The sequence below is a fragment of the Paenibacillus sp. FSL R7-0128 genome, assembly GCF_038002245.1.
Lineage (GTDB): Bacteria > Bacillota > Bacilli > Paenibacillales > Paenibacillaceae > Paenibacillus_AQ > Paenibacillus_AQ silagei.
The window spans coordinates 4608904-4724246 of the sequence record NZ_JBBOCD010000001.1; the positions used below are offsets into that span (position 1 = coordinate 4608904).

Consider the following 115343-nt stretch of genomic DNA (forward strand, 5'->3'; position numbering starts at 1 on the left):
GGCGGGCACAGTGATTTTAGAGGCGGAAAAACAGGAGCATGCGCCGACCGAATCTTTTTATGTGAAAATTGAAGGAAAGAATAAAAAGGAATCGATCATTATAAATACGCATACCGATGGTGTGAATGTGGTAGAAGAAGACGGTGCGATTGGCATGTTCTCCATGATTCGTTACCTGCAGCAGCAGGAGCAGCCAGAACGGACGATGATCTTCACCTTCGTAACAGGACATTTCAGATTGCCTGAATTCAAAGGTACCTCGCAGGCAACCTCAACCTGGATGCAAGCTCATCCTGAGCTGTGGGATGGTAAAGATGGACATCTGAAAGCCGTGGCAGGACTCACTGTAGAGCATCTGGGCAGCTTAGAATGGAAGGACAATGCTTCCGGACAATATGGACCGACTGGCAAAATAAGCACAGAATTCACCTATACAGGGAATGAAATAATGGAAGCTATTTGGATGAAAGCTGTTGAAGATAGAAATAACACCCGGACCGTTATCCTGCGCGGACATAATAAGTTTCAATTCGGTGAGAGTCAGCCCCTGTTCAATGCCGGGATTCCAATGATTGGACTGATCCCCATGCCAGATTATCTCCTGGTAGATAGCACAAATAGAGAAATGGATAAATTCGATGTGAACCTGATGCACGAACAGGTCGGGTCTCTATTGAAAGCATTACAGCTTATGGATCGTACAGAGACTACAGAGCTGGGGACGGCAGATAAATATTCGTTTTTCATTGGGCGGACGAAGTAGTTGAATGGTAACAGCTAACACCGAAAGCAAATTACAATGAGCGTAGTTATGGTATTATTATATTCGAGTTTTTGAGTCTATCAATCTTCTTATACCGGAGGGAAACATGGATATCACTGAATTTCAACAATGGGTTAGGGAATATTACAAGAATCGTAACTGGTCGGACTTAGATATATTTGTTCGTATTGGATTTCTTGCTGAAGAAACTGGGGAAGTCGCCCGCGCAATTCGTGCATTAGAGATTGGCAGGGATCGTCCAGACGAGGTTGCAGGCACATTTCAAGAGAATAAAGCTGAATTAACAGAAGAACTTGGAGATGTTCTAGGAAATCTCATTGTCATCGCCAATAAATATGATATATCGCTTGAAGATATCTTGATATCGCATAAGCAAAAGCTTCAGGCACGCTATTCAGAAAATTAAAGTAAATGGGAGTAATACTTATACTAAGTGATGAATAACCGAAGCAGTTGATGCCTCGGTTATTCGCTGTGTAATTATGTCAATGGCAAGAGCAATACATGAATAACTTGTGATCCTAAACAAGATTTGGGATAATGAGCATAATCTAAGCCGCCTAAAAAAAGGAAAGAAGGTATACACATGAAGCTTTGTGGAGTCTGTATCCTCACTGACAATGCGCCGCGCCTGGCTGCTTTTTATGAAATCGTGCTCAAGGAGTCCTCCGGTTGTTGAAGGGCAGCATTATGGATTCGACAGCGCCCAGCTCGCGGTCTACAATCCAGGCCAAGTGAATGTGGTCAATGACAAGAATATGTCACTAATGTTCTATGCCCATGATGTCTTGGCTGAATATGACCGTCTAATGCAAGCCATCCCCGGCATCGGGATTACCTCTCCACCTGAGCGCAGACCGTGGGGCGCCTATTCCTTCTGGTTCCTTGACCCCGACGGCAATACGGTTAGCTTCATTGAGAAGAAGGATCTACCGTGATATTTCTCGTGGTAGCCCAGGGTAAGTCCAAAGGCCTCTGAATAAAATGATACAGCTTCAGTAGTATTTTTAATGTATAAGGTTGCTCCTAGTTTCATGGTGTGGACCTCCTTAGTTTATTTAACTTCTCTCCCCACCAAACACCTCAATCATCATTAATGCACCTACTTTGTAGCCTTGAATAAAAGATAATGCCGAATGCAGCGAGCAGGATTCACTATGTAGCTCCAGCAATTCCTCAACCTGATCAAAATCTTCTTCGGGTAGTCTCTCTTTAAGCATCTGTAATGAATCAATAATCCGCTGATTAATCCTTTTTAATTCCGGATCGTTTGGGTTCATCCGCTCATTGGGGCGCAAACTCCCATAATACAAATCCTCTAAAATAATGATTATCAGGCCTCCCTTTGAATGTGATCCGTATACTTGTGGACAATAGTGATCCCTACCAAATCAAGTTTAACTGATAAAGTGGGTATATATTGTTTTTTATGCAGTATTCGCATAGAATCACAACCTCAACAAAAACAAGACCATATGCCGATGTTTAAAGAAAATTAAATATATAGCTAGTGCGGCGCTTCATTAAGCTAACGGGCAGTTTAAGGCAAAAATAATCAACGAAAAACGCGGACATGATCTGCCCGCGTTTCTAGTAAGAATTAGATGCCTTCAACGATGCGCTTAGACCTCAGCGATACTTGCTCCAATAACTCGTCTTCATCAATCGTGAGCAGTTGACGGCCTTGCATTAACACTTTTCCGTTAACGATGGTGGTGTCCACGTCAGCACCGTTAGCGCAGTATGCGAGCAGTGAATGGAGGTTGTGTATCGGCTGCAAGTGAGGTTTTCTCATATCAATCAAGATGATATCTGCCTTCTTCCCGATTTCGAGTGTGCCTACCTCATGGGCGATGCGGAGCAATTCCGCACTTCCAGCCGTCGCCATGCGAAGAGCATCCAGAGCAGGAAGCTTCGTAGGGTCCCCGTAATCCAACTTTTGCAGCCATGTTGCAGCCCGTATCTCCTCGAACATATCTAATGTGGTGGCGCTGCCAGCCCCATCCGTGCCTAAACCAATGGTAATCCCTTGGTCAGCCATATCCTTGATCGGTGCTATGCCGCAGCCAAGTTTGAGATTGCTCACTGGATTATGGGACACGCCACCCCGCATACTCTTCAGATAACCGATATCACGGCGATTTAGATGCACGCTATGTGCGAGGAGCACATGCGCCTGTTCAAACAGACCGAGGTGATACAAATATTCGGTTGGGGTCTGATTATACTTTTCCCGAATCTGAATGACTTCCTCTTTCGTTTCGGCTAAATGAGTATGTAACGGTATGTCCTCCTGCTCCGCTAATTCGATAAGCTCTCTAAATGGCTGCGGAGGAACAGTGTAAGGGGAATGCGGACCTAGCATGGTCGTGATTCTGCCTCCCGCTGCACCGCTCCAGTGACGAACAAGATCAAGCGCCTCGGACATTCGCCGCCCTCCGTCATTTTCGAGGAAGGTGAGCCCCCGTGTTAAAGAAGCCCGCATACCAGCCTCTTCTACCGCTGCCGCGATTTCATTCATGTGAATGTACATGTCGGCGAAGGTTGTCGTACCCGATTTAATCATTTCCGCCATCGCGAGCTTTGCTCCCCAATAAATATCCTCTGGAGTCATGCGTGCTTCAGCAGGGAGCATTTTCTGGTTCAACCAATCCATAAGCTTCAAATCGTCGGAAAATCCCCGCAATAAGCTCATAGACGAGTGTTGGTGGGCGTTGATCAGCCCGGGCATTGCAGCCATCCCCCCGCCATGAATGATCACATCTGCCCCAGTAGATATAATGGACTGAATGTCCGCTATGCGGTCCCCATCGATGAGAATATCCCCGATATAGGGTTCCTCGTTTCCCATGGTTAAGATGGTCGCGCCTTTGATTAACGTCTTCATCGTGACAGCCTCCTTTTCTAGGGTTTATACTAAACCTTGACGTTAAGTGAGGGTCAAGAACATAAAGGGGTCTATCTCATGAAAATAAAAGAAGTCGCTGATATGCTGAAAATATCGCAGCGCGCGATTCGGTTTTACGAAGCCAAAGGTCTCATTGCTCCTTCCAAACAAGCTGACAATCAGTATCGGAGGTTTGACGAAGAAGATATTTGGCGCTTGCAGACAATCATTGCACTCAGGGAATCAGGAATGCCGGTTAGTGAGATTCGGACTGCACTATTGGATATTGAAGCCAAAGGAAACAGTCAATTACGGTATTTGTTGGAGCTCCAGCGGTCCGTCATGTTCACCAAGTGGGTCGAAATGCAGCAGATTATCGAGACAACAGACCAAATGATTGACACCCTCAAGAATGACCATACCCTTCCGCTTGACGACATTTACATTCTGGCGGAGGGTTCGAGAAGACTGAGAGAACAACGGACATGGAAGGATAAGTGGGGGTATGACCGCTTAGCCGGCGTTCACGATCAGTTGGTTCAAGAGGACACACGGAAATATGGGGACTATGATGAGGCGCTGCGGCTCGTAGTGAAATGGGTCTCAGCAATGCGTGGAGAACGTGGATTGGATATTGGAACGGGGACAGGGAATTTGGCTGGCCGACTGATCCATGAAGGCGCGGTGATGGCTGGGGTGGATCAGTCCAATGAAATGTTAAAGGAGTGTCAGCGCAAATTTCCCGAGATGGAGACCAAGCTTGGAAATTTCCTGGCACTTCCGTACCTTGACGGGAAATTTGATTTTATTGTTTCAAGCTTTGCCCTGCATCATCTGACGAGCGGCCAAATGCTATTGGCTATTCAGGAGATGCGCAGGGTATTAAAACCTCACGGACGGATCTGCATCGCCGATTTGATGATTGACGGGGAAGGCAGCACAGCGCATGAAGGTGATGAGGATTCTGTTCTGCTCCCCAAGCTCATTGATTTATTAGAGGATAGCGGATGCATCACGAAGCACGTTAAAGTAAATAAACTGTTGCATGTTGTTTTAGCAGTACCTATCCGGTAAGCCAAAAAGCTTACCCCTGCGTCAAGGTTCACCAAGCCACAACTCCCTGCTCATCAAAAAAGCCGCCAGTTGGACCATCACTAGCTATTGTGGCAAGCTCCACTACAACGGAAGCTGCTTGTTCGACTGAACGATAGCCAGTATTACCATTTAAATCGGTAGCTGTAAATCCAGGGCAAACGGAGTTGATTTTAATAGGAGAATCGCTTAATTCTTTGGCTAAGGAAACGGTTAAAGCATTTACAGCCGTTTTAGAACTATTGTAGGCGAGCGAATTCGCATTATAAAATTCCGACGTTGAGTCTGAATTCAAGGTTAAGGAGCCTAAGGCGCTGGAAAGATTAACGATTCTTCCGGCAGAAGAATTTCTGAGCTGTGGAAGCATTGCTTTAGTGACAGAAAATACACCGAAAACGTTTGTCTCATACGTACTCTTGAGAACAGACAATTCCAGTTCAATTGGAGTGGTATTTTCTTCGAAAAACACGCCTGCATTATTAATCAAGATATCAAGCAATCCATACTCTTGCTCAATCCATTCTGCTGCGGAGAGAACGGAGCTGGGGTCCGTGACATCAAGAACCACTGTTTTAGCTGTAATTTTCTCCTTTTCCAATAACGTTACGGCCTCATGTCCTTTATTTTCGCTTCTTGCTCCTATTAAAATCTCATACCCCATAGTTCCCAATTGCCTTGCTGTCTCAAAACCGATACCTTTGTTTCCACCTGTAATTAATACGATCTTAGATTTATTCATAAAATTGCCTCCCTATTCTTGTTTTAATACGGCTGCGTTTACCGCATGAGATAAGAATATCAAGGAGACGAATACATTTCTTTGCCTACAAGCTCATTCTATTTGTTTATTTAGCTCATTTCCAAGCCCCTTTAGGCATCCTTCTCCAACCTCAGCTGCCGTCTAAACTCTGACGGTGGAAGTCCGAATCTTTCTTTGAATACTTTGGAAAAGTGAGCGATATTTTCGAATCCGGTCGAAAAACAGATATCCGTAACAGATAACGCTGTTTTCGCTAACAGTGCCTTGGCTTTATCTAGCCTTCGATTGCGAACCCATTTGAGCGGGGAGGTGTTGTATATTGCTTGAAAATCCCTTTTGAACGCCGCCAGGCTTCTGCCAGACAAATAGGCCAAGTCGTTAAGGGAAACGGGATTCATGAAGTTCTCCTCCATGATCTTTGTGATGCTGCCTCTGTCCTTGCTTATGGGTTGCATCATTTGATGCAACAAACGATCATTCGAATCTGCTATATGAAACAGCAATTCCATCAGTTTCACACGAACCAGTCCTTCTTTGACGTCGTCAGGGTTCTCGAAATAGGGTTTTAACGACTCGATATAGCTTCCAATGCGGTCATTGATCGGAAAGACTGTTATCGGAACAACATCATTCACGGGATAAAGCGGGTTTAAACCGGCGAATTTGAGAAATTCATCTACGATCTTCTCGTTCAGGAAAAACATCATATAGTCGAGGATGTATTCGGAATCGGGTTCACCCGCTTTCTCGTACTCGACTCCCATTGATTTATGAATAAACATCATTTCGTTGCTCCGCATCGTATATTCTTGATCACCGAAGCGAACTGTATAGACACCCGACTTGACAATTAGCAGAAGATGATCCTGCAAAAAAAAGGTTCCTTTTATGCCTTGCGTGTAAAAGCAGATTTCGATAACGGACATCCCATCCAGCTTTAAGCTCCCTTTTTTATTCGGAAACTTTACCAGTTCATTAGGCACCTTGACCATTTTGCTTGATCTCATAGTCATGGACGTCCCGCCCTACTTGTACCTGCGATTGCTCTAGTTTCCATTTCTTAATCATCCTTTCGGTTATGCCAGTCTGCGCTTACGTTTCAACACTTATCCTTTTAGTATAACTGGAACCCGGCGAGAATACTTTGCTGAAAAGCTCAAACGACTTGTTCATTTAGCTCCAAACGAGCAAGTGCTATAATAGAATGAAAATAAAGGATTAGACTGTGCAAATGTGGGTATGTATTGTTATCACTAACCAGCACAAAAGGGGAGAATAAAACATGGGAGTTTCTGTCTATTACACTTGTACGAGAAATCATAACCTTACGGGCAGTGAGGAGCAGGAGATCAGGGCCATCATTGATAAATACAATGCGGGTTTTGAAATGAAGGATATTGGAGAAACATTTTATGTTTATGACTATGATCAGGATGAACCAACGGTGATCTTTGCAGGTTCGACAAAGCTACCCCTTTCAGACAATTTTGAAGATACATTGAATGCGCTGTATTATTGGTTGGCCTGTTTGACGGATATTAGAAGAAGTATTTCTAGTGGGGATTGGCATGTGCATCTAGATGATACGGATGCTGTTTGGGATGAGGAAACAGGTTGGAAAATGCCGGAAGGTTAGTATTCTAAGGTGGAATATGGTGTTATTCCATTTACATTGTTTTCCTTTGATGATATTAGAAGACACTAAGAAATTTTTCTCTGATTTTGTTTATTTTATAGCTCCAACCTTTTCAAATCTTTTACAGGATACTATTCAAAATCTTGAAGACCATTGGTATGAAGAATGCCGATGAAAAACAAAAAACGCAAGTTGAACGAAAACAGCAGCAGTCTAAGACTTATCCAGTCTTATTCTGCTGCTGTTCCTTTTGATGACTTGTTTTGGGTTAAACTACCGCCCCGCGTCTACACACATAGCACCTCATTCCCCAACCTTCTTCCTAAAACTAAACCGAGCCCCGCCCAGCTCCGAGCGGGAATAGGTCAGCTCTCCGTTCAATCGTGCCGCAATCTGGCGGCAGATAGCTAGCCCGAGACCTGTTACTCCGTTCGCTCCGGTATAGAAACGCTCGAAGACCGCTTCCCGCTCCTCCTCGGCCAGCCCCGGACCGTTATCTTCAATATGGATCGCCCACGCCGCTCCCGGAGCCTCCGGGTCCACCCGGATGACCACTTGATCCGTGGTATGTCTAACCGCATTCTGTAACAGATTGACCAGGATACGGAATAGCTGCTCGCCGGGAATCGTAGCTTGCAGGCTCTCGCCTTCCACGATGAGCTTCAGGCCCCGCCGGTTGGCCTCGGGCATGAGCAGCATGGCGGCTTCTTCGGCCATGGTCCGCAGGTCAACGGTGGCGGCGGGCCAATGCTCATCAACGGCTTCCAGCCGGGAGAGCTGGAGCAGCTTGTCTACCATATCGATTAAGCGCTTGACTGGATGGCTATCGCCTCAAGCCCCTCTTCGTGTCTGGATAGTGAACGTCCAGTAATTCCTGAATTTGAAGTGCCCCATCGACTTTTGTCCATCTTTCGCAAACCTGAAAATGACGTCATCCCGCTAACGGTTCCGTAAAACAAGCTTCCCTTTCGCACGTACTAAAGTCCAGACTGTCAAAGAAAAAATCCCGCGTTTCCTTGGTCAAGGTACTAGTATTCTTAATTGTTTTTTATTGACAATTTTTGTCGAAAATAACCTTTTATTTTTTTGGTGAGTTATGATTATTATGTAAAAACCAAAAAAAATATATCGAAAGAGGAGGTGGTCCTTCATTTAATATATTCACATTTACTAATTTGAGGAGGATAAAAATGAAAAGAAACTTTCTGGTTGGTATAATTACTTTGTTCATAAGTACTTCATTCTTAGTAAGTAATGTGAACGCAGTTCCGGGAACTAATGGGAAATGGCCCAGTAGATTTAACACATTATATATTAATAGTAATAGCATAAACTCTCCTTGGGCTACAGGTGCTGCAAAATGGTATAACAACACAAATTTTAAAGTATCAACTTCTGTAGGTGTCAGTTCAACTTATTATGCCGTCAACGTATTTAATTCTTCTGTAACTTGGGATGGGTTGACTTCTAAGGCTGTAAATAATGGTATACTTCAAAGCGCTATATTAAATTTAAATACCTACTATACATCAAGTAGCATGTTTACAAACAGTATATTAGCTGGAGTGACAGGCCATGAAGTGGGACATTCTCTGGGCTTAACACATACATCAGTTGTAGAAAGCAGTTCAATTATGCATCCATATACTTTTAATAGTGATGGTAGTTTAGCCAGAGCACTTTCACCTTCGTCATCGGATATAGATTTTGTGAATGGACTTTATCCTGCTCTTGCTATTTCTTCTGAAGAGGCTGAATCAGAACTTGAAGATACTAGATATGATTCTTTAGAGGATGGAGTTTATATCCATCCTTCGTGGGCAGTGTATTATGAAGATAAAGAAGCTTTAACAAAAGCTGCTGATCTAGTAGTTAAAGGAAAAGTGATTGGAGAAGCAAAAAGTGACTTTACTAAGGGTGATTACCTCAATTACTCTACCAAAGTCAATATAGAAATTATTGATACTCTAAAAGGAGATGATAGTCCTGGGCAAATCATCACAATCTCTCAGATGGGAGGCACAGATGGTCAAGTAACTGTTTTTTCTGAGTCTTCAACTCACTTAAAGGATAATCAGGAGGCCATTTTATTTTTACGTAAAATAAATGAAAATACATTCATACCGCTTAATGAAGATGATGGTATTTTTATTTATGAATTAGGACAATTTAGAAATATAAAATCTAATAAAGAGTTATAAAATAATCTTGTAAATAATACTTTCTGAGTGACTTCAGAAAGTATTTTTGATTAAGGAAACATTTTCCCCAGAAGTTACGTCATGAAAGAGAGGTGATGATCAATGAAGAAAGTAATAATCTTGTTTTTAATAATCCTTACGGCATGCTCCAATGCTAATAATGCTGGAGATTTAAAAAACAATCCTGCCAATGTAGATGTAAATGTTGAGTCTTCCTTCCCCTACCCTTTAGTAATATGGGACAATCAAAAGTATAAGGTTACAACTGATGAAAAAATCAATATCAACAAAGTTATTGGAGAAATTCTAAACTATTCTACAGATGAAGCCCAAATTAAAGAAGATACTGATAACTTTTCAAACTATTACCCGAAGGGTACTCAAATTTGGTCAATTCAAGGAGTCGATACCAAACAAGCTGTTGCGATTGAATATGAGAAAAACATGTATGTTAAAGCTGTAGTAGAATAGGCGAGAACAGTCTAATTCGGTATGAGGTCAGCTGAATGACAACAGCAGCAGTCTAAGACTTATTTAGTCTTGTTCTGCTGCTGTTACTTTTAATGCGTCTGTCTGTAACACCTCATTCCCCAACCTTCTTCCTAAAACTAAACCGAGCCCCGCCCAGCTCCGAGCGGGAATAGGTCAGCTCTCCGTTCAATCGTGCCGCAATCTGGCGGCAGATAGCTAGCCCGAGACCTGTTACTCCGTTCGCTCCGGTATAGAAACGCTCGAAGACCGCTTCCCGCTCCTCCTCGGCCAGCCCCGGACCGTTATCTTCAATATGGATCGCCCACGCCGCTCCCGGAGCCTCCGGGTCCACCCGGATGACCACTTGATCCGTGGTATGTCTAACCGCATTCTGTAACAGATTGACCAGGATACGGAATAGCTGCTCGCCGGGAATCGTAGCTTGCAGGCTCTCGCCTTCCACGATGAGCTTCAGGCCCCGCCGGTTGGCCTCGGGCATGAGCAGCATGGCGGCTTCTTCGGCCATGGTCCGCAGGTCAACGGTGGCGGCGGGCCAATGCTCATCAACGGCTTCCAGCCGGGAGAGCTGGAGCAGCTTGTCCACCATATCAATCAAACGCTGCGATTGGTTAGTAATGACCTCAAGCCCCTCCTCCTGCGTAACCACCTGATCCTGAATGGCGAACACGAAGCCGTGGATGGACATCAGGGGGGTTTTGAGCTCATGGGAGATATTCTGGAGGAATTCAATCTGGTTCCGCTGATGCTGCTGGATGCGCCCCGACATGGACTGGAAGGTGGTCATCAGCTCCCCGATCTCCGTCCGGTCCCCCTGCGGAAAAGGATTGCCCTGTGCATAGGAAGGCTCATATCGCCCAACGGCTTCCTTCAACCGGTTCAGCGGCCGCACCACCCGCGACACGGCGAACAGCCCGATCGCAAGAATCACCACAAAGCTGGCTCCTATGGACAGCAAAGTGGTCCGCATCAGTGAGCCGTATAAGGCTCGAAGCGAGGACAGCGGCGAATAGATGAAGATTTCATCGGACAGCCCCCTCAGCTTTTCTTGCGCATATAGGACCTTCCTGCCATGCAGGAGGGCAATGCCATTTTTCCCTGTAGGCGTGTAGTGCAGCTGCTTCCCTTCCTCCTTCTCATCGCTGGCATCAATAATCTTCTGATCCGCATCCAGAATCATATAGTCTGCGTTCATCATCAGTCCCTTGACGACATACTTGAACTGCGTGCTGCTCAGATTGTTGAGGTCACCATCGCTGAGCAGCTTCTGCGCCTTCCCCACCTGTCCGTGCAGCTCAGCCTTCACCTGATTCATCAGAATGTCGTCGATCAGACGCACGAATAGCATCACCGTGATCGCAACAGTGACCAGCATGGCAATGCAGAGCGAGAACAGCATTTTACCGCGAATGGTCCGCATGGCTACACCTTCCGCACGGATGCCCGGTATCCGAAGCCCCACACCGTATCAATCAGGAGCGTGGAGTGGTGCTCGGCGAGCTTTTTGCGGATTCTTTTGACCACATCATCTACCACCCGGACATCCCCGAAAAAATCATATTCCCACACCTGCTGGATCAGATGCTCACGCCCGAAGGGCCGTTCCAGGTGAGAGGCCAGGAAGAGCAGCAGATCGAATTCCCGTGAGGTCAAACTCACTTCCTCTGTATTCACCTTCACTGTCCGGTAATCCGCGTCAATCTCCACATTCCCGGACTTACAGACTTCCTTCGCCGTTACCACCTGGGAGGTCTCCTTCGCAGCGGCATTACCCGCTCTAGCAGACGCAGCATCGACTTCACCCGGCCCACCAGCTCACGCGGATTGAACGGCTTACTCAGAAAGTCACTGCAGCCCAGCTCCAGCCCCTGAATCCGGTCACTCTCCTCGCCCCGTGCAGAGATCATAATAATAGGAAGCTCGGTGAAGGTGCGCAGTTCGGTGAGCAGTGCCAGACCGTCAATGCCGGGCATCATAATGTCGAGAATCAGGCAATCCGGGTACTCTGTACGGACATGCTCAACCAGCGTGCGGCCATTCGAGAACGAAGTCACCTCGTACCCTTCCTTGCGCAAATATTCCGAGAGCAGCTGTAAAATGAACAGATCGTCGTCTACGACTACAATTTTCGCCATCACTTAATCCCCTCTACCGTCCTTAATCTAGCTCTATCATACAGGGTTATATAGGTAGATAAAAGACAGGACTCGTCATAAGCCCCGTCTTCCTCTTCTTCGAAAAAGATGTGGAGCTCTGTTCTTACATATCCGCAGACTGACCGTCACAACATGTCTCACTCTTCAATAGTATAAAACTAAAGGAGGAGTGATTATGACTCGATGGGTTAGCAGATTCCTCTCATGCTTACTGGCTGTTGCGGTTCTAACACTGGGCATCCATATCGCCGCAGCTTCTGCTGTCAGCAAAGTGTCCATTACATCCACGACGGTCACCAAATCCGGTATCAAGGTCCGGCCTTACACCAGTAACCCGGCATTATCCAAGGAGCAGCAAGAGAAAGAGTATCGTAATTACAAAAATCTGACACGTGTCGTGATGATAGAAAAGTATGTACTGTCCGGTCAAGGGACCAAGACAAAGATTGGCATTGGTGCAGGCTTCATGTTACCTGGCGGATACATTGTCACTAATAATCACGTGGCCCCCGCCAGCTATAATGGGAAGAAATTACGCTTCCAAATTACTTTTTATGCGCAAAAATCGGACGGGTATCTGCTTGGCTCACTAGTAGCTACAGATGTGAAGGAAGACCTCTCCCTGCTGAAGATTGACGCTAACAAAATCCCAAAAACCTATCAAGACAGCTATTTCAAGGAGTTCAATCTTGTGCCGGCGCCCAATGAGAAGGTGACGGTCATCGGACACCCTACTAAGCCAATAGGAAATTCAGACACTCGAAATACCAAGAGGTACACCTGGACACCGCTCTACGGAACATTCACCGCCGATGATGTGGCCGTTATCCGGAAGTCGAAAAATGCATCAACACCCGATGTACACACGCACTCCATGGAATTCAATGTGCAGACCTGGCCCGGAAATAGCGGCAGTGCTGTCATAGATTCGAGCGACAAAATAGTCGGCATAATCTCCTCCACGATCCTCGGTGAACCCCGGTCCTTTGCCACCAGTTCGAAGCTTATCTTGCAGTTCATAGAGAACAACCATTTGTCAGAAGCCATTTTTGGACACGCCGCTGACGGAGGTCAGAGTTAGTTAGATGTATAGATCAAAAGCGGGACTCTTCATGAGCCCCGCCTTCGTGGTTATACGTATGTGGCTGCGGAAGTTTGCAAAGGCGACCTGCGGGAATTCTGTGGAACAAGTATGAGTAAAGTATATGAAAATAGTGTTATAGAATGTGAACGGCGGCAACGTCCTTGCCTCCCACAGATTGAAGCTGTAGCCCGATGCCAGGTTATTAGAGCTTGTGCGTGTCTAATGTCGTTCATGGGTTTCCAGCCCCAAACCGTGCATTACATAGGGTCGAGCAACGTCTACGAGCACATCGGGCCGATTACTCTCCCCGGCATTTAACCAATAATGTGCAGCGCCATAGATGGCTGAACCTGTCATGGCCGCCATGATCTTTATATGATGAATGTCTGCCCCCTGGCAGGTATCCCCCTTCATAAAAATACTTTCTATGGTTTGCTGCAGCATTTTCTTGATTTTGTCATCGACCAGCTTAGCCATCGGATTGGAATCTATTCTGCAGATCCGGTAAAAATCTATGATGTATTGGTGCGTCATTATGATCAGCTGGTCACATATATCGTTCGTAAACTCCTGTGCATTCACCACTTGCTCTGGAATCCTCTCATGAAAAGCCTGTTCTGTGACTTCGTCCAGCAAAGCATATTTATCTTCAAAATGGGCATAAAAGGTGGCGCGGTTAATGGTTGCCTCCTGAGCGATGTCCTTGATGGTGATTGCATCAAATCCTTTTCTCTGCAACAAATCTCTGAACGCTGTTCGAATTAACTGTCGTGTGCGCAATACCCTCGGGTCTTCCTGATTTACCATTCCTATTCTCCTTGTTAAACATCAATGTTCGCAATGTGTTGCCTATGCAACGTTCCTCTAACTCTGGCGGTTGAACTCTCAAGCACGCAATATTATCATCTTATCAAACAGATGTTGCTTAAACAATCTGTGAATAATACTTATTGTTTAATTTATGAGGAGGATCATCATGAAAGCTATTGCTTTGACAAGCTTTGGAATTCCCGAAGCGCTAGAAGAACTGGAAGTACCCGTTCCAGTAATCACCGACACACAGGTTCTCGTCGAAATGCGCGCCTCATCCATCAATCCCGCCGATGTTCTGTTTCGCAGCGGTGCAATTCTTGAGAGTCCGGTGGCTGATAAATTTTCGGATCAATTTCAATTGCCGCTTGTTCTTGGTAATGAAGTAGCCGGCATTGTTAAAGAGGTTGGCGGGAAAGTCCGGCATTTCAAGCCGGGGGATCGTGTCATGGGCATGATTCCGCGAGGTTCCTACATGGACTATGTTGCGATGGAGGAGGATCTACTGGCCGTTATTCCTGAGAGTCTCTCCTTCGAAGAGGCTGGCGCCGCGCCTGCCGTTGCCCTGCCGGCCTGGCAAGCGTTGTTTGAACATGGCCGGCTTCAACCGGGGCAACGCATCCTTATTCAAGCTGGTGCCGGAGGAGTCGGACATGTAGCAGTCCAGTTGGCTAAGCAGCATGGAGCATATGTTATCGCAACTGCGAGGGACTATAATCATGATTTCGTCAAAGGACTCGGTGCTGACGAGGTGATCGATTATACGAAAACCGACTTCGCCACCCAAATTACAGAGCCTGTTGATTTCGTATTGGATGCCGCTATGGACCGCGCCACCTTCGGTACCGGGTTACCGGGAGACATCGGAAGGAAGAACTACTCGGTCATCAAGGATGGCGGGACCTATATTTCAGTGGTGGCATTCGCGCTCAATGAATACCCGAAGGTCCGCGGCATTAACGCCTATTTCTTCCAGGCAAGAGCTAACCGTACTGATTTTGAATCCATTGTCCGCCAGATGCAAGAGAATAAATTGAAAATCTATATCCATGAGGCCTATCCCTTCACTGCCCAAGGCCTTCTTCAGGCGTATCGCAAAAGTGAAGAGCCCACCAAACGGGGGAAAATCATCATATCGAAAAATCTTGGATAAATGCCATGACTGGTGGAATGGGAATGTGTAATCTGCATGAAGAAAAAAGCTGTCCCAGAAGCCATGAAACGGCTGCTTGGGATAGCTCTTTATGCTGGAGTAGATTCGGCGTGAGCACTTGGGGGAGGGGGACGCTCCGATTCGGGCCTCAGGCCTACGTGTGTGCAAATGTATGCTGTTTTCCACATACATTTGGCCCACGCGCCTTCAGCGAACCTATTGTATGCTGTTTTCCACATACATTTGGCCCACGCGCCTTCAGCGAACCTATTGTATGCTGTTTTCCACATACATTCCCCCCACACGCCTTCAGCGAACCTATTGTATGCTGTTTTCCACATACATTCGCCCCACGCGCCTTCAGCGAGTCCATTGTATGCTGTTTTCCACATACATTCGCCCCACGCGCCTTCAGCGAGCCCATTGTATGCTGTTTTCCACATACATTCAGGCCTCAGGCCTGCGCGTCAGCAAATGTATAAAAGGAGCTGTCACTTTTGGGACAGCTTCTTTCCTATCTCATCCATCGGTCAATGATCGGCTGGCCGCTCAGGTGCAGCATGTCATGGTGATCTTCGCAGAGGAGCCATTGAAACTTTTTGGAGATCAGGTAATATTCATTGAGGTGGCATAATTCAGGGATCACCTGGAGAACCGTCGCCCTCTTCCCCTCATACAGCCACAGCTTATCATAACAGTCCTCCGCAATGAACCAGATGTATTCATCTTGGATGATGTCTCTTAGTTTGCCATAGTCTTTGTCTGCGAAGCTGGCGCTATGCCGGGGTTCCTGCAGCCGGTTCCAGCCCCAGTGTAATCCCTGCGTATGATGGGTCTTCACCAGAAACCGTTCTTCAATCTCTCTCAAAATGCGTATCCACTTGTCTTTGCCGACTTCAAATAATCCGCACCGGTCCAGCTTCAGCGTCTTGATTAGTTCTTCGATCTCTGTTCGGACAGATAGGGGATTCACAGGTTCACCTCATTTTCCGTTACATAATGGAGTTCTCATCTGAATCACCTTATATTTGAACAACAGCGTAATCCCCAGATTCATCACAAAATGCACAAGCAGCGGGACCAGCAGATTATGCGTCTGCACATGCACCCACCCGAAGACCAGACTTGGGATGGTGATGTTCAGCAGCATCAGCGGCTTAGTATAGTACTGGACATGCATTCCCACAAACAGCACCGTGGTGATTGCGATAGCGATCCAGGGGTTGGGAAGGTAGAGAGTAAGTACATTTTGTATAATTCCCCGGAATAGCAGCTCCTCGAATAAGGCTCCAGCGAACGTGAAGGCCAAAATCGCTGGCAGCGAGTAGTTCTGATAGCTCTTATTGGTTTCGTCAATGTAGCTGGCGGGCGTAAGCAGGGTTAGGATAATTCCGAACAACAGCAGGCTGATTGTTGGAAGGACAACGTATATTGCCAATTGCAGCGGATTTTCAAAGGATAACAGGTCCTGAAGGGTCAGGACATCGTATACGACAAGGGCAGAGATAACGGCTGCGCTGATTAGCGCGAAGGCGAGGAAAACCAGTACAGCGTCTTTAGGTTAGAATTCTTTTTTGCCTGGTGGCGGGGTCATAGTAGCACGATTCATAGTATAGCTTCTCTCCTTATCTTCCAGTTTCTTATTTCTGCACGGACAACAGATGTATCTAAGTACTCAACAGCCTACTCATATTATCTATGTAAAAGACGGTCTTCCGCAAGTTGCTGGTCACGACAATCATAGGTCAGCATCTGCCGGGTAGCCGCTGAGGGTTCATCCAGACGCCTGGGCGCAATACCGCACAAAACTACAGTAATCCAACGCTTGCTTTTTTGCAGCCCATCCCTTATATTATTTGATGTATCAATGATTGATATGTCAATTAATAAGTTGAGGGGAGGGAATAGATGATCACGGGGACCGATGAGAAGAAGTGTATCCTACAAAAAATGCAATTATTGAATACCCGGATCAGCAGCGCTTTTTCCGGCTGTACCGGCCTTAGCGCCTCCCGCTTCCGACTGATGCAGGAGCTGCTTGTCCATGAAGAAGTAAGTCAGAGCGCCCTGCAGAAATCCCTTGGCATTGACGGCGCCGCTGTGACCCGTCATCTCAAGCAGCTTGAACTATTGGCATTTGTCAGCCGGCGCAACTGTCCGGACGATAACCGCATTACCCTCGTAAGTCTCAATGAGAATGGCCGGCAGCATGTTAATCATTTTTTGCAGGCTAATTCAGAAGTCGTGGAAGGACTGTTTGCCGGCTTCGCTACCGCAGAGCGCCAAGCGCTGGCAGATATGCTGGAGCGGATGTACCGTAATGCCCAGAATCTCTAATCTCTCAAAGGAGCTGTCTAATATGAGCAGTATACAAAAAGTACAAGATTTCATGGAAGTGGTTAAAAGCCGCCGGTCGGTCAAGCTTTATGATTCCTCCTTCAAAATTAGCCGTGAGGAAATGACGCAAATGCTGGAAGAAGCTTCACTGGCCCCCTCCTCTGTCAACTTACAGCCTTGGCGTTTTGCCGTGATTGAAAGTCCTGAAGCGAAAGCCAAATTGCTCCCGCTGGCCAGCTCCAACAGCAACCAGGTGGAGACTTCCTCCGCTGTAGTAGCCGTATTCGGTGACCTCAATTTCCCCGAGTTTATGGACGAAATCTTCAGCGACACGGTTGCCTCAGGCTATATGCCACAAGAGGTGAAAGAGCAGTTCATGTCTGCCTACTTGCCCCTCCTGCAAAACTTGTCCTTGGAACAAAAACGCGATACCGTCTTAATTGACGCCGGTCTGGTGTCCATGCAGTTCATGCTGGTTGCCCGTGCGCACGGCTACGACACCAATCCCATAGGCGGATACGATAAAAACCAAATTGCCGCTGCCTTCGGACTTGATGCACAGCGTTATGTGCCGGTCATGTTAATCTCCATTGGCAAAGCTGCGGCCGCCGGTCACCCTTCCACCCGTCTGGCGGTTGAGCGCACGACAGTATGGCACTAAGCCGTACACAGCAGCGGCACCAAAGCAAGAAGCGCTTGGGATGATCCCAAGCGCTTCTTGCTTGTATACCGGCGGAATCCTCTTTATTGCATCCCCTGCATAATGGCATTGATAATGCCTTGCTGGGTGACAGTATTGTTATAACGGTTGAACAGGGCGAAGCCGTGCTGGCCGTTATAGCCATTGTCCCAATAGACGGGCACAGCCTTGTACTTTTTGGCGGTTGCGGTTACGGCTTTGGCATAGGCGGCGCGGTAGATATTATTGCTTGAATCGTAGGATGATTTGTCAATGGAACCGAATTCTCCGATCACCACCGGGTAGCCTTGGGTCGTGAATTTGTTGTACATGGATTGGAGCTGCGAGTTCAGGTAATCCTCCTGTCCCCAGGTGGATTTCTTGGCAGGGTTCGTCGCTGACGCTCCCCACTGCGTGATATTCCCCGATTCTTCACCGGCAAAATCCCAAGGGGAATAGTAGTGGGCGGAAATCATGATTCTTCGCTCAGAAGCTGGGATGGTAGAGGATCTGTAGGTGTCGGTTGGGAGTGCGAAGCCGTAATTACCCGCCGTATAGTCGATGTTCGTATTCCAGCCCGGAATCAGCAGCCATCTGGCACTATTGTTGCCGCCTGTCTGTCTGACCGTATCCACAAAGATCTGATTGTAGGCGTTCAGGTTGGCGTAGTACGCCAGATTCGGATTGTTGTAGTTGCCGTCAAACACCTCGTTCATCGACTCCAAAATAAGCCGCTCCCCATAACCAGCGAACTTATTCGCGATCTGCTGCCAGACCTTCTGGTACTTCTGCTTAATGGCGGTCTGGTTGCCGCTGTTCACCAGGAGCCAGCTGCCCTGAACGGAATTGAAGCCGTCCCCGTGAATATTAATGACGACATACAAGCCTTCATTGTAGGCGTAATCCACGACTGCCTTAACGCGGTCCAGCCATGCCGAGTTGATCGTATAGCCGGGGGCGCTCCCGATATAATTCAGGTAGGAGACCGGGATACGGATCGTTTTGAACCCGGCTGCCTTGACCTTCTGGATCAACTGCGGCGTAATGGTCGGGTTATTCCAGGCGGTCTCACTGGGGATCCCGTTCACCGAAGCTTCAAGCGAGTTGCCCAGATTCCATCCGGCCCCCATCTCGCTGACGATCTGCGAAGCTTGCAATGATCTGAAGTCCGAGGTCAGCGCAGCTGACGCCTCTGCCGCAGATGCGCGGGAACCCGTGCTGCCGAGCAAGGTGGAAGCTAGTAATACTAATGCTAGGCTGTAGACTCCGCATTTTTTGATTTTGGTTAACATATTAGTACCTCCTCTTATAGTAATTGCGTCACACGAAAACGGTTACAAGTTTATTCATTGACGATGAAGTGGCTTGGATTGCATTCTAACGATCAGGCAAGACAGAAGCATCGCTATGGAAATCCCGAACATCAAAATGTATCCATTATAAAACAGAGTATTTGTATATTGATTAATCCAGCCGAAACGAAAAACTATGGAATCCTTATCATTTGTGAAACCGTTTAAGTTTTGTTTTAAGGCACTGATTTTGTTTAGTTCGCCAAAAATAGTAACCCCTAAAGTGACTATTGCAAGAGCTGGAATGACTATCCCCGTGATTGCCTGTGGCTGCTTTCTTAGAGATTCAACAGATTTCAAACCTAAGTTTACGAGGAAAATCGCAAGCAATATCAGGCTAAAAATCAAAACTACTATTCCGGGATTCCCGTTACCTGATGTCCCTTTCCCAAGTCTATACTTAATAGTCGAAATATCGACCGCAAAAATACAAAGTACATTTAACGCCAGCAGTATTATTGTTGACCTATACCTTCTTATCAAAAGAACACCTCCGGTATAATGAATTCCCCGCTAAATACATAATTTTATTACTTAGCGGAGAATGGGTCAACAACTACGGTTGAGGGCGTTTAAGGCTCCATCCCCCACACCAGCTGCCCGTTCACATATCCCGTAACCTGCTCATGATCGGTGAACTGGGTACCGGCGGCGCGGAAGGAATAGTCGTTGGCCTGATTGTAGTTGGACCAGTTTACCTTAGCGAAGCGGGTCTGGATCTCGGCACTCTGGCCGGGGTTCAGGGCTCCGGCGGCACTGGTGAAGCCAATCTCCAGAGCATAATCGGCACCCGCGGCCGGGGTATCCAGCTTCACGAAGGTCCCGGTGACGTTCGCATTTCCGATGCTGGCCCAGTCGGTCCAGAAGCTCTGCTGCTGCTCGCCGTCAATCGTGTAGTAATACCGGAGCTTCACATCGCTGAGCTGGACCGGTGCATTCCCGGTGTTGATTACTTTGAACTTGGGTGCGATTCCATTGGTCGAAGCACCGGTGCTGCCGTTGTAGGCCTGGATGGTCAAGTCGCCTGAAGGGAGCGGAACGCTGCTATCCTCTACGTTCACAGTAAGCACAACCTCTGCTCCGCCGCTAAAATGAAAAGTGATCGCATGCTGACCGAGCGGCAGCGTGGAGAGATAAGCTTTTTTCAGAACAACCGCAGTGTCAGTGGCCGTGTAATCCTGGCCGGAGACAAGGCTGTAACTGCCTCTCTTCAGGCTTGTCAGCTGATGCCCCTGTAAGGTAAGCGCTACAGAAATATCCTGTGCAAGATTCGCCGCCCGGTCAAACACCGCATGGTTTGGTGAGATGGAAGCACCTGGCGTTGTATCGATGACTTTTACTTTTAACACGGGATCTTGTCCCTGATTGAAATCCAGGACGATCGAATGCTCGCCAACCGGCAGCGTTGCCAGGAACGCCTTAGTGAGCAGCAATGTATTCCCGGTTATAGTATAGTCCTGGTTCTCGGTCAACACGGTGGTGCCGGATCGAAGAGCCGTTAACGTGTTGCCGTTCAGATTCATAGTGATGGTCTGGTTGGTCTGATGCGCCGGGGCTTTGTCAAATTCGATCATGGATGGTGTAATGGTGGCGCTCGGATGAGGGTTATTTCCCTTCAGATCCGGCAGCTCGTCGAGCGTAATGACATAATCACTCTGGTACAGAGTGGTCAGCGTAGCCGGATAATTGAACGCCGTACTCATCAGATGCTCTCCATACCATGGCAGGAAGTAGAGCCAGCCTGCTTTTTCATCGATAAGATTCTGCACGCTGGGAACAGTGTCGTTCTCGGTCATGGCTACCATCTTCTTGCCGCCAGTCAGATCCACCAGCTGATAAAAGGTCGAGCTAATCGCGTCCTCATTCGGCACGCCGGACAGTCCGTCATAGCGGTTGTAGATGGTGTTGTATTTATCGTAGCCGACAATATCCACCTGATCATCCCCTGGATACCAGGCCGGAGAAGTGCTGTACACATAACTGTTATAGGTCCAGATCAGATTGTGCAGGCCGTAGGTCTCCGTAAGCTCGGTATAGAGCTGATCCCAGAGCTGCTTGTACACCTCTGCACCTGCCGAAGCCCACCAGAACCACGCGCCTTCCCCGTTCAACCCGCCGTTGCCTTCTGCCTCATGGTAAGGACGGAAGATTACGGGAACATTGTTGTCCTGTAGAATCTGCAGTTGCTCTGCCAGATCCTGAATGGCCAGTTGCAAGTATTGGTACTCTTTGGTCCCTGGAATCACAGCATTAGCAGTATTGAAATTGGTCTCGGTCGGCTTGTAGGTGGCTTCCTTCCAATCGACAAACTCCCCAAGCTGATAGGCGGTGAAGTTACGGGGAACGGTAAGATGCCAGCTATTGGTCGCAATCCCGCCCTTGTTATTCACCCAGTCGATCATGCGGGCGGTAGTGCCGTCCTCCCAGCCATACAGCGGATTATAGTTCATGAGGTCGAACCCGCGGACTGCCGGATATTTGCCGGTCAGGTTGTGAATCCAGTCGAATTCCAGCTCGGAGTTGCCGTCATTCCCTCCGCCGTAGATCTCCTGCTGGCCCGAGAGCATGTGCTTCCCGTACACCTCCGTCAAATAATTCATCAGGAGCTGCGTTTCGGGCGTTGCCTGAGCGTCAGAGAGAACGGGCTGCACAATCAGGGGGTCCAGGTTCGCATGATCCACCGTTAAGGCGTCGAAATAAGCGAATCCCCAGCCTGCTTTGACCTGAATGGTATTGCTGCCTTGATTCAGCTTGTGATAGCCAAAGTTGAAATCCTTCCATGTAGTGGTGTAGGGCAGCATATACGAACCCTTCGCAGCACCGTTAACGATTAATGCCTGCTGTCTGCCATCCGGGCTCAGCTCCTGCATATACCGGGTCGAGATCGTATACATGCCGGTTGCCGGGACAGTTACGGTGTAGGTTAGCATACCGGAGTTCTGCATCCAGACAAAACCGCTTCCCGAATAGCCGGGCTTCGGCGTTCCGTAAATCTGGGTCGTCACTTGCAAATCCGGGGTGAGCTGGGCATTCTCGCTTTCGATGGTGATCAGTGCGGGGTCAGCGTGGGCGGTACGCGGCGGTGCCGTCAAGCCTCCAAGCAGCAGTGTACAAGCGAGCAGCATGGTTCCTGTTCTTTTGAGCCATTTCTTCATTTTCTTCCTTCCTCCCCATGAACAAAATGGTAAAACCTTGGTTAACCTATCAGATCATGGTTGCGCTTTCATAGCAAAGATAGCATGTATTCCATAATTTGTAAATACAAATTAGCAAGTATGCTCAACGGGATGAATTGCAGGAGGAATGGAAGGTTAAGTTCATCGTGCGGTGAGAGAATGGGGAGGGAATCTAGTGGAAAAAGTACAACTAATCGAGCGTCCATGGCGTACTTGGGGGTAGCAGTTGGATTAACAACACTTAATTTGTGCAAATCCAGCCGATTTCATAGAATACATGGAACTAGGTGCCTTTTTTCCAACTGCTTCTTGAAAAGGGAGCGGTTCGGCCGAAACAAGTGCTCTTTATCCAACTGCTATGTTCTCTAGTGTGTCGGTTGCAGGGAGGGCAGCTCTCCGGCAGCTCTCCGCGATTCTAACGAAAGCTTGTCCTACCAGAATCAGCCCTCCCCTGCTCATGGTGCAAAAACCTCCGGGTTATCGCTCCGCCAAGCGCCGATGCAGCCGATTAGGCAGGCGATATAGGTTCGTAGCACTCTACCTTCTCTGCTATACTCGTATTCTAATGCGATGTTTATTCCCTCGCCCCGCCAGGCGATAATGCGGCCGGAAAATCCGGGCCATTCACATTCTTCGTCCAGCTGCGCAGGACCATAGACGGCAATCGCTTCCTCAGGCGAAGAGTTCATCGTAATGCCTTCAGGTAAAATAACAGGATAAGGTAGTTCGACGCCCGAACCAGGGGGAAGGAAGTGGATGGCGCCGATGATCCATTCAGCGGGATTCGTATACTGCAGTCCGGTCAGCTCATTGATTTTGGGGATACGGTAGAGATCCATCCTCAGAGATGCTTTTGCGCACGGGATCATGGTGTCGTTGAAATAGCTCTTCGGCGCAGGCATTCGCTTAACGCCATAGGGCTTAAGCACGGCTTGGACCCTCTTGGGGTCATACGGCTGGCCCAGCATGCCGATAAGCTGAACGGCCGGCTCTTCCACCCTATCTACATCCACATCCACATTCATATTCATATTCATATTCATGTCCTCCTCTTCACCTGGCTTGTACTCTGGTCACCCGTACCCATTATAACAAATAACGCACTCCAGGGCATATCTCAAGGAGCGCGCTAACGTGTCATTATCTTCTCTTTAACGCCACAGCCATCCCTTCAAGGGTTACTTGGCATTCTGGAACTTCAGGCCGTCGGCATTCAGCTCGAAGCCGTACTCTTCCTTAGAGCGTTGCCCTCGCGGGAGCTTCTGCCTATCATCAGTTGTACCGCGATCATAAGTACAGTGATCACAGCCATGCCGATCAGCGCGGGCTGGAATGAACCCGAGGCATCGTAGATACGTCCAACCGCGAGCGGTCCCAAAGCTCCGAGAAAATACCCGCCCCCCTGATTAAGCGACGACCAGGAGCTGGCCTCTTCCGCCCGTTCCGTCATTAAGAGCGGCAGCATTAGAGCCAGCGGGAATAATCCGCCAGCGCCAATGCCGAGCAGCACTGCGCTCAGCAGCGGTGAGGCTGAGCCCAGAAGGAGCAGCAGTCCGCTTAGCTCGAACAGACTGCACAGCACTAGCCATAACGTGCGCCGCTGGAATCTGGCAACAAGGATCGGCACAAGGATGCTTACCGGAATCTGTATCAAGGTGAAAAGTGTGAGCAGATTGCCCGCTTCATGCTTGCTATACCCCATGGATGCTGCCACCGGCGCCAGCCAGGCCGTCAGCGAATAGAAGATGCTCGCCATAAGACCGAAGAATAGGGTCAGCAGCCAGGCTCTGCCGTTAGCCAAGGGCAGCCGGGCATGTACACTCTGCTCCTTCAGCGGCTTGGACCGCGCGGCAATCCTCCACCAGACAGGGAGAGCGGCGAGCGACAAGAATGCCCATAGTGCCAGGGACAGCTGCCAGGAATTGTCCAGCCAGGTATAGACCGGAACAGCCAGCCCGGCTGCGAGTGAAGCACCCATCACCATTGAGGCGGAATACACACTGACCATAGCCGAGCGGCCGGGAAAATAACGCTTAATGAAGCCGGACAGCAGCGGTCCGGCAATTCCGATCCCTACGCCTGCTGCCAGCGCCGTCAGAATGAGACCGGCGGATGAAGACAAGAACCCGCGTGCGGCTGTCGCCGCCCCGATCAGCACCATAGCTCCGAAGATCGTGCGCTCCAGACCGAAGCGCCGGCTGATGCTCACGGCAAGGGGTGCAAATATCCCCATACACAGGACAGGCAGTGTTGTCATCAGACTGGCCTGCAGGCTGTTCATCCCCAGATCACTCTGAATGTTACCCAGCAGCGGTGAGACCGAAGTGATTACCGGACGCATATTTAATGAGGCTGCCAGCAAGGCAACGAATAATAGTAAGAAAGGCATTTCCATCACTCCATATCAGTATTTTGTATTTAGCCTGAGTATACGGCGATGTCATATATTGATCAATACTATTGTTTATATTATTATAATAGTAATTTACTATGATCTTATGCTGAAAGAAGTGAATTTCATGGAAACCCGCCACCTGCACTATTTCATGGCCGTCTGCGAAGAACTGCATTTCACACGCGCCGCTGAGGGACTGGGTATCAGCCAACCGACACTAAGCCAACAGATTAAAGTACTGGAAGGTGAAATAGGCATGCCCCTGTTCGACCGGATCGGCAAAAAAATCGCTCTTACCGAAGCGGGGTCCCTCCTAAAGGACTACGCAGCCCGGATGATTCAGAATGAGCAGAATGCCAAGGCAGCGATTAATGAGCTGCGCTCCGACAACCGCGGCATGATCCGGCTTGGGGTGCTGCCCTCTGACCTGGACTACCGTCTAACCCCGATGCTGGTTAAATTCCATGCCGATTTTCCGAATATCCGGCTCCAGGTCTTCGCTTCAACGCTTATTCAACAGGAGGTGCTGGAGAACAAGCTGGACATCGGCATCTGCCTTCCGGGTCCGCGTGATTCCATGCTGACTCAAGTGGACCTGGGCTGGGAGCCTTATCATCTGATTGTCCGCGAAGATCATCCTTATGCCGCGATGAGCCACATTGAGCTGTCCTCGCTTCAGCACATCCAGCTTGTGATGTATCCGCGCACCTACATCGGCAGAGAGCTGGTGGAGAATACCTGCCGGGAAGCTGGCTTCGGACTGGAGCCGATAATGGAGACCGGATCAGCCACCTCGCTGCTTCAGCTGGTCAAGGCCGGGATTGGCGGCACCATACAACCGCGCGGACTGCTTGAGGGCATGGAGAACAGCGGACTTTGCTCCATTCCGATCCTGAATACTGCCCCCTGCCGCAACCTCAGACTGATCTACCGGGCCGACCGCTACATCAGCCATGCCACCCATACATTCATCAGCAGCCTGCGCCGGTTCCTGATCGACAATCTCCGGCTTGAGGAATGAGCAATATCATTTCCTGAAGGGTGCCGATACATCACACTGGGAGGTGCTGAAGATGAATGAGCCGGGACTGGAGAAGGCGATGGATACCTTGCAATATCTGGAGTCAGGATTCAGAGGCCAGACGATTGTATGAATTCTTTGAGAAAGTAAAGAATCTGGGAGCATCCTATGGGCGGGTGCCCCAAAATAAAAAGCTGTCCCAAGCAGCCATTGCATGGCTTTTAGGACAGCCCCTTTTTATGCAGAGGTTCAACATTAGTCATTCAAAACTTCAATCATCTGCCTTGTCTTCGCCAGCTGCGCCACAGTCAAATCATGCTGGGCAGAAGCATATACGCTAAAGACAATATCAAGCACAAATAATTGGGCGAATCTTGAGCTGGTTGCCGCACTGCGAAGTGTGGCTTCCGGGGCACGTGATGTAAATAAAGAAACATCCGCCAGCTGGGAAAGCTTGTTATTTCCAGGTCGGGTAAGGCTGATTGTTCTGATCCCATGCTCCTTGGCCCGTTTGGTTAATTGAATGACCTCGCCCGTTTCCCCGCTATACGAAATCCCCCAGAAGACAGCATTCTCTGATTTCGTAGCCATAGCTGCCGCCAATAAATGACGGTCAGAAATAGCATATACATTTTTGCCGAGCCGCAGCCATTTCTGTGCCGCATCCTCTGCAATAATGAAAGACGCCCCTATCCCATACACATAAATAACCTCTGCCTGCTGTAACAGGCTCACGGCCTGCTCAATCGAATGCGCGTCCAGTTGACTGGCCGTATTCTGAAAGGTCAATATGGTATTGGACAACATTTTATCAATGATAGAATGCACCGTCTCATTAGATTCAACATCAAAGTAGCCGACATAACTCGTGTTCTCTACTTCAGCGGATAAGCGGATTTTGAGCGCGGGGAAGCCCTCGATGCCCAGCGACCGGCAAAAACGGACAACCGCCGCACTGCTCGCCTCCGCTTTAGCCGCTAACTCATGTATGCTCATATGCATCACTTCTTTAGCATTGGCAAGAATGTACTCCGCTACTTTTTTTTCGGATTCCGGCAGTTCATTTAAGACCAGTTCAATTTGAGAAATCATGCTTCCTGCTGCCAAGTTCTAAACTCCTCTCCTCAGTCTATTCTCCTTATTGTAACAAAATAGAGGGGAGTAATCATTAAGTAGCAGCTGTGAAACTAAAGCGTCTTCCGCCTTGTCTGACGTAGTCTAATAGAGGAAGGTCCTCTTCTATCACATGACCAATCACATTAACCGCTTCATGTGCCGGCAGATCTCTTAGTGTGATCTGTAGCTCATGCTCATAACGGCCATACAAATAATTATCTACGGTAATCGTTCCTCTGGGCCGCTCGTTCGTATGCATAGGCGCAATACTTCGGGTCATTCCATAACGTTCCCGATCTGTCCGTGCACTCTCAGAGCGAATCACATCACGGGCAGCGTCCAAGCGGTTCCGGTGGACCTTATCCCATAAGGCATAAGGTAATTCTTGGGTTACCCGCAAAGGAATAACCCCTTCCTCATACCGCTGAAATTGAATCTGAGACCCTTCTGAGAGGGTTAAATCGCCAACGAAAATTTTGTCCACGGCACAATCTTGCTCTAATTCCAGGTATGCCAGAAAAGAAGAATGATTCCGGTGCTTCTCTAAGGTAGGCAGACTTTGAAATAACGGTTTTCTCTTCAGCCCGTCTCCCGGAATAAAGGCCATCGTCGTAATCCCTTCGGCTTGCAGCCACCTGTTCTTCGCTATGAACGATTCTTTATCCAGACCTGTCTCCGGGCGGGGATAATAATTATGCCAGGCTTCAATGTTCTCAAGACAAATATGATGCTCTTTTAAGTCAGCCAAGAACTCTGGGGTTAAGGTGCTGGCATTTAAGGCAATTTTCAGTTGTTGTGAGCAGGCTGCAATTTCATCGGCGCTAAATCCAAAATCCATCCGCAAACCTGTAACACCAGCATCCAACAGAAAGGGAAATGAAAATTTCTCCAATGCTTTTCCGGAAATATCCGCCATCAGGTCCATTCCTAACCGCCGGGCAGCCTTTGCGATCTCCAGCAGCTTCTCCTTCAATGCTCCGAACTCATCTTCCGGCATATGAAGAGAGGTGAATATTTCGGTACAGCCTGCAGCCTTCATGTGTTCCATATACTTCACGTTGTCTTCTAACGTGCGGTCCGCCGCAAAAATTGAAATTCCGAGCACTGGAATCACCTCAATATCTCAGGGTCGCTTAATCCTGTTCTGCCATAGCCTCTTTGGGTGTACCGAAGAGATAAGTCGCGATAAATCCGCCAGCGTAAGCTGCAATTAAGCCTATTACGTATTTCAGCCATAATCCACCCGCAATCAAGGGAATTAACGCAACTCCGGAAGGACCAATAGCAATGGCTCCTACGTTACCGAATAAACCGATGACTGCACCACCAATCCCGCCGCCAATACAAGCTGTAACAAACGGCCGGCCCAGCGGTAAAGTAACCCCGTAAATCAATGGCTCGCCGATTCCCAGAATACCGACCGGAAGAGCGCCTTTAATCATGTTCGTCAATGATTTATTCTTCTTGCAGCGAATCCATAAGGCGATGGAAGCTCCAACCTGACCTGCCCCAGCCATAGCCAGCATCGGAAGCAGTAGCGTCATCCCTGAATCATTGATCATCTCAATGTGAATCGGCGTCAATACCTGATGCAGCCCTAACATCACAAGCGGCAGGAACGCTGTTCCTAATACAAAGCCTGAGAATGCTCCTCCCACTTCTAACGTCCAGTTAATCGCTCCGATTAGATTACTGGAGATGAATCCGGCGAACGGCATGATGAAAAAGATTGTAATCAGTCCTACGGCCAGCAAGGCAATTGTAGGTGTAACGATAATATCAACCGCATCAGGAATCACTTTACGCAAATATCTCTCCACGATGGACAGAATCCATACAGCGATGAGAACGCCAATAACCCCGCCTTGACCCGGTGTCAGAGGTGTACCCGTAAATATATTAGTAATGGTCAGGTCCGCTGTAACCCCTGTTAACAGTGTTACCCCGCCGATTACTCCCCCGAGAGCAGGCGTAGCTCCGAATTCTTTGGCAGCGTTAATACCGACATAAATCACCAGGTAACTGAAAATCGCATTTTTGATGACATTTAAGATCGTCACATATTGCTGCCAGGTTGCTGTGTCTAAATTACCCGCTGTCATATTGTTCGTCAGAATGGAGCCAATACCGGCAATTAATCCGGCTCCCACGAATGCAGGGATAAGCGGGATGAATATATTTCCGATCTTCCGCAAAAAGTTTTTGAACGGCGTATCATTCTTCTTTTTTAGCTGCGCTTTCATTTGTGCGCCTTTGGCCTGTAATTGTTCAGCCGAAGTTGACGGATCGCCCTCAGGACTGCTTGCTTCCAACACTTTACCGAATTCTTCAGCGACTTTGGTAACAATTCCCGGTCCGAGAATGACTTGATAGGTTTCATCATCTACTACTCCCAGAACCCCGTCGATTTGCTTCAAGTCCGCTTCAGCGATCCGGCTGCGGTCCACAACGGTTACACGAAGACGAGTCATGCAATGGGTGTACTCGGATACATTTGCACGGCCGCCGATGGCCCCTAATATGTTGACCGCTAAATCATGATATTTACTCATGTTGTAGCCCCCTTCTTCTTATCGTATTATTGAATCGCCTGACGGACGAAGCCTTGTGATTCTTCCAGCCGCTGCACAGCTTCTTCCATAGTTAGCCCCGCAAGGATCATCACAATGGCAATCTTCGGCTTCTGATCTGCCTGCTTCAGAACACGCTCTGCCGTTTCAGCGTCACACTCAGTCGCATCCATCACAATCCGTTTGGCACGTTCTACAAGCTTTTCATTGGTCAGCTGTACATCCACCATTAAATTTCCATATACTTTGCCCGTACGAATCATCGAAGCGGTGGAAAGCATATTGCAGATTAATTTCTGCGAACTCCCCGCCTTCAAACGTGTTGACCCGGTTAACACTTCAGGTCCGTTTACGACTTCAATCGCAATCCCGGCAATTCTGCCAATCGCTGAATCTTTGTTGCAGCTCACAGCTACAGTGGGTGTTCCAATAGAATTCGCATATTCTAATCCGCCGATCACATAGGGTGTGCGTCCACTGGCGGCAATGCCGACGACAACATCTGAGGCTGTCAGCTTAATATCTTGTAGATCCTGCACCCCTAATTGTTCATTGTCCTCCGCACCTTCGACGGCTTTGATAAATGCTCTCTCTCCCCCGGCAATTAGCCCGATGACCTCCTCAGGTGCTGTTCCAAAGGTTGGCGGACATTCAACAGCATCCAGCAGGCCGATACGTCCGCTTGTTCCAGCCCCCATATAAATTAAGCGTCCACCTTGTCTGATCGCCATTGTAATCACTTCCACAGCTTCGGCAATCTGCGGAATGACTTGTTTCACAGCTTGTGCGACCTTGTGATCTTCTTCATTCATCACTTCCAGAAGCTCAAGCGGTGTTAACTCATCCAGGTTCATGGTCTTCTTATTGCGGGTCTCCGTTGTCAAATGCTCTAACATGATTTCCATCATCCTTTTCCGTTTATGAAATCGCTCTCTAAATGCAGAATACCATTACTGAAATATTATTTCAACATAATTATTATTTTATTAAAATTAAATATCAATAAGAGATTGAACACATACAAAAACAAACCCCTGCGATGCACACAGGAGCTTGTTCATGTATCCTTCTTCTATATTTTCCCCTTTACGCCTCCAGCAAACCCCGCCTAACCGATATCCAACGGATCAATTCCGAATTCCTTGTAGAGGATAGCTGATGAACGCTTCACGTTTATTGGCATTCCAGTCCATTGTGCCGCCAATGGCATCATTAACGAACCGCAAAGGTATGTATAGCTGCATATTCACTTGCTGGAAGGCAGCGGAATAAGTGATCTGCTTCCCGTTCACAGTGGCAATCCGGCTACCGATCTTCATGCTGCCTGTCGTGAACAGGTTGTTAATGGTGATCATCCTCGTATGTTCATCATAACTAATTGTAGCCCCGCTGACATATAGCTTGTCCAGTGAGAGCATCACGGTACCATTCATCAGTGTGGCTCCCCCTGCGGAGGTAGTGATCGGCGAGTTATTCAGATAGATATGAATCGCGGGTAATTGGGCGGATTGGGTGGAACCGGAAGCTGCGGCAGCCGGGGCCGGGGAATGAGCAACACCCGTGACCAGAACGCTAAGACCAATAATCTGCATGATTTTTTTAAAAGTGATCATAAAGTGCCCCCTCCTCTCTCAGAAAATACCATATTCCACATCATAGCATAAAGCGGATGGAACAGCAGAATATTACATGGTAGACTGAGAAAAAAATGCCCGCATTCATCAGTTGGATGAAAAGCGGACCTGGGAGAGAGCTTCAATTGGCAAAATGGGATAATATGCTGGCTATGCTATGGATGCTGCGGTCCGGCAAAAAACTCACTGCCGCACAGATTGCGGACAGTCTGGAAATCAGCGTCCGTACCGTGTACCGGTATATCGACGCGCTTGGCGCCAGCGGCGTCCCGGTGGTTGCCGAATCTGGACATGACGGCGGAGTCCATATTCTGGAGAGCTTCAGTGAGACGCCCCTGTTCTTCAACACGCTAGAGCTGAAGGCACTGGTAGATGCTTATAAATTCGCGGTAGGCGCAGGTTATCCTTATGCGAAGGAGCTGGAGAGCGCCCTCAAGAAGGTGGAGAATGGATTGCACGAAGAACAGCGCCATGACTTGTCGCTGCTAACCAGCGGCCTCGATGTCATTGCCCCGTCCCGTCCGCCGTCTGTCGTCCCTTTGCTGCGGGAGCTGGAGCTGGCTGTGAAGGCGGGACAGACCATTCACCTCACCTACCGGAAAGAGAATGCTGCACAGGATGAAGAGCGCGAAGTCGATCCGTATGGTCTGGCTTACGACCGTTCGGAATGGTATATGGTTGGATTCTGTCACCGGGCACAGGCCATACGGACCTATCGTGTGGACCGTATTGTCAATCTTGCATTAACGGAAGCCTGCTTCCCTAAGCCGGAGCCCTTCTCGGTATCTGCCTATTTCCGCAGCCAGCTGGAGCCGGAACATGAGGAAAACGCCCTTCTAGTCGTGATCCGTATCGAAGGGGAGCCGGATACGCTAAACAAGCTGTGCAGCAATTGGCATCTGCGTCACTACTTGACGGAACGGACCGACCGGGAGGCGCGGTTCCTGCTCGATGTTCCGTCCATGAACAAGTACCTGCCCAAGTATCTGTTAAGCTTCGGTACTTCCGTTCGTATTCTGGAGCCGGTGGAGCTGAAGGAGCAGATCCAGGAATTGGCCTGTGCGATTAGCAGACATTACATGAACGATGCGGATTGAACTTCACTGACAGCCCTAATCCAAGGTCCCCCTTAGAAGACCCTGCCAAATGAAGCAGCTCCTGCGGCATATTCGCTGCAGGAGCTGCTTTTTCACCTTGTACACTGAGGATTTATTGCAATTAAGCGCCTGCCAAGGCCGTGACCTGAACCTTAAGTTCATTGACCTGCTTGCGCATGTCTTGAGCTTCCTTCTGCTGCTTCTGGACTACCGTGGTCAGTACGCCGATGATGTCCATCAGCACTACAGACTTATGATCGGCAGTGGAGAAAATCTGCGGCACATCCTCGGCAATGAAGCCGATGTTCTGCTTCTTGCCGTTCTCTGTCTTGTAGTTGAAGGTCACCGGCTTCAGCTTGTTCAGCAGCTCCAGCGCCTTCTTCACCGGCAGGCTGGCGATGTTCTCCTTGTAGGTCCGGGAGGAGGTCTGCGCGAAGTTCGTTGCCCTCACATTGCCGTCCACATCCAGCTTGTAATCATCGGCCGGAGCTTTTCCAATTCCGATATTGCTGCTGGAATCTACCGTTAATGCACCTGCAACCTGGACCAGCTCATCATAGACGGAATCCTGGGTGACCAGATTCAGCATACTCCCCTCAATGCCCGCCTGCCATACATTAGCCGCAGTATCCCAGAGAATCCGTGCGTTCTTATCCTTGCCACGGGCAACCTCAATGCCTTGGGTGATTACCAGGCTGCCGCTGATCTTGGCATCCTTCACGGTCAGTGTATCGCTGAGGGTCAGGTCCTTCACTGACAGCGCGCCGCTGACTGTGACGTCCTTAGCAGTGAACGATCCAGTCACTTCGGCATCTGCAGCCGTTAATAAGGTGTTGATTACAGCTTTCTTTGCATTCAACGTTCCGCTAACCGTAGCCTCCTTCACCTCGGCTGTGCCACTCAGCATTGCGTCCTTAGCGGTTAACGAACCGTTCACAACGGCGTCAGTGACCGTTAACTTCCCGGATACTAGGGCATTGCCGTTCACATCCAGCTTGGCGGCTGGTGCGGCGGTGCCTATCCCGATATTACCGGAAGCCACCTTCACCACAGCGTTCAGATCCGTAAGCTCCTGATGCGTATGACCGCTGTAAGCGAGCTGCTTCAGGCTGCCCGCAAGTCCCAGCTGCCATTCAGCCAGTGCTTCGTTCCATACGATCTGCGCCTTGGCGCCTGTGCCCCTGCCCACATCGATCCCCTGGCTAAGAGTCAGGCTGCCCGTAACTGCAGCGTCCTTCGCGGAGAACGTTCCGCTTACCTCGGCATCCGTAGCCGTTAATACGCCGCTGACGTTGGCGCGCTTAGACGTTAACGTTCCGCTGACTGTCGCGTCAGCAACGGTTATGCGGCCGGACACAGCCGCATTGCCGTTCACCTCAAGCTTGGCCGTTGGCGCTGCGGTGCCGATTCCGACATTTCCGGAGGCGATCTTCAGCACTCCGGTCAGCTCCGACAGCTCCTCGTGTGTATGGCCGCTGTAAGAGAGCTGCTTCATGCTTCCTACAATACCCGCCGTCCAGACATCCTGGGCTTCATCCCAGAGCAGCTGTGCCTTCTGATCCGTCCCCCTGTCCACTGCAATCCCATGGCCTAGCGTAAGACTTCCGGTGACGGTGGCGTCCTGTGCAGTGAAGCCTCCGCTGACCGTGACATCCTTAAGTGCAGCCAGGCCGCTGATCTTTGCACTTGCTGCTGCCAAGCCGCCGCTTAGCGAAGCCTCTGTAACCGTCAATGATCCGCTGACAACGGCATTCCCTTTGACCTCCAGCTTAGCAGCCCGGGCATCCGTGCCAATCCCGACATTGCCTTCGTCAACAGTGATGGCCCCCGACAGTGAAGCATACTCGGGGTGGGTATGGCCCTTGAACTCAATAGCCTTCAGGGTATTCGAGACTCCGGCCAGCCACTCATCGGCGGTCTCATCCCATAGAAGCTGGGCTGGAAGAACGGTCCCGCCGCGGAATACCTCTAGACCGGCATTTTGGACAATCGGGGTGCTCTGAGGAGCATATTTGTTGACTCTTATGATGTTGTCTTCTACCTCAAGGGTAGCCGCATTGATCGTCACAATGTCGCCATTTACCGTCAGATTGCCGTTCACGGTCAGATCTTTGGATATGGCGGCGCTGACTGCGCTAAGCTCCCCGCGGATTACTGCATTCCCTTGAACATCGAGCTTGGACTTAGGGTCAGGGCTTAAGGTTCCGATGCCGACCTCTCCGTTTTTGGTAACACTGAACAAGCTGTCTCCGCCAGTTGCTCTAACATCCAGCAGCGCCAGCGGAACCGTGGTTCCGATGCCGACATACCCCTTCGCATCCGAGAACAGGGCGATCGTGTTACCGAGCGAATTGAACAGCTTGTTCTGGCCGCCCTTCCCTGTTCCGAATTCAGAGAAGGTGACCCCATCGCCATAGAACCAGGCATTCTGCTCATTATTCCAGTAGATCCGGGCATTCGGCTGAAGAATTCCGTCTTTGTTCAAACCGCGCGGAGCTTCAAACCCTCCGGCAGTAACATTCCCGGAGATAACTGCATCCTTACTAATCACAGCACCAGCTGCATCAATCCCTTTGTTAAAAGAAGCTGACCCTTCAAATACAGCATCACTATGAGCGGTCAGCTTACCTGAGAAGGAAGCCGCTCCAGAGACCTCTGTCTCTGTCCGGAAGACCGCCTTGCCTGCCACATCCAGCACCTCGGTAGGATTATCCGTACCCACTCCCATCTTGCCGCTGCGGGTCAGGCTGAGTACCGTTCTGCCGGCAGTACCCAGCTTCCAGCGGTCCTTGGCCCACTTGATCTGCGCGTTGGTCTCGGTTCCCTGCTGCACCTCGATGCCGTCTCCAACCGTCACTGTTCCGGCAATTGCCGCGCTGGCGGCAGTCACTGCTCCTGTAATCGCGGCACCCGCAGCCTTCACTGCGCCGGAGGCCTGGACATTGCCTGATGTATCCACTACCAATGCCGCACTGTCTGTAGGTGTTGCAAGCTGCCACTGGGACTTGACCTCATCCCAGGCAAGCTTAGCCGGATTCTCATCCGCGCCGCGATAGACCTCAAGTCCGCCACCTGCAAGCGACTTGACCGTACCGGCATCCTTGTTGACAGTAATCCAGGGACTGCCGATGTCCAGCTGATCTGAGGCGATTCTGGCGGAGGCTCCCCGGATTTCCAGATCTCCGGCTACCGTCAGATGACCGCCCACCGTCAGGTCATGGTGAACATTCACATCCCCTTCGGCGCTGGCACTGAGTGCCAGGATGTCGCTCTTCGGGTTGTACAGCTGACTATGGAGATGCAGAGCATCTGCACTCGCCATCTGTGTCAGCTTGTCCCAGGAGCTGCCGCTGGCGACATTCTCCAGAGAATTCCCGATACCCACCTTCCACTTCCGCTCGCTTTCGTTCCAGAACATTCTGGCAGGCGGCTGCGCTTCTCCCCGAAACACTTCAATGCCGCTCTCAGTGGCTGGCGGGGTATCTCCTGCGAATTTGTTGATCTCAATGACGTTATTAGTGACGACCAGATCTTCACGGTTAAGCGTTGTCGTGGTGCCTTTGACGATCAGGTTGCCATCTACCTTAACCAGGCCCTGAACCGCCAGACCTCCGCTGACCTCCGCCCCGTTATTGACGGTCAGGGAGCCCTGCACCTCAGCATCATTGATCATTTCAATATCACCATCTGCAGTAACCTGGACAGCTGTGTTGCCCGCGCTATCGCTCAGGGAATTGTGCCGGTGCAGGCCATCGGCATCCGAGCTGACCCCTCCGGTCAATGCGTCCCAATTGCTCCCGTAGGCAATATTGGACAGCTCGTCGCCCAGTCCCAGCTTCCATCTGCCATCCGTCTCGTCCCAGAGCAGCTTGGCGCTCGGGTTCAGCTTGCCCCGGTAGACCTCAATGCTGCTTTGCTTCAGGGAGGAGCTGTTCCCCTCGAATTTATTGAGCTCAATCCGGTTGCTGACTACCACCAGATCTTCCTTTTTGACGAAGGTAGTGGTGCCCTTGACCGTCAAATTGCCTTCAATCGTGGCCGAGCCTCCGACACTCAGATCGGACTTCAGCGTTGTACTGCCCTTGGCTAGCAAGGTACCGCCGAGCTCCAGATTCCCGGATGCCGACAGCTTTCCCTGCCCGTCAGCCGACAGAATCGTTCCGCCGGACGGTGTGCTCAGTGTGCTGTGCTTGTGGGAAGCATCCGCCACAGACCCGCTGATCAGCGAGTCCCATTTGTTCCCGTAGGGAATGTCGGACATACTGCCTTCAAGCCCGATTTTCCACTTGCGTTCTGCTTCGTTCCACTCCATGCGCGCTGCCGGAAGCTGGCTGCCCCGGTAGACATCAAGCCCTCCCTTGTTGCCAAGAGCTGTGTGATCTTCCGCCTTATTGACCGTCAGGAAGCTGTCCGCCACCTCCTGCTCGACCTTCCGGATCACCACCTCTTCTTCCCGGACGATCAGCTTGTTCACGGTCAGGGTCTCGCCGACCATCAGCTCATGGGGGATATTCACATTGCCGTCGGCACCAATCTCCAGCGCAAGCAGGCTCTTGTCTTCGTTATGGAACTGCCTGTGGGTATGCAGAGCATCTGCGTTCCGGTTGCCGCCGGTCAGCTCTTCCCACTGCTTCCCGTCAGGAATATTGGTCATATCCCCATTGGCAGTGCCGGTCTGCCAGGATTTCGCGGCTTCATTCCAGGCAATCTTGGCATTGGGCAGCGTGGCTCCCCGGAAGACCTCCAAGCCATCCTGCCGGGATACAAGTGTACCGGATACACTCATCCCCCGGTCAACCAGGACCGTACCTGAATCGTCCGTACGTAGTGCCGGCTTGCCGTCCGCAGCATTCAGCTGGCTGTGGCTATGCAAGCTGTCCGCATTCGCGCCGTGATGCAGCTGCTCCCAGTCTGCGCCGTAAGCAACCTTGAACATGCCGCTGGCCTTGTCACCCTCCAGCGCTTCGGTTCCGATCATCCAGCTCTCATTCTTCTCATCCCATTGCAGCTTGGCACTGGAATGATCCTTGCGCAGGATCTCAAGGCCCATCCGGTCTTCTTCAGCGGCATTCTGATTCAGGGTAACCTTGCTTCCGCCGATGATAACCTGCGGAACGTCCAGCACCGCCATTCCTCCGCTGACTTCAATCCCTTGCTTCGCGGAGAGGGGCCCCTCCATAGTGGACGCGCCGGAGACCTCCAGATCGCCGGACTCATTCACCTTGAACACCGCTGCGCTGCCCGAGGTTACTGATAGCGTGCCGTCTATATCCACCGCTCCATAAGTGCTGATGGCTCCCGCCTTGATATCGCCAGTGAACTCAGTCAGCACAGCGTGAACATTGAGCCGGCTCCCTGCCTCACCGTCCAGTTCCTCCGAATTGCTAAGGAAGGGCGTCTCAGGCTTCTTCTCTTTGCCGATGATGATCTGATCTGCCTTAAGCACCGTCCCGCCTGCCGCCCTGGTCACCAGCTGAGACCCGTCTACATCCGTCTCATAGATCCCGCCGATCGTTAAGGACCCGTCCTGGGAATGCTTCAGATTCACACGGGCTAGCAGGATATTCTGGTGTACATCTGCGGGCTTTCGGGAGCTTATATCAATGTTCGCCTGCTCCAGCACATGGATGGGGTTGCCTCCGCCCTTGAGCAGATCTGTATCCGTCAGCTTTTCCTTATAGCTGATAGAAATATAGATCTGATCCGAAGTGCTGTACCCGGAGAGATTAATCACCCGATCCGGGTGAGCGTCACTGACCATAATTTCCTGGCTGATCTCCTCATTGTGCTCCGGGTCGGTGACACGGTTGAGGGCAAAGCCCGGAGCGATCTCAACGGTTATCCCGTCCCGCATGGTGACCTTAAGACCATCCACGACTCCCCAATCATGAAAATGACGGTTGTGCAGCTGCCGCACACGCTTATGGTAATTCTGATCCAGCGTCAGATCCTCTTCCTTCAGCAGCAGCCCGTTGAAATAATTCATGCGTTTCATATCCTTTGGCACAATCCCACTCCTCCCGGCTCTTCATAGTTACAGCTTGCTTAGGCCTGAACGGACTCCTCTTCTGCGGCAGCCAGCTCCTCCAGCACCTGAATGGCCCCGCTGATGCGTGTTAAGGTATATCCCAGATTGGTACGCTTCTCGTCCAGCTCCTGGATCATCTGCCGCCCGGTTTCAAGCTCTGCCTTCAGTTCGTTCATGCGTGCTTCTAATTGTTCTTTCATGAGTTCATCCTCCTAAGGTTTAGGCACCCTGCAGGGTGTCGATTTGTTTTTGCATTCTTGTGATCGCTTTCTGCTGATCCTTCATCACGCTGGTCAGCACAGCAATGATATCCATCCCGCTGATCGCCCGCTGCTCCGGATCGGCCAGAACGGCCGGTACTTCCTCCGCAATGAAGCCGAGGGTCTTCGGCTTGGTGCCTCCTTTGTATTTAAAAGAGACCGGGTTCAGCCCGTCCAGCAGTTGCTTCGCTTCCTTGACCGGAATGTCGGCAATATTGTCCTTCAGCTCGCGCGAAGACCACCAGTACATGCTGCCGTTGGCATAGACCCCGCCGCTGGCATGAAGATAGATGCGGTCGCCGGCATCATTTGAAACTCCGATGTCCAGCACGCAGTTCTCCCCGCTGGTCGGATAGTACTTGATCCAGGCCGAGTCGCCGCTGCCGCCGCCGGGATCGGACGGGAAGATAATCCCGTTGTTGCCGCTGCCTGCGCTGGGGATCAGGGCATTTCTCACTTCCAGGCTGCTGTGGACAGAAGCATAGGACCAGTCGTTGCCGTAGTTGAGCACCAGATGGCTGCCATTGTCGACCAGCGCCCGGCCGGGAGCCCCACGGCGTCCGGGATAACCGATGTAGAAATCAGCGCAGCGTACAACGGCGGCGAATTCCTCAGCCACATCCAGCTTTTTGAATTTGCCGGCGAAGTTGAATACCTCTGTCTTGATACTGCCTTTGATCTCAAGGTCGCCGCCAATATAGGCGCCCCCCTTCACCTGCAAGGAGCCATTCACATCCAGGTTATCCCAGATAGAGACTCTGCGGACTCCTGATTTCCCGTTTCCCGCGATCATCAATGAATTGTAGTTCGTAGTATCGTTACTGATCTCGGCATGGTTGGGCGATTGACCTGTGAAGCCTGTCCAGCCAGAGGTGAAGCGGACCGGATTCTGGCCGCTCAGGATACGCAGCTCCCCGGCCACATCCAGCTTATCGGCTGGCTCCAGCGTTCCGATGCCCACATTGCCGGAGGCGATCAGGGAGATATGATCACTCCTGTCATTGGAGGTGCCGATCTCCAGCGTGCAATCCTCACCTGTACGGGGATAGTACTTAATCCACGCCTGATCCGACCCGCCTCCGCCCGGATTGGCCGGGAATATAATACCGCTGTGCGCCCCGTTCCCCGTGCTTGGAATAATCTCCTGGGAGGCCTGCATTGTCCCGTTCACATACAGAAATCCGTTCACATCCAGCCGGTCCCAGATGGCGACCTTTCGCTTCTGCCCGGCAGAGTTGTTGCCGACAATCATCAGCGCCTTGTAATCTGTAGTATCGTTACAGATCTCCGCACCGTTCATCTGCTTGTCGGGAAAGCCCGTCCAGGCGGAGGTGAAGCGGAGCGGGTTCCGGCCGCTGAGCAGGCGTACGCTGCCCTCGACATCCAGCGAATCCTCCAGTACCTTCTGCGGGCCGATGCCGACATAGCCGTTCTTATTCCAGGAGAGCGCCTGCTTGTCTGTGCGGGAGCCGTCGGCGTTAACCGTCCGGGTTCCGAGGGCCCCGCCGCTGCCGCCGAATACTACCGGACCATCCACCTCTGCCGCAGCGAAGGGTTTCCCGGCTCCGAACCAGCCCAGACCATGCGAATGGTCAACCGTGTCCGGGTTCGTTCCTTTCAGCAGCAGGATTCTGTCGTCCTGCAGGGCAAGATCAGCATCACTGTACAGCTTGCCCGCCCCGGTGAAGCCGAAGCTTTGGCCTGCTGATGAAGACAGCTTACTGTGCCGATGCAGCAGATCAGCGAATTCAGATTTGATCAGGCTGTCCCACTCATTGCCGTAGGCAATGGTCTTAAGATCGTTGCCGAGCCCGGCCTTGAAGCATTTATCCTCCTCCACCCAGACAATCCGTGCATCATGCTTGCCCCCGTCGCCCCGGTATACTTCCAGGCCGCCATCACGCGCACCGGGGAATACATAGTTCGGATCATCCGTGTTGGGGCTGTTCACCTCAACGAAGCTGTTCATAATCCGCATCTCGCTCTGGGCCTTGTCCTTGCTCTTCAGAATCAGCTCGCCCTCAATTGTCAGCGCTCCGGCCACACTCATAGCCCCGGTGAAGCGGGTCTCGGGAGCTCTGATCTCCAGCACTTTACCGGCCTGAAGTGTAGTCATAGACGGCATCGCTGCCAGAACGGCTTCACTCAGCCCCGCGCTGTCCATGCTGTCTTCACTCTGAACCGGGATCACCAGCTTCTCCGTGACCAGCTTCTTGCCAGCGGCACCGGCATAGGTTCTTAAGGGCGTCCGGGCCGCATCACTGTCGTAATCGTAAATACATGTACTGTCGATGGTAATGCCTGCCCCTTCTGTGCGGGGAACCACCCGGGCCAGAAGGATCGTATCGGTACCCTCAGGCTTAGTGGTTCCGTGACTGATTTTTCCCCGTTCCCAGATATGGATCTGTTCCCCTTGACCACGCTCAATGCTGCGTTCGGCCCCCACCTCTTCGTAGCTGACCCAGATGTAGATATTCTCATTGGCGTTATACTCGGAGAGGTTGACCGGATTATCCGGATGCCCTTCATAGATCAGGATTTCCTGGCTGATGCTCTCATACTTGTCACCGTTCTTGACCAGCACCAGATTCAGGGCAAGCCCCTCCGCAATACTCACTTTCATGGATTCCCCCGGCTTCGCCGAGGGCAGTACCTTGAGCCCGCAGACAATTCCCCAGGTATGCAGATAACGGTTATGCAGACGCTGCAGGCGCAGGTGAAACTCCTGATCGAGCTTATAATCCTCAGCGTTCAGGAAGAGCCCGTCAAAGTAGCTCATTCTTCTTAATTCTTTTCCCATGATTCGCTTGCCTCCCGGTCTATAATCTCTATTGCTCTGTCATACCCCCGACTAAGGTCTCCATCCCCACACGCCCATAGACCCCCAGACGCATAGACGGGACTTCAATATTCAAGCTGGAATTGGTGTAAAAGGGCCGCTCCTTCCGGATCACCTCCTGCAGATTCCGCACCTTCTGCTGCAGCAGGCTCCGGCTGTACGCCGGGAGGATGATATGGACGGAGAAGTAGCTCGGCTCGGCCGCCCCAACCATCGTATTGATGCCTATACGCCGGCCATTACCGAGACGGACAGGCTCCTCGTAGCTATAGATACGGATGGCCGCCTCTTCACCGGCGTGAACCTGCAAATATTCGGCCAGACCGCCGAGGGTTCCGCGTTTCTTGTAGAGCTGGACGATGCTGCTGATCAGCTTGCGGTTAACGGTGCTGCGTGTGTCCGCAAGCGGAAGAATTTGCGTAGGGGCAAGCGTGCGCTCCAGGTTATCCTCCTCACCGTCATACTCTACGCCTCCGGCCAACTGGAGGCCCACCCAGCCTGCAAGCCAGGGCAGAAACTGTGAGGGAGCCGTCTGCGGATCGAAGTATTGATGCAATCCATCCAGCAAGGCCTCCATTCCCACAGATTCCGCGCCTGCCGTCCCCGTATTGCCGGAGAGCATGGCTTCGAAGGCCTTCAGGAACCGTCCCAGAAAAAACTGTTCATCGGACTCCCCCGATTTCTGCTGGAACACCCGGGGGAGATACTCCACATAACTGTACCCGTCTGTCTTGCTCATGCTTCCACCTCAATCTTCAGGTCCTTCAGCTTAAATAACTGGAATGGCAGCAGGTCGGGCGAGTCCAGAGTCACGCTGGTGACATGATCAATGCCGGCGATTCCCTCTACCAGATGATACAGATCCGAGGCGTACAGCTTCCTCCCCGGAAGCCAGCCCTGTCCGTGCTCTCCCCCGTTAACCGGGTCCAGGAACTGTACAATACTATCGTTCACGATACTCCCGATGCTCTGATTCCCGGCGGCAACCGTCATTTCGATCACAACGTCCCGGTAATCAGGCTCAACGACATGGACACGGGTCGTCAGCAGCTTGCTCTTCTCCAGGAAGGCCTTAACCTGCTGCTTGATCTCCGTCATGTCCCTGCGCAGATCCTGCTGATTCGCAGTCTGGAGCACCAGAACCACCGACACATGCCCGAAGGCTTCTTTATTCCGCCCGGTGCCGTTCTCCATATCCGTATTAATCAGACAGAGCGTTCGGACCGCAAGGTCGGGATACGTGCTCCGAATCCCCGGGATATCCAGCAGGCTCTGCCTCGCCAGCAGCTGGTAATCTTCTGCCGTCACAGCCCTATAACATTCGGAGAACTGCTTCGCTCCGCGGGATATTCCGCTGGCCAATGCCTCTCCGTCCTCCAGGGTGATACCCAGCAGCTTGAGGAATTGCTGCTTGCTCTCATCGGTCACCTGGTCAAGCCTGTAGAGGACCATCTCTGTGAAATAGGCGAACAGCTCCACCAGCGTAATGCCGGGATCGGAGGGATTATAGTTCGTCCATTCCGGATCGTAGAGCGGAATCAGCGCAGTGGCGTCAGCCACAAGCTGGTCAAAGCCAAGATCATCCAGCTTCAATACTGGAAGCGGCATAGGTTCTTCCTCCTTTCTGTACTTACGGCTCCAAGGCATTACAATACGGACACCGCGCCACTGTGTCCGGTATACCGGACAGCCCCGTCAGATACCTCCGCTCTTCCATGCGGATATCCTCCAGCCCGCACGCTGCCGTAGTTGCGGTCAGATCATGCAGCAGGCCAGCACGCTTATCCACAAGATATGGAAAAAGATGCTCCTGAGGCTTGTTCACCAGATGCAGCCCGCCGCAGATCAGCTCGTCCTCTTCCAGATGAATATTGCCGCTGCCGATGGTGCGGATCTTGAGCGGCGTGGTATTGATGTATTCATCCGTCCGGCTCAGGAAGACAATATCCTTCTCCTCGAATACCGCGGTCTTCACCACAAAGGTTACCAATCCCGATTCCAGCCTATTGAGGATATACGTCCGGACCGTCAGATCATCCGTGAGTCCAAATTCCAGATCGCTGCCCTCGGGATAGCTCTCTGCAAGCGGTTCTTCATCAAGGGTCTGGCATTCGAGCATGTCACCGTCGATGGAGAGGACTATCAGCTCTACCGGCTTCCGGGATCTGTAGCGGAGCGTGATGATTCCGTTCTCCTTGAATCCTCTGATCACCAGCGATTTCACTTCATCCCCGGCCTCCACCGGCTCAGCAAGGGCAAATTGAAGCGCGTTGTCCTCAGAGCGCACCAGGCTGTATTTCGGATAGGCGGCCTGGGGCTTATACGGCCCGTTCTCAAGCGGCTCCAGCTTCAGCGTGAAGCATTGCACGGAAGCCTTGACGAGCACATCCGATACATAGTCAACACCCGGCGTCTGCTTAATCACGGCATAGACCTCGGAGACATACAGGTTCTGTCCCAGCTCCCAGCCCGTGTTCCCGTCTGCGCCTTTAAGCGGATGAAAGAACTGCTTCAGGTTATCGATGATCCGGCCCTCAGCTACCTTCCGCTGGTCCGGAGAGGTAAAGACTACGGTTGCCTCCACAGCAGTGCGGACATAGTCCGGGCCAATGACCTCTATCCCCGGCTCGGCGGTGTTCAGGGGGGCTGAGATCCGTTCACACAGATAGGCTTCAATCTCACTGCGCAATTCCTGGCTCGGGACCGGTCTCGGATCGTCTGTCTCCGGTACCACGATCAGGGTTGCCCTACCCGGGGTAAATTCCAGCTCCCGGTTCATAGCACTGAGACATTTCACCTTGGCAATCTGGGGCATCGCTTCACGCACCAGCCATTCCATGTCCTCAGCGGTTACGCCCCTGTTCCAGCTCTTCAGCGTATGCGGCCCGCGAAGCTCGGCCTTCTCCGCTTCCTCCTGATCGAAGCCACCGTCCGCCGCCACCGGATTCGTTACGGAATCCAGCCAGCTGTAGCTGTCCCATATGCGCGATACCGAGCCTGCAGCAACATTCCCGGAAGCCCCGCCGCCATGCTTGTAGTCACATAGGATGTTGTCAGTGCCCATAGGCGGAATCATGCCGCTCCGTCCATCCCCGAACATGATCATTCCGGTGCTTCTGTCCAGCATATAATGCCTTGAATCTGAAGAGGATACGGAGAATGTATCTACTTCCTCCCACGGTATCCATGCCCCCTGACCGGTGGCTTCCCGGACCTTAAGAAGCTGGCCGGGCAGCACGGGTATCTTGGACAACTGAACGATCTGATTCTCCTCACCATTGCTGGAGCCCAGAAGCTCTCCCGCAGCGGTATTGGAATTGCGGGCCCAGACCGCATTAGCGAGAATGGCATCCACCTGCGGGACAATCTCGAACCGGCCTTCATCCAGCCGGGCACGTATCCAGTACTGCTCCGTACCGAACAGCGGCCGCTTCGCAATATCTCCCGGCACGGCAAACTGCAGAATCTCCCTGCGGGTGAAGCCTCTGATCTCATCATTCACGCTGAGCGTCAGCCATCTTCTGCCGTCCCAATACTCCCACGCAACCACCGGACGGCCCAGCTGTTCACCGGTTAGCGGAAAGAAGAGCGACACGGGCAGATCGCTGATATCACGGTCAAAGCCCAGATAGAAGGTCGGCTCCGTCTCAGCGCACGGATAGAAGGGCTTGAAATACTCGCCTTCGTTCCGGCAGGCCGCCGACCTGTCGGCGAAGCTGAAGTTATTCTCTGTAAGCACGGTCTGCGGGTGCGCCTCCAGCGTGTAGCTGTAAGCAATGCTGAGCTTACGGATGGAAGGCGGCGCATAAGTCGCTTGGGTCACCTTGAGCTTGGCTACATTAATGCTTCCTTCGCCCAGCTTGACCTCTTCATCCTGATATTCGTATTTCGCATCCTCGCCGTAGTTCCCGCCGGTGATGCGGGCCCGGACCCAGTACTGCTCTTCACCGCCCAGCGTCAGCGGCCGGATACCCGGACAGACGAAGCTTAGCGTTCCACTGGCAGTAAGGCTGCTGACCGAATGGAGGGCAGCACCGCCATAAGCTGCACCGCCTTCGTCCGCTCTCTCTTCAAGACTGGTGATCGCAAGCCATTCCTGCCCGTTCCAGTATTCCCAGCCGAGTCTCACATACGGTGTGTCCGGCTGCTTGCTGATCTCCGGCTCCGACAGCTCCACCCTCAGCGTAATCCGGGCACCCGGCTTCGAGAAGGCCTCCCCGCAGGCGATATAGAACGTATCGTTGATTCTGGGCTTGTCCCCCAGCGGATAATAATCCTTGCCCATATCCAGCAGGTTTCCGTTATTCACCGTCACATCCGGCGGTAGCGGCTGCGGACTCACCACGTTAAGCTCCAGGCGGATATCTTCGATATCTGGCATTAGCACTCCGGTGGTTATAGGCTTCTTCAGCTCGGCGAAGATCCATTTGCCCGGCCATTCCCGTAGCGTCCCGGACGATCCGTACCCCGCCAGCGTCTTCGTATGCACGCCAGTCAGCCGGTCGAACCGGACCACTGCCCTCCACAGAGCATTCTCTTCCTCTTCCGCTTCGGCTATCGAGGAAGGATACAGCTGTACAGAATTCCCTTCTTCATCGAAACAAAACCAGTCCATATGGTTCAGTAGATTCCCGGTTCTGTCCTGCCCCGGCGCGGCCTTGCTCAGCGCAGCTGCATCAGGCTTGTTGAAATAGACCGATAAGCTGCTGCCCGCTTCCTGGAATCCTAACAGCTCTGTATGCCCCAGATACAATCTGTGGACTACTGTAGAATCGCCCCTGAACAGCCGGGCAGGTCTGCCGGCAGGTCCCCCGGCAAGCAGATCATCCTGATTGCTCCACTGGTCCTCCTCCGGATCGAGACTCACCGCCCGGACCGGCTGTGCCATAATGACGGTCAGATCCTTGTCTGTCTCAAAAACCACCTCCGCCCCCTGCTCCGGCTGGGCGGATACCCGGGTTCCGGCCGGAACCGTGTTATAGCTGCCCGAATCCGGCTTCAGCCGGAAGAGCAGCGGAACTTTGGCAGCACGGGGCGGAGTAGGATGAATGCCGATCAGATTCAGGAAGGAGGTGAAGTTCTTCGCAGGCGCCTGATTCAGCCGGCTGATCACTTTGCCCATCATCCCGGTGAAGATATGGACCAGCGCATCTGCCTTCTTGTCTGCCTCAAGCTCCGGCACATCCGTCCATTCCCGGCTGCAGTATTGGTAGATTAAACGTCGTAGCTCGGGAACCAGCTGTTCCTGATCCCGATTATCAATAATAGGTATTTGCTTTGGCATTATTTCCCCACGCTTTCAAGGAAGAATGGATAGACCAGATTATATTTGCTGTTGCTGGCTCTAATCGAATAGTCAATAGACACCTCAAGCTCGGAGCGGTCCGAGCGCGGGGTGACCGTAATGTCGTCCACTTCAATGCGCGGCTCCCAGTTCTGCAAGGCTTCTTCAATGAAGCTTCGCAGCAAGGTTGCGGTACTCATGGTATTGGGCGAGAACACCAGCTCATTCAGTCTGCAGCCGAAATCCGGCCGCATGACCCGCTCGCCGCGGGCCGTTGACAGAATCAGAATGATCGATTCCCGGATGGAGTCTTCTCCACCGGAGGATCGGAGACTGCCCCGCTGGACAGCGAGCGGATACGTCCAGCCCCGTCCCAAAAAATCTACAACTTCCATCTCTCAGCCTCCTATTAAGACCGTTCCCGTAGCAGACACTTTCCCTGCCGGAAGGTCGGCCGGATCATTGCAGGTCAGCGCCGGATCACCGTTTCTAGCAGCCTTTTTCCCGTTGATAAATACCGTTGTGCTTCCGGCGCTGATGGTCCCCTTATTGGTTGGAGGCTTCTGAAACGGGCCTCCCTGCGGAACATGGGCCGGCGTATTCGTGGCCGTAGAATCCATGGTGGCTGCCGGCTGCCCCATAATCTTGACATTCGTGCTCAGCGCACCGTCCAGGATTCCCGTGAAGGGATGGGGCAAGGGTGTCGGAACGAGAGCCGATCCGGCTGGAAGCATCACGATATGTGTATCCGTCGCCAGAATCCGGTCGCCTTTTTTCGCTGCAGGTTGACCCATGAATGAAGCCCCCTCTCTAATTAATGTTGACCGTAGCCCCTTTGATCGTCATACTGGCGGCGGCTTTGACCTCCATCCCGGCCGAGGCTTCGATGGCGGTGCCCGCCGATGATTTCATTTCAATGGATTTGGCGGACAGGGCCAGCTTGCCTCCCGCCGAGATTTCAATATCCGCACCGGCGGATACCGACACCTTATTCGCCTTGGTATCCAGGATGATCCGGTTCTTGCCTGATTTGTCGCTAATCCGGATCTGCTCCGCACCGCCCTTGTCATCCAGCTTGATTACGTGGCCCTTGGCGGAGGTAAGCGTGATGCTCTCTTCCCCCTTGGTGTCGGCGAACTGCAGAACATGCCCGCTGCGGGATTTGAACAGGCGGATATTATTCTTGCCGTCTTTGTTGGTCTCCGGCGGCAGGTCTTGTCCATTCCACAAGGAGCCAATGATATAAGGGCGGTTGACATCCCCGTTCTCAAAGGCTACCAGCACCTCATCCTCCACCTCCGGCAGGCAAAAGGCTCCCCGCTCCTTTCCGGCCATCCAGGACGCCATACGCGCCCAGTTGGATTCCGGCATCCCCATCAGCGGGATCTTCACCTTCACCCGTCCGGGCCCAGGCTTATCCGCATGGTTCGCCGAGTCATTATTGATGACAATCCCCACCATTACACCGAAAATCCGTCCCTCATTCATGATGCTGTCCATAAAATTGCTAATTCCGGGTCCTTCACTCATAGGCCAGTCCTCTTCACCTTGAACGTCGTGGTATAGCCCTTGCTGTCGATCTTGTGAACTGTAGCTACAATGTAATAAATGCCGCTGAAGCGCTCGCCCAGACCCATCAGCTTCACAGTCTGCCCCGCCCGGAGCTTCGGGTTCCCCCAGCACATGCCTTCCCCGGCAATGAATTCGCGCAGACGGCTGTTGTAAGCGGCGGCAGCCAGCACCTTGGCTTCGTTCATATCCAGCAGATTCTCGGCCATAATGACAATCGGTGATTCCCCGACCGCTGCGGTGCTGATCGAGAAGCCGCCTTCCTTCCCGCCCATTCTGGTCGTCTCTTCCCCGCTCTTAGCGATGGCCTCAAGCTCCTTCTTCTCCTTCACATCCCAGCCCTTAAGCGTCACTTTACTACCCCGGGTAAGAGCCCTAAGTTCCAGATTCAGCCGTTCAAAATCCTTCTTGAAGCTCATCTCCGGCAGCACCGGGGCCTTCACAGACCGCGACTTGACGAAATGCAGCTTCTTGTCTGCCGCGAACAGCTCATAATCGAGCAGGGCTGCCCGCTCCAGCAGAAATTCGTAGTTGCTCTGATTATTCTGGAAGAGGTAGGGATACACCGTTCCGGTATCCTCTACCACAGGGGTCAGTCCATGCTCCTTGGCGATTTCCGCAGCAATGTCACTATCCTTCTTCTTCAGAAAAGCTTTGCTCCTCGTCCCCATACGCAGCCTGTGCAGCAGATCATATCCGCGGATATCCAGCACCGAATGCTCCGCGAAGTTCAGATCCAGCGAGGTAATCTCCCCGCTGATCATTGGCTCCGGCTGGTCGAGTCCAAGGGAGAGCTTCAGCTGGTCGCCCGGCTTAAGGCTCGTCAGATCCGTTCCCCGCCACATGCCGCTTCCGGCATTCACCATATTCATCTGGATGGAAAATACCGCCGGCAGATTAAGCTCATCCTCCAGCGTGACGCCTTCCACCGCCGCTGTCAGTTCAGCGGACAGCTTGCTTCCGTTCAGCTCAATTTTGTAATTCGCTACACTGGTGCCCATGCAATCCCCGCCTTAATCCGGGATAACCAGAGTTCTCCCGATATCGTTTTTTCCAGGAAAGCCAACCGGATTGACGATCCTGTTCAGCTCGGCAATTCTGCGCCAGGCCAGCGGCTCCTTCAGCGCCTCATTCGCAATGAGGTCGAGCCGGTCCCCGCTTTTGACCACCCACAGCTTCCGGCAGGCATTCAGGCCCTGGCTGTCCTCCACCGACTTGTCCGGCTCATCTGTAATGAAGGTCACATCCAGCAGCGAGCGGACAGGTGTGCCGTTATCCATGAACATCGTGAACTTCTGCTCAATCTTGCTCAGCAGGCCGCGGTAGGTGAAGCCACCCCAGACGAACATGCAGACCGGCGGTTTTTTCGTGCTTTTGCCGCTGACCTTGGGATCAAGCAGCGAGGTCAGCTGCCGGGTCTTCTTGCGGACATCCTTGCGCTGCTCATAGGTATCGTAGAACAAGGAGACCTTGAACTCCGGTGTCTCTGTAATCTGGAACTGCTTATTGTTCTTCTCCCCGGTATATTTGCCTTCAAAAGAAACGGTGTACTCATTGGGGTTAAACATCACCTCAATGGCACCCACGGGCAAATCCAGAGGAATGATCTTCGCTTTCTCCGCCATTATCTTAGCCCCCTCCGATCCTTGCGTATGGCCATTCTCTTCTCCAGCACCTGATATACCCGCTCAGCCAGCTGATTCAGCTCTGCTGCATTCATGGCCGGCGGCGGAACGGCCTTGGTGAAGGTCTGCGCCGGAGCCTGGGCCGCCTGTTCCTGCAGCACACGCTCCAGCTGCTGCTGCATGGGCTCCGGCAGAGCCGCGCGGGGCGCTTCAGGCTTCCGCAGCACCAGGCGGCTATGGCTGGCGGCAGGCTGAAGGTCCGGTTCATAAGCATGGCCATCCCCCCTAAGCGGACTGCCCGGCCTTCTTCGCTGCGGGGCAGACGGAAGCTCCGTCCGGTCCGCAGCGTAGATCAGGCTGGCCTCCACCGGCGCCCCAGGCCCCGGCCCTCTTGGAGCTGTCCGGCCTCCGACTGCGGCCATTCGCGCGGAAGCCGTCCGCTTGGCCGCATCTGGTACACCTGACGTGTCCCCAAGCGGCAGTAAGATATGCGGCTGCGCCAGCTGCAATGACTTCATCGGCTGCCTCAGATGAACCGTACCAACGGCAGCGAGCAGCGGGCTCAGAAGCTCCTGCCTGCTCTCCAGCTGTTCAAGCGTTGCCGTCAGCTGCTGACCTAAGCCGAGCTGAAGACTGGTATTTACGCTGGAATGCGGAAGCAGCAGATTATCGGGCTTGAAGCTGAGGGTGGGAGTCTTAAGCTGTGCTTCCACAGCGGTCCCGGCTGAGCCTGAGACGGCCTCCCGTATATGCTTCAATGCTTGTGCCGGTACCGGATGCCTTGCCTGCTGCCCTAAGGGCTGCGTATCGGCTCCAGTCTCCCCTTCTTGCTTAAGGCCATAGGTCCGCAGCAGCTGCATCACCTGCACCAGCTGCTCATGACGATGGACTGCATGGGCTGGTCTGCCTGTCATCCTGTCCTGCTGCCCTGGAAGGACAGAAGCAGTCGGCAGATCGCCTCTGTTCTGCCTGTCTCCCTGGCTTCTTTCGGTTGTAACGCCTGGAGGCTGCGTCTTCAGAACAGACGACCCGGACGGCGCAGAGACTTGTACCTGTCTTGCTCCGGCTGGATGAGCAGCTACAGGTTCAGCCGGATGAAGCGCTGTATTTTGAATGCGATACTCCGTTGTTAGCTGATGTTGATTGTTTCTATGCTGCCAGACTCTCTCTTCCAGCACCTGTACGGAGTTAAGTCGTCCTGCTGCTGAATGAAGTCCGCTCCGTAGTTCCTCAGCTTGACCAGGAGAAGCAGATGGAGCGCTAAGTCCAGCCGTGCTCCTGCTTTGAGTAATGAGCAGGATGCGGCTTGCCGGTCCGGGATTGTTCTTCCCCGTTACTGCCGGATAATAGAATGACTGATGGATATGGTTGGTCACCATGTCCGTACGCTGCAATGTCTCCGGTTCCGCAGCATATAGCGGATTGTGCCGCAGGATCAGGCTCTTCAGCTTTCTCCGCCAACGGGTCAGGCCGTATTTTGCCAGAATCGACTGAATGAACTCGGTCTGCTTCTGATTCGCAGGAGCCGCCGTGCTCCGAATGCTCCGGCTCATTACCGGTACCTGTACAGACCGTTATGAGTCAGAACCAGACTCTCGACGGCTACCGCGCTGCTGCTGGCGTTGAACGCCGGCCCTTCCCATTTGATGGGACAGGCTTCTATGAAGTTCCACCACACCTTGGGTGTGCCGGAATGATCCAAGAGACAGATGGACCCGCTACGCCGCCGGATGACCCCATTGACCACATTCTGATACCAGTTCCACAGATATTCATCATTCGTGACCCCGTTTTTCAGCGTCAAATCCGAGTATTTGGTCGGTCCCAGGAATACAAATTCCTTATGATTCTCACCGCCGAAGGTTTTGCGCTCCACCTGTGTCTCCACGCTAAGGCCTGAGACCTCAGAGAATCCGGCCACGGAGATCCCGTCAATTTCCACGATGAAGTTATAAGCAAGAAAGGGATCTTCCCGGTACCCGGGTACCCAGCTACTTTTCGCGCCGATATTTAGCATATTTGCCTTCATGTTATCCTCTCCTAAGCCTCAAAGAAGTTCTTCTTCTCTTCCCCGCCACTCAGCTTCTGGTTGATCCGGCTGACTTCACTGCACCAGCGGTCCCGTTCAGCATGCTCCAGGTTCAGCACCGCCGTATAGTCCCAGTGCAGATAGTAGGTCAGAAAGGCTACCTCCTCGTAGAGGCGGTCAAGGGGGTAGCCGACTATTCCCCCGGCGGTTCCAGTTCAAGCTCGAAGCGCTGCTCGCATTTGGGGCACTGCGCATGAACCGCATTACTTCCGTTCTGGTTAATCCGGTTATACAGATCCTGCAGATAAGCGAAATCCGAGGTATACAATTCTTCGATGACTCTCGGTGTAATCATGCCCAGCCCGCCCAGTCCGGTGACCACTCTGGAGAGCAGAATGACTGTCAGATACGCAGGGTTCTGCTGAACCCTGGAATCCCGTAGCGGTGTAATCTCATCGGCTGCGGTAGCCAGACGCATGGTCCCCTGCTTATGCAGCGTGCCCGCTTCATCCACGTACCCTTTGGGCAGGGTGAAGCTGAATTCAGTTTGTAATAGTTCCATGATCTCCCTCACTTCCTCCTCTAGACCATCCTCATGTCTTCGCTTCCTTCCGGCATCCCAGCCATGAATATGATGTCCATACCGTCCATCTTATGTTTTGGCGTATCGCATCACATCCACAGTGACGATGACGAAGGGCGGGAAGCTATTTCACTCTGCGTACCCCTTCATGCACCAGCTCCATCGACTCGACAGAGACCTCGTTGCCTTTGGCGCTAAGGGCGCTGACATCATACTTGATCGGCCAGGCTTCGAGGATATCCCACTGCGCCTTGTCATTGCCTTCTTCATCCACCAGGATGATCGACAAGCTCTTGCGGTTCTTCAGCGCGCCTTTATCCTCAATCGACTTGCGCCAGTTGTAGAGCTCCAGGGAGTCGGTCAGACCTTTTTTCAAAGTGATATTCCCGAATTTGGTCAAGCCCGACAGCTTGCGTGCATGCGGGGCATCGATGCCCTCCCGGTAGTCCACAGCCTCTGTGGATGTATCCGGTATCGTTGCGTCTGCGAAGGCTGCGGTCTGAATGCCGTCAATTACAATGCGGAAGCGGTAATTGCGGTAAGGGTCTAATCTTTTGCCGGTTGCCATAGGATAAATCTCCTCTCAATCTCTTATTTGGATAAGGTCTTCTGGCTGACCCGGATGACTACGAATTCAGCCGGTTTGACCGGGGCTACACCCACTTCGATAATCAGCTGGCCGGCATCCCGCACGGCAGGCGGGTTGTTCTCCTCGTCCACTTTGACGAAGAAGGCCTCTTCCTGCGTGGTTCCGTAGAGCGCACCGTCTCTCCATACCCGGGTCAGGAAAGCCGTAAGATTGCGTTTGACCTTGCCCCACAGACTCGGATCATTCGGTTCAAACACGACCCACTGGCTGCCCTCATCCAGCGATTCTTCAATGTACATCATCAGCCGCCGGACGTTGACGTAACTCCATTCCGAATCCGCGGACAGCGTTCTGGCTCCCCAGACACAGATGCCTTCCGGCAAGGAGCGGATCACGTTGATGCCGCCTGGATTCAGCAGCTCCTGCTCCGCCTTGGTAATGATCTTCTCAATACCGACTACGGAATCCAGATAACCGTCGGTGGTGCCTGCCGGTGCTTTGTGGACACCGCGAACGGCATCGACATACGCGTACGTACCGGCAATTGCCCCGGACGGCGGCACAAGCTTCTGCTTCCCGGTCAGCGGATCGTTGATATAGACCCAAGGATAGTACAGGGCGCCGTAGGACGTATTGAATGAATTGCCCGAATAATCGCCCGCCCCCTCCTTGAAATCCTTGACCTCCAGCGGGCTTAAGCCATGCGGAGGATCTACGATGAAGATGCAGTCTTTTCTCAGCTTGCAATAATTCAGCATATCCAGGATGGTGCCCCGGCTGTACGCCATATCTGCAAGGTCTGGAGCCGCTACAATGTTGATGCCGTCAATCGTATCGAACGCGTGGATACCGGCCCGCTTGACCGCATCCCCCAGGAAATCAATCGGGGACATCCCGTTCACACCGCCGCTGAGGGACAGGGCTGTTTCATTGAACGCCGGCGTTTTCTCCATATTCTCCAGAATGGTCAGGTCCACCAGCGGCTTCACACTGACGAAGGCGGATACCTGATTCACCTTTTCTTCAAAATTGATCAAGAGCATGTTGTCGAAGATTTCGACGATTTTGCCCTCTTCGTCTTCTCCGCTGTATTCATCATTGAAATCACTGTCCAGCAGATACTGCACAATCATCTTGAAGCCAAATTGCTGCTTGTTAGAGGACGGGCTGATCTTGACCGAAATCCGGTTGCCCCACTCCCCTTCCGAACGTGCAACTACTTTGAATAAATCCAGATTATCGGTATCGCGAACCACAAGCGAAGCCGGCCGGATATCGGTGGATGCCGCTCTCACTACGTAGCAGGAGGTGCCTCCTTCCGCAAAAAAGTTATACACGGCATAAGCCAGATAGCCATTTGGAATAAACTGGCCGAACTCATTGACGAACTGGCTCCAGTTGGTAACCAGTACCGCTTTGCCGATGACCCCTTTTTCTGCGATCCCGACGAAGGCCCCGACTGAGGTGCCCACACCGGCAATCGGCTTGACCCCGCTTGAGACTTCCTCCACATACACGCCTGGCGATAAATAATTTGCCATCTCTTACCCTCCTAAAAAAGTTGAATTAGCTTCTGCTTCTGAAAGAAACCTTCGGCGAAACTGGCTCCGTGTGCATAAACTGCAGTGTAAACAGTGTTTATACAATCCGGTTAGGCACAGCTGCCTTTGTCTGCGGAATATCCGCTTGTACGGGTGCCTTGCATGTCATTCCCTCCATGAATCACTCCCTTCACAGAAGCAGTCTCTGCCAGCCTAACTACAGGGGATGAACGCCCAGCTCTTTCACCTCAACCCGTGGGATCAGGATCGTCTTATCCGCAGGCAGCCGTACCGGCGACACCAGATAGGACAGGCTCACCTTAGCCGGCTTCCCGGGGAATACTTCCCACAGCTGCTTGATATCCTGAATCGTCAGGTTGTTATAGGAGATCCGGATTTTCTCATTGCCGCATTCGGCCAGGTTCCCCCGCAGATCGCTGCCGCTAAGCACCGGATGCTCATGGAACAGCTGAAAGATCCGGCCCAGGATCAGCTGCTCAGTCTCCCTGTCCTTGGCATAAGGTGTGAGCAGATAGTACAAATCCAGATAAGCCGGCGGATACATGAACTCATTCTTGCCGCCGGTCTCTTCCTTCTCACTGTTGCGCATACTTGGGCTATGGCTCAAATAATACAAACACATTGAGAGCTTCATCGTTGAGCTGTCAATGTCACTCGGAGAGCCGAAGCTGATGAAGCTGTCATCGTTCAGCTCAGGCACATGCGCCTTCAGTAGCGCCTTCAGGCTGGTGCTGACATCTCTTATTACCGTACCTGTATCCACGGCCATGCTTATTTCACCTCGATCAGTGTGTGATAGGGCGCATAATCCGATTGCAAAAAGGTTCTGCCCAGCTTCAGATACTCCCGCTTGGCAGCCAGCATGATCTGCCTCATCCCGATCGAACAGCCCTCATGGGCCGCATAAAAGGCCGCATTCAAGGCAATGTTCTTGATGTTGCCTCCGGCCAGAATGAACTTCTCCGCCATGAAATCGTAATCCAAGCCGGCATCAAGCGGCGCTCCCGCCGGGAACATTCCCCGCCAGATCCGGCCGCGCTGCTGCTGCTCCGGGAACGGGAATTCCAGCTTGAAATGCAGCCTGCGGGCAAAAGCATCGTCCAGATTCTGATTCAGGTTGGTCGCCAGAATCACAATTCCCGTGTACTCCTCCATCTTCTGCAGCAGGTAGCTGATCTCCACATTCGCGTACCGGTCATGCGCATCCTTGACCTCAGAACGCTTGCCGAACAAGGCATCCGCTTCGTCGAAGAAGAGAATGGCGTTCGAGGTCTCCGCTTCATCAAAAATCCGCGACAGATTCTTCTCGGTCTCCCCGATATACTTGCTCACAATCTGCGAGACATCGATCTTGTAGATTTCCAGACTCAGCTCAGTCGCAATCACCTCAGCGGCCATTGTCTTCCCGGAACCCGGCGGCCCCGAGAACAGGATGTTCAGCCCTCTTCCGAGCGACAGCCGTCCCGCAAAGCCCCACTCCCCATAGACAAGAGCGCGGTATTTCACCTGGCGGCAGATTTCCTTCAGCTGATTCAACTGCTCTTCGGGAAGCACCAGCATGTCCCAGGTATACATGGCCTGGACCTTCGAGGCCAGTGCCTGAATTCTGCGGCTGGACTGGAAGTAACAGGCTTGATAGAGATCCTTCGTGCTAATCCCCTTCTCCCTGGAGCCATTCCAGACGGCGATGTTCTCACTCCCGTTCAGCGCGGCCCGGATCTGGCTTGAAGTGAAGCGGAAGCTGCCGCTGACTTCATCCAGTTCCATCTGCGGAGACAGCTTATACTTCTGGCCGAAGGCTGTCCACGCCGCCTTGCGGGCCGCTGCATCCGGAAAGGGCAAGTTGATCTGCATGAAGTTCAGCGGAATTCCGGTGAAGCTGATTCCCCACTGCGCTTCTCCAAGGATGAACGTCAGCGGTGCACAGTCTGCCAGCATCTCCATGAGGAGCCGGATCTGCAGGCTGTAGCGGTCATCCTCTGTCACCAGGCTGTCGAAGCCGGTGAAGCAGAGGGCCGTCTTCATCAGCAGCGCATGCCGTCCAAGCAATCTCAGCATTTCGCTGAAATCAGCCTCAGGGCGCAGCAGCTTCTCCAGATCGGCAACCAGCACAGAGAGTCCCAGGGTGCCGCAGACCTCGCAGATACCTCCGAGCTTCACGGCCTCGTCCGGCCCGCTGACGTATAGCAGGCTGCTGGAGCTGCCAGCACCGCTGCTGCTGTAATGCCTCACGAACCGCAACAGCTTCTGCTCCAGCTCAGCCGGGAAACGGGACTGCTGCGGAAGGGGCACAGTGCTAAGCTTCGCCGCCTTCGTCAGACGTTCATCCAGCACCTCATAGCCGAGCAGCAGATTCACCGCCCAATCCTCCAGCTTCAGCGGCCGGGCGATTAACGGAATGCGGCTGTCACCGTACTCCCCTCTTCGCTCCAGCAGCAGCTTCATCAGCGGCGCATTCGCATCGAACAGCAGACGGGCCGCCTGCCGCTCATCCTCTGCCCCGGCGAATACTTCCAGGACCAAAGCAACCAAAGGGCGCTTGTCCGACATATCATTCTGCAGGTAGGCATAGATTCGCCCATACTTGCTGTCCAGCTCAGGCGCCAGACAAGCGACCAGAATGCTTACCTCCAACCCCGACAGGTTAAGTGCTGAAGCCACCTCCGGGAGCATGAGCCTGGGTGCGGGACTGGATGCCTGCCCTGCGGACGGGTAGAAGCTTGCCTTCAATCTGGCAGCAATCTGCCGTTCCAAATGAGCAATTTCCGCTGTTAATAGATTGATGTAACGCTCATCTTCTGGCTGGACATCCAGCAGACTGCGGATCTCCTCGTCCACCAGCTCCAGCTCTGCGTGCGGCTTCGGTCCCGCAAGGTACCTGAGCTTAAGCCGGAGCTCCAGCAGTTGCAGCTCTTCTGCGAGATGTTCTTGGTTGGAGCTGTAGGGCGGAGCGGGTTCGCTGCTCTCCTGTCGGGAAACTGGTGCTCTGGATATTTCTTCAGAAGCTGCTGCTTCATATGCGGAAGCAGCAGCAGCGCCTGCGCCAAGCTCGGCTGCTTCGACCCGTTCCACATCATCAGCAGCCTCCACTGTTTCCTTTCGATAGCCTCTAGCCAATTTTTTGAATTTCATCGGCAGTTCTGTCCTCACTCTATATTTTCTTGTTCATATATAAAGTAAGTTTTGGGAGGGGAATTACAACTGGGGGCGGAGGGGGGAATGATGATTTTTTTGTAAAAAGATTACTTAAAAATAAAAGAATTTAGCATATATTTCTATTACTTTCACTTTATCAGATTGGATTTTTTCGTTAATGTTAAAAAAAGAAATAAAATAAATATAATAAAAAAAGGTCAATAATGGTAGTTTCTGACCATAATTGACCTTTTTGATTTAACGGAATAGCATTATTGAGTTTATTAATAAACACTTAAAAACATTTCCATAAATAGATTATATTATTAAACTTCATCGTCCTCTTTTAGCAATATTGCATCCAATCGTTCTCTCTCCTGTGCAATTTGGCGTGATAGTTCAAAGCTATTCATGAACATTTCAAGTGGTAACTCTTCTACCCCGTCTTCAGTTTGTTTAAGAATCCTAAATTTTGATTGATGTGTTGATAATACCTGGACTAAATTTTTCATTAACTCCAGTTCCTCTTTGTTTCTACGATTTACAATCATTATCGGTATATGATTCATGCTGTTAAATTTAATTTCATGAAGGGATAAGTTCACATGTTTTTTGGTTGTCATTAACAATTTACCGCTTATATTTGAATCCAGTAATAAAGAATATGTGGACAAAATACCTCACCTCAAATATATATTTTATTCTAAAATTCCTCTGGGAATTGCGGATTCATTGGTTTACCAGGTAAACTCTTACGATATGAATTTCCATGCCAACGTTTTAAATGTTCTTTAAACGTTGCCGGATATATAATCTCTCCTTTGTCTGCTAGATGGGGATTCTTAGAAACTGAATAAGCATGATGTCCTGTAATAGTTTTCCCATTAAAAGTGGGTGCTTTATCATTTAAAATATCATTTATTTGTTCTTGCGACCATTCACGAGTTGTTTGCTCACCATTCCTAATTCTTGCTCTTTCCTGATCCCAGAATTTTTGCACCCCTTCATCCCTTCTTGAATCGAGTCTTTTATTCCATTGAAGTCTTTTCCACTCTTCTTTAGTTATTGTTCTATTATCAACCTTTTTATTGAATTTTTTCTTTGTCCTATATCCCAATTGCTTATAGGGGCTAGACTTCGGTGATAAATCAAGTCCTGCTTTCTTCGACCTTTGGTTAATAACATCACTCGGGTCCTCAAAGCTATCAAAATCAATCTTATCTTTATCCCCATCTGCATTCATAGAGATTTTTTTTAGCTCTGTATCTTCTAGCTTACTGAGTTTGCTATATTCTGCATCACTAAGCTTAATCGGCTTCTTACCATCGAGTTCCAGCTCTTTTAATCGCTTCTCAAGTTGCTTCTCATCGATCTCCTGCATAGTCCCGTCAATCAGCAACACCCAAGGATTAACCTCGCCGTACAGACGGATATGCTTACCCTTGCGCACCAGCTTAAACTTCTTGAACTTGAACTTTTGCAGAATCCGGTCCAGCAGGCCCCGGAGATTTTTGGCCCCCTTCATGAGCCCCTTTTGCAGGCTCTTGATCACGATTTTACCATTACGTATGATCATGCTGCCGCTCCTGGAGGCCAGCTTGGCTCCAGATTTCAGCAGGCTCTTGATGCCTTTGGCTCCTGCGCCTACAACGTTCTTCACCCCGCTGGCTGCCGCTCCGACGCCCTTCTTGACAGCTTGTCCGGCTTTCTTGAGGTTGGCTCCGACAGCTTTGAAGCCACCCGCCATCGCCAGCTCAACCAGTCCCATCGCCAGTGCAGTAGCGAGCGCAATCGCGGCAGGTTCGATCATCTTCTGCCAGCCCTGGCTCAGGTAAGTTCCGATGTAGCCTGCGGCTTGCGCTAAGGCTTGCGCAATAGAAACAATTGCCTGAGCCTGCATCACAACCGTGATAATATTAATGATCGGGGGAATCAGCACCGTAATAGCCCCGCCAGTGACGACAAAAGCAGCGCTAACAGCTATTAATGCTCCCGCTATACCCGCAAGCAGCTGTAATCCATGGGCCTTCATCCATTTTATTACAAATGATTTAATTTGGTCAAACAACATTTTCGCATTGCCTGCGCGCAGCTTCGCACCGTCTGCGATTTTGCCGCCAAGGCTCTGATTGGCTGCTCCGGTGTCGAATTCCGCCATAATGCTGTCCATTGTAGCCGGGTCGCGGCTGCCGGATATCTCCTTCGTTTCTCCATCCTTCAGGTTCGCCTCCTGCACCAGGGAAGGGTCCATTTCGCCCTGCTCCACCGATTCCATTTCAATATCTTCAGCGGTCAGCTTCTCATCCGCTGCCGGTCCTGCACCCTCTGTCTGCTCTGCAGCTCCGCCTTCTGCGGCTCCTGCCCCCATAGGCTTCGAGATATCTACTCCGAGCAGGTACTCCCACATCTTCCCTTCCAGATGGCTGAATGAACGCTTCGCCGCCTTCCCGAGCGCCCCTATACGGACGAGCACATCCAGGAAAGTCGCAATCAGCAGATTGCCGAGTGTTGAGATTAGCTTGGAATAGAAGTTCTGCACTGCTGCCAGCGCCTGATCCACTTTAGCGGCCAGGAAGTCCATGACCTGAGTGACCTTGGTCTTGAGCTTCTGGGCCAACTGGTTGACCGCTTTAATGGCCTTATTGACAACTCCGTCAATCTTGCTGCATATCTTGGCTGCAATGCCGGGGAACTTGGCAAATACAACGGACACCAGCTTTTTGAGCAGCACACCCAGTCCCTTGATCAGGGTTGTAATCAGCTTGCGGCCCAGTTCAATGATGCCCAGTACAGCCTGCTTCGCTTTGTCAAAAATAAACTTAACCGCTTTGCGGAGACCCTCAAAAATGAAGTTGACTGCTTTCTTAACGAGTTCGACCACAGCTTCCAGCTTGCCCTTCACCCAGCCGAGGAAGCCGCCCTTCTTCTCTTCTTTGGCCTTCTCCTGTTCATGCTTGCCGTCTGCTTCCTTCTTCGCTTTACTGTAGGCCTGCGTCGCTTCCCGCTCTGCTTCGGACTGCTTCTTCTGGGCTTCCCGCTCTTTGTCGGTGCGGACGCTGTTGATCTCCTGCTTCTTCTGCTGGGCGGCTGATCCGGCCTGCTTGGTATAGTCCGTCTCGGCAGCATCCAGCTCCTTTTTCCACTCGCCCTGCAATTGGGTGACTTCTGCTTTGGCTCCAGCCTGCTGGCTGATCTGCTTGTTCTTCGCCTCGGTCTCGGCCTGCCGGATTTGCGCCTGGCTGTCGGCTTTGGAGCCCAGCACTTTACTGTCGAATTTCGCTTGTTCCTTCTTATATTCCGCCTGCTTGGCGCCGAGCTGCTTCTTCATCTCCGGAGCCAAGCTGCGGTTCAGTCCTGCTGTCATTTCTGCAGGCAGTGCCAGTGCGGGCAGTTTTTTGGCCCCGGGTGCCTGCCCGCCTTTCAGCCCTGCAGCAGCCTTCACCACGGTGCCATCCGGCTCGGGATAGATCTCATTCTCCCCGAACGGCTGCTTGATCTGGCCCATCTCCGCCTGCTTGGCTGCGCTCACCTGCTGTGAGGCCTCCTGATGAAAACCCTCCATCTGGGAGGGATCTGCCTCCCCGGTCATACTGATTCCCGGCGGCTGGGCGGCTGCGGAGCGGATTTCGCTGAGCATCGCCTCTGGATTGCTCCCGGAACCGGATGCACTAATGTTCATTTTATCCAGCTTCCCTGTACTAACAGCCCCGCCAGTACGCTCGCTTTTGAAGCCTTCCTTCACCGTGTGCTTCAGCGCAGCCGGTTTCTTCCGGGCCTGCAGGACCTTCCCTTTCAAGCCGGTCGGCACTGGAACAGCAGGCAGCCCTTGCTTAGTCTTCTGCGTCTGCTTCGTGAAGGCACCAGAGGATACACTCACAGCCTGGGCATAGGCATCCCCCAGCTCTGTAGGCTGAACCTGTGTCAGCTGATCCAGAATCTGCCCAGGATCTTCACCGCTGATCTTCACTGCCTTGCCCTTCGCCGGCTTCTCCTTCCCATCTCCCGCCAAGGCACCTAGTGCTGCTCCGAGCGATGGCTCCTTCGCTGCTTTCTTCGGTGCATCAGCACCTTTGGAGGCGGCGGACTTCTTGGCTGGCTCCGGCGCATCCCCTCCCTGAGCTGCTGCGGGCTCCTCCGCCTTCCCGGCATGTACCGGTCCCGCAGACGGCTCTTCCCGGGCCTCTTCTGCAGCCGGAGCAGCGGAATCTGGTTCCGCCGCTACAGCGGCCTCCACTCTCCCCTTTGAAGGGGCGGGCGCTGCCGTCTTCTTGACAGTCCCTGGGCCGGAAGAACTGCCCCCACTAGCAGGCTTAGTTTGTGTGACAGACGCAGCAGCGCTTGCTGCCTGCCCCTCGGGCTCCTCCTTGCTCTGCATCTTGGCTTCAGCCGGAGGGCTTGCTTGCTCTGCTTCTGCTTGCACCGGTTCCGGTGAATCCGTATGCTCTTCCATCTGGGCTTCTGCGGCCGCGCTCTTACTTGGTCCAGCCGCCTGGGTTCCATGATCTGCCTGCTCTTTCTTCTTCCCATCCTCCTTCAGACTCGATAACAATTGAACCACGGCCCGGTTGCCGAGTGTGCGCTGGAGCGCCAGCTTGTCTTCACGGCTTAAGGAAGCCGGATTCTGGCGGACACGCCGGATAATCTCTACCGGGTCCGGTTGTTTCGCGGCTGCCGGATGAATGAATACCTGAGGATTGCTGTATGGTTTATGGCCGCCGGATGCTTTATCTTTCTCCTTACTTACGGTTGCTTGGGTCTGCAATGGAGTCCCCCCTCTGTAAAAAATCGATCCTATAGATAAAGTAAAATCCATAGCGCTTTTTACAGCCGGAGTTATAAATAAATCCATTTATTCTAATAATTATGTATAATCGCATGTCAAAAAGGCCGCCCTAAGGCAGCCTATAATCCTTCTTGCGGATTAACGGTTATTCGGGTCTGCCGCTTGGCCCGAGGCTTTGCGCAGCTCATTAGCCAGACGGTGAAATTCTTTTCCAGACTCTGCATTACCTGCAGCCATATAAGCCGCTTGAAGAAAAGCAATGATCTTGCCCGCATCCTCTTTCTTCATCATATAGTCTTTTCCCTCCCCGTTTACATTGCCTGGTGCAGGAACCGCAGCAGACTGTGTGCTCCACCAGCCCGCCTCTCCACTTGACTGATTGAGGTCCACATTCACCCCGTGAACCGGCTGACCCAATCCCTTGGGGCCGTTGTCGTATTGATAAATGTGGATACCCTCCGCTTTTCGGCCTTTACTCCAGGCATACGTCTGCCAAAAGCCGGTGCAGGCCTTAGCGGCCATTGCAGCTTCAATAACGGTCACGCTCCCGTAGACACCCGACTGGTAATTCCGGGCGGCTTCTCCTGCTGCCGTAATATACTCTATCACCGTATCCATCTGTTTCGCAGAAGCGTCGAAATCAACAGCAAAGTAGATCCGGCTCCCGGCAGGTTGTCCAACCGCAAGGGCCGTCTGTGCGGCAATCGCCCCGTCTGTCAGACCGGCGGCACGGCCTCCCAGCGCACGGCTGGCGGTCGTTTCATACACAGAGACAATTTGCAGCCCCGCAGCGCTGATGGCAACCGCCTCCGCCTGGGTTAACCTTTTCCAGCCGGAGGGCACGAGGTAACGGCATACGAATTCGTAACCATCCTCCTTGAATTTCTTTGCCAGTGTACGTGTTAGCGGTGCTGCGCAATCAAAGCCTTTGGCCATTCCCCCATCTCCTTCTTCCTGTCTGCTACCCGATTAATATTTTCATCAAAAGTCCCGCTGCGGCAATACACATCCCCACGCTGCTAATGATCGTGCCCACCAGCCAGCGCTGATTCTCCCCTTGCCTGAGCTTCAATCTGGACAGCTCATCCCGCATCTCATCCATCCGTAAATGCGCCGATTTGCTGCTCTGCATGGCCTCAAGCGCAATATCCCTTGCACTGTTCATGATGTCAAGCTTGGTCTCTACCCGGGTCAACCGTTGAAGGATTTCATTCATGTCGTCTGGCATATCGTACCCCCGCTAATGGAGCTGGTTGATCTCCCGTTAATGAATAGCTCCAAGCTGCAGCCACTGATCCGGCAACAGCCTGGAAGCCGTGCAATGCTTACTTAGCCGCTTACGGTTCCATCCCTGCAATCAGATTGCCGGAGGAGTAGGCCGTAATTTTGCTGGTATCTGTAAAGCCCGTTGCCTGTCCATTGAAGGAATAATCATTGGTCTGATAATAATTTGAGAAATCCGATTTCCAGAATCTGCACTGAATTTCTACAGTTTCTCCCGGCTTCAGACTTCCGGCACCATTGGTGAAGCCGATTTCCAGATAATAATCACTGCCGGTTTTGCCTGCTGTCTTCTGGAAGCTTCCCGTAACATAGGACTGAATCACCCTGGTATTCGAGCCTGATACTCTGGCATAATCCGTATAGAAGCTCTGGAATCTCTCTCCATCGACGGTGTAGTAATATCTGAGCTTGATGCTGGAGAGCTGCAAGGTAGACTTACTGGTATTCTCAAAGGATATTCGCGGAAAAATCGTATTCGTCACGCTGCTTCTGCTCGCATTATACGATTGAACCTTGAACGTCTGAGTAACGGTTACATTCTGCACCGCCGTCGATACATTACCGTTAACATCCGTGGCCGTCCAGGTGACCACTGTTATTCCTAACGGGAAGCCGTCAGCCGGAGCATCATTCTTCAGCACAACTCCGAAGATGTCGCTCGCTGTCGCTTGGCCCAGGTTCACAAGCGTCTTGGTTCCGGTTGCCGGAGCAGCAACATCTGCCGGAGCTTTCAGCACAGGCTTCGTCGTATCCACCACCGTAATCTTCTGCACACCAGTGCTGACATTGCCGTTCGCATCTGTAGCCGTCCAAGTCACCTCAGTGGTTCCTAGCGCGTAGTTCTCAGGCGCGTTGCTGGTTATTGTTACCTTGAAAATGTCCGTCCCTGTTGCTACGCCGATCTCCACCGGAGTTTTCAGGGCTGATGCTTCTACCGTCTTGTCAGCCGGAAGCTTCAACATCGGCTTCGTGGTATCCACCACCGTGATTTTCTGCACGCCTGTGCTGACATTGCCGTTCGCATCTGTAGCCGTCCAAGTGACTTCGGTTGTTCCCAGTTCATAGCTCTCTGGCGCATTACTGGTTATTGTGACTTTGAAAATGTCCGTCCCTGTTGCTACGCCGATCTCCACCGGAGTTTTCAGCGCCGTTGCTTCCACCGTCTTGTCAGCCGGAAGCTTCAGCACAGGTTTCGTCGTATCCACCACCGTGATTTTCTGCACACCTGTGCTGACATTGCCGTTCGCATCTGTAGCCGTCCAAGTCACCTCAGTGGTTCCTAGCGCATAGCTCTCAGGCGCATTACTGGTTATTGTGACTTTGAAAATATCCGTCCCCGTTGCTACGCCGATCTCCACCGGAGTTTTCAGGGCTGATGCTTCTACCGTCTTGTCAGCCGGAAGCTTCAACACCGGCTTCGTCGTATCCACCACCGTAATCTTCTGCACACCAGTGCTGACATTGCCGTTCGCATCTGTAGCCGTCCAAGTCACCTCAGTGGTTCCTAGCGCATAGCTCTCAGGCGCATTACTGGTTATTGTGACTTTGAAAATATCCGTCCCCGTTGCTACGCCGATCTCCACCGGAGTTTTCAGGGCTGATGCTTCTACCGTCTTGTCAGCGGGAAGCTTCAGCACAGGCTTCGTGGTATCCACCACCGTAATCTTCTGCACGCCTGTGCTGACATTGCCGTTCGCATCTGTAGCCATCCAAGTCACCTCAGTGGTTCCTAGCGCATAGCTCTCAGGCGCATTACTGGTTATTGTGACTTTGAAAATATCTGTCCCTGTGGCCACGCCGATCTCTACCGGAGTTTTCAGCGCCGTTGCTTCCACCGTCTTGTCAGCCGGAAGCTTCAACACCGGCTTCGTGGTATCCACCACCGTAATCTTCTGCACGCCAGTGCTGACATTGCCGTTCGCATCCGTAGCGGTCCAAGTGACCTCAGTGGTTCCTAGCGCGTAGCTCTCAGGCGCATTACTGGTTATTGTGACTTTGAAAATATCTGTCCCTGTTGCCACGCCGATCTCCACCGGCGTCTTTAGGGCTGATGCTTCTAGAGTAATATCAGCCGGAAGCTTAAGAGCAGGTTTGGCCGTATCGACAATCGTCACCTTCACGATGCCCACTGCGGAATTTCCGCTGCTATCTATAGCTGTCCATTTTACAATCGTAGTACCGATAGGGAAATTTGCAGTTAGGGTCTTCTCAGAAGTGATCGCGCCATGCTCTCCCGGAGCATCTGTGGTTAGAGTGACCGGGAAGAAATCCAGCGCCGCTGGCACTTCCAGTTCTACCGGGGTTTCCAGAGCCGTTGCTTCCTTGGTCAGCTGCAGCGGTCCTTCGAATTTCAGCAAAGGCTGTGTCGTATCCACTACGGTAATCCGCTGTACCCCGGTAACCTCGTTACCATTGATATCTTTGGCCTTCCAGGTAACTGTCGTTGTTCCCAGCGGATAAGCATCCCGAGCATCCGATGTTACCGTCACCTTGAAAATATCCGTGGCCGCTGCTTGACCGATCTGCACCGGAGTCTCTACAGCTGTTGCTTCTACCGTCAGATCTTCCGGTACAGTTAGTGTCGGCTTCGTCGTATCCACGACCTTAATCTTCTGCACCTTCGTAGTCACGTTGCCGTTCGCATCGGTTGCCGTCCAGACCACTTCTGTTACGCCCAGCGGGTACGCTTCCGGGGCATTATTCTTCACCGTCACCTTGAAAATATCCGAGGCCGCTGCCACGCCGATCTCCACCGGAGTCTCTACCGCTGTTGCTTCTACTGTCAGACCTTCCGGTACAGTAAGCGCCGGTTTCGTCGTGTCCACGACCTTGATCTTCTGCATCTTCGTTGTCACGTTGCCGTTCGCATCGGTTGCCGTCCAGATCACTTCTGTTACGCCCAGCGCATATGTTTCCGGGGCATTATTCTTCACAGTCACCTTGAAAATATCCGTGGCAGACGCTTGACCGATCTCCACTGGAGTCTCTACAGCTGTCGCTTCTACCGTCAGATCCTCTGGCACAGTTACTATTGGCTTCGTGGTGTCCACAACCTTAATCTTCTGCACCTTCGTAGTCACGTTGCCGTTCGCATCAGTTGCCGTCCAGATCACTTCTGTTACGCCCAGCGCATAAGCTTCCGGGGCATTATTCTTCACTGTTACCTTGAAAATATCTGTAGCCCTTGCCACTCCGATCTCCACTGGAGTCTCAACAGCTGTTGCCTCCACTGTCTGATCCTCCGGCACGGTAAGCGCCGGTTTCGTCGTGTCCATGACCTTGATCTTCTGCACCTTCGTTGTCACGTTGCCGTTCGCATCGGTTGCCGTCCAGACCACTTCTGTTACGCCCAGCGGATACGCTTCTGGGGCATTGTTCTTCACCGTCACCTTGAAGATATCCGTGGCAGACGCTTGACCGATCTCCACCGGAGTCTCTACCGCCGCCGCTTCTACCGTCAGATCTTCCGGTACAGTAAGCACAGGCTTCGTGGTGTCCAAGATAGTAACCTTTTGCTTACGCGTGGATACGTTGCCGTTCACATCCTTCGCTGTCCAGGTGACTTCAGTCACGCCAAGCGGATAGGAAGCCGGAGCATTGCTGCTCACTGCGGCAATCCCGAAGATATCGGTGACCGCAGGCACCGGCAGCTTAATCTGCATCGTCTGTCCGGTGGCTTCTGCAATGTAGTCCGGAATTTCAGCGATGGCTGGTGCTGTGGTATCTGTTACTGTAATCGTCTGCGTTCCGGTACTGAAATTGCCGTTCGCATCAGTCGCCTTCCAGGTGACAATGGTCTTGCCGAGCGGGTAGCTGGCCGGAGCATTGCTGACCACCGTGACCGGGAACAGATCCGTCGCCGTAGCCTTGCCGATTTGAACCGGAGTATTTACTGCGGTAGCCTCCACACTGATATCCTGCGGAACCGTCAGGATGGGCAGCGTGGTATCTACTACGGTCACCTTTTGCTTGCCGGTGGTTACCAGACCGTTGGCATCCTTAGCCGTCCAGATTACCTCAGTAATGCCTACTGCATAATTCTCGGGAGCATTGCTGATTACAGTGACCGGGAAAATATCCGTGGCTGTGGCCTCTCCAGTCATTACTGGAGTTCTAATCCCCGTAGCCTCAACCTTAACATCTGCCGGGATAGACAGCTTAGGCGCAGTCGTATCCACAACCGTTACCTTCTGCTTCGCGATAGCCACATTGCCGCTTGGATCACTGGCCATCCAGGTAACCAGTGTGGTACCGACCGGGAAATCAACCGGAGCATCGTTAATGATCCCGGTCTCGAACAGATCGAAGACCACCGGCTCGCCCAGAGCAACCTTGGATCTGACCGCCGTGGCCTCTACCGTAAGATCCTCCGGTGCTGTAATGACCGGTTTGGTCGTATCTACGATCTTGACCTCTTGAGTCCCCTTAGTTGCATTGCCATGCTCGTCCGTTATCGTCCATGTTACTTTGGTGGTGCCAAGCGGGAATTCCGCCGGAGCATCATTCTTGACTGTCACGGCAAAAATTTCTGTAACCACCGGCTGGCCGATGTCTACCTTTGTGCTTGCTCCCGTAGCTTCTGCCGTTATGCCCCCTGGCAGTGTGACCAGCGGCTTCGTCGTGTCTACGATCTTCACCGTCTGTGTTGTCTTGGTGGTGTTGCCGTTCTCATCTGTAGCCGTCCAGGTAACGACTGTTGTCCCGAAGATGAAGCGTTCCGGGGCGTTGTTGGTTACAGTAACACTGAAAATATCCTTGGCAGACGCTTCCCCCAGCTCCACTGGAGTCTTAATGCCGGTTGCCTCTGCGGTAATGTCTCCAGGCACTGTTAACTGTGGAGGCGTTGTATCTGTAACTGTAATCTTCTGCACTTTCTCGGTGACATTTCCATGCTCATCTGTGGCGGTCCAGGTAACCTTGGTCACGCCCACCGGATAATCCGCCGGGGCATCCTTAGTTAGAAGCACATCGAACAGATCGCTGGCTTCGGCTTGTCCAATATTCACCTTCGTCCGTCTAGCCGTAGCTTCTACGGTAATATCCTTCGGTATTGTCAGTACAGGCTTGGTGGTATCCGTAACATGTATCGTCTGATCTGCTGTAGAGATATTGCCATTCTCATCCTTGGCCGTCCAGCTCACCTTGGTTATGCCCACCGGGTAATCCTCAGGCGCATTATTCGTAATATACACCTTGAAAATATCTGTGGCGGCGGCCTTCCCCGGATCTACCACAGTTCTTCGGCCTACAGCTTCTTTTGTAATGTCGGCCGGAACCGTCAATAACGGCTTTGTTCTGTCTACAATGGTGACCTTCTGTGTTGCTGTAGTTACATTGCTGTTGGCATCGGTTGCCGTCCAGGTGACGGTAGTCGGACCAATGGGGAATTCCTTTGGCGCGTCATTCACCACAATGACCGGGAAAATATCCGTAGCCGACGCTCCGGTGACCACAAGCGGCGTTTTAACCGCTGTAGCTTCCACAACCATATCTCCCTGCACGGTTAATACCGGCTTTGTCGTGTCTTTTACAGTAATTCTCTGCACCTGTGAGGAGGTGAGTCCTACCGGGTCCACCGCTGTCCATTTCACGGTAGTTGTCCCGATCGGATAGTCTCCAGGGGCATCATTCGTCAGTAGAACATCCGGGACCGAGATATCCTGAACGGAGGCTTGTCCAATATCGGCAGGGGTACGTACCGCCTTCGCTTCCATTGTAATATTCGCCGGAACAGTAATGACCGGGACCGTCTTGTCAATCTTCACTTCTGTCTTCTGTACAGCCGTCAGATTGCCCGCATGGTCTTCGGCCCAGAATTCCAGAGGGATGATTCCCTCCACCGGGACGTCAAAAGCAGCCGTGCTGCCTGCCACAATCTGTTCTTCGCCGTCCGCTCCGAGTCTATAATGAATCTCCTTCACTCCGGAGTGGGCATCTGATGCGGTAAGAGAGACCGTAACATCCGTGCTGTTCCAGCCCTTCTCATTCGCTTCCGGACTTAGAATACTGGCGATCAGCGGACCACTCTTGTCAATTTGCACTACTACCGTGCGGGGAGCTTCAGCATTCCCGGTTCTGTCCACTGCCCAGTAGCTGACGGTAGTCGCTCCTTCCTGTTCCAGCTCCAGCGCCGCGCTTGGGCCGGCAGTTCTCACGGTATCGCTCCCGCCTAGCTTGTAATAGATCGCTTCCACACCGGAATATGGATCTTCAGCGGTAAAATGCAGCGCAACCTTCCCCCGGCTCCAGCTGCCGGATTCGGCACCTGTTACAGCTACTTCTGTAACCGGAGCGCTTTTATCAATATGGATGGGACCGAAGGTTGCGATGGAATAATGATTCTTATCCTCATCACTGGTAGCCGCACTGTCAACAGCCTTGCCCGTTGCCGTCTGGCCTGCTCCTTCAGCGGTGAATTTCTGATCCGGGGTCAGGGATTTGATCGCTGACAACGTATCCTCTGCCGTATAATGTACCGTCACGGAATGACTGGTCCAGGTCCCGGCAATGTAAGGAGCACCGTTATCCGTTACCGCCGTTGCCTTGATGGAAGGCGGCGTCGTATCGATCAGGTTAGAGCCTACGGCACCGACCTCTACCTTGAAGGTAACCGGCTGAAGACCGGGAACGGTAGCTTTTACCTCCATGGTCTTAATGACCCCGGTTCCCTTCGAATAGACCTGATAGCCTTCTCCTATATATCCTGTGTAGTTGTTAGCCGCAGATGCATATCCGTTCGCATCCGACACAACTGTAATTCCAGTACTATTAAGCCCGCGCATGACCGCAGTAATTGTACTGTCCTCCGAGACGGTGAACGTGACGGGAATACCCGGCAGCGGATTACCCGCCGGATCCTTGACAGCCACCACCTGCGGAAGCATGAAGCCGCGCCCCCCTGGAATCACCCCCGAGGCCTGCGACAACCGGATCTGCTGTAGCAGCGGCGACACCGGGCTCATCGACCCCTCGACATTACTTACAGCCATCAGGTTCATCTGATAGACTCCGTGGTTCAGAATTACTCCCAGGGTAGGGTCTATCTCATACACCGATTGATAGACGGAGCCATAGACCGAATTCTTAACCGTTGCCGCCTGATGAAGCTGTGGTATTGGCGGCTCATCCTCGTACACTGCCGCGGTGACAGTGTCCGCCTCAGGGCCCGGAAGAATGTTGTGGACTATTTTCCCCGACCCGAATACAGCGCCTGGCGCCAGCATCAGAATTAGAAGCGAGAGACACAGCCATCTGCTGATTATGCCTAACCGTCCTTGCTGCACAAGCTTGCATTTCCTTTTTGAATGTTTCATCATACATCCCCTAACTTTTTAGTAATGAGCATAGTGATCATGGTGAAGCCTGGACCTCCTTTACTAATCAAAGGGAAACCCGGATGGGTTTTTACAACTGTTTATTCCGGTTCACACAAACTTCGATTTTCGTCTCGAGCCATGCTTCGAGGTCGCCGATCACAAGACTCAGCTCCTTCCGTGCGGTTTCTCCCAGGATCGCTATCGCCTTCTCTTTAGCCAGCAGAAAAGATTTCCTCATCGCCTCCGTGTCGAAACTGCCTTGTTGCTTGAGCGTCTCCACGAACGTCTGATTGACGGCAATTACAGCGGATTCAACAGCATCCCCCGCCCGCTGAAGCAGGCTGTTCACTGCCTCATTCTCGATTCTCTGCTCAAGCCCGGCAATTTCCCGCCTGATATAAGCAATTAGAGACCTCGCCAGCAGCCCGAGCAGCGGAATAATCAGTACGGTCATCAGGGTGCTCATCATCTCAGGTGTTACATAGTCACTCATCGTCATCGCCTCCTAAATGGGAATTTCGACAATCTATTGTCTTGTATTCTCGTAATACTAGGTAATCCAGAAATAATTATTACAACTTTCGCAAGAAAAATAGTATTCTTGTAAATTTTTGTTTTTGTCAGTTGTGGAATCTATGGAATATTTTACTTGTTATATGAGAGGATCAGCGATTGATTAGGTCAGGCCTGGGGGAACGGGCTCCGCTGAACCCTGGAATGAAGGTACTACTGAACATGGGGAGGAAAATTCATGGTTACCTGTGATGACGAATTAGTTGAAACCTGCAGGAAATTATTAAAACGCTCAGCATGGAGAATCCAGTACAAGACTCGCATTCAGCTGATACGGGAAAGTAATCCGCTCTACGATAATGAATGCTACGACAACAGCTTTGAAAGTATGGTCGTTTCTGAGCTGTTCGTCGATGAGCTTCTGGATATGCTACCATGGGCAAAATGCAGGTATATTATCAAAAAAACAGTCATAGAAGGAATGGCCGAACAAGAAGTAGCAGCCGAGCTGCAAATGACTCAACAGGGGGTTAGCAAATGGAAACGCAAGGGACTGGAAGTCCTGAAGGAAAATCTTATCCATTCATCGAGACCGTAAAAAAAGCACAAAGCGGAGATAAAGCGTCCATGGAGGATATCCTAAGCCTGTTCTCGGTGGACATCGAATATTTATCCCGGTTCATTATGCTGCCGCGGGAAGAAGCCATTCAGACCTTAAAGATTGAACTCATAAATATTGTTTATCAGGATTTGTAAATTCAGCAGGAGCACCCCTTGAACATACATATTTTTCAGCAATAGCTAAATCAAGTGATTATTCAATGCAGATAGATTCCCTTACTTTTTATGTACAATGTCTAGTCAGCAATAGTCAGAGCTTCATATTATAAATAGAGAAGTATGACTAGCAGCTATTCAAGAGAAAGGAACACTGGAGAGTATGAATACATTCGATCCTTCGAGTGAATATCCTATAGTATTTTTGAACTCGGTCCCCAAGAGCGGTACTCATCTGATGAAGCAGATCTTAGAAGGCATTCCGGGGATGACGCAGAACCCTTATGAATTCTATGAAGGCTATCCGGAAGACTCCGGCCTCCACTATCAGCGGCTGCAGCTCGTCCGTAGCGGACATTTCACAGCAGGGCATGTGTACTATTCACCCCGGTGGTCTGGCATGCTTCGGGAGCTGAAGATCAAGCCGTTATTTCTTAACCGTGACTTAAGAGATATCGTCATCTCGTATACGTATTTCATAACAGACAAATACCCTAATCATCCGCTGCGCCCCTATCTGCTCTCTCTACCGGACCGCAATCAGCAATTTCTGGCTTTAATCCAGGGAATACCAGAGCTCCATTACCCGAGTATAGCCGCGTGGTATGGACAATTCGCCGGATGGAGCGGGGAAGCAGACTGTTTGCAGATCGCTTTTGAACACTTGGTAGACAGCCACAGCTCACGCCGCCGGACCATGGAGCAGCTGATTCGTTATCTCTGGGCTGACAAGCCGCTGCCATTACCGATGCACACAATCCTTGACGCCATGGAGCAGAACATTAATCCTAAGGCCTCCTATACCTTCCGCACCGGCACAACCGGGAACTGGCGGACCGAGTTCAATGAAGAGGTGAAGACTTGCTTCAAAGAGGTGGCGGGCCACCTGCTCTTCCCGGCAGGCTATGAGACAGATTACAACTGGTAACCTAATTGTTTGAAATGGAAGGTGGTGCTGCACATTGCATACGGGGGTAACACTGTGGTTCACCGGCCTGTCCGGCTCTGGAAAAACCACGCTCTGCCGCTGCCTGAATCAGAGATTGCAGCATATGAACGTGAGGACCGAACTGCTCGACGGTGATGTCTTGAGGAATCAACTGTTCCAGGGGTTAGGCTTCTCCAAAGAAGACCGGTCTCTGAATGTAAGAACCGCAGCTTATCTGGCGCAGTTCCTGACCCGGAATGATATCGTCGTCCTGGCTTCCTTCATCTCCCCATACCGGGACATGAGGGCGCAAATCCGGCAGAGCATCCAACCTTTCGTAGAAATCTACGTCAAATGCTCCTTCGAGGAATGTGCAAGAAGGGATGTCAAAGGCTTATACCGCAAAGCGCTTTCCGGAGAGATTCCGCATTTTACCGGCCTGACTGCCCCCTATGAGGAACCTCTCCAGCCCGAGCTTATTGTGGATAATGAGCTTCATAGCGAGGATCAATCCACGGAGCTCATTCTTGCCTACTTGATAGAGCATGGTTATATCTATTAATTCCATTGGTTGTTACATGAAGAACCCCCTATCCTTGGTTAAGGACAGAGGGTTCTTCATGTACAGCTGGCTTACACCTTGAACAGAATCACAATCTCAGTAAGCAGAATCAGTCCAGCCGCTGACACGCCTAGCGAATTAATAATGGTCAGCGCATCCGGGTAGTTCTCCTTACGGAACTGGGAGCAGAGTGACACCGTCCATAACACGCTGAAAAAAAGTCCGGTGCTTCCGCAGCCCCTCTCGTTCAGAAGCCGCCTTCTGCGCCGAAAGAATCTGCCGAGCCCGGCAAAGGTAAGCACCATATAAAGGATAAGCTCAGCGGATGAAATCACAATCACCTCACCTGCAGATAAGAGATGCATCAATGCATACTGAAGGCTAAAACCGATAAAGACAAGCATGTTAAAGGAAATCTTATGGGTACTCAAGCCGTCTTCCTCCCTTTGCGTATAAATGAACACGATCATTAGATAACGCTTACATTATAATTGTAATCGTTTTCCTTTTCTGTGATTTATGACGCTTTCGGCCTATAGGAAGATATGCCTTGCGGGTCTTCCCGCCCCTAATATGCACGCAAAAGAACCGGGCTGCTTCGAGATTAGCCCGGTTTCTTCGCTGTTTACACTCATCCCTACTTCAGACTCATAAAGCATTCAGATAATCAATAACGGCCTGCGTCCGCTTATCCCCGTTCTTCTCTACAAGCAGCAGGAAATCATCCAGCTGAGTCAGCAGTCTGCTGCCCTCGATTCTCTCGGGGCCTGCCTCCGACAGTGTATTCTCATAAGCGATGGCTGCCTTTTCAAGAATGACCTGGGTCTTCTTGTCGAACAGCGGTGTCTTGGTTGTGCCGTTGAACACAATCCGCTTGGCCCGTTCCAGCGCTTCTGTCATGGCCGCAGCACGGTTAGAGGTCTTATACGTCTGCACAAAATCCTCGTATTGCACAGCCCGCTCTATGATCTGGTACCAGTCCACCATCAACCTTTCGCCTGCCGCCATCGGCTGCTCCGACTCTGTCGCCATTAAGTCAATATAGACCTGCAGATCCTTACTGACATAAGGTTTGAAAACTTTGAAGCTCTTATAAGGAAGACCGGGCATGAATCCGCCATCCTGCACCAGCTTGTAGCCCATCCCCTCCAGGTCTTGGAGGACCACACGGACCTCGGCCTGTCTCACCTTGGAGCGTGCCAGCGCCATTGGCATCCCGGGCGTATAGATGTTCTTGATATTCAGTTGAACGACAGGCGCATTCATACGTTTGGTTGCCGTAGGCAGGTAAGCCTTCAGTGCATTCTCCAGATGCAGCACAGCCAGATTCGCTTCGAGCTGCGTCATCTGGCCGATCCGGTTGACCAGCGTGGCTTGGGCCAGGCCAAGGGACGAAGGCTTTTGCAACCTCTGTTCAAATAAAGCGAAAGCTGTTGTAGGCTTCACCGCCGCTGCCTCGATCTTCTGCGGGAAAGCGCTAAGAACGGTAATTCCGGTGCTAGTCAATAACAGTGCGGAGGCAAGCGCGGCTGCCAGGTTTTTGGTTAATCTCTTCGGCTTCATAGGCACACCCCTTCAATAAATAGACGTAGTGCTTATATTTTACCATACATTAACAACCGGGTTCACGGTTATAGACAACCCGATTATATGATCGCATAATAATAGTATGAAATATTGCCCATGAATAGGAGAATCATCAATGAACTTATCCGAACCTTTTACAACGGGCCGTCTGCATTTCCGTCTGCTGAATCAGAACGACACCGATGCCGTCTACAAGCAATTCTCGGACCCGGACATGTGCAGATACTTCAGTGAGCCGCCCTGCGATTATAACGAAGCTGTGGAGATTATTGAGCATTACGCCCAACCTGAAGGCAAAGGCCATCACCGCTATGGGATGTTTGACCGGGAGACCGGTTCCTTCATTGGCACCTGCGGATATCATTATTGGGACGCTGAGCGGAAGCAGGTGGAGATCGGTTATGACATCTGGAAGGACTATTGGGGGCAAGGTTATATGTCGGAGGCCCTGCCCGTACTTCTCGACACGTGCTTCACACAGCTTGATGTGGACTCTATCTATATCCTGACTCATCCGCATAACGCTGCTTCGATGGCAACTGTGCGAAAGTTTGGGTTTGAGGTGTGTGAGCCTTGCAGGGAAGTGGAGGAAGAGCCTCAGGTGTGTATGAAGCTAATGCGGGAGAACGCAGCTGCTGCCAAATAACAAATCAAGAGCAACAAGGGCTCCCTCCCCCATTGAGCTTTTCCAGATACTCTGTCATTTGATAGGACATATATAGCCTCAGTACCTGATCGATCTGGCGCAAATCAAGCTGAATCAGTTCGTCGATCTGGCGTAAACGGTACCGCAGGGTGTTGCGGTGGACGAATAGTTCGTCGGCGGTTTTTTGCAGCTGCTGGTTGTTCTTCAAATAGCAATAGAGGGTATGATACAAGTCGGCATGATGCTTCTCATCGAATACACGCAGGACCGTAAGCGCCGGATGGGTGACATCCCGGGAATCATGCTGCGCATGCGGGGACAACAGATCATACAGCTGCACATCAGCATACAAGATGCGCGGTTCCGCAGGCCAGACGATCCGCCCGATCTCCAGTGCCTTGAGCGCCTGCAGATAATATTTGCGGCAGTCTGTAAGGTCGGTGAATTCCCGGCTGATCCCCAGACGGATCTGATGGCTGACGAGAAATTCCCGCAAGCTTGGATCATACTCTCTTGACCTGGACGATGCAGTATCACCCTCACTGACCCCCACAATATACTCATGGTAAAAGATCAGCCGCTCCTCCCCGAAATGCAAGTGCAGCTGATCCCTTAAATAACCAGTCTGTTTGCCGGAAGCAGAGGCATCGTACCCCGCAAGCTCCAGCACCAGAATAGACAATCTGCCCTTAGGCAGATGCACTCCGCTCCGCAGGCTCTCCTGAATTAGTTGTGAACGGTTCTCCCCATTCTCCAGCAATTCATAGATCAGCTCTTCATATTCCGCCTGGCTTGAATTCCTGTAAAAGCTGTTCTTAGCCAGCTCCGCCGCCACCAGCCCGGCCGTAAAACCCGCCAGCTCATGATCCCTCCGCTCAATCGGGCGTGTGTCGCCCAGCACAATCACATTCCCGACAGGCTTGCTGCCGATCCTAATCTTGGCGACCAGCTTGGTCACCTGGCTTCCGCTGCATTCCACTTCATAAGCCTCCAGCGACTCTATGCCGGTCTGCACACTCTTCAGTTGGTGGACGGCAGCTATGAAATCATAGGAACAGTAGCCTTTGTGCAGATTATCGCTCCAGATGAGATCGGTAATCCCGCTACAATCCGAAGAAGCCAGAACCTTATAGCTTACATCGATGATAATCACCGGATTGCCCAGCAGCTCTGCCGCAGCACAGACGATTACATCCAGTCCTTTGCCGGCGACACAGGCCTCAAGCATTCTGCCCTTGGCCTGCTCCCGTTCAGCCTCTTCCAGAAACAGCTCCCGGGTCCGATTATAGAGCTCGAATACATCTTCCCCTGCCCCGAATTCCATACGGTTCTGTCTGCTATACATCTGCTGATGCTGGCCTGAAGCTGGCTCCACAGTATCATTAATCAGCATCAGGCTGGCCTGCTCCAACCCTTCTGCGTGATCCGGTAATCCGGACCGGTAGCCTACATAGATAAATTCAGGGGCAAAATGCGTCAGGCTCTTCGTAATCAGCATCGTATCTGAATATGCTGTCGTTATTGCTTTGTTCCACTGGATATGTAGGGCTTGCTTACTAAATTGTCTGCTAATCTGTTCAAAGGTTACATTCATCGCTCTCCCCCCTTGATTATTATAGTGCGCCGCGCACAAGATTCCCATTTATTTTTATATTTTCCATATATATAATCACCGGAATAGTCATGTTACATTATTCGTGACCCTATAACACAGGAGGAGATTCAGATGAGCAGCTTCGTAAAAGATGTGAATGAGATTACCAAAAGAATCAATACACCTACGACCTTCTATAATGCCGAGACACTTACAGTCTATTGGGAGACTTCGCCCGAAGTGATCCGCAGCATTCTGCCCGCCCCGCTTACGCCGGGTCCAAGACCGCTTGTGCACGCTTTTGTTGCTAACTATCCCCGAACCAGCTTCTGCGAGCCTTACCGTGAAGCCGCGGTCTTCGTCCTGGCAGCCTACAACGGGCAACCGGGCACCTACTGCCTGTCCATGCCGATCAGCGATGATATCGCTATGGGCCTGGGGCGTGAGATTTATGGATTCCCGAAGAAGATGGCCGACATCAGTCTCCAGAAGGAGGATCACCATATAGCAGGCAGCGTATCCCGGCGGGGTACAGAATTCTTCCATGTAGAGGCTGCGCTTAGCGGGAAAATGAATGCCGGGAACGGACAGCGCATCATCTCCGAGCATTACGGCGGTGGCCTGCCTGTCTTCAACATGAAGTATTCCAAGTCACCGGATGGCCGCGGATTCGATCTTGGACCGCTGCTGATCCGACAGACAGCCTCTATGGATGTCAGCGTGCACACAGCGGCAGAAGTAGAGATTCACCTGCATGACTCTCCGCATGACCCCTGGGCCGAGCTGGAAGTCGTCCGTATGCTGGGCGGCATCTACACGGTCAGCAATACCGTCCTTGAACGCGGTGAGGTCCTGACGGCTGTAGATCCTGAACAGTTCCTTCCCTACTCCAACTTGCGCTGGGATTGGTGGAATTAATGGAGGTGCGCCGATGAGAAATTCATTTGATTTGAGCGGAAAAGTGGCGGTGGTGACGGGCGCAGCCGGGGGAATAGGGGGAGAATTGGCTCAAGCTCTGGCCGGGCAAGGGGCGGATGTTGCCCTGCTGGATGTAAGAGTGGACGAGCTTGCACAGGCGCTGCAACAGATTGAAGCCCATGGACGCCAGGCGCTGCCGCTCCAATGTGACATAACCCGAGGTACGGAGATTGAAGCGGCAGTAGCAAGCATTCTGGAGCATTTCGGACGGATAGATATCCTGGTGAATAATGCCGGAGTTGCCTCCGCAGGCTCTGTCGAGGAACTGTCGGAAGCGGAATGGGACCGGGTGATGGATACCAATGTGAAGAGTATTTATCTCATGTCCAAAGCTGTGATCCCGGCCATGAAGGAACGCAAGGCGGGCCGCATTATCAACCTTGCTTCCATCTGCGGTGTGAAGGGCAGCAAGCTAGCCGCCCTGCATGCCTATAATGCCTCCAAAGGCGCAGTCGTGAATCTGACCCGCGGCATGGGCGCGACCCTCGCTCCTTACGGAATCACGGTGAATGCGATCGGACCCAGCCTGTTCCCCAGCCGGATGACCCGCGCGCTCTACCAGGACCAATTTCTGGAGCAGTATAATACGCTATGCCCCATGGGCCGGCCCGGCAACCCCGATGAATTGAACGGCGCTGTCCTCTACTTCGCCTCGGATGCTTCCAGCTACACGACAGGCCAGACGCTATATGTGGACGGGGGCTGGACGGCCGTCTGAGCCAACCGTACCACTGGTACGCTATCCCCTGCGTATCCGCCGCATTATCGCCTGAATTGAATAAGGAGTTGTCTTCAAAGCCATGAGATGGCTGTAAGACAACTCCAGCTTTTGCAGGAAGAGATCCACCTTTATCCAAGGGCCGCTTCAGAACAATTCCAGCAGCCCGTCCAGCCGGTCGATCACATAATCATAACTGCTCACTTCGCCGAATCCATAACTCGCGTATACAAAAGGAATCCCTGCGAACTCTGCCGCCTTCCTATCCCCTTCGATATCGCCCACATAGACAGGACTCATCAGATGATTGCGGTCCATGACCAGCCTGATGTTCTCTCCCTTAGATAGTCCGGTTCTCCCCGGATTCTCGTAGTCTGTGAAATACTTCTGCAATTGATGATATTCATAAAAAGCCTCGATGTACCCCGCCTGGCAGTTGCTTACGATGAACAGCTTATATTTAGCCGATAATGCCTGAAGCACCTCTTCTACCCGAGCATACAACCTTCCGCCTTGCTGCGACAGAACGAGACACTCCATATCACAACATTCATCCATAATCTTCTGTCGGCTCTCCTCATCTGCATCAGGAAACAGCCTTCGGCCAACCTCCGGCACCGGCAGCCCCATAATGCCTTGTAAATTGTCTATCGTTACCTCTTTGGCTGCTCCCGTATAGCTGCTAATCACTTGATTCCATCCACCCACTACAGTCTCCGTCGGGTCCCATAACGTACCGTCCAGATCAAAAATAATACTATCCATTTCGCATTCCCCTCACCTTCAGATCATAGTTGTTGTTCCTCAGGTCCCGCCCAGATCAAATGCACCATATTCAGCGAATAGCTCTCCACTCTAGTGATCTGCATCCCCGACTCCCGGACCAGTCCGAGAATATCCCGGGTCTGATGGCATCCATAGATGCGGTACAGGAGCGGATTCAGCGCCCGTTGCAGTGTAGTGACCAAGAGGTTAGAACCAATTCCATGCTCCAGGAGGAGGATGGTGCCGTCCGGCTTACACCAGCGGTTCAGCTTCACCAACAGGTTCAGCGGGTTCTTATAGCTGCATAAGGACAGCGTGGAGACAATCGTATCGAACGAATGCGCGGCAAAGCTCATGTCTTCGATATCTGCACATATACAATCGGCTTCCAGTCTGTACTGTCCGGCGGCCCGTCTGGCCTTCTCAACCATGGCTCCGCTGAAGTCCACAGCCGTGATCTTGACGCCTTTAGGATAGAACGGGAAGTTCGCCCCGGCTCCGACGGCAAGCTCCAGCACCTCACCCTTCGCAGAACCGATTAGCTTCTGGCGCCAGCGCCGCTGCTTCGGATCATCTCTTTTACGGTCATAATCCGTGGCCTGCCTGTCAAAAATCCGTATCAGCCTCTCTGTATCCATCCCCGTTATTCACTCCCCTACTTAATACAGCCGCTTCTCGTAGCTCTCCTCTATACCTCGCCGCACCACTTCCTCCGTGAACTCCGCTGCATTCACATGAGCGGCGATGATGGCCGGAGCAGACGGGAGCAAAGCTTCAGCAGGCCAGGTGCCGGAGTCCCAGACCTGCGATCTTTTGAAGGCCTTGGCACAATGCATATAACATTCCTCAACCTTCACCCCGATTCCCAGCGCAGGCCGCTTGCCTCGGGCTCGCATCCGATCCAGGATAGGCTCATCCTTAATGATATAGGCTTGCCCGTTAACCCGCAGTGTCTCTTCAAGCCCCGGGATAATAAAAATCAGGCCGATATGCGGATTAGCCAGGATATTCAGCAAAGAGTCCAATCTGCGGTTCCCCGGACGTTCAGGAATGACCAGATGCCCTTCATCCAGCACCAGCACCGAACCGGGCGCATCCCCGCGCGGAGAGACATCGCATGAGCCGTGTTCATCTGCCGTAGACAGGAATAATAGAGGGGACATCGCTATATAATCACGGCAGTGATGATCCAGCTGATGGATCGATTTTCGCTTCACTACTTCACTCGGATAGCCCAGAAGCTCTCTGAGCTCATTTTCCGACGTCAGCATTTCATGAAAAGGTTTATTCATCCCGCATCCCCGCTTCTGATTATTATATTGACCCCACTCCGCCTAACGCCAGACCTGCATCCGTTCATCCAGAGTGGAAGTATGCAGCTCCAGCTGAATTCCATCCGGGTCCAGGAAATTCACCGACCAGCCGGTTCCCCGCTGAACAGGTCCTCTGACGATCTCAACGTGATGCTTCTGCAAGATGCCGACAGCTTCATTGAAATCATCCTCTGCGATATAAAAAGCTACATGATCCATCCCGGCGTATTCGCCTAAAGGCTCCTTGGTAACCATTCGTTCAAGCAGACAGATCCAAGCGCTGCCCCACTCCAAATAGGCATCTATTCGACCATGATGTCTAACGTTCATCCCCAGAATACCCTGATAGAATTCCAATGAAGCCTGAAGGTCGCGTACCTGGAGTGTGATGTGACTGAATCCGGAGACTTTCATTGATTAGTTCCTCCTATTCTCCATCCCTTAGTTAACTACAGCCATCTCACAAACTTCTTATGTACCACTTCGATCTGGTGCCGCTCCGCCCATTCCGTTAGCAACTTTATCCCTTGATCTTCCTGCTCGGGGAATCGAAAACAGTATTTATAAGTAACCAGCAGATTGGCTCTGGGCTTTACTGCGATCACGGGCAGCAAGTAGCCTTTGATGAAAATACACTTGATAGTAGAGGCTTCAATCTCTATATTCTTGATCTGCAGGGCTTCCGGCTTAATCTCTATGTTAAACGCCCTGCTAAAGGTAAACAAACGATATACCATAATCCCTGCAACGGCTATTGCAATTCCGATGACGAGATAGGTCACAATCTGCTCCAACAGAGTCGTTTTATCGACCCGAAGGAAAAAGCTTATCCAGAATAACATAAGGGCAACCACGCTTATAGTGGCCGGCAACTCAGCAGGACGTTTGCCTTTGAACCCGATCCTCTCCTCCATCCCATAACCCCATTCTCATTTATTTTGAAGAACAACAAGCTTCTTCTATCATACAGGGAAATGCTGGAATGAGGAAGGGAGCCCTACTCCTTCACCATTCAACACCTCCCATTGTGATGGTTAATCCAATTTATTCATTAAAATTTTTGACTATCCTGCGGCTACAAGATATTATGGAGGGCATGAGGGCTGACATAGATCAGGAGGACGAACCATGGATGTGTTTGCAGAGTATCTGGCGAAGATCGATAATCCGGTCCATCAGGCAACGGTCGAGGAAGTACTCACCTGGGTGTTGCAGGAGTTCCCGCAGCTCGAACCGAGAATTGGCTGGAACCAGCCGATGTTCACCGATCACGGAACATACATTATCGGCTTCAGTGTAGCCAAAGGGCATATGGCTGTCGCCCCGGAAAAAGCGGGCATGGATCATTTCGAGGAAGTCCTGAAGCAAGGCGGAATAGATCACACCAAGCTGCTGATCCGCATGAAATGGACGAATCCGGTGGATTACGGCCTGCTTAGACAGTTAATCGAGTACAATATTGCCGACAAGGCAGATTGCACAAGCTTTTGGCGGGTGTAGCTGCGGCTAATCATCCGCTCCCGGATACAGAAAAGGACATGCGCGGGTAGCATGTCCTTCTTTTTTGTCACCAAATCACGCCACTGACAATCTTGCGGTGATCTGACACATACGCTCTGAATTTATGCTCCTGTGCGGCATCCTCGAACGATTGCTTAGCAACGAACCAATACTCCTGTGGCCCATGGAACAGCAGATAGTAGCTCTGGTTCTCCCATACCCGGGTGAAAGAGCCCCAGGTCATGACGGACGCGTCCTTCTCCGGACTGAAATTGATCCCCTCTGCATCGAAAAGATATTCAAATTCCTTATTGTACCTTGTATCTGCCGACAATATCTTCGGTAAAAGCAAGGTTCGCATCACGATTGACATTCCCATGGTCAGAACCAGCGTAATCGATATGCCGAGCAAAATGACCGACTGGTTCTGAGTATACAGAATCATGCACACCGCTATAAATACCGCTTGAACGCCAATCGATAGTATAGATTTCCACGAGTGGAAATATAATGCCCGCGCCACCTTGGAAATATGCCGTCCATAATGAAAGCTGATTGTCTCCATCCTGCCACCCTCTATCTTTTCACTTCAACACTTATAGTAGTATAGCATCCAACGCGTAGAAAATCCTGCCCCGTTTACACTTCCCGCGTCTGTTCAGGATGATACAGAATTCGCTGGTAGTCCCAGTCCTTCGTGTCCATATCGCCCAGATACATCCGTTCATGCTCCGGCACAAGCTCATATTTGATTCTAAGCTGCTCTCTATAGTAATCACTCGGATTCTCCAGATATGCATAATAGGCAGCCCGGCACGCTTCATGCGCCGTTTGCTCGCCGTTCAGCTGCTTGTGGAGGTTATGCAGCTCTTTGAGCTTCTCCTGTGCATCGGCAGAGTATAGGGCTTCGCCTAATGTAACTTCGCCCAATTGCAGAATATGTACCTTTACAGGAGTATCCATTGTCGTGAAGAAGGTCTTATCTGCAACAAGCGCGTCCAGCTCCTCCAGCGTATATTCTGCGTCAGCAGGCAGGTTATAGACCGCTACCTTTCCGTCCTTGTATATCACAACATCGACCAGGTATACTGCGCCGCTATTCTTCATGAACAGATGGACACTTTTGCCCTCCGTCGTCTGGTAGAACATTTCGCTGTTGACATAGAATTCCGTAGAGGAAGGTGAATGCGCAATTCGGCGCGCTTCACTCTGCTCCTGCTCCCGGTCCGAAATCTCATAGATATTCGTATGGTCCGGGTTCAGCAGGCTCACTGTTTCCTGAATATGCTGGTAATAGCTTGCAGCGTTGTAAGTCCACTTTGCCGACTCTACCGTATACGCACCCAGTCCATGAATGGACAGCTGCTTCCCGGAGGGGACGGCCGGCGTTAACCAGCCTGAATTTATTTTGCCGGATAAGCCCTTAAGATCTGTAAGCTCCCAGCAGTTGACCATGCCGTCTTCGTACACATCTACATTAATATAGAAGTAACTTCCTCCGTTATGGATGATTCCGGGAATGGAAGTCCCTTCCACCGCCTTGGTTCTTCTAATCGCTCTCATGTGTAACCCCCCTTAGCTAGGATTTGGCAATTGGTTCGACGACTGGCTCCGGTCCAAGCTTCACGCACAACGTTGCAATCAGGGCTATCAGGAACCCGGTGGCACATGCGATCAGGAAGCCGCCGAACCCGTCCCCCAGATAAGCAGGCAGCGTAGCCAGTCCCGGAAAAGCGAATGAAATCGCGGACGAGCCGAACATCCCGACCATCCCGCCGCCAATCGAGCCTGCGCAGCAAACAATAATCATCGGCTTACGCAGCGGCAGATTGACCCCGAACATTGCAGGCTCCGTCACACCAAACAAGGCCGATATCGATGCCGACAAGCTTAGGGTACGGAACTGCTTGTCTTTGGCTTTGATGAATACTGCCAGCGCTGCTCCCGCTTGGGCAAAGGCGGCGGGACCCATCAGCGCGAGGATCGTGTCTGATCCACCCGTGCTGATGTTGTTGATCGCCAGCGGCACCAGACTCCAGTGCAGGCCGAAGATGACCATCGGCTGAATGATCGCCCCCAGCACCATTCCGGCGCCGACTGAACTGAGATTATACACTGTACGGTACCCGTCTGCCAGGGCGTCACCGGCCAGCGCCCCCAGCGGTCCGAATACCAGCAGCGTCACCGACGATACCACGATCACGGAGATCAGCGGAGTGAAGAAGCCGCGGATGACCTCCGGTAGTATTTTGACACAGAATCGCTCGACGTAGACCAGCAGGCCTACCGCCAGGATAATAGGAATAGCGCTTGCAGGATAATTCACCGGCTTGATGCTCATGCCCATAAACTCTATGACTTCGTTGTTCGCAAATAGTGTAGTCAGACTGGGATATAGCATAACCCCGCCTATAACGACCGCCGTAAAAGGATTGGCCCCGAATTTACGGGCTGCCGTAAACGCCAGCAGCAGCGGAAGGTAATGGAACAGGCTGTCCGCCATGGCATTCAGCACCGTATAGGTGCCTTCGGTCTTGCTGATGAGCTCCAGCGCAACCGCACCTGCGAGCAGACCCTTCATGATTCCTGCCGCGCTCAATATATTAACTATGGGAAGAAAAATACCAGAAATGCCGTCAATAATGATATTGACCAGACTGCGTTTGGATGGCTTCACGACTGTCTCCTCATTCACAACGTTCATATGATCCCCCTGCATTCTTACTCCACTGTAATACGAATGACCCGTAAGAGTCACTTTTTGCAAAGTACCCCTCCTACGGGTCAAGCTCTACACCGGCGTTATTGCCGGTTCTCTAGAAGACTTTCGTTGTCCATGATTCACAGTTCCAGGTATCGGTCACGATATCACGGTAGAATTCAGGCTCATGGGAGATCAGCAGTATGCTGCCTTTATAGGCTTTGAGCGCACGCTGCAGCTCTTCCTTCGCATCGACGTCGAGATGGTTGGTAGGCTCATCGAGTACCAGCAGATTGCTCTCCCGGTTAATTAGCTTGCAGAGACGTACCTTAGCCTTCTCGCCGCCGCTCAGGACAGCAATTTTACTCTCAATATGCTTGGTGGTCAGGCCGCACTTCGCCAGCGCTGCACGAATCTCAAATTGGGAGTAAGACGGGAATTCGTTCCAGATCTCCTCGATACAGGTGTTGTAATTCGATTCCTTCATTTCCTGCTCGAAATACCCGATCTCCAGCAGATCGCCAAGCCGGGCTGTGCCCGAGATAGGCTGGATCTGGCCGAGAATGCTGCGCAGCAGCGTGGTTTTACCGATACCGTTCGCACCGACGAGGGCAATCTTCTGCCCACGTTCCATGCTGAGTTCCAGCGGACGCGACAATGGGGAATCATACCCGATCACCAGATCCTTGGTCTCAAAAACCATTTTGCCGGAGGTCCGCCCCTGCTTGAAGTTGAACTGCGGCTTCGGCTTCTCCTTGGCAATCTCGATGACCTCCATCTTATCCAGCTTCTTCTGCCGGGACATCGCCATGTTGCGGGTAGCTACGCTGGCCTTGTTGCGGGCCACGAAGTCCTTCAGATCGGCAATCTCCTGCTGCTGGCGCTTGAACGCGGATTCCAGCTGTGACTTCTTCGCTTCGTACACCTGCTGGAAATACTCATAATCGCCCACATAACGCGACAGCGACTGGTTCTCCATATGGTAGATCAGGTTGATCACGCTATTCAGGAACGGAATGTCATGGGAGATCAGAATGAAGGCATTCTCATAATCCAGCAGATAACGCTTCAGCCAGTTGATATGCTGTTCATCCAGATAGTTCGTAGGCTCATCGAGCAGCAGAATGTCGGGCTTCTCCAGCAGCAGCTTTGCCAGCAAGACCTTGGTCCGCTGACCGCCGCTGAGATCGTTAACATCCTTGTCCAGACCGATGTCGGTCAGACCGAGTCCACGCGCGGTTTCATCGATTTTGGCATCGATCATATAGAAATCCTGGCTGGTCAGCATGTCCTGAATTGTTCCGACATCCTCCAGCAGCTGCTCCAGCTCCTCAGGGGTCACATCCCCCATCTTGCCGTACATGTCGTTCATCTCTTGTTCCATATCGAACAGATATTGGAAGGCCCCGCGCAGCACATCCCGGATGGATTGCCCCTGCTGAAGCACCGCATGCTGATCCAGATACCCGGCGCGCATCCGTTTCGCCCACTCCACCTTGCCTTCGTCCGGTTGAAGCTTACCAGTAATGATGTTCATGAAGGTCGATTTCCCCTCACCGTTAGCGCCGATCAGACCGATATGCTCACCCTTCAGCAGGCGGAAGGAGACATCCGTGAAGATGGCCCGGTCGCCGAAGCCGTGACTAAGCTTTTCTACATTTAATATGCTCATGAAGTTACACCTTTTCCTTTATTCTATATTCTCGTCATATTATAAAGGCTAACGCGCCACAACTCCAGAAGGTTTGTAAAAAAAGCCGCTTCATTTGTATCTTTTCTCAACATATCCAGGTAATTTGGCGGAAAACCGTGTACCTCCGGTCCCTTTATATGCTTATACTCTACAAGCTCAACTTGCGAAGATGAGATTCTATAAGTGAACAAATCCTCTCCCACACTGATATGTGGTCCGACTGTAGGGAAAGCCCTCAGTGTAATCCGAAAGCCAAAGCTGCGGAAACCGTTCACCCGCTCTATGTGTTCCACTTGAACCAAATACGGATAAAGTTGAGGACTTGTGATCAAAAGACTGAAATAAGCTGTCTTCAACCGATCATTCATATAGGGCAGCAATTGCAGCACAAGCATGTCTTGCAGTTGCAGCTCTCTGGAGTCAGCCTGCGGATTCTGTAAATGTGATGGCGGTTCTGCTGCGGTACATGGAGCCGGTGCAAGCCCGTCTGTTATAAGCGCGATAATTAGCAGGATGGTAATGACTCGCAGGTTTCTTTTCAGCGGAATCTCCCCTTGGTCAATAGGTATAGTATTAATTTGTCTAAAGGGGGATGAAGTATGTAAAAGCATATATTATATTGGTTAGAGGGTATTCAAATAATATAGCTCATAACAAAAAAGTGACAATAGCACAACGGGAGAATCAGACAATTAAGCGGAGGTAAGAATGTTAGAAATTAAGGGAATAGGAATTAGTGCCGTTAAATACGCACTCCTAAATTTCATGCTGGTCATAACCAACTTATTATTATATGCTTCAGGACCGGATGGGGGCGGAACCGGGGACCGTGAGGAAGGGCTGATGTTCTATCAGATGTACTTCATCTGCCTGCTTGCGGGATTTGTCATCTATGGAGTATGGTCCGTTACAGCAGGCAGATTTGAGAAAAAGACAAGAGGTCTAACTGCTATTCCTGTGTTATTATCCTCCGTTTGTATCATCAGTGTTTTAATTTATGCTAACCGTAAGTATAAGAATCTGTACGAGGGCGAGTTTGTGAATGCCGCTGGGTCTAAGGTCTTAGCACTCTACGCTGACACTTCCCTGTATCTGGTATACTTCCTTCTGCTGTTCGCTGTTTGCATCAGCGTGCTTGGAATTGTTAAGCGGAACAAATTATCTATACTGGGGCTTTTGCTGAATCTATCGCTGCTAGTACTCTTAAACCTAATACAATTTGTATAAAACAATACTCTCCATTCTCGCGGAAATCATGGCATGCTACGATGAAGCTACGCTCATTTGGAATCATGGAGGTGTAGAGATTGTATATGCAACAAGGTAACTTGGTCATCCGGGATGCAACTGTAGCCGATGCAGAGCTGTTATGCAGCTGGTGGAACGACGGAGCAGTCATGGCACATGCCGGATTTCCTAAGGGCTTAGGAATTACTGAACAAGAGGTGTTAACCCAATTGCAGACCGGGAGAGACTCTGAACGGAAAGGACGTTTGATTCTGGAAATCGATGGTGCTCCTGCAGGAGAAATGAGCTACAGTGCGGTTTCTGGACATGTGGCGGAGATGGGGATTAAAATCTGTGATTTCAATCAACAAAACAAAGGGGCAGGCACAGAATGTTTAGGTATGCTGGTCCGTTATTTGTTTGAAACACAGGGGTTTCACAAGATCATACTGGATACGAATCTTAAAAACACCAGAGCACAGCATGTGTATGAGAAACTCGGCTTCCGTAAAATAGCGGTACGAAAGAATGCCTGGGCAGATCAGCATGGGGAATTACAGACTTTTGTTGACTATGAGCTATCCCTAACGGAATGGACTCAAAATTCCTGACTGTGACTGGTCACAGTGTGTTCTGCTTTTCGCATACAAAAAAACGCCAACAGATGCATCCCTGCATTCGTTGACGTCTTACTGAACCAGACTTACGTCCGGCGCATATACGCACGCACGGTTATCGGAGCGAAGACCGCTACAATCACAGCGGCTCCGATCAGGGAGTAGACCAGATCACTGCCTACCGTTCCATGGTTCACCAGTTCACGGACAGCGGTGACCAGATGTGAGATCGGATTGTTATTCACGAACCACTGAAGCCATTTCGGCATCGTATCAACCGGCACGAAGGCATTCGAGAGGAAGGTTAGCGGGAATAACACGATCATTGAAATCCCCTGTACACTGGAAGCCGTACGGGCGATCACACCGAAAAAGGCAAAGATCCAGCTGATGGCCCAGGAGCATCCTATGACCAGAACCGCCGCCAGGGCAACCCCGCCGATGCCGCCTTCCGGCCGCAAGCCCATAATGTAGCCCATTACGAAGGTGAGTACCGTAGCAATCGTGTAACGTATAGTATCTGCTAACAGTGCCCCTGCGAGAGGAGCAATCCGGGCAATCGGCAGCGATTTGAAGCGGTCGAACACCCCTTTTTCCATATCCTCCCGTAGCTGGACACCGGTAACGACGGAGGTCGTGATTACGGTCTGTACCAAGATTCCTGGAATAATTACCGGCAGATAACTTGCCACATCCCCGGCAATCGCCCCGCCGAAAATATACGTGAACATCAAGGTGAAAATAATCGGCTGAAACGTGACGTCAAACAATTGCTCCGGTGTACGCCGGATCTTGAGCAGTCCTCTGTAAGCCATCGTAAAGGAATTACGTACCGCTTGGCCGAAGCTGGTATGGTTTTTCAAATTACGGTCTACACCCGGCTTAATTAAAGTACTCATGCTAATACTCCCTCCTTCTTCTGTGTACTATCCGGGACAAGCCCCGCCTCTTCCTTGACGCCATGACCGGTTAGGGTCAGGAATACTTCATCCAGCGTTGGCTTCTGCACACTCATCTCAAGCAGCGGTATGCTTGCTTCACGAAGTGCGATCAGCAGATCGGTTACCCGGTCCACGTTCCCCATCGGTGCGATAATTTTGGCTGCTTCTGCCGACAGGTTAGAGCGTACCTGAAGCACCTGCTCCACAATCTGCCGCGCCTTCAGCAACTGCTGCGGATGGACCACCTTCAGGTGAAGCGAGGAGTTGCCAACCGAGCTCTTGAGTTCATCAACTGTTCCCTCTGCGACCACCTTACCGGTATCAATCACGGCAATCCGGTCCGCCAGCTGATCCGCTTCTTCAAGATATTGGGTCGTCAGCAGGACCGTTGATCCCGTATTCACCAGCTTGCGGATCGTCTCCCACATCTGATTGCGCGTCCGGGGATCAAGCCCCGTTGTCGGCTCATCCAGGAAAATGAGCGGAGGCTGCGCAATTAGACTGGCCGCCAGATCCAGCCGCCGGCGCATCCCGCCGGAGAAGTTCTTCAAGGGGCGCTTGGCGGCTTCCGTCAAGCCGAATTCCTCCAGCAGGTCAGAGGCCTTGCTGCGAGACTCCGCACGCCCCAGGCCATGCAGCCTGGAGAAGATGATCAGATTCTCAGTCGCGCTAAGCGACTCATCTACTGACGCATATTGACCCGTCACTCCGATTAACTGACGCACGATCTGCGGTTCTTTTGCCACATCATGTCCGAAGATACGCGCCGAACCTGCGTCAGGCCGAAGTAGGGTCGCCAGCATGCGAATTACGGTTGTCTTCCCGGCACCATTGGGACCCAGCACCCCATAGATCATTCCTGTGCCTACTTTGAGATCCACACCATCCACGGCCCGGTTGCTCCCGTAGATTTTGACCAATCCTTGCGCTTCAATGGCGTAGCTGCCGCCCTGCCCTGCTGATTGTGTCTGCTTCATGCTTTATTCCTCCTTGAATGCTGAATCTATAAGGATAGTAACCGACATATTTAAACTGAATTTAAACCTCCTTCTACTCTGTCCGGTTGCTGTTTCCCTATCCCATTAAACCAAAAATCCGATCCTTTGGGATCGGACTTGCGGAGTACGCTTGCAGTCGTACCTTTATATGCAGTTCTCCTTAGTCATAGCCGCCTTCCGCTTCGGGCAATGCCTGGTACTCTTCTTTACCCGCTACAATGTCCGCGATGAAGTTCCGCAGCTCCAGCAGCTTCTCTGCATCTTCCGTAAGCTCACAATTCTCGCCGGACCAGGACCAATTCCGTGTGAACCCGTTTACGGTGATCCTCCAGCTGTCTTCCTGGTAAGGGACCACCGCGCAGCCCTGCTTGAGGGACACAAGCTCCAGCTTCCCCATGATTCGGATGCCTCTCATCCGCTCATAGATGCTGCGCATTTCATCTTCGGTCAACGTAATATCCGCTGTGGCTGTTCCGTTCATGATCAGATCTTTTACCACGGTATCCTGATACGTATTGATCTCATTCTTGGTGACCTCCCCATACCCGTACCGGACGAGAAAATCGAAATCAGCAGGCATGTCTTCAGGCATCTCTCCCAATACCTCCGGCCGCTCAGGGGTAAGTTGTGTCTCCTTATTCGTGTTACAGCCAGCTATGAGCAGTACGACCAGCAGTAAGTAATATATGTGCTTCAGGTCGGTCCCCTCCACAAGCGAATTTTACAAAAGTACAGCATCCAATCTTAGGTATTATAGTTGTAGGCGGCTAAATATTTCGCAATGACTTCCTTACTCTCATGCCACCACAGAATAGGAACTTCGCCAACCTTCAACAGACCTAACTTAGCGGCCAGATGATTGGAGCCAGTATTGCCGGTATCACAATCCCAATATGTTGTTAGCTGCCGCTGACGGCCAAGCGCTATGAATTCTTGACACAGTCTGAACGCCAACCCTTGATTACGGTATTCCTTGTGCGTGATGATATCTGGTTCAATATAGCCGCCACCCACATAAAAAGTATTACAAGCGCTTACAAATCCGCTCTCATTCAAATAACAATAACCAAATGCCCTGTCCAGATAGGTCTCAGCCGAAGTCCACAGTAATCGGTAACTATCGTCCATCTCCTGAATGTAGCGTCCAAACAACTGCTCATCGATGCTAGTTAAAACAAATTCTCCAGAATCCTCCTGAATGTCAGCAGGAGCTTTAGCGTTACTGTTCATCTTATAATGTGTTCTACTGAGCTCCACTGTGTTGTCTTTCAAAGGTTCTTTCAGCACCGCAAGCCATTGACTGGAGGAGAAGTACAAATCATAGAAATTCGCGTGATTGGCCGGATTGGCATGAATTCTCCTTCTCTATGCGCTAAAAGATGCTTGATTCTACTATACTCACTAGGCTGTAATTCAATCATTCTATTCCTTCCTCTCAGTTAATTACCTGTTATGTATATCTGGCCTTCTGCCCTTCTCCCCTTCTCCTAGTAAAAAAGGCCGGGGCCACAGTCACCTGTGTCCGCCAGCCTAGTATATCATGCCTACCGCCAATTCTTCACTTCTACCCACGCGGCACCCGCTCCGCTCCGTTCAAACGCTGTGCCCACAGCTCCTTTAAAAGGCTCCAGCAGGGTCGGGTCCCGGTCGATCAGATCATACACATTCATGATGGCCGTATTCTTCGGGTCGCTCAGATAAGCGTTATCTTCTTCTCCGGTGAACAGCCGCCAGCCGCTGTCCTCCTCACGGGTAGGGGCCTCCCGGTACATCCAGCGCACACCGCTTCCTGGCGTCAGGCATTGCCTGGTGACCATACCCGCCTTCTCCCCGGCTTCGACCCATGCCGGATCTCCTTCTCTAAGAATCGTCTGGGCGATATGTCTGGGCTCGAACTCCACCGGATCTCCGAGCTGGAGCGACTGGATAACCCCCGGTGTATTGGTCAACAGCCCCGTGTACCGCCCGGTAACCGGATCTCTCCCGGTGATCTCCACCCACATCCGTTCAGCCCGTGGCTGCCCTTCAGCCGGTTGGGTCAACATGAAGTGCAGCCGCACCATTCTCCCCGTACCCTGTGTCTCCCGTTCCTGTCTTGCAGGAATAAAGAACGACTCAGGATGTAGCCTGCTCGTCTCTTCCACATCTTCCAAAGTCCACTCCATGAATTATGCCTCCTAGTCAGTTATACTAGACTACCATTACCCGATTGTAGGAGGCGCTATTCATTCTGACTGGAAGCCCCGTCCGCTCTTGCTGAATACCTGCACCGTTAACGGCGCACTGCTTCCCGCACAGGAATCCATATTTCACTTTTAAAAGTTGGCGAGTGGGTATCCTTGCTTTCGTTCCACAGAAGCTCCGGCCCTTCGACCTGCTCGTAATTGGAAGAGGGGAACCATTCGGAATAGATCCGGCCCCAGACATTCTGGAGCGTGCCCGGAAAGGGACCCACCACTTCGAACACGGCCCATGCAGACGCTGGAACCTCCAGCTTGGCGTAGGGCGGCGGGCATTCCTGCGTGGTAGCCACTCCGATATAATGATCCAGCTCCCCACGTTCCTCCATCCGGCCTTCGGAGAAATTCACCGACGAGCTGATTAGCCCTGACGGAACCATATCCGACAGCCCCTTCAGCTCCCCTATCATCTCCATGCTCAGACTCTGCCACATGGCCGCGATCTCCGGGTTCACCCCGCTGAACTGGATAGCTACCCTTTTCTTGAGTCCAACGATCCGGAAGGCCTCTTTCTCCTCAATGCGGTAATTCATTTCACTGCCTCCTCTAATGGTTAACTGAAAAGTCATTCGAGGAAAGGCCTTCAGGGGTGTCCCTGCCGATCTTGCTTCTGAAGGCGTTACGCCATGAAGCTGCTGAAAGGCTTTTGTGAATGCATCCGGCGAAGTGTACCCGTACTCCAGGGCAACATCAATAATCCGGTGCTGGCTTCCCTGCAGCTTGAAGGCAGCCAGCGTAAGACGTCTGCGGCGGATATATTCCGAGAGCGGGATACCGGCCAGGAAGGAGAACATCCGTGTAAAATGATACTCCGAGCATAACGCGAAGCCCGCAGCCACTTTTATATCGATCTCGTCGTCCAAGTGCTCTTCAATGTAGAAGAGTGCAGCATTCATATCTTCCAGCAGGTTCATCGTGCACCTCCCTTTCCTCCCCATCAGAGTAACAGCTACGCAGGGAATGCATCCGACAGTTCCTGCACCATATTAACGGGTACTTTCTTATTCAAGACAATCGGCAAATTTAGAGGCATAATGAAGCATAGAATATATACGAATAAGCTAGACAGGAAATCCCCATTACACGGTTAAAAAGGGAGGTTGCCATGAAGCTTGTCCCCAACTGCATCACGCTCAGCCGAATCGGGCTGGCTCTTCTGCTGCTGTACCTGGCGCCGCTGGGCACGGGCTTCACTTTAGTCTACCTCCTGTGCGGAATTACCGATATGCTGGATGGCCCTATTGCCCGAATGACCGGTACGGTTAGCAGCTTCGGTGCCAAGCTCGATTCCGTGGCCGATATGACGCTGGCAGGCACTGCACTCTATACCTTATATCCGTTCCTTGGTCTGACCCTCGGCCTCATCCTGTGGATCGCGCTGATTGCCGTCATCCGGGGAGCCTCCATCCTGACCGCTCTGCGCAAATTCAGCACCTACGGCAGCATTCATACCTACGGCAACAAGCTGGCCGGACTGCTGCTATTCCTTACACCTTTGCTGCTTCCCTATGTGAATCAGGCAATCTGGACAATAGTTGTATGCTTAGTAGCCACTCTATCAGCAATCGAGGAACTGATCCTGCTTCTGATCTCAAGTGAACTGCAGTTGGACCTTAAGGGACTGTATGTGCGGCGCTGATTAGCATTCTGCAAAGCGATGAAGCAACTCCTTGACCTGCCGCCTTGTATTTACGATCAGCACTTGCTGGTGAGCTCCGGTCTGCTTGAGTCTCTCCAGGGTGACAGCACGGCTTCGTGCCTTATAGTTCCAGACCCATTTCACAAATGCCCAATCGAGCTTCTCCGGGCAGCCTTCGTTCATATCCGGTCTAGTCTGGTTATGGTACATAAGACGACGCTTCACAATCCGGTACATACACAATATCCGGGGTAAATCCAGAAAAATAATGACATCCGCACGCTTAATCCTTAGCTCCATGGTCCTTGAATAATTACCATCTATAATCCATTGCTCCTGGTCGGTGTATTGCCGCACCAGTTCGTCCCACTCTTCATTTGGCTTAGGAACCCAGTCCGGGTTCCAGAAATGGGCATCCAGATGTACGACCGGCAGATGAAGAAGGCCGCCAAGCTGACGGGCCAGGGTAGACTTGCCTGATCCTCCTGATCCGAGAATTAAGATCCGGTTCATAAGCTTCTCCTTGTGCATTTTGACATCGTGGTGATCCATCACTCCAGCCCTAAATACTCTCTTATCCCATCTACAACAGCGGAGGACACGCTCTCTTGGAACCCGGAGGTCCACATCTTCGCCTCGTCACCGGGATTCGTTAAATAGCCCAGTTCCAGCAGCACCGACGGCATTACCGTATCGCGCAGAACGAAGTAATTCCCTTTCTTCACGCCGCGGTCTTTGAGACCGGTAGCTTGAATGACATGCTTATGTATAGTCTCGGCCCAAGCCAAGGATTCTTCATGATAATAAAAGGTTTCTGTACCCGATGCTGATGCCTCCTCATAGGTATTTCCATGAATGGAGATGAACAGGTCTGCGGCCAGGTTGTTGGCGAACTGGGGCCGGAACAGCTCTTGTGAGGAGATAAAAGCATCCCCGGTCCGGGTAAGCAGAATCTCAAGCTGCGGGTCCTGCTCCACCCGGGCTGCGATTTGCTCTGACAGGCTAAGATTGAAATCCTTCTCCAGGCGTCCACTGACGGAGACTGCCCCGGGATCTTCACCGCCGTGACCCGGATCTACCACAACCTTATAGACCTTGCCCAGGTAGGGCTGGCTGCTGCTTTGCGGTTGACTCGTACTTCGGGGTACACGAATGGCCGAATCCTCAGCCGGGGCCGCACTTAGACCTGTATCGGCAATCCTCCCGCCAGAACCGCTGCCGGTGCCATTGCTACATGCCGCCAGCAGTAATAGGCTGAGCCATATGGCGGCTATCAGGTACATTTTCCTCATTCCGGTTGCTCCTTCTCGCTCACTTCCTGCACGTTGCCTACTTCCATTTCAGCATACCGGAGGCTTGATAAGCAAGACCTAATTCTCCGTAGCTTCAGGGGCGTTTTCCCCGCCAGCCTTATCCGGTGAATTCAGCAGCACCAGACCCCCGATAATAATCAGCAGACTAATGCCGGTGAGCAGATTGAACGGATCATTCCAGATCAGAATGCCGATCAGTGCTGTCAGCGCTGTCCCCACGCCAGACCAGATGGCATAAGCCAGGCTCAGAGGTATGGTGCGAAGACTGATTGATAAGCAGTAAAAAGCCAGGCCCATTCCAAGTACTACTCCGATCGACGGCAGCACACTGCTGAATCCATCGGAGAGCTTAAGCATAGTCGTACCGAAGATTTCTGAAATAATAGCGATGCTTAGCGCTAAGTAACCTCTCATCTCTACACCCCCGTTGACAGCTTCAGCAGAACCACACCGCCAATGATGAGGATTAAGCCTGCTATTTTTCGCACATTCAGACGTTCCTTATAGACCAGCACGCCAACCAATGCGGTTAACGCCGTTCCCACGCCAGACCAGATGGCATAAGCTGTCCCGAGAGGGATTTCTTTCAGCGCCAGTGACAGATTGAAGAACGCCAGGCCCATGCCAGCGACCACCGCAATGGAGGGAAGGAGCTTTTTGAACCCGTTGGATGCCTTAAGCATAGAGCTGCCGAAGACCTCACTCACAATGGCTAAGGATAGTAAAACATAAGCATTCAATGGGACTACCTCCTTAATGGATCATTTCATATAATTTCCGGATGACCTTATCACGCATATCATCGCTGATCTCGCCGATCCCGAATACCTCCGATAACCACAGGCCGTCTACAGCCAGCCGGACAATGGAGCCAATTACCGGGTCCAGCCCGTCATTCTCGATGTTCTCTTGCCAGACTGTATAATGCTTCCTTAATTCATCCAGCAATTCACCGTTTGTAAAAAGCGCTGCGTTAAGCGCAACATTCATGTCCTGCCCATCCTGATCGGCTTCTACGGTAGACTGCAAATAAGCACGGCTCCACTTCCCTTGCTCCCGTGTATCCTGGGCCGCCCTCTTCTGGACATCCGCAACAAAATCATTGGTAATGCCCGAAACCATACTGTAGATTAATGCGTCTTTATTCGGAAAATGGTGCAGCAGACCGCCCTTGCTCACTCCTGCTTCAGCAGCCACCGCTTCAAGTGTAAGCTTCTCAATTCCGCTATTCTTAACAATCGTTGAAGCTGCAGCCAGAATCAGACTGCGTTTGGAATTACTGTTCACAATCATCACCTCGTCATTCACTATACCGTCCAGACGGTTTGTTTGTCAAACAGATGAATTGCAGCACAAAGCGCTCATCAGCTGATGAGCGCTCCCGCAACTTATACTGTTCAATGGATATGCCGTTACAGTTAAGCCCCTGACAAAAGTCCCCGGATATAGCCGCTTAACTCCCTTGCAGTCTGCTCGTGCGCCGGCAGGCCCGGATGGGTCCGCGCTCCCATCGTTTCATTCGTCACATTCGGCAGCTGGAACACCGACACGTTCTTATCGCCTGTAGACCTCATGTATCCATCCACCGCGCGGTAGATCGCCGGCATCAGGGAGAGGCCAAGCATTCCATACACCCAGAGAAGATGCGCCCCGGGGTTATAGCCTCTCAGCTTCGCCAGGAACCTCGTAACCGCGGCCTCGAAGGCGGCCAGATCCTCCTGATGATAGCTTCCGTCTTCATTCAGCCGCTGCTTATAGATACGTCCGGTGCTCTCATCCAGCCATTCGGGGGAGTTGAACGCACCGTCATCATTGGTACCCAGGTTAACTACCACCACATCCGGCTGCCAGGCCGCAAAATCATTCATCTTATGCGCACCAAGCGCTTCATTATGCGGGCCGGTCAGCAGACCGCAGACCTGCTCGTAGATATCAGGGATGTTGCCTCTAGGATTGTTGTCCCAGCTGGAGAGCACTCCCCATCCGCTCTGTGAGATCACCCGGAATTCGGCCTGCACGGATTCGGCAGTGATCGCTGTATAGTTATGAACGCCGCTGAACCAGGCGGGAATCCAGTCCTCTTCACTCTTGGCACCAATGACGCCCTCACCTGAGGTGATACTGTCACCGATGAACTCCAGCCGGTACGGCTTCGCTTCAACAGGCAGGAAGCTGCCGTCTGTGCGGACCGCATGGAACTGAAGATAGGCGCCGGGGTCGCCGCTCATCGCCTGGACCTCTTTTACAATCCGGATATTCTTCACAGTCTCAGGGTTCATTCCTCTGAATACGCAGACCCAGTGCCTTCCGGCATTCAACATCTGTCTGCTGACGGGAACGGAGTTGATCAGCACACTGATCCAGGATTCGTGATGATCGTAACCGGACTCTACTTCAAGCCACAGCTCGGAGGCCCGGAGGTTCACTTCTATCGCACTGCCCGTCCAGAATAACGTCAGGGGGTTAAGCGCTCCGGTCGTTCTGCCATGAATCTTCAGATGCTTGATCTCTGTCAAAGGCTGTACCTGTAACTGCAAATGGGAATTGCTGCTCATTCTGAACCCTCCTGTTTGCTGGCAATCGAGAAGCTGCGGACCTTCATCCACTTCCCGCCTACCCATTCGTCAACGGTGCCCTTCCGCGTTCTGACACAGAACTTATGCGAGGTGCCGCGGTCAAAGCCCGTTGCTTCATATAACAGGTCCTCGCCCTGCTGTCCCTTGAAATACACCTGCTTCAGGCCGAGTCTGTTCAATAGTTCCTGCTTCACACTGTCTGTATATTGGCGCGAGAATTCTTTGGTCATCATTGTTCCTCCTGCTTCGTTTATCAACGGTTCAACTTCCCGGATGCTTCTTAGAGAATAACGTATATGCGGTGAACTTTCACCTTTATTTTTCACCAAACTGCCCTTAAATACCGGTTGATTTTGAACTCGGCCCTGTAATAGAATTAATGGATTATATAGAAAAGGATGCGCATACGCAATGCCTTACAAGGAATCACGTTCGCTTCGAAAAAGGTCGATTCTGTTCTTCTCGCTGATCATGCTGGTGAAAAGTTATTTCGCCTGGTATTACTTATTCGAGGACGGTCCCACCTGGACCACCTGGCTGAAGGAAATCCCGTTCGTGCTGCTACTGTTCTGCCTCATCGAATGGTTCGCCACCAAGCACAAGGTCGCCATCTATCTGATCGTCAATCTGCTCATTACTGTACTGTTCTTCTCTCTCATCGTCTATCATAATCATTTTGGTATGATTGCTACGTCACAGGTCTTCGGACAGGTCAAGCAGGTAGGCGCCGTCAAAAAAAGTATATTCGCCGTCGTGCATCCGCAATATATGCTTATCTTCGTAGACATCATTATTATCAGCCTGATCATGCTCAGACGCAAAAAAGCGCTCGCCTGGAAGCATTCCATGTCCCGGCCCAGCAACCGCAAGGCAGTGGCTATCCTGTTCTGTATCTCGCTTACGCTGTGCATGATGAATATTTTCCCCAACAAAGCCAGTATGAATGAGAATGTCAAGGCAGAGCAAATGGGCATTCTCAATTATGAAGCCTACGCCCTGCTGCGTGAACCCGCAGAGGAGCCTATGGACCCTGCGCAAATCTCCCAGGCTGGCATCGACATGACAAAGGGCATTCAGCAGAAAGCTAATCCGGTCTTGTTCGAGGCTGCCAAGGGTAAGAATCTGATCATCCTGCAGATGGAGTCGCTCCAGAACTTCCTGATCAATCTGTCCGTGGACGGAACCGAAATCACACCGAACCTGAATAAGCTGGCCGGCGAGAGCTACTATTTCCCCCGGTTCTTTCAGCAGGTAGGCCAGGGCAATACCTCGGATGCCGAATTCATCGTCAACACTTCCTTTTATGTGCCGCCGGACGGTCCGGCCACAGATAAGTATGCTCCGAAGGAGCTGCCGAGCCTGCCGAAGCTGCTGGAGGCACAGGGGTACGATACCGCGACTTTTCATACCAATAATGTAGAGTTCTGGAACCGCGGGGAGCTGTACAAGGCGCTGGGCTTCAATCAATATTACGACAAAACCTACTTCGGCGAAGAGGATGCCGTCTTCTATGGCTCCTCGGATGAAGTCCTGTACAGAAAGACCTCTGCGGAGCTTGCGCAGATGGATCAGCGTGAACAGCCCTTCTATGCCCATGTCATCTCGATGTCGTCGCATAATCCGTTCTCGATCCCGGAGAGCAAATACAAGATGACCTTGCCGGAACGGTACGAAGGGACGCTGGTCGGTGACTATATCCGGGCTGAGAACTATGCGGATTATGCGCTGGGCCAATTCATAGAAGAGCTTAAGAGCAGCGGTGTGTGGGATAACAGCATAGTGGTCCTTTACGGCGATCACCGGGGTCTTCCTATATTCTCGCTAAAAGAGGCAGACAAGGTCCTGCTGGAGGAGATTCTGGACCATGAATATAATGAGCGTGATCTGATTAATATACCGCTGATCATCTCAGCCACAGGCATTACCACACCGGCACTGAAGGAGCAGTTAGGCGGCCAGGTGGATATTTTGCCGACCGTTGCCAATCTGCTCGGGGTTCCGCTGGACTATCATATCCACTTCGGACAGGATCTGCTTAACCAGACCGCGTACAACCTGCTGCCGCAGCGCTATTATCTGCCTACGGGTTCCTTCGTTAATAATGAAGAGCTGTTCCTGTCAGGCAGCGGGTTCGAGGACGGCCAGCATTACACCCTGTCCGGTGACGGCACGGATCTGCTTCAATCGACAGAGGATGAATTCACCCGGGCGCTGGAGCTGCTCCGCATGTCCGACAGTTATGTTACTCAGCTGCCTGACCGGGTAGTTGAAGATCCGCCGGAGGGCGAATAAAAGCTGAAAATAGGCACCATCCTTCACACAGCAAAGCCCGGTTCGGAGTCCTGTCTCTGAACCGGGCTTCTTTATATGCTTGGTAGGGTTAGAGCTGCTTGTCCAGAAAATCCCGCACAGCCTGACCTGCCTGAAGCGGAAGCTGCATCCAGACATACGCATGAAGCGAATCCGGGATCCGCGCAATTTCATAGCTGTCCAGCAGCTCTGCGAAGGCATTCAGACTGCTGCGGACCCGTTCATCGTTCCATTCCGCTTCGCTGGGCAGGAACAGGACCGGGCATTGTATTGTCTGATAATAGTGTTCAAAAGACAGCTCCCAATACTTCACTATGTATTCGATTCTGACACGGTTCGGATAACAATAGATATACTTACCGTCTGGATGCTGCTCCAGACTATGCGTATAGAACGCACAGAAATATTCATTCCACAGGCCCTCCGCAGTCAGTTCAGCCCGCTGCTGGGCTACATACGATTCAACGCTGTCATAGCACGGTTCCTTCCATTCCTCCAGTTCTGCCCGAAGCTGCTCTTTCCTCTGCTCCACCGCTTCCGCCGTGCCGTCAAAAATACCATATTCGCCAAATTCGTTATTCAGCGCACCTTCGCACACCAGAGATAATACAAGCTCCGGATGGGCTGCTGCCAGACTGACCGCTACCTGTGCTCCCATGGAGCTTCCTACTACGTGGCACTTGTCCACCTGCAAATGCCTCAGTAACTGATACATATCCTCTGCCATCTCGTCAATATGATAGCCAGTCTCCGGCTTGTCCGACCGGCCATGCCCCCGGAGATCCGGTGCAAGGATGCTGTAGTCCTGCTCCAGTTGCGGGAGAACTCCATCCCACATATGCAGGTTTCCGCCGCTGAAATGAAGCAACAGGATGACAGGCTTGTCTTTTAAAGAATACTTAGCATTAATGCTTATCTCCCCAAGCAGGATACGTTCCTCGACCATTTCGATTGCTCCTTTGATTCCAACACACACTTTCGTTGCGTCATATTCTGAATTACATACATTGGTTAATCGGTTAGAGATAACTCTAACTGTCCAGCCCCTAAATCTCCCGCAGCAAGTCCATATTATGGGTCTCGTACATAGCCACCTTCAGATCAATAATATTCAAACTTTTCTTCAGTTCCTCCATCTGCCGCAGCACTTCCTTCCGGTGTGCAATCATCATCCCGCGCCGCGTTTCCCTGGTGCTGTCGCCTTCTATTACCAGATCAATATACCTTTTGATCTCTTTAATGGGCATACCGGTGTTTTTCAGGCAGCAGATGACTTTAACCAAAAGCAGATCCCCCTCCGAGAAGGTCCGGTTCCCCGCCTCATTGCGTCCGACAAAGGGCATCAGCCCTTCCTTATCATAAAAGCGGAGCGTATGTGCTGTTACCTCACAAATCGCCGCTACCTCATTAATACTGTACATCAGCTTTTCACCTCACCATGGGTTTTTGAAAGTGGCTTGACTTCGATAAATCTCTAAGTATTAGCATGGAGTATAACAAACCGCGGGTCAACTATGTATTAATGCACCTGGCGGACAAACAAAGGAGAGAACATTAAATGGACAAATTCCCCACATGGACAGCTGCCCAGATTCCTTCCCAGCAGGGGCGTTCGGCCGTTGTTACTGGTACAGGCGGACTCGGCTACGAAACCGCGCTTGAACTGGCACGGCACGGGGCAGAGGTTATCCTGGCGGGCCGGAATGCAGCGAAGGGAGCTAAAGCGGTTAAAAGGATCTCCGCAAGCGTTCCTTCAGCCAACATACGTTTTGAGGTGCTGGATCTTGCCAGTCTGGCTTCTGTGCAGGCATTCGGCACAAGAATGAATACTCAGCGGCGCAGTCTTGATCTCCTGATTAACAATGCTGGCGTCATGACTCCACCTGTACGCCAAGTCACCGCAGACGGGTTCGAGCTGCAATTCGGTACGAATTACCTTGGACACTTCGCGCTCACTGCGTACCTGATGCCCTTGCTGCGCCAAGCAAAGGAGCCCCGGGTGGTCAGTCTAAGCAGTATTGCCCACCGGAGTGGCTCCATTCATTTTGACGACCTGCAATTTGAACGCCGTTATCATGCCGGGCAGTCTTACGCCCAATCCAAAATAGCGATGATTATGTTCGCTCTTGAGCTGCAGCGCCGCAGTGACCTGGCCGGATGGAACCTGCTGAGCCTACCGGTTCACCCGGGGATATCACGTACGGACCTGCTGCTGAATGGGGCAGGACCAAACAGCGCTCCCGGCATTCTCCGTAGACTGCTTGGGCCAATCTTGTTCCAGCCGGCGGCCCAAGGCGCACTTCCTGCACTGTTTGCCGCCACATCACCGGAGGCCAAGGCAGGAGTCTATTACGGTCCCGGCAGACTCTCAGAAACCAGAGGCTTGCCTAAGCCCGGCAAGATGGCTCCGCAAGCACTGGACCGGGCTGCCGCATCCAGGCTGTGGGAGGTCTCACGGCAGCTGACACAGGTAGATTTCGAGGCCATTGTGAGTGGCTGACGTTTCTCTTAAGCCGGGTCTCGTTGCCCGCTAGGCACCAATCCCGCCTTCCCATCATACACAGATATAAAGAAAGGCGGGATGCAGAATGAGTACCATGACAGGTGAGGCGGAATGGGCGATTTTTCTGGCGGCTGTCTGCGGACAGACCTATACCCAATTTGCCAATGCGGAGGGTGCGTTCGTGGTACCGGCGGACTTCTCGGCCGTGCATAGCTTCCAGGCGAAATCGATGGGGAATGTGTGGGAGCTGTTCGGCTTCATTCTGGAATCACCGCAGGAGATCATTATTGCCTGGCGCGGAAGCATCTCCACCAATGACTGGCTCTCGAACATGAATGCCGCGCAAAAGAAATTTAAATACATCCAGGAACCCTGCATGACCCATCGGGGGTTCACCGATATCTATGCATCCGCTCGGGATGCCATTCTCTCCTTGCTTGGCACTCTGTCTCCGGAGAAGACGCTATATGTAACAGGCCATAGCCTTGGCGGGGCACTGGCTACTCTATGTGCGCTGGATGTTGCTGCCAACTCCGCCTTCACCACCCCCCGGCTGTATACTTACGGGTCTCCGCGTGTAGGCGACCCGGATTTTGCCAACGCCTTCAGCCGGTATGTGCGCAGCAGCTACCGCTATGCCAATCTTTTTGACGTCACTACGTATGTTCCGCCAACCGTCTACAAGCTGCCTAAGCAGAAGACCAAATACTATTACACCCATGTTCAGACCCTTAAGTCCTTATCCTTCCAGAATGGTAGCCCTGAGCTGAATCATGTCATCCGTAGTTATTTCGCTGTGCTGAGGAAGACACGGCCCGACTTCACCACAGCTCTGTGCACCGCGAACCCTGGGTTCTGTCCGGTCCCGGAGCTGATCACCTAGTTCGCCAGAATCTGATTCAGACTCTCCTCCAGCCGCTTAAGTCCCGCTTCGGGCTGTATCCGGTTGCGCACGATATGCTGCAGTTCCTCGGACATTGCAGTGAACAGAGCTGCATATTTATCCGTCTGCGGGGCGAATTTGACCTGATCTTTTGCTTGAATAAACCGCTCCCGGTAAGGCAGCTCCCGGTACATCCGGCTCTCTTCAACAGTAGAGTTCGCCGGAACATGCCCCGCCTCGCCCCAGATCATTCCGCCCACCTCCGAGAAGTATTTCATGAAGTCCATGGCACCCGCCTGCCTCTCCACGGTGGTATAGGCTGGAATCACCAGGGTGTGGGAGCTTCCCCAATGGTCTGCGCTGCCGAAGATCGGCGGAAGAGGCATAATCCCGATATCCAGCGCCTTATTGTCCAGATGGTGGCCTGCTTCCCATACTCCGCCGAACCATAGGCCTGCCTGCCCTTTGTCAAAAGAATCCCAAGGCGTATTATCGCTCAAATCGCTTAATCCCTCGTCAAACAGCCGCTGATAGAAGCTCAGCACCTCTACGGACTTCTCATTATAGATGGCTGCCCGCTTGCCGTCCCGGCTGAGCAATTCTCCACCCGCCTGATAATACAGATCGAGAAAAGACTCCTGGAAATACGGGGTGTTCACCGCCATAGACTGTACACCCGGTACCCTGGCTGCAATCTGCCGCAGCAGGCGGATGAATCCCTCCGGTGTATTCTCCTCCAGCAGCGGTGTTCCGTCAGCAGATAATACACCGGCCTTGGCCAGAATTGCTTTGTTATAGTAGAGCATATGGAAATGAGTATCCAGAGGCACTGCATAATATTGCCCGGCATAGCTGACGCTCTGAAGGTTCTGCTCCCCGATCTGATTGAACTGGAATCCGCCCTGCTGTGCCAGAGCATTGAGCGGTATAATTTGCTGCGCTTTGATGAAGGGAGACAGCCGGTCAGCATGAATGACCGCCACATCAGGCCCCTTGCCGAAGGACAGAGCGGTGCGGAGTCTCGCATAATATTCGTTCGATTCCAGTCTGAGCTGCTTGACGAACACTGCACTCTGGGAAGCATTATAGTCATGGATGATCCGCTCTACGAATTCGCCCTCTCCCCCTCCGAACGGATTCCAGAAGGAGATCGTCACAGGCGTGCTGCGCTCCGGCGGCTCCGTATACCTGGAAGAGAAATCCGCGCAGCCCGTGAACAGCAGCAGACACAGCAGCAGAACAGGCAGGATCAGCTTCATCTTCCTCCTCCTCCTTGAAACATAAATCAACATAAATCAATCTAACGGACGAATAATGCAAGAGTTATGCTCCTTAATTGTTCGTTTGGGCATCATTCTGCGAATTCATGTGTACTTGTGCTCTTCACCAACATTACTTAGCACCACCAGAGGGATAAATCCCTTTCACTTCACTGGCTCACCATGATTCTACTTTCCTGTACATGCTCCCTAAATATTGTAAGCGTTTGCAATAAGTTCCGTCGCGAGGCTCCCTTACCGCTCCTTGCGGACCAGCGCGCGATACTCGGAGGGAGATACGCCTGTGATTTTCTTGAATACCTTGGAGAAATACTTCGGGTCCTGGATGCCGACCAGACTGCCTATGTCGCCAGCCTTCAATTCGCCGGTCAGCAAGTTCTTCGCCTTCTCAATGCGGATGCGGGTCAGATACTCCAGGAAGCTCTCCCCGACTTCTTTGCGGAACAGATTGGCGAAGTAGTTCTTGCTCAGATGGACCAGCCCGCTGATCGACTGCAGGGTAATCTCCTGGTGATAATACTGCCGGATATACTGAGTCGCCTTAATAATACTGTTACGGTCGCTATTATACATCTCTTTCATATGTGCAACAAGCGCCTGGAAGGCCTGCAGGAACCACTCGCGGCTCTCTTCCAGCGTCTCCAGCTTGGACAGCTCGTCAAAGTACTGCTTCTTCAGCTCAAGCACCTGCTCTGCATCCTTCGACACATCCGGCCACAGAGTGGTTAGAATCATCAACAGCTCCAGTGAAATAATCTGCACCAGCTCCGCATCCCTGCGCACAACCAGCTGACCAAACAGTTGCTCCAGATATTCTTCCAGCTCCCGCGACTGAAAAGCATAGACCATCGACTGAATCTGATGGCTGCTAATCTGGAGCGATGGCGCTAGTGTAGTCCCTGACTGTGTCATTTGATGCTGCGCTGTGTCAGGCTGTGCAGCGTCAGACTGCGGCCCTTGTGCCAGCAGTTCAACGCTACCGTGAACCAGCACACGCCCCGTTCCCATGAACAACTTCATCCTTGCAGCGCCTGCGGCCTGGACATACGCATTTTTCAAATCCGCCCACTCCCTGACTTCTCCGCTAATGCCAATCGTTACAGTCCAGCCGTATTGTCTGGATAGCCGGAGAATCAACTGTTCACTGGAGCTGAGTAAGCGGTCCATAATCGCAGCCTTACCGGTCTGTACCATTACCTCTGAGGTTACAATTACATGCAGTACACCTTGTCTGTCACGAATCAGCTCATAGCCGATAACAGGATCGTTAAGACCTATCTCTTCAAGCAGGCTGCGGATTACCGCTGCTCCCTGCCCATACTCCGGCTCTGCTCTGCCCCCCGGCAGAATTTGCAGCACATAAAGCGGCCGCTTCTCCGCAAGCCCTGCCCGCGAAAGTGTATCGTGTTCGATTCTGCCTTGAACCGCCCCGAGCTCCAGCAGCTCGATCAGGAAGTTCTCCTTATGCACCGGCGCAATTTGAGCTGGCGCAGACTTTTGCTCCCAAGGCTTCTGCGCCCCTTCGAGGCTGTCCTTCAGCTTAAGCAGTACCTGCTCGAAGTCGCGCGGCATCATATCCGACTTGATGATATAGTCGGAGACATTTTGCTTAATCGCTTCCTTGGCATACTGGAAGTCCTCCAGATTGCTGAGGATAACAATCTTTAGGTCCGGAGACAGCTTGCGCACCTCGGCAATCAGCTCAATGCCGTCCATGACGGGCATTTTGATATCCGTAATCAGGATGTCGGGCAGTCCGGTTGCCATCAGCTCCAGCGCCTCCCGGCCGTTCCCGGCCTCCCCGGTGACCTCCATCCCGATGGCTTCCCATTCAATCATCGACCGGATACCATATCTCACGATAAATTCATCTTCTACGATAATGACCCGGTACATATCAGTGGTTCCCCCTTGTGTCGTCTGTGATAAGCGGCAGCTTGATCCGGATAGACGTCCCTTTTCCCGGTTCACTGCGCAGGTCCAGCCCGTACATTTTGCCGCAAATGAGCTTGATCCGCTCGTCCACATTCGCCAGCCCGATGCCTCCCGGCTTCTCCTCCTCCCGCGCCTGCCCATCCAGCAGACTACTGGCCTGCACAGGGTCCATGCCCTTGCCGTTGTCAGTGACCTCGAACCACAGCAGGTTGCCCGGTGCCTTGGTGCAGGAGATACGGAGCATACCGCCGGACTCCATCTCCCCAAAAGCATGGATGATCGCATTCTCGACAATGGGCTGGAGAATCAACTTCGGCGTACGCAGGCGGCGGACGTCTTCATCCATCTCAATGATAGTGTCAATCTTGAAGTTGAACCGGAACTTCTGTATGCCCAGATAACACTGTACATGCTCGATCTCTTCCTCCACCGTAACCGTCTCTTCCCCCCGGCCCAGGCTGATCCGCAAGAGACGAGATAATAAGCTGACCATCTCCGCCGCGTTATTGGCCTTCTGAATGAGCGCCGTCCATTTAATAATATCCAGCGTGTTGTATAGAAAATGCGGGTTAATCTGCGCCTGCAGCGCCTTGAGTTCAGCCATCCGTTTCCGGTCCTGCTCCAGATATACCGCTTTCAGGAGTCCGTCGATCTGCACGACCATTGCGTTGAAGTTGTCGCCGAGAATATCGATTTCATCATGCCGGCTTTTGGCCTTGTAGCGGACGCTGAGCTCGCCGGACATCACCTGCCGCATCAGCCGGATCATTTTCAGAATCGGGTTCGTAATCGAGTTCGCCAGCACCAGCGCGGCAATGACCGAGAAGACGATGCAGAGCAGCCCGACGAAGATGAAAATCTGCAGCAGGCGGTTGGAATCCTGATACAGCGCCGCCTTGGAGATCACATTGACGACCACCCAGTCATTCGTATGCAGCTTCTTGGCATTCACGATCAGGCTGTCTCCCATGTAGGCAAGCGGGAACCTCGTTTCCTCCTGTCCGGTACGCATGAGCTGCTCATACCCTGCCTGTCCCAGCACCTCGCTCACGCTCCGGCCGATCAGCCCGCTGTCCGGGTACGAGACGAGCCTGCCTCCGCCGTCTATCACGAAGCTTTGCAGGTCACGGTTATTGCTGACCGCCTTCGAGACCAGCTCCTTAATCACATCCTCTCGGATATCCAGCACGGCAACAATCTTCAGGGGACTGTCATCGGATATTTTATAGAGCTGCTTGGCGACTGAGAAGACATGGGTGCTCTGGGAATTGAGGCTGTCCACATAAGTGCCGTAGCGGGTCGGATACCAGCGGAAATTGCTGCCGCCCTTAAGAGTCGCAAGGAACGGCTCCACCTCGGCGGGCGTGCGCGTGCTCCAGCGGTAGATTCCTTTGATATAGTGCTTATCCGAGACGAAGGAGATGGACTGTACATCCTGATTAATTGCCACAATCGTGGACAGCTTCGTCGTCAGAGACAGACTATCCACATCATAGCTGGCCGGAGTGGTCCCATCAAGAGCCCGCAGCATCCCCACAATCTCATGATTGTTCAGCACCTGCATCAGCATATCCTTGTAGATGCCCAGGCGCGTATCTAGATTATCAGCGGTCTGATTGAGCAGATGCTCCGAATACTCGGTAGCCTTGTCGTTAAGGGTTGATTTCGAGATGGAAAAAGAAATAATCCCCATGACCACCAGCGGTGTCAAGGAGAAGAGAACAAGCAGCAGCATCCACTTATAGCGCATGCTGCTCTTCATTTGGATGATCCAGGATATCAAGCGGAGCCGCAAGGACCTGGCAGAACTCTCAGGAGATGTACGCATGCCCTATATCCCTTTCCCGGTATATAATATGGTTCAGGCTACCCCTTGACCCCCGACATGGCTACGCCCTGGACAATCTGACGCTGGAGCAGGATGAAGACAACAATCGTCGGAATCGCCGCCAGGGCGCTGGCTGTCATAATGAGATTGAGCGACATATTATTATTCGACAAAAAGGTGGGCAGCCCTGCCGACAGGATCATATTCTCCTCCGAGGTAATCGCCAGATAAGGCCAGAGGAAATTGTTCCACGAGAGGATGAAAAAGAAGATCCCGACAGACACCATCGCCGAGCGCGTCAGCGGCAGGCAGATACTCCACCAGAGCCTGAAGCTGCGGCTGCCGTCGATTTGCGCGGCTTCAATATAATCCTTAGGCACGCCGTCCATGAACTGCTTCAGCAGCAGAATACCGATCGGGTTGGTCAGTCCCGGGAGGATAATCGCCCAGATATTATCGATCAGTTCCAGATGCAGCGCAGTCTCATAGAGCGGAATCAGAATAGCTTCTGTCGGAATCAGAAGGCCTGAGACAATGAGCACATAGAAGATGCCCCGTGTGCGGAACGGCAGCTTGGAGAACGAGAAGGCTGCCAGCGAGCTAAGCAGAATGGAGATCAGGGTAGTGAGTACGCCGATCACCAGACTGTTCCAGGTCCAGAGCAGAATCTGCGAATCTCTAATGACCTTGACATAGTTACCGGTATTCAGATCCGACCAATCCACCCAATCGGCCAGCGTATAGACATTCACACCATCGGGCTTCAGGGAGGTGAGAAACATCCAGATCAGCGGAAGAACAAACAGCAGGGCAAGCACAATAGCCACAGTATTTAAAGCAAGCTTCTTCATGAATCTTCTCCTCTCCTATCCGTCCTTGCGGTCTGTAATTTTGAATTGAATCACGGCGATCAGCAGCATGATGAAGCAGAACACCATGGACTGCGCCGCAGCCATGCCGAACATATCCTTTTTGAACCCCGTGACATAGATATAGCGGATCATCGTATTCGTGGAATCGCCCGGCCCGCCGCCGGTCATAATCTGTACCTGCCCGAACAGCTTGAGACAGTTGATAATCTGATAAAAGATCTGGATCTTCATCACATTGGACAGTCCCGGCAGGGTAATGCTCCAGAACCGCTGCCACGCGTTCGCACCATCGATCTTCGCCGCTTCATAATGATCAGTGGGAATCTCCTGTAGACCGGCCAGGAACAGCACCATGACGAATCCGACGCTCCACCAGTCCGTTGCCAGGGTAATCGCCCACCACACAAACCGGTGATCCGTAAGCCAGTTAATGTCTGCGTTGATGCCAAGCATATGTAAGGCTGCATTCACCGGGCCGTTCTTCGCATCCAGCAGCCGCAGCCAGATGAAGCTGACCACGGAGACCGACAGGACATACGGCAGGAAGAACACTGAGCGGATCAGGGTTCGCAGCCAGATTCTCTGATTAATAATAAGGGCCAGCAGCAGGCCCAGGATGATGACCGTGGGCGCGCACAGCAGCACGAAATAGAATGAGTTCCACAGGTAAGCATAGAAATCTGAATTCTGCAGTATTTTTGCATAGTTCGCCAAAGCCACATACTTCTGCATCCCTTGAATGCCCCACACATGCAGGCTCATCCAGGCTCCGCGGATCACCGGCCACAGATAGAACACCGTGAACGGGATCAGGAACGGGATCAGGTACAGAATAGCCTTCAGTTCAGTCAGCAGGTGTACAGGCTCTGCTCTGCGAAGAGCCGCAGCCGCCTTGTTCTCACTCAAGCTCCGCTCCATCATTATCTCTCTCCTTCAGTTGAAATGAATCATGAGCCGGATTGGGACTGACCTGCCTCTGGCAGTAGTTCATCCCAATCCAGTCAGATAAGGCTAGTTCTCCAGCACTTCGTTAATCTGTTTCTCCAGCTTAGCCAGGCCATCCTCCGGCGTCTCGCTGCCAAAAATAATGTTCTGCAGTCCTTCGGAAACGGTGGTGATAATCGTCGTATATTTATCGGTTGGCGGCGCGAACTTCACCGTCTTCTGTGCCTCGATGAATTCGCTGCGGTAAGGCAGACTTTTGTAGGCTTCACTCTCTGTAATCTTGCTGTTCGCCGGCACATGGCCCGCCTGTCCCCAGATCTCCCCGCCCACTTCGGAGAAGTACTTCATGAACTTGGCTGCGGCTTCCTGCTTCTCCGGCGTCACGTAGGACGGGATGACCAGCGTATGGGAGCTGCCCCAGTGCGTCTGGCTGCCGAAGATCGGGGGCAGCGGCATAGCGCCGATGTGCAGCGATTCATCCCCCAGCAGCAGCCCTGCTTCCCATACCCCGCCGAACCAGAAGGCGGCTTTGCCGTTATGGAAGGTATCCCACGGCGTCTTGTCATTGAGATCGGCATATTTTTTATTGAAGACATCCATATAGAAGTTCAGCACATCCAGCGCCTGCGGGTTGTTAATGCTCGCCTTGGTCATCTCCGGGTTCAGCAGCTCGCCGCCTGCTTCATAATACTGATTAAGGAACGGCTCCTGGAAATACGGGGTATTCACCGCCATCGCCTGGACATCCGGCACCTTGGCCTGAATCTCAGAGAGCGTCTTCTCGAAGCCTGCCGGGGTCATATCATCCAGCTTAGGCGTACCGTCCTCGTTCAATAGATTGGCCTTCTCCAGAATGTCCTTGTTGTAGTAGAACATGTGGAAATGGGTATCCAGCGGAACCGCGTAAGGCTTACCGTCATAGGATACACTCTTGATATTGGAATCCGAAATCTGCTTCAGATCAAAGCCTGCCTTGGAGGCCAGCTCATCCACCGGCACAATCTGCTGGGCCTTCACGAACGGCGAGATCCGCTCCACGTGGGCTACCGCAACATCCGGGCCCTTGGAGGACGACAACGCTGTGCCTAGCTTCGCGTAATACTCGTTGGATTCGAGACGGAGCTGTTTGACCTTAACCTCCTGCTGCGAGTCATTGTAGCCCTTGATGATCTGGTCCACGAATTCCCCTTCCCCGCCGCCGAACATATTCCAGAAGGAGATCTCCACCGGACTGCCGCCTGCGCTCTCTGTTGCTGCGGGCCCGTTCGATGCCTTGGCCGCTCCGTTCTCTGTATTTCCGGAAGAGCATCCCTGCAGGACCAGAGCCAGTGTCAGCCCGGCCGATACCACACTTGCCAATCTTTTTTTCATCCTCATCTGTACAACCCTCTTCTCCGTAAAGTTTGTGCGAGGAAAGCCGTCACACTTTGATGTAAGGGCTTTCTTATCTATAACTCTACAGCGAACACCACCGTGCTTGAACCGACAAACCGCCGTTCCTTGGTGAACAAACGACAGATGTAACCCGGCCGCAAGCCCTGGCAGGTAGACGATCTTACGCAGGGTGGAGAATCGACAGATCATGAACAGTCGTCTGCGCACGCAAAAAGGGACCTCTTGAGAGGCCCCCGTGAAATTCCAGTCAATTCACTGTAAAATTGTCAAAGCTGACACTGTTGCCGAAGCCGCCGCGAACACCTACTGTGCCCGAAGTAAAGACGGCATCATTCTTGTCAATCTTGGGCACCGTCATATCTCCCACATAAACCTTGATGTTTCCGTTATTGACCACAACCTTCATGTGGTACCAGGTGTTCACGGCAATAGGAGTATTTACGGTCTGGAGAGAGGTCCAGTTATTATTGAACCGTCCAAGCCACACCTCACCGGCAGAGTCAATCCCTGCTGCGTAACCCTTTTGCAGATCAGCCCCGGTCCCCGGACTGGTCACATTGAAGAGAAGACTGGCCTGGCCTGCATTATTCAGCCGGATGTCTCCCTCCAGCGTATAATTCATTTTGGAAGGATAAGGGGTTAACAGCGATTTGTCGGCATTCACTGAATTCAGGTTGTAGGTTCCGCCGCTTACCGCCCAAGTCCCAGCATAGCGGGCCCACCCGTTGTCATTCGCCGAGAAATCATTGCTGTACGTGCCGCTGAGCGTCCCGAACCGCACCTGGACATTATGCCCGCCGACACTCCGGTCCACCGAATTCACGAAGGCAATCTCATTCGCTCCCGTCTGGTACATCGCCGTCCACCATGAATTTCCGAATGCCGGAATATCATTATCCACCCAGGTGTTCCCGTAATCGTTGCTCAGGGACAGCACGTTGGAATTGGAGCTGAGCAGGAGACGCCCGTCCGCCAAGGACAGGATGTATGGTCCGCCTTGCTGGTTCGTGGAGACCTGGGTGCCGATGCCGCTGGACCAGGTTTTGCCGTCAGCACTTTTTTTGGTGAAAATTCTGCAGCTCTGCGTCCCGCACACCTCAAAGGCTACAATATACTGCCCGTTCGCCATCTTGGTCCAGACCGGCATCCCCGGACGCGCGCCTGAATTGGAGGGGTCCCAGGCGACATAGATTTCATTCCCCCAGCTGGCTCCCCCGTTGGTGGAGATCTTCTGGGAGATAATCTGGCTGTACGACGGATTCTCCGTCACATGCTTCTCGCTTGCATACATCACGGCGACCGAGCCGTCATTCAGGAGCTGCATATGCGGCTCGTACACGCCTTTGTCGGGATTCCCGAGCGCGCCGGGAGCGCCGTTGTTCTCGTCGATGGTGCTGAGGAAGCTCCAGTTCGCGCCTCCATTCACGCTTTTATACACTCTGAGCTTGTACGATTCCTGCCAGCGGACAGACCGCATCGCCAGCAGAATCTCGCCATTCGCCAGCTGGATAAGCTGCCCGTTGTCCAGGTCACGCCCATCCTCCCATAGGGTGGACATCAGCGACCAGGTACGGCAGTTGTCGGTGCTGCGGAAGACCTGCAGCCGGGTCCCACCCCAGGAGACCTTGGTGTAGCCGTTGTTGTCGTAGATGGCAGCGACGGCCAGCCAGTCTCCGTTCGCCAGCTTGATCATCCGCGCATATTCCGCGCCGAAGGTTCCGGGTCTTAAGCCCCGGGCATCGGGACCGGCATCGGTGAACGTGTTGATATTGGTAATGGTGGAGGAACTCCCCCACACCACCGGTCCATTCGCGGCAAACACCGGGATGGCGGCAAAAATCAGCAGCAGACACAGGGAAGCGGACAGCGAGGTAAACACTTTTTTTAACACATAAGCCCCTCCTCTTAATCTTGAATAGGTGTAGCCTGTTGAACGCACTTATATGTAAGTGCTTTCACCAAAGATTCTAAAGGGCTTCCCATGGTCGTAGAACCGATAATTCACCGCTATTTAGGTCACAATGTTACGATTATTCCCTCGCCTGCCGGTTGATCTTACGAATCTCGTCCAGCGGAATCTTCGGTGTCCGGTCTGCCGTAAGTAGCCCATTCACTTCCTGCTGCACATCCGTAACCTGAGTATAGCAATAACCGCAGATGTAAGGTGTATCCTTGATCGCCTGCGTGATGCTGCGGAACCGTTCAATGAAGGCTTCCGTGCTGCTGACCTGCTCCCCATAGCCCCATCCCT

The 115343-nt window shown here is 51.9% G+C and carries 107 protein-coding genes and 2 pseudogenes (2 of these 109 only partly in view); 28 read left to right on the forward strand and 81 right to left on the reverse strand.

Annotated elements, in window-relative coordinates:
• The 3 genes from NST26_RS19385 to NST26_RS19395 all read left to right on the forward strand — a co-directional run.
• Positions 1-763, forward strand: partial view of a hypothetical protein gene (locus NST26_RS19385; protein ID WP_340952046.1) — the 3' portion only. The gene continues 1088 nt to the left of window position 1, outside the view; only the last 763 of its 1851 coding nucleotides appear in the window; its start codon lies beyond the left edge, outside the window; the stop codon is at positions 761-763.
• Between the two features lie 106 nt (positions 764-869).
• Positions 870-1190 (forward strand): MazG nucleotide pyrophosphohydrolase domain-containing protein, encoded by a 321-nt coding sequence (locus tag NST26_RS19390; protein WP_036733455.1) that lies wholly within the window; start codon positions 870-872, stop codon positions 1188-1190.
• 238 nt (positions 1191-1428) lie between these two features.
• Positions 1429-1722 carry a VOC family protein gene (locus NST26_RS19395; protein ID WP_340952044.1) on the forward strand — a complete coding sequence of 98 codons (294 nt, stop codon included), beginning with the start codon at positions 1429-1431 and terminating at the stop codon, positions 1720-1722.
• Between the two features lie 120 nt (positions 1723-1842).
• On the opposite strand, the gene NST26_RS19400 is transcribed toward NST26_RS19395, so the two are convergent.
• Both NST26_RS19400 and NST26_RS19405 read right to left on the reverse strand, forming a co-directional pair.
• Entirely contained in the window at positions 1843-2097 is a 255-nt protein-coding gene (locus NST26_RS19400) for a DUF6809 family protein (RefSeq protein ID WP_340952040.1), read from the reverse strand.
• Between the two features lie 287 nt (positions 2098-2384).
• Complete coding sequence (locus NST26_RS19405) at positions 2385-3671, reverse strand: amidohydrolase (RefSeq protein ID WP_340952037.1); 1287 nt, start codon at positions 3669-3671, stop codon at positions 2385-2387.
• A gap of 78 nt (positions 3672-3749) precedes the next feature.
• On the opposite strand from NST26_RS19405, the gene NST26_RS19410 reads away from it, so the two are divergent.
• Positions 3750-4745, forward strand: a complete 996-nt coding sequence (locus NST26_RS19410; RefSeq protein WP_340952035.1) for a MerR family transcriptional regulator — start codon at positions 3750-3752, stop codon at positions 4743-4745.
• Positions 4746-4773: 28 nt separating this feature from the next.
• Here the strand turns inward: NST26_RS19410 and NST26_RS19415 are convergent, their stop codons facing one another.
• Positions 4774-5502, reverse strand: coding sequence for an SDR family oxidoreductase (locus NST26_RS19415; protein ID WP_340952033.1), 729 nt, complete (start codon positions 5500-5502; stop codon positions 4774-4776).
• A gap of 131 nt (positions 5503-5633) precedes the next feature.
• The gene (locus NST26_RS19420) at positions 5634-6536 is read right to left on the reverse strand and encodes an AraC family transcriptional regulator (RefSeq protein WP_340979665.1); all 903 of its coding nucleotides are present in this window, start codon (positions 6534-6536) and stop codon (positions 5634-5636) included.
• A gap of 269 nt (positions 6537-6805) precedes the next feature.
• Here NST26_RS19420 and NST26_RS19425 point away from each other — a divergent pair, with 269 nt between their 5' ends.
• Positions 6806-7159, forward strand: coding sequence for a hypothetical protein (locus NST26_RS19425; RefSeq protein WP_036733435.1), 354 nt, complete (start codon positions 6806-6808; stop codon positions 7157-7159).
• Positions 7160-7462: 303 nt separating this feature from the next.
• Here NST26_RS19425 and NST26_RS19430 read toward each other — a convergent pair whose 3' ends face one another.
• Positions 7463-7957, reverse strand: a complete 495-nt coding sequence (locus NST26_RS19430; protein ID WP_340979666.1) for a sensor histidine kinase — start codon at positions 7955-7957, stop codon at positions 7463-7465.
• A 392-nt stretch (positions 7958-8349) separates the two neighbouring features.
• Between NST26_RS19430 and NST26_RS19435 the strand changes: the two genes are divergently transcribed.
• Entirely contained in the window at positions 8350-9360 is a 1011-nt protein-coding gene (locus NST26_RS19435; protein ID WP_155991607.1) for a matrixin family metalloprotease, read from the forward strand.
• A 102-nt stretch (positions 9361-9462) separates the two neighbouring features.
• Positions 9463-9831 carry a hypothetical protein gene (locus tag NST26_RS19440; protein ID WP_036728370.1) on the forward strand — a complete coding sequence of 123 codons (369 nt, stop codon included), beginning with the start codon at positions 9463-9465 and terminating at the stop codon, positions 9829-9831.
• A gap of 112 nt (positions 9832-9943) precedes the next feature.
• Here NST26_RS19440 and NST26_RS19445 read toward each other — a convergent pair whose 3' ends face one another.
• On the reverse strand, positions 9944-11269 hold the full coding sequence (locus NST26_RS19445) for a sensor histidine kinase (RefSeq protein WP_340952020.1): 1326 nt from the start codon (positions 11267-11269) through the stop codon (positions 9944-9946).
• A gap of 2 nt (positions 11270-11271) precedes the next feature.
• Positions 11272-11984, reverse strand: a pseudogene (locus NST26_RS19450) (response regulator transcription factor).
• Between the two features lie 196 nt (positions 11985-12180).
• On the opposite strand from NST26_RS19450, the gene NST26_RS19455 reads away from it, so the two are divergent.
• Positions 12181-13086, forward strand: coding sequence for a serine protease (locus tag NST26_RS19455; RefSeq protein WP_340952016.1), 906 nt, complete (start codon positions 12181-12183; stop codon positions 13084-13086).
• A 222-nt stretch (positions 13087-13308) separates the two neighbouring features.
• Here the strand turns inward: NST26_RS19455 and NST26_RS19460 are convergent, their stop codons facing one another.
• A complete protein-coding gene (locus NST26_RS19460) occupies positions 13309-13896 on the reverse strand; it encodes a TetR/AcrR family transcriptional regulator (RefSeq protein ID WP_340952013.1) in 588 nt (195 codons plus the stop codon).
• A 169-nt stretch (positions 13897-14065) separates the two neighbouring features.
• Here NST26_RS19460 and NST26_RS19465 point away from each other — a divergent pair, with 169 nt between their 5' ends.
• Positions 14066-15052, forward strand: coding sequence for an NADP-dependent oxidoreductase (locus NST26_RS19465; protein ID WP_340952011.1), 987 nt, complete (start codon positions 14066-14068; stop codon positions 15050-15052).
• Between the two features lie 514 nt (positions 15053-15566).
• On the opposite strand, the gene NST26_RS19470 is transcribed toward NST26_RS19465, so the two are convergent.
• Together NST26_RS19470 and NST26_RS19475 are read right to left on the reverse strand one after the other, a co-directional pair.
• Entirely contained in the window at positions 15567-16025 is a 459-nt protein-coding gene (locus NST26_RS19470) for a DUF6756 family protein (RefSeq protein WP_340952009.1), read from the reverse strand.
• 9 nt (positions 16026-16034) lie between these two features.
• A complete protein-coding gene (locus NST26_RS19475; protein ID WP_340952006.1) occupies positions 16035-16490 on the reverse strand; it encodes a CPBP family intramembrane glutamic endopeptidase in 456 nt (151 codons plus the stop codon).
• Between the two features lie 470 nt (positions 16491-16960).
• Here NST26_RS19475 and NST26_RS19480 point away from each other — a divergent pair, with 470 nt between their 5' ends.
• Complete coding sequence (locus NST26_RS19480; RefSeq protein WP_036733420.1) at positions 16961-17389, forward strand: MarR family winged helix-turn-helix transcriptional regulator; 429 nt, start codon at positions 16961-16963, stop codon at positions 17387-17389.
• Between the two features lie 22 nt (positions 17390-17411).
• Positions 17412-18050, forward strand: a complete 639-nt coding sequence (locus tag NST26_RS19485) for a nitroreductase family protein (protein WP_340952002.1) — start codon at positions 17412-17414, stop codon at positions 18048-18050.
• Positions 18051-18133: 83 nt separating this feature from the next.
• Here the strand turns inward: NST26_RS19485 and NST26_RS19490 are convergent, their stop codons facing one another.
• The 5 genes from NST26_RS19490 to NST26_RS19510 form a co-directional block, all read right to left on the reverse strand.
• Positions 18134-19360 (reverse strand): glycoside hydrolase family 5 protein, encoded by a 1227-nt coding sequence (locus NST26_RS19490; RefSeq protein ID WP_340951999.1) that lies wholly within the window; start codon positions 19358-19360, stop codon positions 18134-18136.
• Between the two features lie 54 nt (positions 19361-19414).
• Positions 19415-19903, reverse strand: coding sequence for a hypothetical protein (locus NST26_RS19495; protein WP_340951996.1), 489 nt, complete (start codon positions 19901-19903; stop codon positions 19415-19417).
• A gap of 89 nt (positions 19904-19992) precedes the next feature.
• A complete protein-coding gene (locus NST26_RS19500) occupies positions 19993-22575 on the reverse strand; it encodes a glycosyl hydrolase (RefSeq protein ID WP_340951993.1) in 2583 nt (860 codons plus the stop codon).
• Between the two features lie 476 nt (positions 22576-23051).
• A complete protein-coding gene (locus NST26_RS19505) occupies positions 23052-23633 on the reverse strand; it encodes a hypothetical protein (protein WP_340951990.1) in 582 nt (193 codons plus the stop codon).
• Positions 23634-23809: 176 nt separating this feature from the next.
• Positions 23810-24985: an MFS transporter gene (locus NST26_RS19510; RefSeq protein ID WP_340951987.1), complete on the reverse strand. Its 1176-nt coding sequence runs from the start codon at positions 24983-24985 to the stop codon at positions 23810-23812.
• Positions 24986-25115: 130 nt separating this feature from the next.
• On the opposite strand from NST26_RS19510, the gene NST26_RS19515 reads away from it, so the two are divergent.
• Together NST26_RS19515 and NST26_RS19520 are read left to right on the forward strand one after the other, a co-directional pair.
• Positions 25116-26012, forward strand: coding sequence for a LysR family transcriptional regulator (locus tag NST26_RS19515; RefSeq protein ID WP_340951985.1), 897 nt, complete (start codon positions 25116-25118; stop codon positions 26010-26012).
• Between the two features lie 10 nt (positions 26013-26022).
• A pseudogene (locus NST26_RS19520) lies at positions 26023-26158 on the forward strand (Rpn family recombination-promoting nuclease/putative transposase); the annotation flags it as partial.
• A 109-nt stretch (positions 26159-26267) separates the two neighbouring features.
• Here NST26_RS19520 and NST26_RS19525 read toward each other — a convergent pair.
• The 5 genes from NST26_RS19525 to NST26_RS19545 all read right to left on the reverse strand — a co-directional run bounded on the left by NST26_RS19525 (position 26268) and on the right by NST26_RS19545 (position 31311).
• A complete protein-coding gene (locus tag NST26_RS19525; protein ID WP_340951979.1) occupies positions 26268-27119 on the reverse strand; it encodes a MurR/RpiR family transcriptional regulator in 852 nt (283 codons plus the stop codon).
• A gap of 61 nt (positions 27120-27180) precedes the next feature.
• Positions 27181-28233: a DUF871 domain-containing protein gene (locus tag NST26_RS19530; protein ID WP_340951976.1), complete on the reverse strand. Its 1053-nt coding sequence runs from the start codon at positions 28231-28233 to the stop codon at positions 27181-27183.
• Between the two features lie 28 nt (positions 28234-28261).
• Positions 28262-29680 (reverse strand): PTS transporter subunit EIIC, encoded by a 1419-nt coding sequence (locus tag NST26_RS19535; RefSeq protein WP_339249161.1) that lies wholly within the window; start codon positions 29678-29680, stop codon positions 28262-28264.
• 26 nt (positions 29681-29706) lie between these two features.
• Positions 29707-30594, reverse strand: a complete 888-nt coding sequence (murQ, locus tag NST26_RS19540; protein ID WP_340951973.1) for an N-acetylmuramic acid 6-phosphate etherase — start codon at positions 30592-30594, stop codon at positions 29707-29709.
• A 231-nt stretch (positions 30595-30825) separates the two neighbouring features.
• The gene (locus NST26_RS19545) at positions 30826-31311 is read right to left on the reverse strand and encodes a copper amine oxidase N-terminal domain-containing protein (protein ID WP_340951971.1); all 486 of its coding nucleotides are present in this window, start codon (positions 31309-31311) and stop codon (positions 30826-30828) included.
• Between the two features lie 146 nt (positions 31312-31457).
• Here NST26_RS19545 and NST26_RS19550 point away from each other — a divergent pair, with 146 nt between their 5' ends.
• The gene (locus NST26_RS19550) at positions 31458-32429 is read left to right on the forward strand and encodes a helix-turn-helix transcriptional regulator (protein WP_340951968.1); all 972 of its coding nucleotides are present in this window, start codon (positions 31458-31460) and stop codon (positions 32427-32429) included.
• Between the two features lie 121 nt (positions 32430-32550).
• Here NST26_RS19550 and NST26_RS19555 read toward each other — a convergent pair whose 3' ends face one another.
• The 25 genes from NST26_RS19555 to NST26_RS19675 form a co-directional block, all read right to left on the reverse strand.
• Positions 32551-38436, reverse strand: a complete 5886-nt coding sequence (locus NST26_RS19555) for a tail fiber domain-containing protein (RefSeq protein ID WP_340951965.1) — start codon at positions 38434-38436, stop codon at positions 32551-32553.
• Positions 38437-38474: 38 nt separating this feature from the next.
• Positions 38475-38657 (reverse strand): hypothetical protein, encoded by a 183-nt coding sequence (locus tag NST26_RS19560; RefSeq protein ID WP_036733381.1) that lies wholly within the window; start codon positions 38655-38657, stop codon positions 38475-38477.
• A 19-nt stretch (positions 38658-38676) separates the two neighbouring features.
• Complete coding sequence (locus NST26_RS19565) at positions 38677-41517, reverse strand: tail fiber domain-containing protein (RefSeq protein ID WP_340951957.1); 2841 nt, start codon at positions 41515-41517, stop codon at positions 38677-38679.
• A gap of 28 nt (positions 41518-41545) precedes the next feature.
• Complete coding sequence (locus tag NST26_RS19570) at positions 41546-42295, reverse strand: phage tail protein (protein WP_340951955.1); 750 nt, start codon at positions 42293-42295, stop codon at positions 41546-41548.
• Positions 42292-43164 (reverse strand): hypothetical protein, encoded by an 873-nt coding sequence (locus tag NST26_RS19575; RefSeq protein WP_340951953.1) that lies wholly within the window; start codon positions 43162-43164, stop codon positions 42292-42294. The genes NST26_RS19570 and NST26_RS19575 overlap by 4 nt, the downstream gene beginning before the upstream one ends.
• 22 nt (positions 43165-43186) lie before the next feature.
• Positions 43187-46840, reverse strand: a complete 3654-nt coding sequence (locus tag NST26_RS19580; RefSeq protein WP_340951950.1) for a putative baseplate assembly protein — start codon at positions 46838-46840, stop codon at positions 43187-43189.
• Positions 46840-47235 (reverse strand): GPW/gp25 family protein, encoded by a 396-nt coding sequence (locus NST26_RS19585; protein WP_036733369.1) that lies wholly within the window; start codon positions 47233-47235, stop codon positions 46840-46842. Before NST26_RS19585 ends, NST26_RS19580 begins: the two co-directional genes overlap by 1 nt.
• 3 nt (positions 47236-47238) lie before the next feature.
• Positions 47239-47634, reverse strand: a complete 396-nt coding sequence (locus NST26_RS19590; RefSeq protein WP_076083201.1) for a PAAR domain-containing protein — start codon at positions 47632-47634, stop codon at positions 47239-47241.
• 16 nt (positions 47635-47650) lie between these two features.
• Positions 47651-48370, reverse strand: a complete 720-nt coding sequence (locus tag NST26_RS19595) for a phage baseplate assembly protein V (RefSeq protein WP_209992563.1) — start codon at positions 48368-48370, stop codon at positions 47651-47653.
• Entirely contained in the window at positions 48367-49410 is a 1044-nt protein-coding gene (locus NST26_RS19600; protein ID WP_340951945.1) for a phage late control D family protein, read from the reverse strand. Before NST26_RS19600 ends, NST26_RS19595 begins: the two co-directional genes overlap by 4 nt.
• A gap of 12 nt (positions 49411-49422) precedes the next feature.
• Positions 49423-50034, reverse strand: coding sequence for a CIS tube protein (locus NST26_RS19605; RefSeq protein WP_036733360.1), 612 nt, complete (start codon positions 50032-50034; stop codon positions 49423-49425).
• Entirely contained in the window at positions 50034-51587 is a 1554-nt protein-coding gene (locus tag NST26_RS19610; RefSeq protein ID WP_340951942.1) for a hypothetical protein, read from the reverse strand. The genes NST26_RS19605 and NST26_RS19610 overlap by 1 nt, the downstream gene beginning before the upstream one ends.
• Positions 51587-52063, reverse strand: a complete 477-nt coding sequence (locus tag NST26_RS19615; protein ID WP_036733355.1) for a phage tail protein — start codon at positions 52061-52063, stop codon at positions 51587-51589. The genes NST26_RS19610 and NST26_RS19615 overlap by 1 nt, the downstream gene beginning before the upstream one ends.
• A gap of 11 nt (positions 52064-52074) precedes the next feature.
• Positions 52075-52260: a DUF6760 family protein gene (locus NST26_RS19620; protein ID WP_076083189.1), complete on the reverse strand. Its 186-nt coding sequence runs from the start codon at positions 52258-52260 to the stop codon at positions 52075-52077.
• Positions 52257-52625, reverse strand: coding sequence for a hypothetical protein (locus NST26_RS19625; protein WP_036701224.1), 369 nt, complete (start codon positions 52623-52625; stop codon positions 52257-52259). Before NST26_RS19625 ends, NST26_RS19620 begins: the two co-directional genes overlap by 4 nt.
• A gap of 145 nt (positions 52626-52770) precedes the next feature.
• The gene (locus NST26_RS19630) at positions 52771-53214 is read right to left on the reverse strand and encodes a phage tail protein (protein ID WP_340951941.1); all 444 of its coding nucleotides are present in this window, start codon (positions 53212-53214) and stop codon (positions 52771-52773) included.
• Between the two features lie 23 nt (positions 53215-53237).
• A complete protein-coding gene (locus tag NST26_RS19635; RefSeq protein ID WP_036733353.1) occupies positions 53238-54776 on the reverse strand; it encodes a phage tail sheath family protein in 1539 nt (512 codons plus the stop codon).
• A gap of 217 nt (positions 54777-54993) precedes the next feature.
• A complete protein-coding gene (locus NST26_RS19640) occupies positions 54994-55566 on the reverse strand; it encodes a DUF4255 domain-containing protein (RefSeq protein ID WP_036733350.1) in 573 nt (190 codons plus the stop codon).
• Positions 55567-55568: 2 nt separating this feature from the next.
• Positions 55569-57929: an ATP-binding protein gene (locus NST26_RS19645; RefSeq protein ID WP_340951936.1), complete on the reverse strand. Its 2361-nt coding sequence runs from the start codon at positions 57927-57929 to the stop codon at positions 55569-55571.
• A 329-nt stretch (positions 57930-58258) separates the two neighbouring features.
• Complete coding sequence (locus tag NST26_RS19650; RefSeq protein WP_076086847.1) at positions 58259-58555, reverse strand: hypothetical protein; 297 nt, start codon at positions 58553-58555, stop codon at positions 58259-58261.
• A gap of 80 nt (positions 58556-58635) precedes the next feature.
• Positions 58636-62694, reverse strand: a complete 4059-nt coding sequence (locus NST26_RS19655; protein WP_340951933.1) for an HNH endonuclease — start codon at positions 62692-62694, stop codon at positions 58636-58638.
• 159 nt (positions 62695-62853) lie between these two features.
• Positions 62854-63651: a DUF1906 domain-containing protein gene (locus NST26_RS19660; protein ID WP_340951930.1), complete on the reverse strand. Its 798-nt coding sequence runs from the start codon at positions 63649-63651 to the stop codon at positions 62854-62856.
• 25 nt (positions 63652-63676) lie between these two features.
• Positions 63677-63943 (reverse strand): hypothetical protein, encoded by a 267-nt coding sequence (locus tag NST26_RS19665; RefSeq protein ID WP_036700963.1) that lies wholly within the window; start codon positions 63941-63943, stop codon positions 63677-63679.
• A gap of 109 nt (positions 63944-64052) precedes the next feature.
• Positions 64053-71312, reverse strand: coding sequence for an HYR domain-containing protein (locus NST26_RS19670; protein ID WP_340979668.1), 7260 nt, complete (start codon positions 71310-71312; stop codon positions 64053-64055).
• A gap of 91 nt (positions 71313-71403) precedes the next feature.
• On the reverse strand, positions 71404-71808 hold the full coding sequence (locus NST26_RS19675; protein WP_340951925.1) for a hypothetical protein: 405 nt from the start codon (positions 71806-71808) through the stop codon (positions 71404-71406).
• Positions 71809-72066: 258 nt separating this feature from the next.
• Between NST26_RS19675 and NST26_RS19680 the strand changes: the two genes are divergently transcribed.
• From NST26_RS19680 to cysC, 4 genes are all read left to right on the forward strand, one after another.
• Complete coding sequence (locus tag NST26_RS19680) at positions 72067-72426, forward strand: sigma-70 family RNA polymerase sigma factor (RefSeq protein ID WP_340951923.1); 360 nt, start codon at positions 72067-72069, stop codon at positions 72424-72426.
• A gap of 29 nt (positions 72427-72455) precedes the next feature.
• Positions 72456-72584: a hypothetical protein gene (locus tag NST26_RS19685; RefSeq protein ID WP_235192101.1), complete on the forward strand. Its 129-nt coding sequence runs from the start codon at positions 72456-72458 to the stop codon at positions 72582-72584.
• A gap of 184 nt (positions 72585-72768) precedes the next feature.
• The gene (locus NST26_RS19690; RefSeq protein ID WP_340951918.1) at positions 72769-73533 is read left to right on the forward strand and encodes a sulfotransferase domain-containing protein; all 765 of its coding nucleotides are present in this window, start codon (positions 72769-72771) and stop codon (positions 73531-73533) included.
• A 34-nt stretch (positions 73534-73567) separates the two neighbouring features.
• Positions 73568-74095 carry an adenylyl-sulfate kinase gene (gene cysC / locus NST26_RS19695; RefSeq protein WP_340951915.1) on the forward strand — a complete coding sequence of 176 codons (528 nt, stop codon included), beginning with the start codon at positions 73568-73570 and terminating at the stop codon, positions 74093-74095.
• Between the two features lie 71 nt (positions 74096-74166).
• Here cysC and NST26_RS19700 read toward each other — a convergent pair whose 3' ends face one another.
• Together NST26_RS19700 and NST26_RS19705 are read right to left on the reverse strand one after the other, a co-directional pair.
• Positions 74167-74526 carry a hypothetical protein gene (locus NST26_RS19700; protein WP_155991701.1) on the reverse strand — a complete coding sequence of 120 codons (360 nt, stop codon included), beginning with the start codon at positions 74524-74526 and terminating at the stop codon, positions 74167-74169.
• Between the two features lie 217 nt (positions 74527-74743).
• Positions 74744-75658 carry a hypothetical protein gene (locus tag NST26_RS19705; protein WP_340951907.1) on the reverse strand — a complete coding sequence of 305 codons (915 nt, stop codon included), beginning with the start codon at positions 75656-75658 and terminating at the stop codon, positions 74744-74746.
• Between the two features lie 139 nt (positions 75659-75797).
• Between NST26_RS19705 and NST26_RS19710 the strand changes: the two genes are divergently transcribed.
• Positions 75798-76328, forward strand: a complete 531-nt coding sequence (locus tag NST26_RS19710; protein ID WP_340951906.1) for a GNAT family N-acetyltransferase — start codon at positions 75798-75800, stop codon at positions 76326-76328.
• 4 nt (positions 76329-76332) lie between these two features.
• Here the strand turns inward: NST26_RS19710 and NST26_RS19715 are convergent, their stop codons facing one another.
• A complete protein-coding gene (locus tag NST26_RS19715) occupies positions 76333-77922 on the reverse strand; it encodes a PucR family transcriptional regulator (RefSeq protein WP_340979669.1) in 1590 nt (529 codons plus the stop codon).
• 132 nt (positions 77923-78054) lie between these two features.
• Between NST26_RS19715 and NST26_RS19720 the strand changes: the two genes are divergently transcribed.
• Both NST26_RS19720 and NST26_RS19725 read left to right on the forward strand, forming a co-directional pair.
• Positions 78055-78840, forward strand: coding sequence for an acetoacetate decarboxylase family protein (locus NST26_RS19720; RefSeq protein WP_340951902.1), 786 nt, complete (start codon positions 78055-78057; stop codon positions 78838-78840).
• 13 nt (positions 78841-78853) lie between these two features.
• Positions 78854-79618, forward strand: coding sequence for an SDR family NAD(P)-dependent oxidoreductase (locus tag NST26_RS19725; RefSeq protein ID WP_340951900.1), 765 nt, complete (start codon positions 78854-78856; stop codon positions 79616-79618).
• 147 nt (positions 79619-79765) lie between these two features.
• On the opposite strand, the gene NST26_RS19730 is transcribed toward NST26_RS19725, so the two are convergent.
• Genes NST26_RS19730 through NST26_RS19750 form a run of 5 tightly spaced genes read right to left on the reverse strand, consistent with a single transcriptional unit; the run spans position 79766 to position 82610 of the window.
• Complete coding sequence (locus tag NST26_RS19730) at positions 79766-80383, reverse strand: HAD family hydrolase (protein WP_340951899.1); 618 nt, start codon at positions 80381-80383, stop codon at positions 79766-79768.
• Positions 80384-80406: 23 nt separating this feature from the next.
• Complete coding sequence (locus tag NST26_RS19735) at positions 80407-81021, reverse strand: class I SAM-dependent methyltransferase (protein WP_209869629.1); 615 nt, start codon at positions 81019-81021, stop codon at positions 80407-80409.
• Positions 81022-81042: 21 nt separating this feature from the next.
• The gene (locus NST26_RS19740; protein ID WP_076086074.1) at positions 81043-81675 is read right to left on the reverse strand and encodes a pyridoxamine 5'-phosphate oxidase family protein; all 633 of its coding nucleotides are present in this window, start codon (positions 81673-81675) and stop codon (positions 81043-81045) included.
• 42 nt (positions 81676-81717) lie between these two features.
• Positions 81718-82110, reverse strand: coding sequence for a VOC family protein (locus NST26_RS19745; RefSeq protein ID WP_340951896.1), 393 nt, complete (start codon positions 82108-82110; stop codon positions 81718-81720).
• A gap of 35 nt (positions 82111-82145) precedes the next feature.
• Positions 82146-82610 (reverse strand): hypothetical protein, encoded by a 465-nt coding sequence (locus NST26_RS19750; protein WP_340951894.1) that lies wholly within the window; start codon positions 82608-82610, stop codon positions 82146-82148.
• Between the two features lie 214 nt (positions 82611-82824).
• Here NST26_RS19750 and NST26_RS19755 point away from each other — a divergent pair, with 214 nt between their 5' ends.
• Complete coding sequence (locus NST26_RS19755; protein ID WP_340951893.1) at positions 82825-83196, forward strand: iron chaperone; 372 nt, start codon at positions 82825-82827, stop codon at positions 83194-83196.
• Positions 83197-83263: 67 nt separating this feature from the next.
• On the opposite strand, the gene NST26_RS19760 is transcribed toward NST26_RS19755, so the two are convergent.
• The 5 genes from NST26_RS19760 to NST26_RS19780 form a co-directional block, all read right to left on the reverse strand.
• Positions 83264-83761, reverse strand: a complete 498-nt coding sequence (locus tag NST26_RS19760; protein ID WP_173132894.1) for a YcxB family protein — start codon at positions 83759-83761, stop codon at positions 83264-83266.
• Between the two features lie 74 nt (positions 83762-83835).
• A complete protein-coding gene (locus NST26_RS19765; RefSeq protein WP_340951888.1) occupies positions 83836-84759 on the reverse strand; it encodes a DUF7638 domain-containing protein in 924 nt (307 codons plus the stop codon).
• A gap of 16 nt (positions 84760-84775) precedes the next feature.
• The gene (locus NST26_RS19770; protein WP_340958035.1) at positions 84776-85954 is read right to left on the reverse strand and encodes a PTS transporter subunit EIIC; all 1179 of its coding nucleotides are present in this window, start codon (positions 85952-85954) and stop codon (positions 84776-84778) included.
• A 58-nt stretch (positions 85955-86012) separates the two neighbouring features.
• On the reverse strand, positions 86013-87569 hold the full coding sequence (locus NST26_RS19775; RefSeq protein ID WP_339310254.1) for an ABC-F family ATP-binding cassette domain-containing protein: 1557 nt from the start codon (positions 87567-87569) through the stop codon (positions 86013-86015).
• Between the two features lie 23 nt (positions 87570-87592).
• A complete protein-coding gene (locus tag NST26_RS19780) occupies positions 87593-88201 on the reverse strand; it encodes a DUF3888 domain-containing protein (protein ID WP_340979670.1) in 609 nt (202 codons plus the stop codon).
• A gap of 97 nt (positions 88202-88298) precedes the next feature.
• Here NST26_RS19780 and NST26_RS19785 point away from each other — a divergent pair, with 97 nt between their 5' ends.
• Complete coding sequence (locus NST26_RS19785) at positions 88299-88817, forward strand: hypothetical protein (RefSeq protein ID WP_340951885.1); 519 nt, start codon at positions 88299-88301, stop codon at positions 88815-88817.
• A gap of 86 nt (positions 88818-88903) precedes the next feature.
• The gene (locus NST26_RS19790; protein WP_340958033.1) at positions 88904-89428 is read left to right on the forward strand and encodes a GNAT family N-acetyltransferase; all 525 of its coding nucleotides are present in this window, start codon (positions 88904-88906) and stop codon (positions 89426-89428) included.
• Positions 89429-89520: 92 nt separating this feature from the next.
• Here the strand turns inward: NST26_RS19790 and NST26_RS19795 are convergent, their stop codons facing one another.
• The 6 genes from NST26_RS19795 to NST26_RS19820 all read right to left on the reverse strand — a co-directional run bounded on the left by NST26_RS19795 (position 89521) and on the right by NST26_RS19820 (position 94527).
• The gene (locus tag NST26_RS19795; RefSeq protein WP_076081693.1) at positions 89521-90333 is read right to left on the reverse strand and encodes an ABC transporter permease; all 813 of its coding nucleotides are present in this window, start codon (positions 90331-90333) and stop codon (positions 89521-89523) included.
• Positions 90330-91352 carry an ATP-binding cassette domain-containing protein gene (locus NST26_RS19800; protein WP_339310259.1) on the reverse strand — a complete coding sequence of 341 codons (1023 nt, stop codon included), beginning with the start codon at positions 91350-91352 and terminating at the stop codon, positions 90330-90332. Before NST26_RS19800 ends, NST26_RS19795 begins: the two co-directional genes overlap by 4 nt.
• A gap of 181 nt (positions 91353-91533) precedes the next feature.
• On the reverse strand, positions 91534-91965 hold the full coding sequence (locus tag NST26_RS19805) for a hypothetical protein (protein WP_340951882.1): 432 nt from the start codon (positions 91963-91965) through the stop codon (positions 91534-91536).
• Positions 91966-92117: 152 nt separating this feature from the next.
• Positions 92118-92690, reverse strand: coding sequence for a GNAT family N-acetyltransferase (locus NST26_RS19810; RefSeq protein WP_340951879.1), 573 nt, complete (start codon positions 92688-92690; stop codon positions 92118-92120).
• A gap of 227 nt (positions 92691-92917) precedes the next feature.
• Complete coding sequence (locus NST26_RS19815) at positions 92918-93538, reverse strand: immunity protein Imm33 domain-containing protein (protein ID WP_063830970.1); 621 nt, start codon at positions 93536-93538, stop codon at positions 92918-92920.
• Positions 93539-93645: 107 nt separating this feature from the next.
• A complete protein-coding gene (locus NST26_RS19820) occupies positions 93646-94527 on the reverse strand; it encodes an AraC family transcriptional regulator (RefSeq protein WP_340979671.1) in 882 nt (293 codons plus the stop codon).
• Between the two features lie 191 nt (positions 94528-94718).
• Here NST26_RS19820 and NST26_RS19825 point away from each other — a divergent pair, with 191 nt between their 5' ends.
• Positions 94719-95252: a CDP-alcohol phosphatidyltransferase family protein gene (locus NST26_RS19825; RefSeq protein ID WP_036733195.1), complete on the forward strand. Its 534-nt coding sequence runs from the start codon at positions 94719-94721 to the stop codon at positions 95250-95252.
• On the opposite strand, the gene NST26_RS19830 is transcribed toward NST26_RS19825, so the two are convergent.
• The 7 genes from NST26_RS19830 to NST26_RS19860 form a co-directional block, all read right to left on the reverse strand.
• Complete coding sequence (locus NST26_RS19830; RefSeq protein ID WP_340951870.1) at positions 95253-95765, reverse strand: DNA topology modulation protein; 513 nt, start codon at positions 95763-95765, stop codon at positions 95253-95255. It lies immediately after the preceding gene.
• 38 nt (positions 95766-95803) lie between these two features.
• A complete protein-coding gene (locus NST26_RS19835) occupies positions 95804-96544 on the reverse strand; it encodes an N-acetylmuramoyl-L-alanine amidase family protein (protein ID WP_340951867.1) in 741 nt (246 codons plus the stop codon).
• Between the two features lie 78 nt (positions 96545-96622).
• The gene (locus tag NST26_RS19840; RefSeq protein WP_036733189.1) at positions 96623-96979 is read right to left on the reverse strand and encodes a DMT family transporter; all 357 of its coding nucleotides are present in this window, start codon (positions 96977-96979) and stop codon (positions 96623-96625) included.
• A 2-nt stretch (positions 96980-96981) separates the two neighbouring features.
• Positions 96982-97305 carry a DMT family transporter gene (locus NST26_RS19845; RefSeq protein ID WP_036733186.1) on the reverse strand — a complete coding sequence of 108 codons (324 nt, stop codon included), beginning with the start codon at positions 97303-97305 and terminating at the stop codon, positions 96982-96984.
• A 13-nt stretch (positions 97306-97318) separates the two neighbouring features.
• On the reverse strand, positions 97319-97852 hold the full coding sequence (locus NST26_RS19850; protein ID WP_340951863.1) for a TetR/AcrR family transcriptional regulator: 534 nt from the start codon (positions 97850-97852) through the stop codon (positions 97319-97321).
• A gap of 131 nt (positions 97853-97983) precedes the next feature.
• Positions 97984-99120: a GDSL-type esterase/lipase family protein gene (locus NST26_RS19855; RefSeq protein ID WP_340951861.1), complete on the reverse strand. Its 1137-nt coding sequence runs from the start codon at positions 99118-99120 to the stop codon at positions 97984-97986.
• Positions 99117-99374 carry a hypothetical protein gene (locus tag NST26_RS19860; RefSeq protein ID WP_339249192.1) on the reverse strand — a complete coding sequence of 86 codons (258 nt, stop codon included), beginning with the start codon at positions 99372-99374 and terminating at the stop codon, positions 99117-99119. The genes NST26_RS19855 and NST26_RS19860 overlap by 4 nt, the downstream gene beginning before the upstream one ends.
• Before the next feature lie 178 nt (positions 99375-99552).
• Here NST26_RS19860 and NST26_RS19865 point away from each other — a divergent pair, with 178 nt between their 5' ends.
• The gene (locus NST26_RS19865; protein WP_340951858.1) at positions 99553-101433 is read left to right on the forward strand and encodes an LTA synthase family protein; all 1881 of its coding nucleotides are present in this window, start codon (positions 99553-99555) and stop codon (positions 101431-101433) included.
• A gap of 88 nt (positions 101434-101521) precedes the next feature.
• On the opposite strand, the gene NST26_RS19870 is transcribed toward NST26_RS19865, so the two are convergent.
• Both NST26_RS19870 and NST26_RS19875 read right to left on the reverse strand, forming a co-directional pair.
• Entirely contained in the window at positions 101522-102397 is an 876-nt protein-coding gene (locus NST26_RS19870; RefSeq protein WP_340951856.1) for an alpha/beta fold hydrolase, read from the reverse strand.
• A gap of 100 nt (positions 102398-102497) precedes the next feature.
• Positions 102498-102872 (reverse strand): MerR family transcriptional regulator, encoded by a 375-nt coding sequence (locus NST26_RS19875; protein ID WP_340951852.1) that lies wholly within the window; start codon positions 102870-102872, stop codon positions 102498-102500.
• A gap of 137 nt (positions 102873-103009) precedes the next feature.
• Between NST26_RS19875 and NST26_RS19880 the strand changes: the two genes are divergently transcribed.
• The gene (locus tag NST26_RS19880) at positions 103010-103951 is read left to right on the forward strand and encodes an SDR family oxidoreductase (protein ID WP_340951849.1); all 942 of its coding nucleotides are present in this window, start codon (positions 103010-103012) and stop codon (positions 103949-103951) included.
• An 88-nt stretch (positions 103952-104039) separates the two neighbouring features.
• Entirely contained in the window at positions 104040-104837 is a 798-nt protein-coding gene (locus NST26_RS19885; RefSeq protein ID WP_340951847.1) for a lipase family protein, read from the forward strand.
• On the opposite strand, the gene NST26_RS19890 is transcribed toward NST26_RS19885, so the two are convergent.
• The 8 genes from NST26_RS19890 to NST26_RS19925 all read right to left on the reverse strand — a co-directional run.
• Complete coding sequence (locus NST26_RS19890; protein ID WP_340951845.1) at positions 104834-106096, reverse strand: extracellular solute-binding protein; 1263 nt, start codon at positions 106094-106096, stop codon at positions 104834-104836. The two genes, NST26_RS19885 and NST26_RS19890, sit on opposite strands and share 4 nt — an antisense overlap.
• Before the next feature lie 255 nt (positions 106097-106351).
• Positions 106352-108013 (reverse strand): response regulator, encoded by a 1662-nt coding sequence (locus NST26_RS19895; RefSeq protein ID WP_340951844.1) that lies wholly within the window; start codon positions 108011-108013, stop codon positions 106352-106354.
• Position 108014: 1 nt separating this feature from the next.
• Positions 108015-109814: a sensor histidine kinase gene (locus NST26_RS19900; RefSeq protein WP_340951841.1), complete on the reverse strand. Its 1800-nt coding sequence runs from the start codon at positions 109812-109814 to the stop codon at positions 108015-108017.
• A gap of 104 nt (positions 109815-109918) precedes the next feature.
• The gene (locus NST26_RS19905; RefSeq protein WP_340951839.1) at positions 109919-110731 is read right to left on the reverse strand and encodes a carbohydrate ABC transporter permease; all 813 of its coding nucleotides are present in this window, start codon (positions 110729-110731) and stop codon (positions 109919-109921) included.
• A 15-nt stretch (positions 110732-110746) separates the two neighbouring features.
• A complete protein-coding gene (locus NST26_RS19910) occupies positions 110747-111673 on the reverse strand; it encodes a carbohydrate ABC transporter permease (RefSeq protein WP_340951837.1) in 927 nt (308 codons plus the stop codon).
• A 90-nt stretch (positions 111674-111763) separates the two neighbouring features.
• The gene (locus NST26_RS19915; protein WP_340951835.1) at positions 111764-113074 is read right to left on the reverse strand and encodes an ABC transporter substrate-binding protein; all 1311 of its coding nucleotides are present in this window, start codon (positions 113072-113074) and stop codon (positions 111764-111766) included.
• A gap of 265 nt (positions 113075-113339) precedes the next feature.
• Positions 113340-114983: a family 16 glycoside hydrolase gene (locus NST26_RS19920; RefSeq protein ID WP_209869702.1), complete on the reverse strand. Its 1644-nt coding sequence runs from the start codon at positions 114981-114983 to the stop codon at positions 113340-113342.
• Positions 114984-115122: 139 nt separating this feature from the next.
• Positions 115123-115343, reverse strand: partial view of a glycoside hydrolase family 2 protein gene (locus tag NST26_RS19925; RefSeq protein ID WP_340951832.1) — the 3' portion only. The gene runs 1549 nt beyond the window's last position; the window shows 221 of its 1770 coding nt (coding positions 1550-1770); its start codon lies beyond the right edge, outside the window — the gene reads right to left on this strand; it ends in the stop codon at positions 115123-115125.

Bases quoted from the DNA above. Each gene is read 5' to 3' on its own strand.
- NST26_RS19745 (WP_340951896.1), bottom strand. From the start codon at position 82,110: ATGAAAGTCTCCGGATTCAGTCACATCACACTCCAGGTACGCGACCTT.
- NST26_RS19830 (WP_340951870.1), bottom strand. From the start codon at position 95,765: ATGAACCGGATCTTAATTCTCGGATCAGGAGGATCAGGCAAGTCTACC.
- NST26_RS19905 (WP_340951839.1), bottom strand. From the start codon at position 110,731: ATGAAGAAGCTTGCTTTAAATACTGTGGCTATTGTGCTTGCCCTGCTG.
- NST26_RS19740 (WP_076086074.1), bottom strand. From the start codon at position 81,675: ATGAATAAACCTTTTCATGAAATGCTGACGTCGGAAAATGAGCTCAGA.
- NST26_RS19670 (WP_340979668.1), bottom strand. From the start codon at position 71,312: ATGAAACATTCAAAAAGGAAATGCAAGCTTGTGCAGCAAGGACGGTTA.
- NST26_RS19485 (WP_340952002.1), top strand. From the start codon at position 17,412: ATGAGCAGTATACAAAAAGTACAAGATTTCATGGAAGTGGTTAAAAGC.
- NST26_RS19410 (WP_340952035.1), top strand. From the start codon at position 3,750: ATGAAAATAAAAGAAGTCGCTGATATGCTGAAAATATCGCAGCGCGCG.
- NST26_RS19795 (WP_076081693.1), bottom strand. From the start codon at position 90,333: ATGAGTACTTTAATTAAGCCGGGTGTAGACCGTAATTTGAAAAACCAT.
- NST26_RS19900 (WP_340951841.1), bottom strand. From the start codon at position 109,814: ATGAAGAGCAGCATGCGCTATAAGTGGATGCTGCTGCTTGTTCTCTTC.
- NST26_RS19390 (WP_036733455.1), top strand. From the start codon at position 870: ATGGATATCACTGAATTTCAACAATGGGTTAGGGAATATTACAAGAAT.
- NST26_RS19870 (WP_340951856.1), bottom strand. From the start codon at position 102,397: ATGGTCGAGGAACGTATCCTGCTTGGGGAGATAAGCATTAATGCTAAG.
- NST26_RS19675 (WP_340951925.1), bottom strand. From the start codon at position 71,808: ATGAGTGACTATGTAACACCTGAGATGATGAGCACCCTGATGACCGTA.
- NST26_RS19510 (WP_340951987.1), bottom strand. From the start codon at position 24,985: ATGCCTTTCTTACTATTATTCGTTGCCTTGCTGGCAGCCTCATTAAAT.
- NST26_RS19445 (WP_340952020.1), bottom strand. From the start codon at position 11,269: ATGCGGACCATTCGCGGTAAAATGCTGTTCTCGCTCTGCATTGCCATG.
- NST26_RS19790 (WP_340958033.1), top strand. From the start codon at position 88,904: ATGCAACAAGGTAACTTGGTCATCCGGGATGCAACTGTAGCCGATGCA.
- NST26_RS19455 (WP_340952016.1), top strand. From the start codon at position 12,181: ATGACTCGATGGGTTAGCAGATTCCTCTCATGCTTACTGGCTGTTGCG.
- NST26_RS19440 (WP_036728370.1), top strand. From the start codon at position 9,463: ATGAAGAAAGTAATAATCTTGTTTTTAATAATCCTTACGGCATGCTCC.
- NST26_RS19610 (WP_340951942.1), bottom strand. From the start codon at position 51,587: ATGAGCCGGAGCATTCGGAGCACGGCGGCTCCTGCGAATCAGAAGCAG.
- NST26_RS19515 (WP_340951985.1), top strand. From the start codon at position 25,116: ATGGAAACCCGCCACCTGCACTATTTCATGGCCGTCTGCGAAGAACTG.
- NST26_RS19855 (WP_340951861.1), bottom strand. From the start codon at position 99,120: ATGAGCAGCAATTCCCATTTGCAGTTACAGGTACAGCCTTTGACAGAG.
- NST26_RS19775 (WP_339310254.1), bottom strand. From the start codon at position 87,569: ATGAGCATATTAAATGTAGAAAAGCTTAGTCACGGCTTCGGCGACCGG.
- NST26_RS19885 (WP_340951847.1), top strand. From the start codon at position 104,040: ATGAGTACCATGACAGGTGAGGCGGAATGGGCGATTTTTCTGGCGGCT.
- NST26_RS19860 (WP_339249192.1), bottom strand. From the start codon at position 99,374: ATGATGACCAAAGAATTCTCGCGCCAATATACAGACAGTGTGAAGCAG.
- NST26_RS19580 (WP_340951950.1), bottom strand. From the start codon at position 46,840: ATGCCAAAGCAAATACCTATTATTGATAATCGGGATCAGGAACAGCTG.
- NST26_RS19725 (WP_340951900.1), top strand. From the start codon at position 78,854: ATGAGAAATTCATTTGATTTGAGCGGAAAAGTGGCGGTGGTGACGGGC.
- NST26_RS19875 (WP_340951852.1), bottom strand. From the start codon at position 102,872: ATGTACAGTATTAATGAGGTAGCGGCGATTTGTGAGGTAACAGCACAT.
- NST26_RS19910 (WP_340951837.1), bottom strand. From the start codon at position 111,673: ATGATGGAGCGGAGCTTGAGTGAGAACAAGGCGGCTGCGGCTCTTCGC.
- NST26_RS19560 (WP_036733381.1), bottom strand. From the start codon at position 38,657: ATGAAAGAACAATTAGAAGCACGCATGAACGAACTGAAGGCAGAGCTT.
- NST26_RS19490 (WP_340951999.1), bottom strand. From the start codon at position 19,360: ATGTTAACCAAAATCAAAAAATGCGGAGTCTACAGCCTAGCATTAGTA.
- NST26_RS19435 (WP_155991607.1), top strand. From the start codon at position 8,350: ATGAAAAGAAACTTTCTGGTTGGTATAATTACTTTGTTCATAAGTACT.
- NST26_RS19865 (WP_340951858.1), top strand. From the start codon at position 99,553: ATGCCTTACAAGGAATCACGTTCGCTTCGAAAAAGGTCGATTCTGTTC.
- murQ (WP_340951973.1), bottom strand. From the start codon at position 30,594: ATGTTAGAGCATTTGACAACGGAGACCCGCAATAAGAAGACCATGAAC.
- NST26_RS19915 (WP_340951835.1), bottom strand. From the start codon at position 113,074: ATGAGGATGAAAAAAAGATTGGCAAGTGTGGTATCGGCCGGGCTGACA.
- NST26_RS19715 (WP_340979669.1), bottom strand. From the start codon at position 77,922: ATGAATGTAACCTTTGAACAGATTAGCAGACAATTTAGTAAGCAAGCC.
- NST26_RS19650 (WP_076086847.1), bottom strand. From the start codon at position 58,555: ATGACAACCAAAAAACATGTGAACTTATCCCTTCATGAAATTAAATTT.
- NST26_RS19815 (WP_063830970.1), bottom strand. From the start codon at position 93,538: ATGGAGTGGACTTTGGAAGATGTGGAAGAGACGAGCAGGCTACATCCT.
- NST26_RS19545 (WP_340951971.1), bottom strand. From the start codon at position 31,311: ATGATCACTTTTAAAAAAATCATGCAGATTATTGGTCTTAGCGTTCTG.
- NST26_RS19420 (WP_340979665.1), bottom strand. From the start codon at position 6,536: ATGACTATGAGATCAAGCAAAATGGTCAAGGTGCCTAATGAACTGGTA.
- NST26_RS19765 (WP_340951888.1), bottom strand. From the start codon at position 84,759: ATGAGAGCGATTAGAAGAACCAAGGCGGTGGAAGGGACTTCCATTCCC.
- NST26_RS19405 (WP_340952037.1), bottom strand. From the start codon at position 3,671: ATGAAGACGTTAATCAAAGGCGCGACCATCTTAACCATGGGAAACGAG.
- NST26_RS19640 (WP_036733350.1), bottom strand. From the start codon at position 55,566: ATGGCCGTGGATACAGGTACGGTAATAAGAGATGTCAGCACCAGCCTG.
- NST26_RS19680 (WP_340951923.1), top strand. From the start codon at position 72,067: ATGGTTACCTGTGATGACGAATTAGTTGAAACCTGCAGGAAATTATTA.
- NST26_RS19820 (WP_340979671.1), bottom strand. From the start codon at position 94,527: ATGAACCTGCTGGAAGATATGAATGCTGCACTCTTCTACATTGAAGAG.
- NST26_RS19720 (WP_340951902.1), top strand. From the start codon at position 78,055: ATGAGCAGCTTCGTAAAAGATGTGAATGAGATTACCAAAAGAATCAAT.
- NST26_RS19825 (WP_036733195.1), top strand. From the start codon at position 94,719: ATGAAGCTTGTCCCCAACTGCATCACGCTCAGCCGAATCGGGCTGGCT.
- NST26_RS19595 (WP_209992563.1), bottom strand. From the start codon at position 48,370: ATGAGTGAAGGACCCGGAATTAGCAATTTTATGGACAGCATCATGAAT.
- NST26_RS19605 (WP_036733360.1), bottom strand. From the start codon at position 50,034: ATGGCGGAGAAAGCGAAGATCATTCCTCTGGATTTGCCCGTGGGTGCC.
- NST26_RS19835 (WP_340951867.1), bottom strand. From the start codon at position 96,544: ATGAGGAAAATGTACCTGATAGCCGCCATATGGCTCAGCCTATTACTG.
- NST26_RS19430 (WP_340979666.1), bottom strand. From the start codon at position 7,957: ATGGTAGACAAGCTGCTCCAGCTCTCCCGGCTGGAAGCCGTTGATGAG.
- NST26_RS19535 (WP_339249161.1), bottom strand. From the start codon at position 29,680: ATGAGTAAATATCATGATTTAGCGGTCAACATATTAGGGGCCATCGGC.
- NST26_RS19505 (WP_340951990.1), bottom strand. From the start codon at position 23,633: ATGAATATGAATATGAATGTGGATGTGGATGTAGATAGGGTGGAAGAG.
- NST26_RS19805 (WP_340951882.1), bottom strand. From the start codon at position 91,965: ATGCCTGAAGACATGCCTGCTGATTTCGATTTTCTCGTCCGGTACGGG.
- NST26_RS19840 (WP_036733189.1), bottom strand. From the start codon at position 96,979: ATGAGAGGTTACTTAGCGCTAAGCATCGCTATTATTTCAGAAATCTTC.
- NST26_RS19710 (WP_340951906.1), top strand. From the start codon at position 75,798: ATGAACTTATCCGAACCTTTTACAACGGGCCGTCTGCATTTCCGTCTG.
- NST26_RS19880 (WP_340951849.1), top strand. From the start codon at position 103,010: ATGGACAAATTCCCCACATGGACAGCTGCCCAGATTCCTTCCCAGCAG.
- NST26_RS19585 (WP_036733369.1), bottom strand. From the start codon at position 47,235: ATGGAAGTTGTAGATTTTTTGGGACGGGGCTGGACGTATCCGCTCGCT.
- NST26_RS19625 (WP_036701224.1), bottom strand. From the start codon at position 52,625: ATGGAACTATTACAAACTGAATTCAGCTTCACCCTGCCCAAAGGGTAC.
- NST26_RS19395 (WP_340952044.1), top strand. From the start codon at position 1,429: ATGAAATCGTGCTCAAGGAGTCCTCCGGTTGTTGAAGGGCAGCATTAT.
- NST26_RS19685 (WP_235192101.1), top strand. From the start codon at position 72,456: ATGGAGGATATCCTAAGCCTGTTCTCGGTGGACATCGAATATTTATCC.
- NST26_RS19575 (WP_340951953.1), bottom strand. From the start codon at position 43,164: ATGCCGCTTCCAGTATTGAAGCTGGATGATCTTGGCTTTGACCAGCTT.
- NST26_RS19465 (WP_340952011.1), top strand. From the start codon at position 14,066: ATGAAAGCTATTGCTTTGACAAGCTTTGGAATTCCCGAAGCGCTAGAA.
- NST26_RS19415 (WP_340952033.1), bottom strand. From the start codon at position 5,502: ATGAATAAATCTAAGATCGTATTAATTACAGGTGGAAACAAAGGTATC.
- NST26_RS19750 (WP_340951894.1), bottom strand. From the start codon at position 82,610: ATGGAGGAGAGGATCGGGTTCAAAGGCAAACGTCCTGCTGAGTTGCCG.
- NST26_RS19665 (WP_036700963.1), bottom strand. From the start codon at position 63,943: ATGCCAGACGACATGAATGAAATCCTTCAACGGTTGACCCGGGTAGAG.
- NST26_RS19565 (WP_340951957.1), bottom strand. From the start codon at position 41,517: ATGGGAAAAGAATTAAGAAGAATGAGCTACTTTGACGGGCTCTTCCTG.
- NST26_RS19730 (WP_340951899.1), bottom strand. From the start codon at position 80,383: ATGGATAGTATTATTTTTGATCTGGACGGTACGTTATGGGACCCGACG.
- NST26_RS19635 (WP_036733353.1), bottom strand. From the start codon at position 54,776: ATGGCAAATTATTTATCGCCAGGCGTGTATGTGGAGGAAGTCTCAAGC.
- NST26_RS19615 (WP_036733355.1), bottom strand. From the start codon at position 52,063: ATGAAGGCAAATATGCTAAATATCGGCGCGAAAAGTAGCTGGGTACCC.
- NST26_RS19895 (WP_340951844.1), bottom strand. From the start codon at position 108,013: ATGTACCGGGTCATTATCGTAGAAGATGAATTTATCGTGAGATATGGT.
- NST26_RS19780 (WP_340979670.1), bottom strand. From the start codon at position 88,201: ATGCTTTTACATACTTCATCCCCCTTTAGACAAATTAATACTATACCT.
- NST26_RS19755 (WP_340951893.1), top strand. From the start codon at position 82,825: ATGGATGTGTTTGCAGAGTATCTGGCGAAGATCGATAATCCGGTCCAT.
- NST26_RS19785 (WP_340951885.1), top strand. From the start codon at position 88,299: ATGTTAGAAATTAAGGGAATAGGAATTAGTGCCGTTAAATACGCACTC.
- NST26_RS19735 (WP_209869629.1), bottom strand. From the start codon at position 81,021: ATGGATACAGAGAGGCTGATACGGATTTTTGACAGGCAGGCCACGGAT.
- NST26_RS19425 (WP_036733435.1), top strand. From the start codon at position 6,806: ATGGGAGTTTCTGTCTATTACACTTGTACGAGAAATCATAACCTTACG.
- NST26_RS19760 (WP_173132894.1), bottom strand. From the start codon at position 83,761: ATGGAGACAATCAGCTTTCATTATGGACGGCATATTTCCAAGGTGGCG.
- NST26_RS19800 (WP_339310259.1), bottom strand. From the start codon at position 91,352: ATGAAGCAGACACAATCAGCAGGGCAGGGCGGCAGCTACGCCATTGAA.
- NST26_RS19600 (WP_340951945.1), bottom strand. From the start codon at position 49,410: ATGGGCACCAGTGTAGCGAATTACAAAATTGAGCTGAACGGAAGCAAG.
- NST26_RS19690 (WP_340951918.1), top strand. From the start codon at position 72,769: ATGAATACATTCGATCCTTCGAGTGAATATCCTATAGTATTTTTGAAC.
- NST26_RS19705 (WP_340951907.1), bottom strand. From the start codon at position 75,658: ATGAAGCCGAAGAGATTAACCAAAAACCTGGCAGCCGCGCTTGCCTCC.
- NST26_RS19570 (WP_340951955.1), bottom strand. From the start codon at position 42,295: ATGAGCAAGACAGACGGGTACAGTTATGTGGAGTATCTCCCCCGGGTG.
- NST26_RS19480 (WP_036733420.1), top strand. From the start codon at position 16,961: ATGATCACGGGGACCGATGAGAAGAAGTGTATCCTACAAAAAATGCAA.
- NST26_RS19645 (WP_340951936.1), bottom strand. From the start codon at position 57,929: ATGAAATTCAAAAAATTGGCTAGAGGCTATCGAAAGGAAACAGTGGAG.
- NST26_RS19660 (WP_340951930.1), bottom strand. From the start codon at position 63,651: ATGGCCAAAGGCTTTGATTGCGCAGCACCGCTAACACGTACACTGGCA.
- NST26_RS19590 (WP_076083201.1), bottom strand. From the start codon at position 47,634: ATGGGTCAACCTGCAGCGAAAAAAGGCGACCGGATTCTGGCGACGGAT.
- NST26_RS19460 (WP_340952013.1), bottom strand. From the start codon at position 13,896: ATGGTAAATCAGGAAGACCCGAGGGTATTGCGCACACGACAGTTAATT.
- NST26_RS19500 (WP_340951993.1), bottom strand. From the start codon at position 22,575: ATGAAGAAATGGCTCAAAAGAACAGGAACCATGCTGCTCGCTTGTACA.
- NST26_RS19890 (WP_340951845.1), bottom strand. From the start codon at position 106,096: ATGAAGCTGATCCTGCCTGTTCTGCTGCTGTGTCTGCTGCTGTTCACG.
- NST26_RS19630 (WP_340951941.1), bottom strand. From the start codon at position 53,214: ATGGCAACCGGCAAAAGATTAGACCCTTACCGCAATTACCGCTTCCGC.